The organism is Bradyrhizobium sp. F1.4.3 (assembly GCF_040548375.1).
Taxonomy (GTDB): Bacteria; Pseudomonadota; Alphaproteobacteria; order Rhizobiales; family Xanthobacteraceae; genus Bradyrhizobium.
Genome location: NZ_JBEPRN010000002.1, coordinates 395,665 through 507,943 on the forward strand (window position 1 = coordinate 395,665; position 112,279 = coordinate 507,943).

Annotated in this window: 112 protein-coding genes and 3 pseudogenes (2 of these 115 running past the window's edge); 89 read left to right on the forward strand and 26 right to left on the reverse strand. The window is 64.1% G+C overall.

The window, feature by feature from the left end; genetic code table 11:
• The 37 genes from motA to ABIB73_RS09470 form a co-directional block, all read left to right on the forward strand.
• Positions 1–158, forward strand: the end of a protein-coding gene (motA, locus tag ABIB73_RS09290; RefSeq protein ID WP_354223259.1) for a flagellar motor stator protein MotA. The gene continues 739 nt to the left of window position 1, outside the view; the window shows 158 of its 897 coding nt (coding positions 740–897); its start codon lies off the left edge, out of view; its stop codon occupies positions 156–158.
• Positions 155–1,096: a flagellar motor switch protein FliM gene (locus ABIB73_RS09295; protein ID WP_354223260.1), complete on the forward strand. Its 942-nt coding sequence runs from the start codon at positions 155–157 to the stop codon at positions 1,094–1,096. Before motA ends, ABIB73_RS09295 begins: the two co-directional genes overlap by 4 nt.
• Positions 1,077–1,391 carry a hypothetical protein gene (locus ABIB73_RS09300; protein WP_354223261.1) on the forward strand — a complete coding sequence of 105 codons (315 nt, stop codon included), beginning with the start codon at positions 1,077–1,079 and terminating at the stop codon, positions 1,389–1,391. Before ABIB73_RS09295 ends, ABIB73_RS09300 begins: the two co-directional genes overlap by 20 nt.
• A gap of 75 nt (positions 1,392–1,466) precedes the next feature.
• The gene (gene fliN, locus ABIB73_RS09305) at positions 1,467–1,841 is read left to right on the forward strand and encodes a flagellar motor switch protein FliN (protein WP_045013741.1); all 375 of its coding nucleotides are present in this window, start codon (positions 1,467–1,469) and stop codon (positions 1,839–1,841) included.
• Positions 1,842–1,843: 2 nt separating this feature from the next.
• Positions 1,844–2,884, forward strand: coding sequence for a flagellar motor switch protein FliG (locus ABIB73_RS09310; RefSeq protein WP_354223263.1), 1,041 nt, complete (start codon positions 1,844–1,846; stop codon positions 2,882–2,884).
• A 13-nt stretch (positions 2,885–2,897) separates the two neighbouring features.
• Positions 2,898–3,983 carry a flagellar biosynthesis protein FlhB gene (gene flhB / locus ABIB73_RS09315; protein ID WP_354223265.1) on the forward strand — a complete coding sequence of 362 codons (1,086 nt, stop codon included), beginning with the start codon at positions 2,898–2,900 and terminating at the stop codon, positions 3,981–3,983.
• Between the two features lie 85 nt (positions 3,984–4,068).
• The gene (gene flgB / locus ABIB73_RS09320; protein WP_354223267.1) at positions 4,069–4,449 is read left to right on the forward strand and encodes a flagellar basal body rod protein FlgB; all 381 of its coding nucleotides are present in this window, start codon (positions 4,069–4,071) and stop codon (positions 4,447–4,449) included.
• An 11-nt stretch (positions 4,450–4,460) separates the two neighbouring features.
• Complete coding sequence (gene flgC / locus ABIB73_RS09325; protein ID WP_195802623.1) at positions 4,461–4,877, forward strand: flagellar basal body rod protein FlgC; 417 nt, start codon at positions 4,461–4,463, stop codon at positions 4,875–4,877.
• Between the two features lie 2 nt (positions 4,878–4,879).
• On the forward strand, positions 4,880–5,209 hold the full coding sequence (gene fliE / locus ABIB73_RS09330; RefSeq protein ID WP_354223269.1) for a flagellar hook-basal body complex protein FliE: 330 nt from the start codon (positions 4,880–4,882) through the stop codon (positions 5,207–5,209).
• A gap of 17 nt (positions 5,210–5,226) precedes the next feature.
• Entirely contained in the window at positions 5,227–6,018 is a 792-nt protein-coding gene (gene flgG / locus ABIB73_RS09335) for a flagellar basal-body rod protein FlgG (RefSeq protein ID WP_354223271.1), read from the forward strand.
• Positions 6,019–6,031: 13 nt separating this feature from the next.
• Entirely contained in the window at positions 6,032–6,508 is a 477-nt protein-coding gene (gene flgA / locus ABIB73_RS09340; RefSeq protein WP_354223273.1) for a flagellar basal body P-ring formation chaperone FlgA, read from the forward strand.
• Positions 6,505–7,635: a flagellar basal body P-ring protein FlgI gene (gene flgI / locus ABIB73_RS09345; RefSeq protein ID WP_354223275.1), complete on the forward strand. Its 1,131-nt coding sequence runs from the start codon at positions 6,505–6,507 to the stop codon at positions 7,633–7,635. The genes flgA and flgI overlap by 4 nt, the downstream gene beginning before the upstream one ends.
• Positions 7,636–7,702: 67 nt before the next feature.
• Positions 7,703–8,470, forward strand: coding sequence for a MotE family protein (locus ABIB73_RS09350; protein ID WP_354223277.1), 768 nt, complete (start codon positions 7,703–7,705; stop codon positions 8,468–8,470).
• Positions 8,471–9,178: a flagellar basal body L-ring protein FlgH gene (gene flgH / locus ABIB73_RS09355; RefSeq protein ID WP_354223279.1), complete on the forward strand. Its 708-nt coding sequence runs from the start codon at positions 8,471–8,473 to the stop codon at positions 9,176–9,178. It abuts the gene before it with no gap.
• A gap of 42 nt (positions 9,179–9,220) precedes the next feature.
• Positions 9,221–9,664, forward strand: a complete 444-nt coding sequence (locus ABIB73_RS09360; protein WP_354223281.1) for a flagellar basal body-associated FliL family protein — start codon at positions 9,221–9,223, stop codon at positions 9,662–9,664.
• A complete protein-coding gene (fliP, locus tag ABIB73_RS09365) occupies positions 9,661–10,401 on the forward strand; it encodes a flagellar type III secretion system pore protein FliP (protein WP_354223283.1) in 741 nt (246 codons plus the stop codon). The genes ABIB73_RS09360 and fliP overlap by 4 nt, the downstream gene beginning before the upstream one ends.
• 235 nt (positions 10,402–10,636) lie before the next feature.
• Positions 10,637–11,542 carry a flagellin N-terminal helical domain-containing protein gene (locus tag ABIB73_RS09370; protein WP_354223285.1) on the forward strand — a complete coding sequence of 302 codons (906 nt, stop codon included), beginning with the start codon at positions 10,637–10,639 and terminating at the stop codon, positions 11,540–11,542.
• A gap of 273 nt (positions 11,543–11,815) precedes the next feature.
• A complete protein-coding gene (locus tag ABIB73_RS09375; protein ID WP_354223287.1) occupies positions 11,816–12,724 on the forward strand; it encodes a flagellin N-terminal helical domain-containing protein in 909 nt (302 codons plus the stop codon).
• A 304-nt stretch (positions 12,725–13,028) separates the two neighbouring features.
• Entirely contained in the window at positions 13,029–14,654 is a 1,626-nt protein-coding gene (gene fliF, locus ABIB73_RS09380; protein ID WP_354223289.1) for a flagellar basal-body MS-ring/collar protein FliF, read from the forward strand.
• Positions 14,651–15,331 (forward strand): FliH/SctL family protein, encoded by a 681-nt coding sequence (locus tag ABIB73_RS09385; protein WP_354223291.1) that lies wholly within the window; start codon positions 14,651–14,653, stop codon positions 15,329–15,331. The genes fliF and ABIB73_RS09385 overlap by 4 nt, the downstream gene beginning before the upstream one ends.
• Before the next feature lie 6 nt (positions 15,332–15,337).
• Positions 15,338–16,657 (forward strand): MotB family protein, encoded by a 1,320-nt coding sequence (locus ABIB73_RS09390; RefSeq protein WP_354223293.1) that lies wholly within the window; start codon positions 15,338–15,340, stop codon positions 16,655–16,657.
• Positions 16,654–17,838, forward strand: coding sequence for a chemotaxis protein (locus ABIB73_RS09395; RefSeq protein WP_354223295.1), 1,185 nt, complete (start codon positions 16,654–16,656; stop codon positions 17,836–17,838). The genes ABIB73_RS09390 and ABIB73_RS09395 overlap by 4 nt, the downstream gene beginning before the upstream one ends.
• Positions 17,835–19,142, forward strand: a complete 1,308-nt coding sequence (fliK, locus tag ABIB73_RS09400) for a flagellar hook-length control protein FliK (protein ID WP_354223297.1) — start codon at positions 17,835–17,837, stop codon at positions 19,140–19,142. Before ABIB73_RS09395 ends, fliK begins: the two co-directional genes overlap by 4 nt.
• A complete protein-coding gene (locus tag ABIB73_RS09405; protein WP_354223299.1) occupies positions 19,090–19,677 on the forward strand; it encodes a transglycosylase SLT domain-containing protein in 588 nt (195 codons plus the stop codon). Before fliK ends, ABIB73_RS09405 begins: the two co-directional genes overlap by 53 nt.
• A gap of 95 nt (positions 19,678–19,772) precedes the next feature.
• Positions 19,773–21,008, forward strand: coding sequence for a flagellar hook protein FlgE (locus tag ABIB73_RS09410; RefSeq protein ID WP_354223301.1), 1,236 nt, complete (start codon positions 19,773–19,775; stop codon positions 21,006–21,008).
• Between the two features lie 34 nt (positions 21,009–21,042).
• Entirely contained in the window at positions 21,043–22,524 is a 1,482-nt protein-coding gene (gene flgK, locus ABIB73_RS09415; RefSeq protein WP_354223303.1) for a flagellar hook-associated protein FlgK, read from the forward strand.
• Positions 22,521–23,567 carry a flagellar hook-associated family protein gene (locus ABIB73_RS09420; RefSeq protein ID WP_354223305.1) on the forward strand — a complete coding sequence of 349 codons (1,047 nt, stop codon included), beginning with the start codon at positions 22,521–22,523 and terminating at the stop codon, positions 23,565–23,567. The genes flgK and ABIB73_RS09420 overlap by 4 nt, the downstream gene beginning before the upstream one ends.
• Before the next feature lie 56 nt (positions 23,568–23,623).
• Positions 23,624–23,968 (forward strand): flagellar biosynthesis regulator FlaF, encoded by a 345-nt coding sequence (flaF, locus tag ABIB73_RS09425; protein WP_354223307.1) that lies wholly within the window; start codon positions 23,624–23,626, stop codon positions 23,966–23,968.
• Entirely contained in the window at positions 23,968–24,378 is a 411-nt protein-coding gene (gene flbT / locus ABIB73_RS09430) for a flagellar biosynthesis repressor FlbT (protein ID WP_354223309.1), read from the forward strand. Before flaF ends, flbT begins: the two co-directional genes overlap by 1 nt.
• Positions 24,379–24,392: 14 nt before the next feature.
• Positions 24,393–24,809, forward strand: a complete 417-nt coding sequence (flgD, locus tag ABIB73_RS09435) for a flagellar hook assembly protein FlgD (RefSeq protein ID WP_354223311.1) — start codon at positions 24,393–24,395, stop codon at positions 24,807–24,809.
• Between the two features lie 3 nt (positions 24,810–24,812).
• Entirely contained in the window at positions 24,813–25,079 is a 267-nt protein-coding gene (gene fliQ, locus ABIB73_RS09440) for a flagellar biosynthesis protein FliQ (protein ID WP_027556656.1), read from the forward strand.
• 74 nt (positions 25,080–25,153) lie between these two features.
• Entirely contained in the window at positions 25,154–27,235 is a 2,082-nt protein-coding gene (gene flhA / locus ABIB73_RS09445) for a flagellar biosynthesis protein FlhA (RefSeq protein ID WP_354223314.1), read from the forward strand.
• Positions 27,232–27,984: a flagellar biosynthesis protein FliR gene (fliR, locus tag ABIB73_RS09450; RefSeq protein ID WP_354223316.1), complete on the forward strand. Its 753-nt coding sequence runs from the start codon at positions 27,232–27,234 to the stop codon at positions 27,982–27,984. The genes flhA and fliR overlap by 4 nt, the downstream gene beginning before the upstream one ends.
• A gap of 5 nt (positions 27,985–27,989) precedes the next feature.
• A complete protein-coding gene (locus ABIB73_RS09455) occupies positions 27,990–28,409 on the forward strand; it encodes a hypothetical protein (protein ID WP_354223318.1) in 420 nt (139 codons plus the stop codon).
• The gene (locus ABIB73_RS09460) at positions 28,406–28,885 is read left to right on the forward strand and encodes a rod-binding protein (RefSeq protein WP_354223320.1); all 480 of its coding nucleotides are present in this window, start codon (positions 28,406–28,408) and stop codon (positions 28,883–28,885) included. The genes ABIB73_RS09455 and ABIB73_RS09460 overlap by 4 nt, the downstream gene beginning before the upstream one ends.
• 43 nt (positions 28,886–28,928) lie before the next feature.
• On the forward strand, positions 28,929–29,453 hold the full coding sequence (locus ABIB73_RS09465) for a flagellar biosynthesis protein FlgN (RefSeq protein WP_354223322.1): 525 nt from the start codon (positions 28,929–28,931) through the stop codon (positions 29,451–29,453).
• Entirely contained in the window at positions 29,450–29,908 is a 459-nt protein-coding gene (locus tag ABIB73_RS09470) for a hypothetical protein (RefSeq protein WP_354223324.1), read from the forward strand. The genes ABIB73_RS09465 and ABIB73_RS09470 overlap by 4 nt, the downstream gene beginning before the upstream one ends.
• A gap of 119 nt (positions 29,909–30,027) precedes the next feature.
• On the opposite strand, the gene ABIB73_RS09475 is transcribed toward ABIB73_RS09470, so the two are convergent.
• Positions 30,028–30,798 (reverse strand): response regulator transcription factor, encoded by a 771-nt coding sequence (locus ABIB73_RS09475; protein ID WP_354224259.1) that lies wholly within the window; start codon positions 30,796–30,798, stop codon positions 30,028–30,030.
• An 816-nt stretch (positions 30,799–31,614) separates the two neighbouring features.
• Here ABIB73_RS09475 and ABIB73_RS09480 point away from each other — a divergent pair.
• The gene (locus ABIB73_RS09480) at positions 31,615–32,559 is read left to right on the forward strand and encodes a hypothetical protein (RefSeq protein ID WP_354223326.1); all 945 of its coding nucleotides are present in this window, start codon (positions 31,615–31,617) and stop codon (positions 32,557–32,559) included.
• Between the two features lie 13 nt (positions 32,560–32,572).
• Here ABIB73_RS09480 and ABIB73_RS09485 read toward each other — a convergent pair whose 3' ends face one another.
• Complete coding sequence (locus tag ABIB73_RS09485) at positions 32,573–33,151, reverse strand: MarR family winged helix-turn-helix transcriptional regulator (RefSeq protein WP_354223328.1); 579 nt, start codon at positions 33,149–33,151, stop codon at positions 32,573–32,575.
• A gap of 551 nt (positions 33,152–33,702) precedes the next feature.
• Here ABIB73_RS09485 and ABIB73_RS09490 point away from each other — a divergent pair.
• Entirely contained in the window at positions 33,703–34,929 is a 1,227-nt protein-coding gene (locus ABIB73_RS09490) for an MFS transporter (RefSeq protein WP_502918419.1), read from the forward strand.
• 102 nt (positions 34,930–35,031) lie between these two features.
• Complete coding sequence (locus ABIB73_RS09495; RefSeq protein ID WP_354223332.1) at positions 35,032–35,919, forward strand: dienelactone hydrolase family protein; 888 nt, start codon at positions 35,032–35,034, stop codon at positions 35,917–35,919.
• A gap of 56 nt (positions 35,920–35,975) precedes the next feature.
• Here the strand turns inward: ABIB73_RS09495 and ABIB73_RS09500 are convergent, their stop codons facing one another.
• Both ABIB73_RS09500 and ABIB73_RS09505 read right to left on the reverse strand, forming a co-directional pair.
• Positions 35,976–37,244, reverse strand: coding sequence for a serine hydrolase domain-containing protein (locus ABIB73_RS09500; protein ID WP_354223334.1), 1,269 nt, complete (start codon positions 37,242–37,244; stop codon positions 35,976–35,978).
• Positions 37,245–37,364: 120 nt separating this feature from the next.
• Positions 37,365–38,213: an SDR family oxidoreductase gene (locus ABIB73_RS09505; protein ID WP_354223336.1), complete on the reverse strand. Its 849-nt coding sequence runs from the start codon at positions 38,211–38,213 to the stop codon at positions 37,365–37,367.
• A gap of 154 nt (positions 38,214–38,367) precedes the next feature.
• Between ABIB73_RS09505 and ABIB73_RS09510 the strand changes: the two genes are divergently transcribed.
• Positions 38,368–39,081 carry an HAD family hydrolase gene (locus ABIB73_RS09510; RefSeq protein WP_354223338.1) on the forward strand — a complete coding sequence of 238 codons (714 nt, stop codon included), beginning with the start codon at positions 38,368–38,370 and terminating at the stop codon, positions 39,079–39,081.
• A gap of 68 nt (positions 39,082–39,149) precedes the next feature.
• On the opposite strand, the gene ABIB73_RS09515 is transcribed toward ABIB73_RS09510, so the two are convergent.
• Both ABIB73_RS09515 and ABIB73_RS09520 read right to left on the reverse strand, forming a co-directional pair.
• The gene (locus ABIB73_RS09515; RefSeq protein ID WP_354223340.1) at positions 39,150–39,557 is read right to left on the reverse strand and encodes a nuclear transport factor 2 family protein; all 408 of its coding nucleotides are present in this window, start codon (positions 39,555–39,557) and stop codon (positions 39,150–39,152) included.
• An 89-nt stretch (positions 39,558–39,646) separates the two neighbouring features.
• Positions 39,647–40,150 (reverse strand): annotated as a pseudogene (locus ABIB73_RS09520) (mannitol dehydrogenase family protein); the annotation flags it as partial.
• Here ABIB73_RS09520 and ABIB73_RS09525 point away from each other — a divergent pair.
• Both ABIB73_RS09525 and uxuA read left to right on the forward strand, forming a co-directional pair.
• Positions 40,150–40,320, forward strand: coding sequence for a hypothetical protein (locus tag ABIB73_RS09525; RefSeq protein ID WP_354224293.1), 171 nt, complete (start codon positions 40,150–40,152; stop codon positions 40,318–40,320). The pseudogene ABIB73_RS09520 and the gene ABIB73_RS09525 sit on opposite strands and share 1 nt — an antisense overlap.
• The gene (gene uxuA / locus ABIB73_RS09530; protein WP_354223342.1) at positions 40,317–41,504 is read left to right on the forward strand and encodes a mannonate dehydratase; all 1,188 of its coding nucleotides are present in this window, start codon (positions 40,317–40,319) and stop codon (positions 41,502–41,504) included. Before ABIB73_RS09525 ends, uxuA begins: the two co-directional genes overlap by 4 nt.
• A gap of 139 nt (positions 41,505–41,643) precedes the next feature.
• On the opposite strand, the gene ABIB73_RS09535 is transcribed toward uxuA, so the two are convergent.
• Positions 41,644–42,582 carry a LysR family transcriptional regulator gene (locus ABIB73_RS09535; protein WP_354223344.1) on the reverse strand — a complete coding sequence of 313 codons (939 nt, stop codon included), beginning with the start codon at positions 42,580–42,582 and terminating at the stop codon, positions 41,644–41,646.
• A 211-nt stretch (positions 42,583–42,793) separates the two neighbouring features.
• Between ABIB73_RS09535 and ABIB73_RS09540 the strand changes: the two genes are divergently transcribed.
• From ABIB73_RS09540 to ABIB73_RS09565, 6 genes are all read left to right on the forward strand, one after another.
• Positions 42,794–43,876 carry an ABC transporter ATP-binding protein gene (locus ABIB73_RS09540; RefSeq protein ID WP_354223346.1) on the forward strand — a complete coding sequence of 361 codons (1,083 nt, stop codon included), beginning with the start codon at positions 42,794–42,796 and terminating at the stop codon, positions 43,874–43,876.
• 33 nt (positions 43,877–43,909) lie between these two features.
• The gene (locus tag ABIB73_RS09545) at positions 43,910–44,623 is read left to right on the forward strand and encodes an HAD family hydrolase (protein WP_354223348.1); all 714 of its coding nucleotides are present in this window, start codon (positions 43,910–43,912) and stop codon (positions 44,621–44,623) included.
• Between the two features lie 15 nt (positions 44,624–44,638).
• Positions 44,639–45,946 carry an NAD(P)/FAD-dependent oxidoreductase gene (locus ABIB73_RS09550; protein WP_354223350.1) on the forward strand — a complete coding sequence of 436 codons (1,308 nt, stop codon included), beginning with the start codon at positions 44,639–44,641 and terminating at the stop codon, positions 45,944–45,946.
• 28 nt (positions 45,947–45,974) lie between these two features.
• Positions 45,975–47,036, forward strand: coding sequence for an ABC transporter substrate-binding protein (locus ABIB73_RS09555; protein WP_354223352.1), 1,062 nt, complete (start codon positions 45,975–45,977; stop codon positions 47,034–47,036).
• Between the two features lie 85 nt (positions 47,037–47,121).
• A complete protein-coding gene (locus ABIB73_RS09560; RefSeq protein ID WP_354224260.1) occupies positions 47,122–47,934 on the forward strand; it encodes an ABC transporter permease in 813 nt (270 codons plus the stop codon).
• The gene (locus ABIB73_RS09565) at positions 47,931–48,716 is read left to right on the forward strand and encodes an ABC transporter permease (protein ID WP_354223354.1); all 786 of its coding nucleotides are present in this window, start codon (positions 47,931–47,933) and stop codon (positions 48,714–48,716) included. Before ABIB73_RS09560 ends, ABIB73_RS09565 begins: the two co-directional genes overlap by 4 nt.
• Before the next feature lie 222 nt (positions 48,717–48,938).
• Here ABIB73_RS09565 and ABIB73_RS09570 read toward each other — a convergent pair whose 3' ends face one another.
• Positions 48,939–49,586, reverse strand: coding sequence for a TetR/AcrR family transcriptional regulator (locus ABIB73_RS09570; protein WP_354223356.1), 648 nt, complete (start codon positions 49,584–49,586; stop codon positions 48,939–48,941).
• A gap of 213 nt (positions 49,587–49,799) precedes the next feature.
• Here ABIB73_RS09570 and ABIB73_RS09575 point away from each other — a divergent pair, with 213 nt between their 5' ends.
• Positions 49,800–51,140, forward strand: coding sequence for an MFS transporter (locus tag ABIB73_RS09575; protein WP_354223358.1), 1,341 nt, complete (start codon positions 49,800–49,802; stop codon positions 51,138–51,140).
• Positions 51,141–51,159: 19 nt separating this feature from the next.
• Positions 51,160–52,680 (forward strand): carboxylesterase family protein, encoded by a 1,521-nt coding sequence (locus ABIB73_RS09580; protein ID WP_354223360.1) that lies wholly within the window; start codon positions 51,160–51,162, stop codon positions 52,678–52,680.
• An 18-nt stretch (positions 52,681–52,698) separates the two neighbouring features.
• Here ABIB73_RS09580 and ABIB73_RS09585 read toward each other — a convergent pair whose 3' ends face one another.
• Positions 52,699–53,583, reverse strand: a complete 885-nt coding sequence (locus tag ABIB73_RS09585) for an NmrA family NAD(P)-binding protein (RefSeq protein WP_354223362.1) — start codon at positions 53,581–53,583, stop codon at positions 52,699–52,701.
• Here ABIB73_RS09585 and ABIB73_RS09590 point away from each other — a divergent pair.
• Entirely contained in the window at positions 53,576–54,274 is a 699-nt protein-coding gene (locus tag ABIB73_RS09590; RefSeq protein ID WP_354223364.1) for a TetR/AcrR family transcriptional regulator, read from the forward strand. The two genes, ABIB73_RS09585 and ABIB73_RS09590, sit on opposite strands and share 8 nt — an antisense overlap.
• Positions 54,275–54,337: 63 nt before the next feature.
• On the opposite strand, the gene ABIB73_RS09595 is transcribed toward ABIB73_RS09590, so the two are convergent.
• On the reverse strand, positions 54,338–54,595 hold the full coding sequence (locus ABIB73_RS09595; RefSeq protein ID WP_354223366.1) for a hypothetical protein: 258 nt from the start codon (positions 54,593–54,595) through the stop codon (positions 54,338–54,340).
• A 113-nt stretch (positions 54,596–54,708) separates the two neighbouring features.
• Between ABIB73_RS09595 and ABIB73_RS09600 the strand changes: the two genes are divergently transcribed.
• The gene (locus ABIB73_RS09600; RefSeq protein WP_354224261.1) at positions 54,709–56,145 is read left to right on the forward strand and encodes a DUF1254 domain-containing protein; all 1,437 of its coding nucleotides are present in this window, start codon (positions 54,709–54,711) and stop codon (positions 56,143–56,145) included.
• Between the two features lie 76 nt (positions 56,146–56,221).
• On the opposite strand, the gene ABIB73_RS09605 is transcribed toward ABIB73_RS09600, so the two are convergent.
• Genes ABIB73_RS09605 through ABIB73_RS09615 form a run of 3 tightly spaced genes read right to left on the reverse strand, consistent with a single transcriptional unit; the run spans position 56,222 to position 58,495 of the window.
• Positions 56,222–56,992 carry an amino acid ABC transporter ATP-binding protein gene (locus ABIB73_RS09605; protein WP_354223368.1) on the reverse strand — a complete coding sequence of 257 codons (771 nt, stop codon included), beginning with the start codon at positions 56,990–56,992 and terminating at the stop codon, positions 56,222–56,224.
• On the reverse strand, positions 56,989–57,651 hold the full coding sequence (locus ABIB73_RS09610) for an amino acid ABC transporter permease (RefSeq protein WP_354223370.1): 663 nt from the start codon (positions 57,649–57,651) through the stop codon (positions 56,989–56,991). The genes ABIB73_RS09605 and ABIB73_RS09610 overlap by 4 nt, the downstream gene beginning before the upstream one ends.
• Before the next feature lie 10 nt (positions 57,652–57,661).
• Entirely contained in the window at positions 57,662–58,495 is an 834-nt protein-coding gene (locus ABIB73_RS09615) for a transporter substrate-binding domain-containing protein (protein ID WP_354223372.1), read from the reverse strand.
• A gap of 235 nt (positions 58,496–58,730) precedes the next feature.
• Between ABIB73_RS09615 and ABIB73_RS09620 the strand changes: the two genes are divergently transcribed.
• The 10 genes from ABIB73_RS09620 to ABIB73_RS09665 all read left to right on the forward strand — a co-directional run bounded on the left by ABIB73_RS09620 (position 58,731) and on the right by ABIB73_RS09665 (position 67,826).
• Positions 58,731–59,648 carry an NAD(P)-dependent oxidoreductase gene (locus ABIB73_RS09620; RefSeq protein WP_354223374.1) on the forward strand — a complete coding sequence of 306 codons (918 nt, stop codon included), beginning with the start codon at positions 58,731–58,733 and terminating at the stop codon, positions 59,646–59,648.
• An 11-nt stretch (positions 59,649–59,659) separates the two neighbouring features.
• Complete coding sequence (locus tag ABIB73_RS09625; RefSeq protein WP_354223377.1) at positions 59,660–60,013, forward strand: RidA family protein; 354 nt, start codon at positions 59,660–59,662, stop codon at positions 60,011–60,013.
• 10 nt (positions 60,014–60,023) lie between these two features.
• The gene (locus ABIB73_RS09630; RefSeq protein WP_354223379.1) at positions 60,024–61,250 is read left to right on the forward strand and encodes a pyridoxal phosphate-dependent aminotransferase; all 1,227 of its coding nucleotides are present in this window, start codon (positions 60,024–60,026) and stop codon (positions 61,248–61,250) included.
• The gene (locus ABIB73_RS09635; protein WP_354223381.1) at positions 61,247–62,908 is read left to right on the forward strand and encodes a thiamine pyrophosphate-binding protein; all 1,662 of its coding nucleotides are present in this window, start codon (positions 61,247–61,249) and stop codon (positions 62,906–62,908) included. Before ABIB73_RS09630 ends, ABIB73_RS09635 begins: the two co-directional genes overlap by 4 nt.
• A 3-nt stretch (positions 62,909–62,911) precedes the next feature.
• Positions 62,912–64,177, forward strand: a complete 1,266-nt coding sequence (locus ABIB73_RS09640; protein WP_354223383.1) for an NAD(P)/FAD-dependent oxidoreductase — start codon at positions 62,912–62,914, stop codon at positions 64,175–64,177.
• Positions 64,178–64,186: 9 nt separating this feature from the next.
• The gene (locus tag ABIB73_RS09645) at positions 64,187–64,930 is read left to right on the forward strand and encodes an aspartate/glutamate racemase family protein (RefSeq protein ID WP_354223385.1); all 744 of its coding nucleotides are present in this window, start codon (positions 64,187–64,189) and stop codon (positions 64,928–64,930) included.
• Positions 64,931–65,038: 108 nt separating this feature from the next.
• On the forward strand, positions 65,039–65,743 hold the full coding sequence (locus ABIB73_RS09650) for a GntR family transcriptional regulator (protein WP_354223387.1): 705 nt from the start codon (positions 65,039–65,041) through the stop codon (positions 65,741–65,743).
• A 116-nt stretch (positions 65,744–65,859) separates the two neighbouring features.
• The gene (locus ABIB73_RS09655) at positions 65,860–66,402 is read left to right on the forward strand and encodes a thiamine pyrophosphate-binding protein (RefSeq protein WP_354223389.1); all 543 of its coding nucleotides are present in this window, start codon (positions 65,860–65,862) and stop codon (positions 66,400–66,402) included.
• A 5-nt stretch (positions 66,403–66,407) separates the two neighbouring features.
• Positions 66,408–66,989, forward strand: coding sequence for a thiamine pyrophosphate-dependent enzyme (locus ABIB73_RS09660; protein WP_354223391.1), 582 nt, complete (start codon positions 66,408–66,410; stop codon positions 66,987–66,989).
• Positions 66,990–67,046: 57 nt separating this feature from the next.
• On the forward strand, positions 67,047–67,826 hold the full coding sequence (locus ABIB73_RS09665; protein ID WP_354223393.1) for an SDR family NAD(P)-dependent oxidoreductase: 780 nt from the start codon (positions 67,047–67,049) through the stop codon (positions 67,824–67,826).
• Between the two features lie 3 nt (positions 67,827–67,829).
• Here the strand turns inward: ABIB73_RS09665 and ABIB73_RS09670 are convergent, their stop codons facing one another.
• Genes ABIB73_RS09670 through ABIB73_RS09680 form a run of 3 tightly spaced genes read right to left on the reverse strand, consistent with a single transcriptional unit; the run spans position 67,830 to position 70,850 of the window.
• Positions 67,830–68,657, reverse strand: coding sequence for a carbohydrate ABC transporter permease (locus ABIB73_RS09670; RefSeq protein ID WP_354223395.1), 828 nt, complete (start codon positions 68,655–68,657; stop codon positions 67,830–67,832).
• Positions 68,654–69,502 carry a carbohydrate ABC transporter permease gene (locus tag ABIB73_RS09675; protein ID WP_354223397.1) on the reverse strand — a complete coding sequence of 283 codons (849 nt, stop codon included), beginning with the start codon at positions 69,500–69,502 and terminating at the stop codon, positions 68,654–68,656. The genes ABIB73_RS09670 and ABIB73_RS09675 overlap by 4 nt, the downstream gene beginning before the upstream one ends.
• Positions 69,503–69,509: 7 nt before the next feature.
• Complete coding sequence (locus tag ABIB73_RS09680; protein WP_354223399.1) at positions 69,510–70,850, reverse strand: ABC transporter substrate-binding protein; 1,341 nt, start codon at positions 70,848–70,850, stop codon at positions 69,510–69,512.
• 73 nt (positions 70,851–70,923) lie between these two features.
• Here ABIB73_RS09680 and ABIB73_RS09685 point away from each other — a divergent pair, with 73 nt between their 5' ends.
• Complete coding sequence (locus ABIB73_RS09685; RefSeq protein WP_354223401.1) at positions 70,924–71,979, forward strand: LacI family DNA-binding transcriptional regulator; 1,056 nt, start codon at positions 70,924–70,926, stop codon at positions 71,977–71,979.
• 33 nt (positions 71,980–72,012) lie between these two features.
• Positions 72,013–74,163 carry an ADP-ribosylglycohydrolase family protein gene (locus ABIB73_RS09690; RefSeq protein ID WP_354223403.1) on the forward strand — a complete coding sequence of 717 codons (2,151 nt, stop codon included), beginning with the start codon at positions 72,013–72,015 and terminating at the stop codon, positions 74,161–74,163.
• 7 nt (positions 74,164–74,170) lie between these two features.
• On the opposite strand, the gene ABIB73_RS09695 is transcribed toward ABIB73_RS09690, so the two are convergent.
• From ABIB73_RS09695 to ABIB73_RS09705, 3 genes are read right to left on the reverse strand one after another with little or no spacing between them, the layout of a single operon-like run.
• On the reverse strand, positions 74,171–74,965 hold the full coding sequence (locus ABIB73_RS09695; protein WP_354223405.1) for an IclR family transcriptional regulator: 795 nt from the start codon (positions 74,963–74,965) through the stop codon (positions 74,171–74,173).
• 21 nt (positions 74,966–74,986) lie between these two features.
• On the reverse strand, positions 74,987–76,720 hold the full coding sequence (locus ABIB73_RS09700; RefSeq protein WP_354223407.1) for an FAD-dependent oxidoreductase: 1,734 nt from the start codon (positions 76,718–76,720) through the stop codon (positions 74,987–74,989).
• Between the two features lie 7 nt (positions 76,721–76,727).
• Positions 76,728–77,942, reverse strand: a complete 1,215-nt coding sequence (locus ABIB73_RS09705) for an ABC transporter substrate-binding protein (RefSeq protein ID WP_354223409.1) — start codon at positions 77,940–77,942, stop codon at positions 76,728–76,730.
• 239 nt (positions 77,943–78,181) lie between these two features.
• Here ABIB73_RS09705 and ABIB73_RS09710 point away from each other — a divergent pair, with 239 nt between their 5' ends.
• Positions 78,182–79,483, forward strand: coding sequence for an MFS transporter (locus ABIB73_RS09710; protein ID WP_354223411.1), 1,302 nt, complete (start codon positions 78,182–78,184; stop codon positions 79,481–79,483).
• 6 nt (positions 79,484–79,489) lie between these two features.
• Here ABIB73_RS09710 and ABIB73_RS09715 read toward each other — a convergent pair whose 3' ends face one another.
• On the reverse strand, positions 79,490–80,920 hold the full coding sequence (locus ABIB73_RS09715; protein WP_354223413.1) for a glycosyl hydrolase family 79 N-terminal domain-containing protein: 1,431 nt from the start codon (positions 80,918–80,920) through the stop codon (positions 79,490–79,492).
• A 302-nt stretch (positions 80,921–81,222) separates the two neighbouring features.
• Between ABIB73_RS09715 and ABIB73_RS09720 the strand changes: the two genes are divergently transcribed.
• The 8 genes from ABIB73_RS09720 (at position 81,223) to ABIB73_RS09755 (ending at position 90,746) form a co-directional block, all read left to right on the forward strand.
• Positions 81,223–82,572 (forward strand): ABC transporter substrate-binding protein, encoded by a 1,350-nt coding sequence (locus tag ABIB73_RS09720; RefSeq protein WP_354223415.1) that lies wholly within the window; start codon positions 81,223–81,225, stop codon positions 82,570–82,572.
• An 80-nt stretch (positions 82,573–82,652) separates the two neighbouring features.
• Positions 82,653–83,531 (forward strand): ABC transporter permease, encoded by an 879-nt coding sequence (locus ABIB73_RS09725; protein ID WP_354223417.1) that lies wholly within the window; start codon positions 82,653–82,655, stop codon positions 83,529–83,531.
• Entirely contained in the window at positions 83,528–84,418 is an 891-nt protein-coding gene (locus ABIB73_RS09730) for an ABC transporter permease (RefSeq protein WP_354223419.1), read from the forward strand. The genes ABIB73_RS09725 and ABIB73_RS09730 overlap by 4 nt, the downstream gene beginning before the upstream one ends.
• A gap of 7 nt (positions 84,419–84,425) precedes the next feature.
• Positions 84,426–85,529, forward strand: a complete 1,104-nt coding sequence (locus tag ABIB73_RS09735; protein WP_354223421.1) for an ABC transporter ATP-binding protein — start codon at positions 84,426–84,428, stop codon at positions 85,527–85,529.
• A 23-nt stretch (positions 85,530–85,552) separates the two neighbouring features.
• Complete coding sequence (locus ABIB73_RS09740) at positions 85,553–86,041, forward strand: (2Fe-2S)-binding protein (RefSeq protein ID WP_502918420.1); 489 nt, start codon at positions 85,553–85,555, stop codon at positions 86,039–86,041.
• Between the two features lie 2 nt (positions 86,042–86,043).
• Positions 86,044–88,431 carry a xanthine dehydrogenase family protein molybdopterin-binding subunit gene (locus ABIB73_RS09745; RefSeq protein WP_354223424.1) on the forward strand — a complete coding sequence of 796 codons (2,388 nt, stop codon included), beginning with the start codon at positions 86,044–86,046 and terminating at the stop codon, positions 88,429–88,431.
• An 11-nt stretch (positions 88,432–88,442) separates the two neighbouring features.
• Positions 88,443–89,240 carry an FAD binding domain-containing protein gene (locus ABIB73_RS09750; RefSeq protein ID WP_354223425.1) on the forward strand — a complete coding sequence of 266 codons (798 nt, stop codon included), beginning with the start codon at positions 88,443–88,445 and terminating at the stop codon, positions 89,238–89,240.
• Between the two features lie 15 nt (positions 89,241–89,255).
• On the forward strand, positions 89,256–90,746 hold the full coding sequence (locus tag ABIB73_RS09755; RefSeq protein WP_354223426.1) for an amidase: 1,491 nt from the start codon (positions 89,256–89,258) through the stop codon (positions 90,744–90,746).
• Positions 90,747–90,748: 2 nt separating this feature from the next.
• Here ABIB73_RS09755 and ABIB73_RS09760 read toward each other — a convergent pair whose 3' ends face one another.
• Together ABIB73_RS09760 and ABIB73_RS09765 are read right to left on the reverse strand one after the other, a co-directional pair.
• Positions 90,749–91,648 carry a LysR substrate-binding domain-containing protein gene (locus tag ABIB73_RS09760; RefSeq protein ID WP_354223428.1) on the reverse strand — a complete coding sequence of 300 codons (900 nt, stop codon included), beginning with the start codon at positions 91,646–91,648 and terminating at the stop codon, positions 90,749–90,751.
• Positions 91,649–91,709: 61 nt separating this feature from the next.
• Positions 91,710–92,678 (reverse strand): LysR family transcriptional regulator, encoded by a 969-nt coding sequence (locus tag ABIB73_RS09765; protein WP_354223430.1) that lies wholly within the window; start codon positions 92,676–92,678, stop codon positions 91,710–91,712.
• Between the two features lie 134 nt (positions 92,679–92,812).
• On the opposite strand from ABIB73_RS09765, the gene ABIB73_RS09770 reads away from it, so the two are divergent.
• The 9 genes and pseudogenes from ABIB73_RS09770 to ABIB73_RS09810 all read left to right on the forward strand — a co-directional run bounded on the left by ABIB73_RS09770 (position 92,813) and on the right by ABIB73_RS09810 (position 102,486).
• Entirely contained in the window at positions 92,813–94,126 is a 1,314-nt protein-coding gene (locus ABIB73_RS09770) for a cation:dicarboxylate symporter family transporter (RefSeq protein ID WP_354223432.1), read from the forward strand.
• Between the two features lie 18 nt (positions 94,127–94,144).
• Positions 94,145–95,179 carry a PdxA family dehydrogenase gene (locus ABIB73_RS09775; protein WP_354223434.1) on the forward strand — a complete coding sequence of 345 codons (1,035 nt, stop codon included), beginning with the start codon at positions 94,145–94,147 and terminating at the stop codon, positions 95,177–95,179.
• Positions 95,169–96,609: pseudogene (locus ABIB73_RS09780) on the forward strand (MmgE/PrpD family protein). Before ABIB73_RS09775 ends, ABIB73_RS09780 begins: the two are co-directional and overlap by 11 nt.
• Positions 96,610–96,626: 17 nt before the next feature.
• Positions 96,627–98,063 carry an MmgE/PrpD family protein gene (locus ABIB73_RS09785; protein ID WP_354223436.1) on the forward strand — a complete coding sequence of 479 codons (1,437 nt, stop codon included), beginning with the start codon at positions 96,627–96,629 and terminating at the stop codon, positions 98,061–98,063.
• A gap of 40 nt (positions 98,064–98,103) precedes the next feature.
• Positions 98,104–99,075 (forward strand): Bug family tripartite tricarboxylate transporter substrate binding protein, encoded by a 972-nt coding sequence (locus tag ABIB73_RS09790; protein WP_354223438.1) that lies wholly within the window; start codon positions 98,104–98,106, stop codon positions 99,073–99,075.
• Positions 99,076–99,118: 43 nt separating this feature from the next.
• Positions 99,119–99,907: an SDR family oxidoreductase gene (locus ABIB73_RS09795; protein ID WP_354223440.1), complete on the forward strand. Its 789-nt coding sequence runs from the start codon at positions 99,119–99,121 to the stop codon at positions 99,905–99,907.
• Positions 99,907–100,725 (forward strand): alpha/beta fold hydrolase, encoded by an 819-nt coding sequence (locus ABIB73_RS09800; protein WP_354223442.1) that lies wholly within the window; start codon positions 99,907–99,909, stop codon positions 100,723–100,725. The genes ABIB73_RS09795 and ABIB73_RS09800 overlap by 1 nt, the downstream gene beginning before the upstream one ends.
• Positions 100,726–100,809: 84 nt before the next feature.
• Positions 100,810–101,601 (forward strand): fumarylacetoacetate hydrolase family protein, encoded by a 792-nt coding sequence (locus ABIB73_RS09805; RefSeq protein ID WP_354223444.1) that lies wholly within the window; start codon positions 100,810–100,812, stop codon positions 101,599–101,601.
• A 204-nt stretch (positions 101,602–101,805) separates the two neighbouring features.
• The gene (locus ABIB73_RS09810) at positions 101,806–102,486 is read left to right on the forward strand and encodes a transporter substrate-binding domain-containing protein (RefSeq protein WP_354223446.1); all 681 of its coding nucleotides are present in this window, start codon (positions 101,806–101,808) and stop codon (positions 102,484–102,486) included.
• An 18-nt stretch (positions 102,487–102,504) separates the two neighbouring features.
• Here ABIB73_RS09810 and ABIB73_RS09815 read toward each other — a convergent pair whose 3' ends face one another.
• From ABIB73_RS09815 to ABIB73_RS09830, 4 genes and pseudogenes are all read right to left on the reverse strand, one after another.
• Positions 102,505–103,248: an IclR family transcriptional regulator gene (locus tag ABIB73_RS09815; protein WP_354223448.1), complete on the reverse strand. Its 744-nt coding sequence runs from the start codon at positions 103,246–103,248 to the stop codon at positions 102,505–102,507.
• A 31-nt stretch (positions 103,249–103,279) separates the two neighbouring features.
• Positions 103,280–104,131: an HpcH/HpaI aldolase/citrate lyase family protein gene (locus ABIB73_RS09820; RefSeq protein ID WP_354223450.1), complete on the reverse strand. Its 852-nt coding sequence runs from the start codon at positions 104,129–104,131 to the stop codon at positions 103,280–103,282.
• Positions 104,131–104,598: pseudogene (locus ABIB73_RS09825) on the reverse strand (MaoC family dehydratase); the annotation flags it as partial. The gene ABIB73_RS09820 and the pseudogene ABIB73_RS09825, both read right to left, overlap by 1 nt.
• A gap of 30 nt (positions 104,599–104,628) precedes the next feature.
• Complete coding sequence (locus ABIB73_RS09830; RefSeq protein WP_354223452.1) at positions 104,629–105,831, reverse strand: CaiB/BaiF CoA transferase family protein; 1,203 nt, start codon at positions 105,829–105,831, stop codon at positions 104,629–104,631.
• 227 nt (positions 105,832–106,058) lie between these two features.
• Here ABIB73_RS09830 and ABIB73_RS09835 point away from each other — a divergent pair, with 227 nt between their 5' ends.
• The 6 genes in view from ABIB73_RS09835 to ABIB73_RS09860 are tightly spaced (at most 42 nt apart) and all read left to right on the forward strand, a layout consistent with a single transcriptional unit that may run on beyond the window.
• Positions 106,059–107,087 (forward strand): TRAP transporter substrate-binding protein, encoded by a 1,029-nt coding sequence (locus ABIB73_RS09835; RefSeq protein ID WP_354223454.1) that lies wholly within the window; start codon positions 106,059–106,061, stop codon positions 107,085–107,087.
• Between the two features lie 33 nt (positions 107,088–107,120).
• Entirely contained in the window at positions 107,121–107,675 is a 555-nt protein-coding gene (locus ABIB73_RS09840; RefSeq protein WP_354223456.1) for a TRAP transporter small permease, read from the forward strand.
• 12 nt (positions 107,676–107,687) lie between these two features.
• Positions 107,688–108,977: a TRAP transporter large permease gene (locus ABIB73_RS09845; protein WP_354223458.1), complete on the forward strand. Its 1,290-nt coding sequence runs from the start codon at positions 107,688–107,690 to the stop codon at positions 108,975–108,977.
• A gap of 42 nt (positions 108,978–109,019) precedes the next feature.
• Entirely contained in the window at positions 109,020–110,186 is a 1,167-nt protein-coding gene (locus tag ABIB73_RS09850; RefSeq protein WP_354223460.1) for an acyl-CoA dehydrogenase family protein, read from the forward strand.
• A gap of 30 nt (positions 110,187–110,216) precedes the next feature.
• Entirely contained in the window at positions 110,217–111,770 is a 1,554-nt protein-coding gene (locus ABIB73_RS09855) for a class I adenylate-forming enzyme family protein (protein ID WP_354223462.1), read from the forward strand.
• A gap of 7 nt (positions 111,771–111,777) precedes the next feature.
• A protein-coding gene (locus ABIB73_RS09860) for an acetyl-CoA hydrolase/transferase family protein (RefSeq protein ID WP_354223464.1) crosses the window boundary here: on the forward strand, positions 111,778–112,279 show its 5' portion. 749 nt of this gene lie beyond the right edge of the window; the window shows 502 of its 1,251 coding nt (coding positions 1–502); the start codon lies at positions 111,778–111,780; its stop codon lies beyond the right edge, outside the window.

A 112,279-nucleotide genomic window follows, 5' to 3' on the forward strand; every position in this document is an offset into this window, starting at 1 on the left:
CCTTCATGAACGGCGCGATGCCGCAGATCGCCGTCGAGCATGGCCGCAAGATGATCTCGAGCAATGAGCGACCGTCGATCGATGTCGTCGAGAACGAGACGATCGCCGGTCCGAAGGCCGTCGTGACCGAGGTTGAACCGAAGGCTGCCCGCGCATGATGATGGAAGACCTCGACGTCGATCAGCAGAAGCGGCTGCCGAACTACCTGCTCGATGCCGCCGGCATCTCGATCGAACGCATGCCGATGCTCAATGTGATCTTCGATCGCATGGCGGCATCGTGCATCGACACCCTCCAGCCCATAGCTGGAACGCCGTGCTATTTCTCCGTCAACGGCATCACCAACGGTCGCGTCGGCGACATCATCAAGGATTATGAGGCCAACGCGGTCGCGGCGGTGCTTTATGCCGAGCAATGGGACTCCAGGGTCCTCATGGTGCTCGACCGCGATTTCGTCTTCACGATGGTCGAGGCGATGTTCGGTTCGGACGGCGCCGAGCCGCCGATGGACGTCGAGCGCTCCTTCTCGAACATCGAGATCCGCCTGGTCCAGGCATTGTTCGAGCGGTTCGCCAAGGCGCTGCAATCCGCGTTCGCCGGCACCTCCAACGTCACCTTCCGCGTGGAGCGGGTCGAGACCGCCATGGCCTCGCTGGCGATCGGCCGAAGCGGCAACATGTCGATCTGCGCCAACATCATGTTGCAGGCGCTCTACCGCGGCGGCCAGATGTTCCTGATCATTCCGCACTCCGCGCTCAACCCGTTGCGGCAGAAGCTCGCGCACGTCGTCGTCAGCGACGGTCGCGCGGCCGATCCGCGCTGGCGCGAGCAGATGGAGAGCGAGGTCCACCGGACTGAGGTTACGTTGAGTGCGGTGCTCGACGAGAAGATGGTGTCCCTCGGCGATGTCGTGAAATTCCAGGTCGGGCAGATCCTCGAGCTGGAGGCCACGCCGCACACGCTGGCCCGGCTCGAGAGCAACAACCAGGTGCTGTTCTGGTGCCAGATCGGCCAGCTTGATGGCTATTACGCCATGCAGGTGGCAGATCCCGTCGATCAGAAGCGGGAGTTCGTCGATGATATCCTATCTCGTTGATGCTGTGCTGCTGATTGCGCTCGGCTTTACCAGCATGCGGGTGACCAAGATGCACCGCGAGCTGGCGCGGCTACGCAGCTATCAGGGCGAGTTCTCGACCATCGTCCATGAGACGGCAGGCGCCTTCGATACGGTCATCACCGCGGCGCATGATTCCACCGCAAACCTGGGCCGGCTCGCCAACGTGCTGAGCACGAAGATCGATCAGGCCCACGAGGCGATTGCGGCACTCGATGCGCGGAGCGGGCTCCAATCGGCGGCGACCGTGAGCGGTACTGAGGCGAACAAGCATTGAAGCCGGGACTGGCGGAACAATACGATCGGAACGCCGCGGCGCTCCGGGAGCGGAAATACCAAGAGGCGATACCAAATGGCGCAATCCTTCGACTACGAGTCTGCATCTGCATCGGGTGATACCGATACCTCTCCGCTGGAGCGGCTGGCGGAGATTGCCGCTCGCACCGCGGAGGAGACCGGCAAGTTCGCCAATGTCGATGCCATCCTGCGCATTCCCGTCACCATGCAGGTGGTGCTGGGGTCGGCGACCATCCCGGTCGCGAACCTGATGAAGCTTGGCCGCGGCGCCGTTGTTCCGCTGGATCACCGGGTCGGCGAGCCCGTCGACGTCGTGGTCAACGGCCGCGTCGTTGCCCGCGGCGAGGTGGTCGTCGTCGAAGAGGACAATTCCCGCTTCGGCGTCTCGCTCACGGAGATTGTCGGACCGCTGGGGCAGGGTGATACCTGACCATGGCGGCACAGGTCGGCATCGCTCCCATCAAGCAGCGAGGCGTTGCCACGCTAGGTGGAACGGAAAAGGTCGCGGCGCTCCTGCTGGCCATGGGCCGGCAGGCGGCCGCGAGCGTGCTCCAGCAGTTCGAGCCACAGGAGATCCGCATCGTCACCAAGGCCGCCGCGGAGCTGCGGCCGATTACGGCTCAGGAGTTGGAGGGGATCGTCGAGGAGTTCGCGCAACAGTTCTCGATGGGCGCCAACATTCTCGGCACCCTCGGTGGCCTTGAAGCCGTGCTCGGCGACGTACTCCCGGCCGACCAGGTCTCGGCGATCATGTCGGACCTGCTCGGCAATTCGAGCCGGTCGGTCTGGGACCGCGTCTCGTCGGTATCCGAAAATTCGCTCGCGAGCTATCTTTCCAAGGAGCATCCGCAGACCGCGGCGCTCATCCTGTCCAAGGTCAAGCCGTCCTGCGCCGCCAAGGTCATGAGCCAGCTGCCATCGAGCCTGCGCAACGAGCTGATGCGGCGCGTGCTCAGCCTCAAGCCGATCGTCGACGATGCCATGCGTATCCTCGAGAAGACGCTGCACGAGGACCTGACGCTGAACTTCGCCCGCAACCTCGGCGCCGACACCTACGCGCGCGTTGCCGACATCATCAACAAGATGGAGCGCGGCCACATCGAGGACATGCTGAAGAGCCTGTCGGAGAAGCGGCCGAAGTCGGCCGAAGTGCTGAAGGAGCTGCTGTTCACCTTCGACGACGTGATCAATCTGACGTCGAAGGCGCGCACCATGATCTTCGATCAGGTGCCGACCGACCGCATCGTCGTCGCACTGAAGGGGACCGACAAGCACTTCCGCGAGCTGATCCTGTCCTCGGTCGCCTCGCGCGTCCGTCGCGTCGTCGAGCACGAGCTCGCCATCGGCGAGCCGTCGAATCAGCGCGACGTGCTGGAGGCGCGCCGCGTGATCACGGACCTTGCGCTTGACCTCGCCGAGAAGGGCGAAATCGAGCTCAACCCCGAACAGGAGGATGAGCTGGTCTTTCGCTGACCGCTGAACGGGCATGGCAGAGTCATCCGACCAGGAGAGCAAAACAGAAGAGCCGACCGAGAAGAAAGTCCGCGATGCGCTCGAACAGGGCAAAATTCCGGTCTCTCGGGAGGCTTCCATTTTCGCCTCGATGGCAGCGCTGATGGTGATCCAGGCGTTCCTGATCGGCCAGGGCGTGCAGCAACTGACGCCCACCCTGAAGAGCTTTCTCGACGATCCCGAGGGCTTTCCCCTCAGCACTGCGGCGGACGCGCAGAACCTTCTCACCGTGGTGGGACTCGAGGCGCTGCGATTCCTGGTGCCGCTGGTCGTCATCCTGGCGGTGTTCGGACTGGCAGCGTCGCTGCTGCAAAACGCGCCCAGCCTGGTGCTCCAGCGCATCATGCCGGACCTTTCGCGAATCTCCCCTGTTAGCGGCTGGAGCCGGCTCTTCGGTAGTCAGGGCCTCGTGGAATTTGCAAAATCGCTGTTCAAGCTCGTGTCGGTGACCGCCGTCGTCGCCTTCGTGCTGCGCTCGTCGGAAGCGAGGGCGTTCGAGGCGATGTACACCGATCCGGTCGCGTTGCCGGAGATGATCCTCACCATCGCGATGCGGATCGTCTCGGCGATCTGCATCGCGACGATCGTGCTGGTTGCGATCGATCTCGCCTGGGCGCGCTTCCATTGGCGGCGCGAGCTGCGCATGACCAGGCAGGAGATCAAGGACGAGCACAAGCAGGCCGAAGGCGATCCGCTGATCAAGGCGCGCCTTCGTTCGCTGGCGCGCGATCGGTCGCGCCAGCGAATGATCGCCTCCGTGCCGCGCGCGACGCTGGTGATCGCGAACCCGACGCATTTTGCGATAGCGCTGCGCTATCAGCGTGAGGAAAATGCTGCGCCGCTCGTGGTGGCCAAGGGCATGGATGTGATCGCGCTCAAGATCCGCGAGGTCGCCGAGCAAAACAAGATCCCGGTGATCGAGAACAAGGCCTTGGCGCGCGCGCTCTACGAGGCGGTCCAGGTCGACCAGGTGATTCCGTCCGAGTTTTTCCGTCCCGTCGCCGAGATCATCTACTTCCTCCAGTCGAAGCAATCGCCGCGGCCTGAGAAGGTTCAGTAGATTTCCGAGGACGGCTTCCCCTGCATCAGCCTGGGGAAAGCTTGCAACCCTAAGGTTGTCCCGAACAGACCAGAATGGGACTGCCGTGGGACCGCTTTATCTCTTCGAACTCGCATCATCTCAGGCACGCTGGCTCGAGCTTCGTCAGTCGACCATCGCCACCAACGTCGCCAACGCCAATACGCCCGGCTTCAAGGCGCGCGACGTCGAGCCGTTCAACAAGGTGCTCGACGGAACACCGGTCCGGCTTACGACGACGTCGCCCACGCACATGCAACTTTCCCCGGCAGAAACCGACACGCGCGCGACCGCGAAGAAGGACAGCTGGGAGGTCGTTCACTCCGGCAACTCCGTCAGCCTTGAGCAGGAGATGATCAAGGGCAGCGACGTCAATCGCGACTACTCGATGAATTCGGCGATCGTGCGGTCGTTCCACCGCATGCTCCTGACGGGTACGAAGACCTGAGGTGAACTGATATGCTGGACGCTCTACAGGCTTCATTGACGGTCGCGAGCTCCGGGCTGGAAGCGCAGTCGACGCGCATGCGCGTCGTCTCGGAGAACCTCGCGAACGCGAGCTCGACCGGGCGCACCGCCGGCGCCGATCCGTATCAGCGCAAGACGATCACCTTCGATGCCGCGATGGACCGCGCCTCGGGCACGCAGCTTGCGAAGGTCAAGGAGATCGGGGTCGATACCACGCCCTATCGCGTGGAGTACGATCCGGGCCATCCCGCTGCCGACAAGGCCGGCTACGTCAAGATGCCGAACGTCAACATGATGATCGAGATGGCCGACATGCGGGAAGTCAACCGGTCCTATGAAGCCAATCTCCAGGTCGTGAAGCAGGTGCGGTCGATGCTGGGCATGACCGTCGACCTGCTGAGGAGCTGACAATGCTAGAGGCGATTTCATCCACCGCGATCACCGCAGGCCAGGCGGCAACTCGCGCGACCGGGACGCAAGCCATTGCGCCCGCGGCGCCGACCGCAATCCAGTCCGGCGACGAGGTCGGCTTCGATTCGGTGATGAAGCAGGTGACGACGGACGCGATCGGTACGTTGAAGGCAGGTGAGGCGGCCTCGATCTCGGCGATGCAGGGCAAGGAATCGACGCGGCGGGTCGTCGAGGCGCTGATGTCGGCCGAGCAGGCCTTGCAGACGGCGGTCGCGGTTCGCGACAAGGTCGTTCAAGCCTACCAAGAAGTCGTGCGTATGTCGATTTGATCTGAAGGAATGACACTGTGAAATCGCTCGCCATCGCGGCCACGGGCATGAATGCCCAGCAGACCAATATCGAAGTCATCGCGAACAATATCGCCAACATTAACACGACGTCGTACAAGCGGGCGCGTGCGGAATTCACCGATCTGTTTTACCAGATGGACCGCATGCAGGGCGTCGCGAACGTCAACGGCTCCTCGCCGATTCCGGAAGGTGCGAACCTCGGCCTCGGCGTCAAGTCGGCGGCGATCCGCAAGCTGCACATCCAGGGTGCGCTCACGCAGACCGGCAATCCCTACGACATGGCAATCAACGGCCGGGGCTGGTTTCAGGTGTTGGGCCCGAACAACGAGGTGCAATATACCCGCGCGGGCTCGTTCAACACCAATGCCAACGGCCAGCTCGTCACGATGGACGGCTACCTGCTGGATCCCTCGATCACGGTGCCTCAGAACACGGTGCAGGTCACGGTCAACCAGACCGGACAGGTGTTTGCCAAGCTGGATACGGTAGTGAACCCGCAGCAGATCGGTCAGCTCAACCTCGCCAACTTCGCCAACGAGGCGGGCCTCGAACCGCTGGGCAGCAATCTCTATCGCGAGACCACGGCGTCGGGCACGCCCGTCATCGGTCTGCCGGGCGACGCCGGCTATGGCAAGATCAACCAGCAATATCTCGAGGCCTCGAACGTCGACCCCGTCAAGGAAATCACCGAGCTGATCTCGGCGCAGCGCGCCTATGAGATGAATGCCAAGGTCATCCAGGCATCGGATGAAATGGCACAGACGGTATCGAAGAATCTCAGTCGTTAGTTCCGGTGTGTCGATGTTGAACAGGGTGGGCTTGATCGTGCGCGGGTTGGCGGTCGCGCTGCTGGTGCTCGTCTCTGCGCGGTTCGCTGCGGCAGACGAGCGGCGGCTTCCCGTGCCGGCCGTGTCGATCCGCGCCGGCGAGTTGATCAGGGATGATATGATCACCGAGCGCGCCTTTGCGCCGAACCTGCTCGGCGTCGCCATGTTCATCGAAGGGCGCCAGGTGCTCGTCGGACGCATGGCGCGGCGCGCGCTGCTGCCGGGCCAGCCGATCCCGACCAACGCGGTGGAGGATCCCTGGACCATCGCCCGCGGCGCCATGGTCAAGGTCGTGGTCGAGGACAGCGGCCTGTCGATCGTGACCTACGGCTCGGCCATGCAATCCGGTGCACCAGGTGCGCTCATTCCGGTACGAAATACCGATACTGGCGTGATCATCAGGGCCATCGTTCAACCGGACGGCACCGTCAAGGTCGTGGACGGATCATGACCAGATTCCTGATTGCGCTCGTCCTCATCGTTTCCGCCGCCAGCGCCCAGGCCGCCGTCCGCATCAAGGACATCGCGGACATCAAGGGACTGCGCGAAAACCAGATCGTGGGCTACGGCCTCGTCATTGGTCTGAACGGCACCGGCGACACCTTGCGCAACGCGCCGTTCACGGAACAGTCGCTCCAGTCGATGCTCGAGAATATGGGCATCAATGTCAGGAACGACACCACCAGCACGACCAACCCGACCCGGCCGACGACGCTGCGCACGCGCAATGTCGCCGCCGTGATGGTGACCGCGGATTTAATGCCCTCGATAGGACCGGGCGAACGGATGGACGTGACGGTGTCGTCGCTTGGCGATGCGACGTCGCTGCTCGGCGGCACGCTGGTGATGACGTCGCTGCGCGCGGCCGACGGCGCGGTCTATGCGGTGGCGCAAGGAGCGGTCACGGTTGCCGGTTACAGCGTGGGAGGCCAGGCGCAGAACGTCAGCCAAGGCACGCCGACCGCGGGACGCATCCCGAACGGCGCGCTGGTCGAGCGCGAGGTGCAGGGCAGCCTCCATGAGATGGAATTCCTGGTGCTCGAGCTGAAAAATCCGGACTTCGTCACGGCGACGCGAATCCTCGACGCCATCAATCGCTATGCCGGCGGCCGCTATCGCGCCCAGATCGCCTTCGAGCGCGATTACCGGACGGTCGTGCTGTCCAAGCCGCGCTATATCGGCCCGGTCCGATTTCTCGCCGAGATTGGCGAACTGACCGTCGAGCCCGACACACCGGCGCGGGTGGTGATCAATGAACGCACCGGCACGGTGGTGATCGGACGTGACGTGCGAATCTCGACCGTTGCCGTCACGCACGGCAACCTGTCGGTTCGCGTCACGGAGATGCCCGTGGTGTCGCAGCCGGCGCCGTTCTCGCAAGGCCAGACCGTAGTCGTTCCCCAGACCCTGGTCGAGGCCAACGAGGCCGGATCGCAGGTGGCGATCTTGAGCGGCGTCGATCTCCAGCGCCTGGTGCGCGGGCTGAACCAGATCGGGCTGAAACCGTCGGGCATCATTGCGATCCTCCAGGCGATCAAGACGGCCGGCGCGCTCCAGGCTGAAGTCATCGTCCAATGATGCACAAGCGTCGTGCAAGCTTGGTCGCTCAATGCTCTCGTCCTGACCGAGAATCGCACGCGGCCCGATGCTGAAGCTGGATCACAAAGCGCAAGTCCTCCTCCTGGTCGCGGTGTCCGCGCTGGTGAGCGCCTCGCCCGTACTGGCGCTGGACGAGGCGAAGCCGTCGAAGCCGCTCAACCTGCTCTCTTTCGCGCGCGCGCGGGCGGCCGGGCCGCAGAAGCCGAACGCACCGGTCACGTCGATTCCCGGTGATAACGCGCGGGCAACGGCCTGGACGGAAGACACCGGCCCCGCAATCACCGGCGCGGTGCCGACCTCGGAGACGCCTCCGCCGCCGCCAACGCCGGCACCCGTGCCCGTGCGCGCGGCCAAGCCCGGCAGCGTCACGGCGCCGCCGAAGCCGGCGCCTTCCCAGGCCGCCGCGCCCGCGGACAGCGAAGTCGCGCTGTTCTGCAGCAACGTGGCCGATCCTGCCGTCGATGCCAGGCTGGCCTGGCAGCTGAAGGAGTTGGAGAAGGCCGAGAATCAGCTCCGCGAACGGATTGCCGAGGTCGAGGCCAAGCGGGCCGAGTACGAGAAGTGGATGGCGCTGCGCGACGACTTCCTGAAGAAGGCCGAGGCGAGCGTCGTCGAGATCTATTCGCGCATGAAGCCGGACGCCGCCGCCACCCAGATCGCCGGCATGGCGGACGAGACGGCCGCCGCAGTGCTTGCAAAGCTCAGCCCGAGGAGCTCGAGCGCAATCTTCAATGAGATGGAGTCGGCACGCGCGGCGCATCTCGCCGATTTGCTCGGCGGAATGCGTCGCGTGGATGACGGAAAGACCAAGTAGATGAAGAAGCCGATCCTCCTCCTGTCGCTCGCACTGTGGACAATGTTTTTGGCCGGATGCTCCCATGATCCGGCCGAGATCCTGACCGGCCCGCAAATATCGCCCGTCGGCAGCGGCCTGAGGACGCAAGCCGATCCTATTCCGGTAACGCCGCGCCTCCGCACGCCCGTGAGCTATCGATCGACCTGGGACGACGGCACCGATCTCTACCGCGATCCGCGCGCGCGGCGCACCGGTGACGTCGTAACGGTGATCATCTCGATGCAGGACAAGGCGAAGCTCGACAACAAGACCGACCGCTCGCGCGATTCGCAGATCAAGTTCGGCCTCGACTGGCTGATGGACGTCGCGGGATGGACTGACAAAGGCCAGACCACGGCCAATCTGAGCACCAACACCCAGATCAAGGGCAACGGCCAGATCGATCGGGCCGAGGATATCAAGCTCTCGATCGCCGCCATCGTCACCGACGTGTTGCCGAACGGCAATATGATGATCAGCGGCTCGCAGGAATTCAAGGTCAACACGGAGATGCGTGTGCTCAATGTCGGAGGCATCGTACGTCCGCGCGACATTTCGCGTGGCAACACAATCTCCTACGAGAAGATCGCCGAGGCGCGCGTGTCCTATGGCGGTCGCGGAAATCTGTCTGACGTGCAGCAGCCTGGATGGGGACATCGGATCTATGACGCCGTTGCGCCGTTCTGAGGTCCGGATGTCCCGGATAGCGTCGCGGGGGCAGGGGGCGTCATGCGCTTGATCGCCGCCATTGTCGTGCTGACTCTGATCGCGATCGGTGCGGGCGCAATTGCGGGCTTGCATCTGCTCGCGACCGCCGAACGCGTTGCCGACGCAAAGAAGAGCGCTACGCCGCCGCCGCTCGCGTCGAGCTACGCCGGTAGCGCGCGGCTCCGAAAGCTGTCTCCGATCGTGACCAATCTCGCCGCGCCGGCCAACAACTGGGCCCGTGTCGAAGCCTCCATGGTGACCGACAGCATGAGCGACGAGGACGCCGGCATCCTCGCGGCCCATATCAGCGAGGACATCGTCACCTATCTGCGGTCGGCGACTGTCACGCAGTTCGAAGGCTCGCGCGGGCTCCAGCATCTGCGCGACGACCTGTCCGAACGCGCAAACATCCGCTCTTCCGGCAAGGTCCGCGAATTGATCATTGAGACGTTGGTGATTCAGTGAAATCGAGAGTCCTGCTGCTCGCGTTGGTGCTGGTCGTGCTGCCTGAGGTGGCGTTCGCCCAGATCCCGGACCTCAACTCGCTGCTCCCGCCGGGCAACGGCTCGACCAGCGGCCGCATCATCCAGCTGATGGCGCTGCTGACGGTGCTGTCCGTCGCGCCGGGGCTCCTCATCATGATGACGAGCTTCACGCGGTTTGCCGTCGCGCTGTCGTTCCTCCGCGCCGGTCTCGGCCTTCAGACGACGCCCCCAAATCTCGTTCTGATCAGCCTCGCGATGTTCATGACATTCTACGTCATGGCGCCGACCTTCGACCGCGCCTGGGAGACCGGCGTCCAGCCGCTGATGAAGAACGAGATCTCGGAGGAAGAGGCCTATCTGAAGATCAGCGACCCGTTCCGCGAGTTCATGCTGGCTCATGTCCGCGACAAGGATCTACAGACCTTCGAGTCGCTCGCCGCTGAAAGCTTCCGCAAGAAGTTCGACGACAAGCGCATCGACATGCGCGTCATCATCCCGGCCTTCATGATCTCCGAGCTGAGGCGTTCGTTCGAGATCGGATTCCTCATCATCCTGCCGTTCCTCGTTATCGACATGATCGTGGCGACGCTGACCATGTCGATGGGCATGATGATGATGCCGCCGACGATCCTCGCGCTGCCGTTCAAGATGCTGTTCTTCGTGCTGATCGACGGCTGGAATCTGCTGGCCTCCGGACTGGTGCGGTCGTTCTCCTGAAGGAGCGCGGCCGCGCGATCATGGTTAGCGAATGGTAACGGCGATACCCCCGCTACAGCGATGATATTCAAGGCGATTTTAATCCGGCAGCAAGATTCGGCGTGCTAGCAATACGTCACGACCGGTTGGACGCCACCCACATTAGTCCAAAGGCATGATGCCGCCCCGTCGTACCGGTGAAAGCCCGGTATGTCCCCTGATGAAAATGTAACGCGTACATGAAGGGACATTCGCAATGTCAAGCCTGCTCACGAACTCGACCGCCATGACCGCGCTCCAGACCCTGCGGTCTGTCAGCTCGCAACTCTCCACCACGCAGAACCGGATCTCGACCGGCCAGCGCGTGGCCACTGCTTCGGACAACGCCGCCTACTGGTCGATCGCAACCTCGATGCGCGCCGACAACGCTGCGCTCTCCGCCGTCTCCGACTCGCTCGGTCTGTCGGCCGCGACCGTCGACACCGAATATACCGCGCTGACCTCGGTTGTTGGCGACAGCAGCGGCGGCCTGACCAAGCTCCAGTCGCTGCTGGTCGAAGCCAAGACCGCCGGTATCGACCGTGCCAAGATCCAGGCGGACGTCACCCAGATCCAGCAGCAGATGAAGGGCACGGCCGATGCGGCGACCTTCAACGGCGTGAACTGGCTGAGCACGACCGCGACCACGCCGACGACGGTCAACCTGGTGTCGTCCTACTCACGTGTGGGCGCCACGCCGACCACCGGCTCGATCGCCCTGACCGTCGCCAACTACTCGCTCTACACCTCGACTCAGGGCGGCATCCTGGACACCGTGAGCGGCGGTGCGTCGGTCGACACGATCAACATCAGCGCGCTGACCGACTCGGCGGCTGACCAGACCACGCTTGATGGCTACATCTCGCAGGTCACCGGTGCGATCAACTCGGTGGCCTCGGCTGCCGCCAATCTCGGCGCCGTCAAGAACCGCATCTCGACCAACACGGACTTCGTGAAGACCCTGATGGATTCGGTGGATCGCGGTATCGGCCAGCTCGTCGACGCCGACATGAACCAGGAGTCCACCCGCCTGGCGGCTCTCCAGGTCCAGCAGCAGCTCGGCGTTCAGGCGCTCTCGATCGCCAACAACAGCAGCCAGAGCATCCTGTCGCTGTTCCGCTAAGCCTCAAACCATCTGGGGAGGGCCGCGCTTCTCGCGAAGCGCGGCCCTTTCGTTTGGCGTGACGTCCCGCGCACGCCGTAATTTCGGCTGCCTTGTTGCATCCGGGGCACAGAGCCACAAGCCCCGCACAAGCTTCGCTCGCTAACCTCGCCGCTACGACAGGTTGGGCCTTAACGCGCTTTTCCACAGCCCAAAGGCATGACGCCGCCCTGTCGTACCGGTGAAAGCCCGGTATGTCCCCAAACTCAATTCAATCTTCAAAGGGACATCAAAATGGGTTCTAGTCTCCTCACCAACTCCGCAGCAATGACCGCGCTGCAGACCCTCCGGAACGTCAGCTCCAGCCTCCAGACGACCGAAAACCGGATCTCCACCGGCCAGCGCGTGGCCACCGCTTCGGACAACGCCGCCTACTGGTCGATCGCAACCTCGATGCGCGCCGACAACGCCGCGCTCTCCGCCGTCTCCGACTCGCTCGGTCTGTCGGCTGCGACCGTCGACACCGAATATACCGCGCTGACCGCGGTTGTCGGCGACAGCACCGGCGGCCTGACCAAGCTCCAGGCGCTGCTGGTCGAAGCCAAGACCGCCGGTATCGACCGCACCAAGATCCAGGCCGACATCACCCAGATCCAGCAGCAGATGAAGGGCACCGCTGATGCGGCGACCTTCAACGGTGTGAACTGGTTGAGCACGACCGCGACTACGCCGGCGACCTTCGACCTGGTGTCATCGTTCTCCCGCGTTGGCGGCACGCCCACCATCGGCTCCATCAACCTGACGATCGCCAACTACTCGCTCTACACCTCGACTCAGGGCGGCATCCTGGACACCGTCAGCGGCGGTGCGTCGGTCGACACGATCGACATCAGCGCGCTGACCGACTCGGCGGCTGACCAGACCACGCTTGATGGCTACATCTCGCAGGTCACCGGTGCGATCAACTCGGTGGCCTCGGCTGCCGCCAATCTCGGCGCCGTCAAGAACCGCATCTCGACCAACACGGACTTCGTCAAGACCTTGATGGACTCGGTGAATCGCGGTGTCGGTCAGCTCGTCGATGCCGACATGAACGCGGAATCTACCCGCCTTCAGGCGCTCCAGACTCAGCAGCAGCTCGGCGTCCAGGCGCTCTCGATCGCCAACCAGAACAGCCAGAGCATCTTGTCGCTGTTCCGGTAAGCTTCGGCTTCGAAAACGACCGTGCTCCCAAGGGAGCGCGGTCTCCGCCATGAACGGCGGATTTGGTGGCACAAGACGTGCCCGCAATTGACCTCCCGACGCCAGACTTGACGCAGTACGCAGCAGCCGATCGCGCGGTCCTGCGCCCGATCGCCCGCGCGTTGCTACTGAACCGATCGCATCGCTCAGCCTCTTGTAAAATTGCAACGCCTCGCCTGCGAACCGACACATTCGCGTTCTCGCGCAACCTTCAGACAAGGTTGGCAGCGGAGTGTCGTCTACGTTCGCATTGGTACGAGGTCATATGCTCAGTCGCGCGCAGCTACAGCAGCTGCTCAACAATCTGCTGGAACTTGGGCCGCGACGTCTGATGGCCTTGGGATTGATCGGCTTCGCCGTCCTCGTCACCGTCGTCGGTGGCGCCTATTATCTGAGCCGCCCTGAATTCGAGCCTCTCTATACCGGCGTCGCCCGCGAAGACGTAACGCGCATCGGTGCCGCGCTGCGCGAGCAGAACATCACCTTCGACGTCAACGCGGCCGGCGACACCGTCTCGGTGCGCCCGAGCCAGACCATGCAGGCGCGGATGCTGCTGGCCGAGAAGGGCCTGCCGACCAGCGCCAATTCCGGTTACGAGCTGTTCGACAAGATCGGATCGCTCGGCCTGACCTCGTTCATGCAGGAGGTCACCAAGCTCCGCGCGCTTGAAGGCGAGATCGCGCGTACCGTTCAGTTGATGAAGGGCGTCAAGGCCGCGCGGGTGCACATCGTGATGCCGGTGCGCGGCTCATTCCGTGCCACGCAGCAGCCACCGTCCGCATCGGTCGTGCTGCGCACCGACGGCGCGCTCGAGGCGCGTACGGCGCAATCGATCCGCCATCTCGTCGCGGCCGCGATTCCTGGCATGACGCGCGACAAAGTGACGGTGCTGGACGCCGACGGCACGATGTTGCTGGCCGAAGAGGACGAGGCCAGTGCCGCGCCAACCAAGATGGCGAGCCTCCAGAAGACGGTCGGCGGGATGGTGCAGGAAAACATCCGCAAGGCGCTGACGCCCTATCTGGGCCTGGACAATTTCGAGGTCAGCGTCGCGCCGCAGCTCTCCACCGACAAACGGCAGACCAACGAGACCGTCTACGATCCCGAGACGCGCGCCGAGCGCTCGGTCCGGAACGTCCGCGAGAAGGAGTCGTCCCAGAACGCGGATCGCTCGACACCGACGACGGTGCAGCAGAACCTTCCGGACCAGCAGGTCAACGCCGGCGGCACCAAGAACTCCAGCGAGGACAAGCAGCGCCGCGAGGACGTCACCAACTTCGAGGTCTCCTCCAAGACAACGACGACCGTGAGCGACGGCTATTCGGTCAAGAAGCTCTTTATCGCCGTCTTGGTCAATCGCGCGCGGCTTGTCGCCGATCTCGGCGACAAGAGCAATCAGGTCATCCTCGACAGCAAGCTCGCCGAGATCAGCCAGCTCGCGGCGACTGCTGGCGGCCTGGACAAGGCGCGCGGCGACCAGATCCAGGTGACTGCAGTCGACTTCGTCGAGGGCTCGCGTGAGCTCGCGCCGGTGCCGCCGATCAGCTTCGTCGAGATGATCAACAAGCAGCTCGGCAGCGTCATCAACGCGGTGACCATCCTGGCCGTCGCCTCGATGCTGGTCTGGTTTGGCCTGCGACCGGCGGTCAACGGCATCCTGACCCATCGCGCGCAGCAGGAGCAGACCGAGGCGGCGGAGGCTGCGCAGCTCGAGGCGGCCGCAGCCCTTGCGCTGCCGGATAGCGAAGAGGCGGAGCTCAATCTGGTCGAAGACCTCGAGGGCAAGATGCAACGGACGCCGCAGAAGCGGCTGGAGCAGATCGTTCGACTCGACCAGATGCAGGCCGCTGCGATCCTTAAGGATTGGATGCGGCGGGAGGAGGCGGCATGAACGCGGCAATCGGGAAGCTTCTCACGCAGTTCGACGCGAATGGCCGGGCCAAGCCGCCCGAGAAGCCGAAGATTCAGGAAGCGGTGGCGCGGCCGAAGGAAATCCGGCGCGAGCCTCAGACTCAACCGCAACCCCAGCGTCAGCATGAGCCGCAGCTTCAGGCTCCGAAGGCGGAGACTGCGCCGGTCAATCTCCTGGATGACGCCTACCGACGCGGCTATACCGCCGGGCTCGCGGAGGGCGATACCAAGCTCGCCGAAGAGCGCGTCCGCAGCGCGATCCGGCTCGGCGAGGAGCGGGCCAAATGGTCCGATCAACAGGCGGTCGCGATCGTGAATGGTTTTGCTACGGCGTGCCGAGAGATCGAGAGCAACATCGCAAGCTCCGTTGCGCGGATATTGCTGCCGTTCCTCGCCGATGCGGTCCGCGACAAGGCGATTGGAGCGCTGGTCGAGCAGATCGCGGCGTTGACCTCCAATTCGCCCGTGCCGGTGTTCCGCGTCACCGGACCGAGCGATCTCATCGACCTGGTCAAGACGCAGCTCGATGCGGCCAGCCGCTCTGGCGTCGAATACCGAGCCGCCGACACCGTCGAGGTCCGCGTCCTTGCCGATCAGACCACAATCGAGACGCAGATCTCGACCTGGATCGATCGCCTGAGAGAGGCGCGCCGGTAGTCGGCCATGAACGAAGTCAAGCAAGAACTCGTCATCATCCGCCGGCGCAGCGCCTTCGACGATTCGCCACCCAAAGGCGGCGTCTGGAAGATCGCCTATGCGGACTTCATGACCGCGATGATGGCGTTCTTCCTGGTGATGTGGCTGATCAATGCGCTCAACCAGGACCAGAAACAGGTGGTCGCGAGCTATTTCAATCCGATCCAGCTTGCGGAGAACGCACCCGCACCCAAAGGCCTCAAGGACTTGAACAGGAAGGAGCCGTCGTCGTTCGAAGGCCAGGACGGCAAGCGCCAGCCGGCCGGACCGAACGAGGAGCGTCGCGGCGACTCACCGACGGCCGAGAAGCCACCCTTCTACGAAGAGAAGATGCTGTTCCGAGATCCCTATGCGACGCTCGCCGAGATCGCGGCCAGTTCGAACCAGGCTTCGGGCCAACGACGCGCCGGCGCCTTGACGTCGGCGGAGGAAGACGGCCTCAAGGGCGGCGACGCCTATCGCGATCCGTTCGATCCCGGCTACTGGAAGCTCGCCCCGGAGGCGTCCAAGGCGGCGGACCGGATCATGGAGGGTGAACCGAAGCCGAATGCTCCCGCGCGAGACAACGTAGCCGGCACAAATCAGGGCGAGCCGCGTCACGGCAAGACGGATGATGCCGGCGGCAGCGTGGCTCCCAACGCGGAGGCGTCGTCCACCAGTGTGTCGCCGTTGCTGCCTCCAGGACCGCCGCCGTCATTGCCGCCGCGCGAAGGCGGAGGCCAGCCAAACCCACAGGCAAATGTTCAGGCCAACGCCGCGGCGCAGACGGGTCCCGTTGATGCAGCGAAGGACACCGAGCCGCGCGACGCGGCCCAGACGCAGCAGCCGACCGTCAAGCAGCTTCAGGCCGCGATTGCCGACGCGCTGTCGGACATCAAGGCCGGTGCCGGGCCGGTGGCCGAGGTCCGCCAGGTCGAGGAGGGGCTCCTGGTCAGCCTGACCGACGATGCAAGCTTCGGCATGTTCGCGGTCGGCTCGGCCGAGCCCCGGCCCGAGCTCATCCGCGTGATCGACAAGGTCGGACCGCTGCTGACGAAGCGTCCCGGCACGATCATCGTCCGTGGCCACACGGACAACCGGCCATACCGGTCGGAAACCTACGACAATTGGCGGCTGTCCACGGCCCGCGCGCAGATGGCCTACTACATGCTGGTTCGCTCCGGCGTCGACGCGCGGCGGATCGAGCATGTCGAAGGCTATGCCGATCGGCGGCCGAAGCTCCCGAACGATCCGGCGGCCGCGCAGAATCGCCGGATCGAGATCCTGATCCGGGAGAAGCGCCCTTGATCAGGCCGCTACTCCGCGCCGTGCTGCTGATGCTGCTGTCGTTCACGGCGGCACAGGCATTTGCCGAACCGGCAGCAACATCGGGTGAGCCGTATGAACTTGTCCGCTCGTTGCAAGTCGTGCAGGACGGCATCGCCAATGGCGATACCGCGGCGCATGGCAGTCACATCGCGCTGATCCGGCAGATCGGTGAAAAATTTGTCGCCGCAGATCCGGGCGTGTGGAGCAATCCGCTGAACGGCCAGGCAGTCGTCATCTACCTGCTCAGCGGCGGCGCGCCGCAGATCGTCCGCAAGCTGCCGCGCGACAAGATGAATGTCGACGCGCGGTTGTTCGACGGCGCGCTCGCCTATGTCGAAGGCCGTCAGGACGAAGCGAGGGAGCTGCTCAAGGACATCAAGCCGCGCACGATCCCGTCCGGCATGGGCGGGCAGGTCGCGCTGGTCCAGGGCGCGCTGTTCGCACGTTCCGAGGCGTCGCTCGCGATCGAGCGTCTCGACGATGCGCGCCTGCTGCTGCCGGGCACGCTCGTCGAAGAGGCGGCGCTGCGGCGCGAGATCCTGCTGATCGGGCAGGCGGAGGATTTCGACAAGTTCGAGTTCCTGACGCTGGCCTATATCCGGCACTACCGCAACTCTGTCTATGCCGCCGATTTCTGGCAGCGCTTTTCCTCCGGCCTGACGCAATCGGGTCTTGCTCTGGACGACCGCCGCTTCGCGCGGATCACGACCCTGCTGGAGCAGATCGACCGCGCAAGCCGCCTCAAGCTCTATCTGGTGATCGCGCGCGCCGGGTTGGTTCGCGGGCGCCTTGCCGTGACGCGGCTCGCAGGCGAGCGTGCGCTGACGCTCAGCGCCGATGCCACGGCGGATCGCGAGCGCGCACATTTCTTCCGCGGCGCGTCACGGGCGCTCACCGACGAGTATGACGGCGGCCTTGCCGAGCTGAAGGCGCTCGACAGGTCAAAACTGCCGGAGCGCGACGTGCCGCTCCTGAATGCAACCGTCCAGCTCGCGCTCGACGTCCGCAAGCCGATCCCAAGCCTGCCCGCCGGCGCGGCGGCCGACAAGCCTCCACCCACGCCGGCGCGTCTCGATCTCGCATCGTCGACCGCTACCCTTGCGCGCGCCCAGAAGCAGCTCGGCGAACTGGAGCTTCTCACCAAGGATCGCCGCCCATGACCAAGCTCGATGGAACTTCCGGACAGCTTTTCGCAGGTCTCGCCGAAAGCCTCACGCGCGGGGTATCCCGTTCGGCAAAGAACACGGGAACTGCGGGCGCGAAATCGGCCGACGATGCCTCGTTTAACGATCTGCTCCACACCGTCTCGAACATGGCCAAGCGGGCGTTGAACGACCAGGGCGCGAACGCAACCGCAAAGGCGGGTTCGCTGCGCCCGCGCCTGGCTCAACTGGCCGAGCGCGACATGCCGAAGGATGAGACAGCGCACGACCACACCGAGGCGGCCGACAAACCCAAATCGTCGGACAAGCGAAATTCGGTCGACCAGGTCGCGAAAGCGGAAGTCCAGAATCGATTGAACGCTCCGACGATCGTCGGGCAGGAACTCGCCGCCGTGCCGGCGATGAAGCCGCAGACTCAATCGCCATCGGGCGACAAGAAAGACACGGCCGCGCGAGACGAACGCCCCACGGCGAAGCGCGAGGTCCAGAGCACGAGCATGGCAGGATTGGCGGATGGCACGACGTCCGCCACGCGCCCGCAGGTCGCCGCCTTGCAAGCAACGGCGGGTCAGCGGGTCGCTTCGCAGCAGGGAAGCGAGGCGTCGACGAAAGCAATGCCCGCCGCACCCGGCTTCGAAGCCGTCACGGCGAATGTCGAGCGCGCGGCAAAATCCTCGGGGCGCGAAGCCTTACCCGAAGCGACCAAGGTCACCGTCGTGCAGCAGGAGACGCATCTGCCGCCGGTGCCGCAGTTCGGCGCGACCCAGCAGGTCGCGAACGCGGTGGTGTCGGAGCTGAAGAGTTCGTCTGCGCCGGCATCATCCATGGCGCTCGATCTCGCGGCGTCCCAGAGCAACGCTCCAGATCAGCCGCTCAAGATCCTGACCATCAACCTCGAGCCGCCGGCGCTCGGCAATGTCACCGTACGCCTTCGTCTCGTCGGCACCGAGGTGTCGGTTCATCTTGCCGCCGAACGCAAGGACACGAGCCTGATGCTCGACCAGCAGCGCGACTCGATCCGCGATCTGATGCAGTCGGCGGGTTACGTCGCCGACGTCGCGCCGGTACAGCACGGCTCGCTGGACGGCTTCCAGACCGGCTCCGGCGAGTCGCCCCAGCTCTCGGGGCAGCAACAGCAATCGCCGCAGTCGCAAGGCAGTTTCGACGGCGCGAGCAGGTCGTCCGATCAATCGCAAGGCGGAGCCAGGCAGGCCCGGCAAGAACAGCAGTCCAATCAGGAGACGCGTCATGACCAGGACGTGGCGGCGCCGCAGATTCGTCGCGGCCCTGTTTATCTGTAACGCCGGCGCCGCCGCGGCGGCAACGGCCGACGCTGCGCGCCCCTGCGAGCGCGAGATGGCGCGTGCGTCCCGGCAGCACGGGATTCCGCTCGGCATTCTCTACGCCGTCGGCCTGACCGAGACCGGGCGACGCGGCGCGCTTTACCCTTACGCGCTCGGCGCCGAAGGGCAGACCGTGTTCGCCAAGGACATGGATGATGCGATGGCGAATTTCGAAGCAATGCGCAGCAAGGGCATCAAGTTGATCGATCTCGGTTGCATGCAGATCAACCATTACTTCCACGGCGACAAGTTCACGTCGGTCCAGGCGATGTTCGACCCCGCCAAGAACGTCGACTATGCCGCGCGCTTCCTGAAAGAGCTGAAGCAGCGCGAGGGAAGCTGGACCATGGCGGTGGCCCGCTACAATGCGGGCCCCAACAATCAACCGGCGCAGCAGCGCTACGTCTGTCACGTCGTCGCTCATCTCATCTCGAGCGGTTTTGGCGCGTGGACCGACAAGGCGCGCTCGTTCTGCCAACCCAGGACGAGCTGAAGGGACGACATGAAGTTGTGCATCGTCGTTTACCATCAGCCCCGCGCAAGCAAGACCACTCATTGTAAACACAACCCACCGAAGGAGCCCAATTCATGAGCCTGTATGGTATTATGCGCACCGGTGTTTCCGGAATGTCTGCGCAGTCCAACAAGCTGTCGACGGTTTCGGACAATATCGCGAACGTCAACACGACCGGCTACAAGCGGGCTTCGACCGAGTTCTCCTCTCTGATCCTGAAGAGCGGCTCCGGCAACTACGACTCCGGCGCGGTCGAGACCGATGTCCGCTATGCCATCACCGATGCCGGGCACACGCAGTTCACGACGTCGACGACCGACCTTGCCGTCCAGGGCAACGGCTTCTTCGTGGTGTCGAATGCCGCAAACACGCAGCAGTTTCTGACGCGTGCCGGCTCGTTCGTGCCGGACAGCCAGGGTAATCTGGTCAATGCGGCCGGTTTCTATCTTCTGGGCCAGCCCGGCAGCGTGTCCAATTTCTCGCAGAACAGCCTGTCCGGCATGCAGATCGTCAACGTCTCCAATGTATCGCAGATCCCTGTGCCTTCGACATTGGCGACCGTGACCGGCAATCTGGATCCCAGCGCGGCCATCGTGCCGCCGGCGTCCCTGCCGCCGGGCCCGACATCGTATTCGTCGAAGAGCTCGATCGTGGCCTACGACAACATCGGAAATGCCAAGACCCTTGACGTCTACATGGCAAAAACCGGATCGGTGGCCGGCACGGACACCTGGCAGATCCAGGTCTATGATTCGGCGGCAGGCACCCCGCTTGCGGGCGGTCTTGGCACGTTCACCTTCGATACGACGGCAGCCGGAAAAGGCGCGATCACCGGCGCAAGCTCACTCTCGGTGACCGTCCCCGGCGGCTCCGCCCTCACGATCGACATGTCGGCCATGACGCAGGTCGCCTCGAGCTTCGACTTCAAGGCGAACGTCAATGGCAGCGTTCCGTCCGGTATTGACAAGGTCGATGTCGACACCGCGGGGCACGTGACCGCCGTCCTCAAGAACGGCCAGACGACGACCCTCTACACAATCATGCTTGCTGACGTCGAGAGCCCCGACAATCTCACGCCCGAGGCGGGCAACGTCTATTCGACCAATCTCAATTCCGGCAACGCGCATGCGGCCAATGCCGGCAGCGGCGGGCTGGGCACGATCCAGTCCGGCGCGCTCGAGGACTCCAACGTCGATCTCGCGGACGAACTGACCTCAATGATCGAGGCGCAGCGTGGCTTCACCGCGAACTCGAAATCGTTCCAGACCGGCGCCGACCTGCTGGATGTCGTCGTCAACCTGAAGCGCTGAATCCTTCAGCGCCGATTCCGGGCAAGAGCACGCTATGTCCCTTACCGCCGCCCTCGACTCCGCCCGAGCCTCGCTCATGGCCTCGGGCGTCCAGTCGTCGTCCATTTCACGCAACATCGCCGGCGCCAGTACGACCGGCTATTCGCGCAAGATCACCGTGCTGGACAATCTCCCCAACGCGGGTGTCTACGTCGTGGCGATCCAGCGCGCCGCAAGCTCGGGGCTCTACAGCAACGTCCTGACCGCAACCTCGGGATCGGCCAAGCAGAGCGCGATCTACGACGGTCTCCAGAAGATCGCGGCCGCCACGGTGGATGATCCCCAGCTCGATCAGTCGCCGACCGCCCAGCTCAATGCGCTGAAGCAGGCGCTCCAGCAATACGCGAACGCTCCAGATAACGCGACGCTGGCGCAGGCGGCCGTCCAGTCCGCCAAAGACATGGCGACCTCGCTCAACCAGGCGACGCAGACGGTGCAGTCCGTGCGCGAAGGCGCGGACGTCGACATGGCGACCTCGGTTCAGAACATCAACCAGCTGCTGGGTCAGTTCGCCAACGTCAACACGGCGATCGTGAAGGGAACGGTCACCGGCGACGACGTCACCGACTATCTCGACCAGCGCGACAGCATCGTCTCGAAGCTGTCGCAGGAGGTCGGCGTCACGATGACGATCCGTGCCAACGGCGATGCGGCGCTCTACACCGACAATGGTGGGGTGCTGTTCGACAAGGTGGCGCGGACTGTCAGTTTTACGCCGACCGGCGCCTATACGCCGGGCACCACCGGCAACGCGGTCTATATCGACGGCGTGCCCGTGACCGGCCCCAATTCGGTGATGCCGATCAAGTCCGGCAAGCTCGCCGGTCTCGCTCAATTGCGCGATAATGACACGGTCACCTATCAAGGCCAGCTCGATGAGGTCGCCCGCGGCCTGATCAATACTTTCAAGGAAAGCGATCAATCGGGCGCGGCGCTGCCCGATGTTACCGGTCTCTTCACCTACCCCGGCGGGCTGGCGATACCCGCGAGCGCCACCGTCTCGGTGGGCCTCGCCGGCACGATCTCGGTTGCCGCATCGGTCGATCCCGCTCAGGGCGGCAATCCAAACCTGCTGCGCGACGGCGCGATCAGCGGCAACGCCGCATACCAATACAACACCGCCGGCAACGCCGGCTACTCGACCCGGCTTCAGCAGCTGATCGGCAACATGGATGCGTCGCAGCCGTTCGATGCGACCACGCAAGGCAAGCCGAACGGCAGCTTGATCGACTTCGCGTCGTCATCGACGAGCTGGATCGAAAACCAGCGCAAGACTGCCAACGACAATTCCCAATACCAGAGCACGCTGCTCGAACGCAGCAATTCGGCGCTGTCCAACGTCAGCGGCGTCAACATGGACGACGAGATGTCGTTGATGCTCCAGGTCGAGCGTACCTATTCGGCGTCGTCGAAGATCATTTCGACCGTCGACCAAATGTTGCAGAGCCTGCTGGCAGCCGTGGGGACAGCGTCATGATGAGCGCAAACTATATCTCGACACTGATGCTGTCGTCGTCGTTGAGATATTCGATCACGAACAACCAGAGTGCGCTGAGCAAGGCGTCGACGGAGGCGACCACTGGCCGCTTCGCCGATGTCGGCCTCGAGCTCGGTGCCACGACGGGTGGCGACGTCAGCCTGCGGGCAGACATGAGCTTCGCCGATCAGCTCGTCGATACCAATGGGCTCGTCGCGGGTCGTCTCGACGTGACTCAGAACCGGATGACCGAGCTCGGCTCGACCGCATCGGACTTCCTCAAGGACCTGATCGCCGCCCGCAGTACCGACGGCGGTGGGCGGATCGTCCTGCCGCCTGCGTCCGCCAACCTCCAGGATCTGATTGGCGCGCTGAACGTCTCCTATAATGGCTCGTATCTGTTCTCGGGCATCAACACGCAGAACGCGCCGATTACGGCTTACGCTGCCGGCTCGGCCAGCAAGAACCAGGTCGATGCCGATTTCTCTGCGTTCTTCGGCTTCTCGCAATCCTCGGCCAGCGTGAGCAGCATTACCCCGGCTCAAATGCAGAGCTTCCTCAACACCACCTTCGATGCCGAGTTCGCGAGCCCGGCCTGGAACACCAACTGGTCATCGGCCACCGACCAGACCATGCAAAGTCGTATCTCCACGACCGAGGTCGTTGATACGTCCGTCAGCGCCAACCAGACCGGTTTCCGCAAGCTCGCCGAGGCCTATACCATGATGTCCGATCTCGGGAACATAAACCTGGACCAAACGACGTTCCAGACCGTCGTGGACAAGGCCATCGGCCTCGTCGGCAGCGCCATCACTGACCTCGCCACGCTCGGCGGCAACGTCGGCGTGGTCCAGCAGCGGGTCACCACTGCCACGGACAAGCTCAAGACCCAGAAGGACATTCTGAACAATCAGATCGTCGGCATGGAGCAGGTCGACCCGACGGAAGCGTCGGTACGCGTCAACACCTTGCAGACCCAGATCCAGACGGCGCTCGCGCTGACCTCGCAGCTCCAGAAGATCAGTCTCATCAACTATCTCTGAGCCGGGGGCTCACGACACGTGCCTTGTTATTCGGTCTCCTGCGCAGAGTGGTTCTGATGACTTTTGAAGCCTACGAAGCGGTCGTCGAAGACAGCGGCTACGAGGCGCGGGGGCGCGAGCGGCAGGCCCTCAGCCTCGGCATCGACCGGCTGGAGCGGCTCCAGAGGGGCCTCTTCAGTATCGAGGACCTGGTCGAGAGCCTGCTCTACGTCCGGCGACTGTGGACCATCTTCATCGAGGATCTCGCGCATCCGGAAAACGGACTGCCCGACAAGCTGCGCGCCGACATCATCTCGATCGGCCTGTGGGTGGTCAAGGAGGCGGATCGCCTTCGCGAGGAGAGGTCGAACGACGTGATGCAGCTCATCGAAATCAACCGCCTGATCCGAGACGCGCTTTGATGAAGGTATCCTTGCGGGCGGGAGAGCGGATCTACATCAACGGTGCGGTGCTACGCGTGGACCGCAAGGTCTCCGTCGAGCTCGTCAACGACGTCATGTTCCTGCTCGAAGGGCAGGTCATGCAGGCGTCCGATGCCACCACGGCGCTGCGGCAGCTCTATTTCATCGTCCAGCTCATGTTGATGAATCCGACCGACGTCCGCGACGCCGCCGCGCTGTATGGCGAGCATTACGCGGCCCTGCGCGCAGTGTGCGAGAGCCGCGAGATGCTGGACGGGCTCGTCGCGATCGACGAACTGATCGGTGCGACCCGCTACTTCGAAGCGCTCAAGCGGATCCGGGCGCTGTTCCCTGTGGAGCAGGCGATCCTGGCCGGCGCCACCACCGAGTCCCCATTCGAGGCTGCCTGACAGCGGAGAGGCACATGAACGTCACCAGCGCGACCGATACAACGAGCACGACTTCCTCGACGACCGGATCCACCTCGACCACGTCGAGTAACACCGTCGATTACAACACGTTCCTTCAGCTCCTCATCGCCGAGATGAAGAACCAGGATCCGACCAATCCGATGGATACCTCGCAATATATGAGCCAGTTCGCGCAGCTTTCCACGGTCGAGCAGGCCACGCTGACCAACTCGAAGCTCGATTCGCTGCTCTCCTCGCAGGCGCTGACGCAGGCAGACGGCTTGATCGGGCGCAACGTCAGCTTCACCGACTCGACCGGGGCGGCCTTTACCGGCAAGATCGCCTCGGTCTCGATCAACAGCGACGGCTCCGTCGCGACCCTCGAGGACGGCACGAAGGTCGCGGTCGGACCCGGGCTCACGCTCAGCTAGGCCATGAACGAGCGGGACGCCCTCGACATCGTCCAGGCGGCGATCTGGACCATCATCGTCGCCTCCGGACCCGCGGTCGGTGCGGCGATGCTGGTCGGCACCATCATCGCGCTGATCCAGGCCTTGACCCAGATCCAGGAGGTGACGCTGACCTTCGTTCCGAAGATCATCGTCATTCTCCTGGTCGTGGCCGTCTCCGGCTCCTTCATCGGCGCGCATCTCTCCACCTTCACCGAGATGGTCTATTCGCGGATCGAGCACGGCTTCTGATCCGCGAGGGCCCCACCACCCTCGCGTAAGCTTTGCGCGGCAGATTGAGGTCCGGAATCTGCTGCCGGTGACCCATGGCCGATACGTTAGCTGCTAGCCTGCCAAACCCGCGACGCCTCGGGGCGGATGCCTTTTTCGCCGGCGGGATCGTGACCATGCTCACGATCCTGTTCCTGCCCATTCCGCCGATCTTGATCGATCTCGGCCTCGCCTTCTCGATCGCGCTGTCGGCACTGATTCTGATGGTCGCGCTGTGGATTCAGCGGCCGCTCGACTTCTCCGCCTTTCCGACCGTGCTGCTGATCGCGACGATTCTGCGCCTCGCGCTGAACGTCGCGACCACCCGCCTGATCCTGTCGCGCGGCGGGGAGGGCGAGACTGCTGCCGGCCACGTTGTCGCCGGCTTCTCCCAGTTCGTCATGGGCGGCGACTTCGTCATCGGTCTGATCATCTTCGCGATCCTGGTCACGGTGAACTTTGTCGTGATCACCAAGGGCGCGACCCGTATCGCGGAAGTCGGCGCCCGTTTCACGCTGGATGCCATCCCCGGCAAGCAGATGGCGATCGATGCCGATCTGTCGGCAGGCCTGATCGACGACAAGGAGGCCCAGCGCCGGCGCCGCGAGCTCGAGGAGGAGAGCGCGTTCTTCGGTGCGATGGATGGTGCCTCGAAATTCGTCCGCGGCGACGCCATCGCCGGCCTGATCATCACCGCAATCAACATTTTTGGCGGCATCGTCATCGGCGTTACGCATCATGGCTTGAGCCTCGCGCGCGCCGCCGATGTCTACACCAAACTGTCGGTCGGCGACGGCCTGGTCACGCAGATGCCTGCGCTGATCGTGTCGCTGTCGGCGGGCCTGCTGGTCTCCAAGGGTGGTACCAGGGGTTCGGCCGAGCAAGCCGTGCTCCGGCAGCTCGGCGGCTATCCGCGCGCGGTGTCGGCAGCCGCCTTGATGATGTTCGTTCTCGCTTTGATGCCTGGGCTGCCGATGGCACCGTTCATGTTGCTCGGCGGCATCATGGCCTTCGTCGGCTACTCGCTGCCGAGGCGGCAGGCGGCGCGAGAGCGGAAAGAAGAGGCGCACAAGGCCGACGAGCGGGCGCAAGCCGAAGCCAAGGAATCCGTCAAGGAATCGCTCAAGACCGCCGAGATCGAGCTGTCGCTCGGTGGGCACCTTTCGGTCCATCTGCTGGGTTCCCGCAATGAGCTTGCGCACCGCGTCGGCAAGATCCGCAAGAAATTTGCCAAGCAGTACGGCTTCGTCATCCCCGAGATCAAGCTGTCGGATAATCTGTCGATCGATCCCAAGGGATACCAGTTCCGGATCCACGACACGCGCGTCGCCCATGGCGAGCTGCGGCTCGGAGAGGTGATGGTGCTGGTGGACAAGGACGGCAAGCCTGACGTGCCGGGCGACGAGGTGATCGAGCCTGCGTTCGGCATGAAAGCGCTGTGGGTCACGGAAGCCTTCACCGACGAGGTCAAGCGACAGGGCTGCAAGCCCGTCGACAACCTTTCGGTGCTGCTGACGCATCTGAGCGAAGTGATCCGGGCGAACCTCGCCCAGCTGCTGTCCTACAAGGACATGCGCGGTCTGCTCGACCGACTCGAGCCCGAGTACAAGCGCCTGATCGACGATCTCTGCCCGTCGCAGATCTCCTATTCGGGCCTGCTGGCGATCCTGAAGATCCTGCTGGCCGAGCGCGTGTCGATCCGGAACCTTCATCTGATCCTTGAGGCGATCGCCGAGATCGCTCCCCATGTGCGGCGCTCCGAGCAGGTCGCCGAGCACGTGCGGATGCGTCTGGCCCAGCAGATCTGCGGCGATCTCTCCGACAACGGCGTGCTCAACGTTATTCGCCTCGGTAATCGCTGGGATCTCGCCTTCCACCAGAGCCTGAAGCGCGACGCCAAGGGCGACGTCGTCGAGTTCGACGCCGACCCGCGGCTGATCGAGCAGTTCGCGACCGAAGCCAGCGCCGTGATCCGGAAATTCACCGAGGACGGCACCAGTGTGGTGCTCGCGGTGACGCCGGAAGCCCGTCCCTATGTCCGCATGATCCTGGAACGAGTGTTCCCGACCTTGCCGATCCTGTCGCATGTCGAGGTGGCGCGCTGTGCCGAGATCCGGGCGCTCGGAGCCATATCGTGATCAGCGGCCTCGCCGACAACGTGCTCGCGACATTCATCGTGTTCTGCCGTATCGGCGCCTGCCTGATGCTGGTACCCGGCTATTCCAGCGTCAACATTCCGCCCCAGATCCGCCTATTCGTCGCGCTCGTCACGACGTTCGCGCTCACGCCGATCCTGATCGCGATCGTGAAGCCGCTGGTAGACAACGCACCGCCGCTGACGCTTGCGCTGCTGATTGGCACCGAGATCCTGGTCGGCAGCGTCATCGGCCTCGGGGGGCGCGTATTCTTCCTCGCGCTTCAGACCATGGCGACCGTGATGGCGAGCGCGATCGGGCTCAGCAACATCCCGGGAACGCCGGTCGGCGATACCGATTCGGCGCCGGCCCTGGTACCGCTGATCATGGTGGCTGTCACCACGCTGTTCTTCATGACCGACCAGCACTGGCAGGTGCTGCGCGGACTGATGAACTCCTACGACGTCTGGCGGCCCGGCGAAAAGTTGAGTGGCGAGATGGCGCTGAACCAGCTCACGAACCGCCTCTCGGAAGCATTCGTGCTGACGCTGCGGATCACCAGCCCCTTCATCGTGTATTCCGTCATCGTCAATTTGGCGGTTGGCCTCATCAACAAGCTGACGCCGGCGATTCCGGTCTACTTCATCTCTGTGCCCTTCGTCCTGTTCGGCGGCTTTCTGCTGCTCTACCTCACCAGCGACGAGCTGCTGACGCAGTTCATGCTCGGCTTCTCGTCGTGGCTGGCGGAATGACGGTCATGACCTCGCGCGCGGACAAGCTCGGCCGGATCGTCTCGCTCGTGAAGCTTCAACTCCGATTGTCCGAATGGCAGCTCGCGCAATTGCGGCAGCAGGAGCAGACCTTGCAGGATGAGCAGGCGTGGCTGGTCGGAACCCTGAACGAAGGCAAGCCGCCGGTGGGATCATCGAGCGAATCGATCGCGCGCCGGCTCACCACCACGAGCGTCGGCGCGCGCGCCGTGCAGGAGCGGGCCGCGCGGCAACTCGACCAGGTCCGCTCGGAGAGCCGCCGCGTGAAACAGCTCGAGGAAGTCGCCAAAGTGGCGCTCGCCGACAAGCTTCGCGACGCGGAGAAGCGCTCGCTCGAAGAGATGACGGGGACACATTTCGCCGTGCGCGACTGGACGCCACGGCCAGCCAGCCGGAATAAGCCATGATCGTAACAGCGACGCCCGACCTCGTTCTCGACGTTCTGCAGGCCGCCGACCCCGTGACGCAGCGCGCGGCGACCGCAAAGCTCGATGCGCTGAAATCCTCCGATAGGGATTTCGCGGCCACGATGGACGCCGAGGTTGGCAAGGCTGCCGCTGCGGCAGCCGATCAATCCGCGGCGAAGGTGGCTGAGGCGCAATCGGGAGTGGTGAACGGAGCGCCGGTGCAGGTGATCAAGGCGCCGGCCTCGGGCGAGGTGTATCGCAAATTCGAGGCGTTCATCCTCCAGACCTTCGTCGAGACGATGCTTCCGAAGGAGTCGGAAGAAGTATTCGGCAAGGGGACCGCCGGCAGCGTCTGGAAATCGATGCTGGCCGAGCAGCTCGGCAATCAGCTTGCGAAGGGCAAGGGGATCGGCATTGCCAAGCAGCTCGCCGCTGGGCATCCGGCGGCTCCGGACGTAACGGCGAAGGCAGGATGATGGATCTGGAAATGGGTGATGAAGGTTGAGGGGTGAATTTTCCATGCAGGCAGAAGAAGGCGCGATGGCGCCGGTGATGGAGCAGCCGGTCGTGAACACCGGGGCGATGACGGGAGCCACGCCGGGCGATGCGCTATTGCCCGTGCTCCTGCCGATTATCGGCAGCGACATGACGTCCGACGGCACCGATGCGGCAAGGTCGGAAGGGGAAAGGTCCGACGAGGTCCGCGGTCTGCTGACGGCGATCCGCCGGCTCGAGAGTATCGTCGAGGAGGAGACCGCCGCGCTTGCCACCGGCAAGAAGATCGATTTCGACGACTTCAGCGCGCGGAAGAGCCGCAGCATGCTGGAATTCGTCCGCCTGATGCGCGCGCGGATGCATCTTGGCGGGGAGGCCGAGATCACCGAGGAAATCCAGCGGTTGCGCGAGAAGCTGGAGCGAAACCGGTCCATCCTCGAGATGCATTACGACGCCGTGCGCGAGGTCGCTACCATCATCGTCAGGGCGATCCGGGAGGCCGAGTCGGACGGCACCTATAGCGGCCGCGCGGCGCAGGACGGAAAATGATCAGACTGGTGCTGGCCGGGCTCTGGGTATGCATCCTCACTGCGGGCACGAGCTATGCCGTGGCCTACTGGAAGGAAAACGGCAGCCTGCTGCCCGCGAAGGACGAATATCTCGACGGACTGCAGTACCAGAAGACGCGGGCGCTGAGCGTGCCAATGGTCGAGAACGGCAACGTGCAAGGCTACATCGTTGCGCGCTTCGTCTACACCGTGGAGGCGCGGACCATGCACCAGCTCACCGTTCCGCCCGAGCCGTTCGTCGTGGACGAAGCCTTCCGCAAGATCTATGCGGATGAGCGCCTCGATTTCAGGAAGCTCGCCCGTTACGACCTCTCCGTCCTCACCGCGGGTATCAAGCAGCGCGTCAACGAGCGGATGCAGGCCGACGTCGTCCAGGACGTTCTGGTCGAGGACTTCAACTACGTCTCGAAGGACGAATTCCAGCAGAAGCCGTAGTCCGTCGCGCTGCGAAGCCGCGTCGGTGTGGTGACGTTCCTGCCACCGGAAAGCGTAACGGCCTCTGCGGGATATCTCCGGAGAGGCCGTTGATCGTTTCTTATCGCGGCTTTACCGCCTCAGTTTCCTGCCGGGTAAGCCGCCTGGGCGGCGTGTGCCCTGTTCAGGAGGATGCCGACCTCGTCCAGCTCCTGCATCGGCACGTCGATGGCCTCGCCGGCCGGGATGTTGAGCCGGTATCCGACGTAGCGCCGGGCCACGATCGCGTCGAAACCGAGGCGATCACGCAGCTTCTTGCGCAGCTTGCTGACGTGGCTCTCGATCACGCTCTCGTCGAAGGTCGACTCGAAGATGCCGTAGACCGCGTTGAAGATCTGCGTCTTGGTGATCCACTTGCCGTGATTGCCCACCATGTATTCGAGAATGCGCAGTTCGCGGCGGGGCAGGGTGAGGGCGTGGCCGCCGATCTCGGGGTCACGCCCGTTGAAGAAGACCTGGATCCTGGTCTCGCAGGGCCTCGGCAGGTCGCCGACCCTGCGGCGTGCGATCGCCGCCGTCCGCGCAAGGATCTCGCGAAGATGGATCGGTACGTGAACCACGTCGTCCACGCCCGATTCGAAAAGCTCAAGCGTGTTCTTGAGCATCTTCTGACCGCTCATGGCGATGATGGGAGCCGCGGACCGCTTGCGCATCGCCCGTGGCAGGCTTCCGCGGGTATCACAGTCCCCCAGAAGGAAGGCGTCGACGGCTGCCAGGTCCGATTCATTTGCGGATTGCAGCCAGTCCCAGAATTCTCCGGAGGAGAAGCCGATCGACGATACACCCTCACGAACGAGCCCTCCAACGTAGCTGTTCGTGACGCTCTCGCGATCATCAACGATAATATACATCAGTCTTTCGCCCCTGTTTCGCACTTGCTGCGGCCGGCTGGTTGTTGTGATGCCCGGCTCGGCAGTCATGCTGTTTGACGACATTCCTTCCCGCGAACCGTTATTGTGGTTTCGATATTCGCGGGCAGCCCTACGCATTCAGTGCCTGCGTAATGCAGGCCTGCTACTTCGACTCGATACTGAACGCTTACTGCGTGAGGCCCGGCGAGTGTCTTACGGATCACCTCGCGGAGCGGATTGAGAAAGCCACCTAGATCAGTTGCGCCAAGTTGCTCATCGCGTCCGAACACTACTGAACTGTGTCAATCTCCTCGCCAACTGGCGAGAATCACTTGAGCAAGACCGTAACAATTGCCGATTTCCGATCAAGCGCGCGAAACAAAGCGGTTGCTACACATGCTTGATGCTGTTGATTTGTTTCCGGTTGTTTCTTGATATATCCAAACGCATCAGTTGATTTGGCATTCAAACTAGTTCTGCACCGTGGCGGTTATAAAGTTCCGCAGACCCGTGGAATTACAGCTATTTTGGGTAGTGCTGCGGGCCCTTCGTATTGAGGGGTTTTCAACTCCGGATTGACTCTCCTGGACGCGCACCTGCATGCGACAATTCGACTCATCCATGGCGACACGGCTCCAGCTTGGCGAAATCTTGGCGAGCGTGTGTCTTTCGAGTCGCACTCTCGCCTCATGCATGACGCGTTGGACTCATTCGACATCGCATCGTGCGTGACGAATAGTTTTCGATGCGCACGTTTCAGGCAAGCTTCGGCAACTAGCTTCGTTCGACAGATCGAAACGAACGGAGCATTTTCACATGTTGTCCGATGGAAAAACTCGTCCCAGTGCGACTGCGGAGTTGTCTGCGGCGGCGAAGCCGGCTTTGGCGGCGCGCGATGCGAAGGACAATGCGGCGCGGACGGCCAAGCCCGCGACAGGCACGAAACCTGCGTCGGCGGCGGGGAGCGACGAAGTCCTGGCAAAGGAAGCGCTCGAGGGGTTGAAGCGCATTCGCGCCAAGGCACGCCTCGACAAGATGGCGATCCCGAAGCCCACGCCGACCGTCGTCCGCCCGGCAGTAATCGTGGCCAAGCCGCTGCCGCCCCGTCCGACATGGGTCGCGCCGCTCGCGACATTAGCGGTTGCCGCTGTTTTGGTGGTCTGCGCCTGCACCGGCGTGATCGCCTATCTCACCACGCAGCCGAGCCAGACCAACGTCGCGGCCAATGCCGAGATCAGGAATCTGCGCGACACGGTCGCGCAACTACGCAAGCAATTGTCCGGCGTGTCCGAAAACCTCGATGGCTTGCGCACCGCGGTCGATCTCTCGAGCAAGGCGACCAGCGATCGCTTTGGCCGGTTCGCCGAGAACCTGGATCGGATCGAGCGGGTGAGCTCGTCCTCGACGGCGAAGCTCGACAGGCTTGCCCAGGCTCAGGTCCAGGCGCCGACAACTGTCGCCGCGCAGCCGCAATCGCCGTCGCTGCCGATGATGGCCGCGGTCGCCGCGCCCGAGGTCACGGGTTCGGTACCTCCGGCCGAGCGCAATTCGGCACCGCGAAGGACGGTCAAGGGCTGGTCGGTCCGACAGGCCTATGAGGGAATTGCGATCCTGCAAGGCCCGAACGGTGTCGTCGAGGCCGTGCTGGGGCAGCAGGTGCCGAGCCTCGGGCGGATCGAGGAGATCAGAAACGAGAACGGCCGTCTCGTGGTGGAAACCAGCGGCGGCCTCGTCTATTCGCCGCGCAAGGGGACGCCGTGATCGGCGGACCCTTCTATTGGCGGTGATGCTCGAAGCTGGTGCATAGCAGGTCGATCTCTGCCTCCGCGATCGGCGCGCGAAACAGGCGGCAGGTGAACTCGACCGTCGTCTTGTTGTCGGAGCTGGTGCGATCCTCCCGGAGGAAGATGCATCGCTTGCAGACGTCGGTATGGTGCCGCTGTTCGGCGGCGTCCGCTTGATCGAGCACGTGTCGCAGTGTGTCGCGAAAGCGGATCTTGCCGTCATCGTCGAGCACGGCGATGGCGTCGACGAGAACGTTGACGGGATCGCGCGCCAAAAACTTCTTGCCCTGCTGTGTCACGCTCAGCATCACCGAGCGTTTGTCCTTGGCGGAGCGCTTCCGCTCCAGATAGCCCAGCCGCTCGAGCTCGCCGATGATGAACGAGGCGGTGCCACGCGTGGTGCCGACGTAGCTCGCCAGCGCCGAAGGCGTTCTCGAAAACCGGTTGGCACGAGAGAGGAATCGCAACGCCATCCACTCGCGGTCGCGCAAGCCGTGCTTGGTCCCTTCGAACCACAGGATTCGCGCCATCTGTCCCAACAATTCAATCGCTTCACGAGCTAAAATCATTTCTAGTCCAGGTCGGATAAAGCTTTATTCAATTGAGCCTTTGGGAGCGCAATCCGTGCGGGCGAGAGGGAAGTCCTCGAGCGATGGATCGGCTCGAAGCGGAGAGACTCACCTCGCTTGGAAGACCCTTCTCCATTCTGGAGATGGAACTCTCGGATGTGGAACTAGAGCGTCACAGAGAAAGTTCGAGTAAATTACACGGCTCAAGTCTTCTGAAAATTTCAGTCAAATGACGAAGACTCGCGCGCAAATGTCAGACCGTGTGCGATGCCTGGGCAACATGGGCAACATGATGTGTCGTTGCGGCCACTATCGAGTCCGATTGTTGCTGCGAAACGTTTCGAATTGCGCAAAAGCGCACATTGCTTGCAGCGCGTGATGGCGCGGCGAGTGAGAGAACCGCCTTTTTCAGTTAATGGATGTCGCGGCGCAGCGCGGCGGTTAAATCGGGCACACGATCAAATTGGAGGAATGTCAGAGTGTCGTCGGGAATCGAGCAAGTAAAGCCGTTCAGTGTCAAACGCGCAGCATTGGCCGCCACCGTCGGCAACATGCTCGAATTCTACGATTTCATCACTTATAGCTTCTTCGCCATACAGATCGGCCACGCGTTCTTCCCGACCGGAAGCGAATACGGCAGCCTCATGCTGTCGCTGGCAACCTTCGGCGCTGGCTTCGTGACGCGGCCGATCGGCGGGGTCGTGCTCGGCATCTATTCCGACCGGATCGGCCGGCGGCCCGCCATGCTGCTGAGCTTTGCGTTGATGGGGGCGGCGATCCTGACCATCTCGCTCACGCCGTCCTACAATTCGATCGGCGTCGCGGCGCCGATCATCGTGATCGTGGCGCGCATGGCACAGGGCTTTGCCCTCGGCGGCGAGGTCGGGCCGACCACCGCCTATCTCATCGAGATCGCACCGCCGGAGCATCGCGCGCTGGTGGTGGCATGGCAGCCCGCGAGCCAGGAGATCGCCGCGACCGCCGGCGCCCTGGTCGGTGTCATCCTGAGCAAGACCATGGCACCAGAGATGCTGGACTCCTACGGCTGGCGGGTGGCGTTCCTGATCGGGGCGATCTGCCTGCCGTTCGGATTGTGGATGCGCCGGACGCTGCCGGAAACGATCCCGCAGGCGGACGCCGGTCGAGCGGCCGTCGATCGCACGAGTCATCTCTCGCAGGCCAGCCGCCACACTGGCCTCATCGCGCTGGCGCTGATGATTTTGGCCAGCGGCACGATCTCGACCTATGTCACGCAATACATGACGACCTATGCACAGAACACGCTGCATGTGTCGTCGACACTGGCCTTCGCCGTGTCGCTTGTGAGCAACGGCATTCAGTTTGCGGGTGCGCTGTTCGGCGGATGGCTCGCCGATCGCCTGGGCCGCAAGCCGGTCATGATCTGGCCGCAGCTCGTAACGCTGCTGCTGACCTATCCGGCCTTCCTGTGGATAGTGCACGCGCCCGGTGCGCTGTCGCTGCTGGTCGGCTTCGGAGTGCTCTCCGCCATTGGCGCGCTGCCGTTCACGGCGTTCTACGCCACCTTCACCGAGGCGCTGCCCCAGAACATCCGCGGCGGCGTGTTCGCCACCGTCTACGCGGTCGCGATCGCAAGCTTCGGCGGCACCGCACAGCTCGTGGTCACCTGGCTCCTCCATGTCACCGGCGATCCTTTGGCGCCGGCCTGGTACCTGCTGCTTGCGGCAATCGTCGGACTCGTCGCGATGAGCCTGATGCCTGAGACTGCGCCGGTGAAAAAGCGGCGGGGCGAAGCCTGACTGCGCCACGCGCTCGCAGGCTGGTGATTTGCGTTTGGCCGGCAACTATTGGCGAATGCGTCACCTGAAGGGTCAGGGCCAGGCATCAGGAAGGATCAACCGATGAGTATTGAAACCACCATGACGTCCGACGTCGTCGGGCTGACCAAAGTTGCCCCGGTCTCGCGGCGCGGGTTCATGAGCGCCACCGCGGCGGTGGCCGCCGGCTACACGCTTGCGGCCGGGCCGGTCCGTGCCGAGGTCATCACCACCGACACCAGCGGCCTTCAGGCCGGTGACGCCAAGATCAAAGTCGGCTCCGAGGAGATGCCTGCCTATTTTGCCCGTCCAGCCGGCAACACCAAGGCGCCGGTGATCATCGTGGCGATGGAGATTTTTGGCCTGCACGAATACATCAAGGATGTGACGCGCCGCCTCGCCAAGCTCGGCGCGTTTGCGGTCGCGCCCGACTATTACTTCCGCAAGGGCGTCGACCTGACCAAGATCACCGAGATCAAGGACCTGCTGCCGATCGTCAATGCCAAGCCGGACGCAGAGCTCCTGTCCGATCTCGACGCAACCGTGGCGTGGGCAGGATCGCAAGGCGGCGATACCAGCAAGCTCGGCATCATCGGTTTCTGCCGGGGCGGTCGCACGGTCTGGGAATATGCCGCCCATAACGGTACCCTCAAGGCCGGTGTCGCCTTCTACGGTCCGCCGGTCGACCCGGCCAATCCGCTCTGGCCGAAGAGCCCGCTTCAGCTCGCCCCCGAGATGAAGGCGCCGGTGCTCGGCCTCTATGGCGGCGCCGATACCGGCATTCCCGTCGCGCAGGTCGAGCAGCTCAAGGCGGCGCTCGAGCAGAACAAGAAGACGGCTGAATTCAAGATCTATCCGGAGGCGCCGCACGGCTTCCACGCCGATTATCGTGGCAGCTACCGCAAGGAGGCCGCGGAAGATGCCTGGAAGCAGGCGCAAGCCTGGTTCAAGAAATACGGCGTCTTGAGCTGACGCGCCGGTTTTTGAAGGGCGGCCCGATCGGCCGCCCTTTCTATTTCCACGCGATCTCACCTCACCATCGCGCCATAGACGAGATCCTGCACCTGCTCGCGATAATATTTCCTGAGCTCACCGGGGGCCGCCGTTCCTACCACCACGACGAGACGCTCCTTGGGGTCGCAGAAGAACTGCGTTCCGTAGGCGCCATTCCAGGTGAACTCACCGGGATTGCCGGGGACCGACGACAGCCCTTCGCTGGTCCGGACCGCGACCGCGAGGCCAAAGCCGAAGCCGGCGCGATGTGGCTCGATATTCGCCACGTTGTTCTTGATCTCGGGACCGAGGTGATTGGTCGTCATATGATGCACGGTCTTCGGCCCGAGAATGCGCTGGCCGTCAAGCTCGCCGCCATTGAGCAGCATCTGTCCGAAGCGGATGTAGTCGCCGACCGTCGCGAACGAGCAGGCGCCGCCGCAATCGAACTTGGTCGGCGTGTCCAGCAGCTTGATGGCCTGCGGCCGGCCGGTCAGTGGGTCGTTGGCAAAGGGACGGGCGAGGCGAGGGCGCTGTGCGTCGGTCGGGTGGAAGGTTGCGTCCTTCATCCCAAGCGGTTGCCAGACATTAGTGGCGAGATAGTCGCCGAGCCGCTGCTCGGTCACCTTTTCGACGACCGCGCCGAGCACGTCGATCGAGAAGCCATATTCGAACTCGGTCGAGGGCTGGTGCACCAGCGGCAGCTTGTTGATGCGCTCGATGAAGGCCTGCGTGTCGCCTTCGATCGCCGGCGCGGTGCCCTCAGGGTATTGTCGCGCCAGCACGCTGGAACTGTCCGGACGGCCGCCATACATCAGGCCAGATGTATGCCGATACAGGTCATGAATGAAGATTGGTGAAGCCTGCGGTTCGAGTTTCAGCGAACCGTCAGCCTGCTCAACGCCGACCTTCATGTTGGCAAAGCCGGGATAATAGTCGGAGAGCTTGGCCTGGAGCGGCAGCCGGCCCTGCTCCATCAGCGTCAATCCTGCGACCGCTGCCATCGGCTTGGTCATCGAGGCCAGCGCGAAGATCGCATCGACCGGCATCGGCGTGCCCTTGTCCGGATCGAGCATGCCATAGGCCTTGTAATGGACAAGCTTGCCATCGCGCGCGACCGCGACGACCGCGCCCGGCACGCGCTTGGCGGCGATCTCGCGCGCGAAGAAATCGTCGAGCCGCGTGAGGCCTTGTTTGGAGAAGCCGACATCGTCGGGATTGGCCTCGGGCAGTGGCGCAGCACTGGCAGCACCGAGCGTGATCACGGCAGCCGCCGTCGCGATCATGGCGATCGTCTTGTTCATTGTGTCCTCCCAGGGCGAGCTCGTTATGCCGTGGCCCGCTCGATGCCTAGACCACGACCGCACTGGCGCGAAGTCAAGCGCGGGCAGGGCATATCTGGGAAGCGTCGGTGATGCCGGAACCTATTGTCCTTCCCCGGTGCGCCACAACGCGTCGAGGCCGTGCCGATAGGTCGGGTAGGCAAGCGTGACGCCGAGTTCGCGCTTCAATTTCGCATTGGAGACACGGGCGCTGCTGGCATAGAAGCTGCGCGCCATCGCCGACATTTCGGCTGTCGCGAACGCTTCTTCGGGCGGCGGCGCAACACTCATCAGCTTCGCCGCGTAGGCGATCACGTCCTGCGGCGGCGCAGGCTCGTCATCGCAGACGTTCCATGTGCCGCCGCCCCGATGGCGAACCGCGGCCATGATCGCGCTTGCGATGTCGTCGACGTGAATGCGGTTGAAGACCTGTCCCGGCTTGATGATGCGCCGGGCCGAGCCCGCCCGCAGCGTCGCCAGCGCATTGCGGCCGGGGCCGTAGATGCCCGCAAGCCGCAGGATCGCGACGTCACCGCGCGTCGTGTCCGCCCACGCCTCTTCGGCGGCGAGCCGCATCCGCGTGCGGTCGAGAGCGGCCTGTGGCGGCGTGCTTTCATCGACCCACGCGCCGCCGTGATCGCCATACACGCCGATGGTGGAGAGGTAGACGATCTTGCGGTGGCCCGTTGCCAGCACGTCTGCGAAGGCTGCGATGGCGGGATCGCCCGCGCTGCCGGGCGGGATCGACACGAGAAGGACATCGGCGTCGCGAACCTGCCCGACCGCCTCGCGATCAGGAGCGGTTCCGGAGAATGGATGCGCCTCGATGCCGGCGATCGCCTCTCGCTTCGCGGGGGCGCGCACCGTGCCGGCGATGTGCGAGAAGGTGCCGCCAAATCTGGAGACGAAGTGCCGGGCACTGTAGCCAAGGCCAAGGATGAAGAGCCTCATGCGTCTCCCGTGCTGATCGGAGTTCCCGGCCGCGCCGCCCCGCGCGCCGCTCATAAGAGATTTCTGGGTCCGGCAAAAGATATTGCAATTTTACTCGTCTGCCACCCCGGGCGATGGTCGATCGTTACAGGGCGTCGTCAGGGAGGCATCGATCATGCAGGCAGAGGCGGTCGTGGTGCCATCTGGCGCCGCGGAGCTGATCCGGCGCGCGGCCGCGCTGATTTTCGATGTCGACGGCACCCTGGCCGAGACGGAGGAACTGCATCGCCAGGCCTTCAACGAAGCCTTCGCCCGCCACCGTCTCGATTGGCAATGGGACCGTGCCGTTTACAAGGACCTGCTGCGGGTGGCGGGCGGCAAGGAACGTATTCGTGCCTATCATGCAAGGCTGCGGATCGCGTCGCCCTTGTCGGATGCGGACATCGCCGAGCTTCACCGCATCAAGACCGCGCATTATGTCGAGCTGATCGAAACCGGCTGCTGCGCGCTGCGGCCGGGTGTGGCGGACCTGCTGGTTGCGGCGAAGGCACGCGGCCAGCGGCTTGCGATCGCGACAACGACCTCGCACGGCAATATCGATGCGCTGCTGTCGCGGGCGCTGGGGACCCGCTGGGCTGCGGACTTCGACGCCATCGTCGCCGGCGATGATGTGCGGCACAAGAAACCCGCACCGGACGTCTATCTCGAGATCCTGGCGCGGCTGAAGCTGGAGCCGTCGGACTGCGTCGCGATCGAGGATTCCGCCAACGGCCTGATCGCGGCCGCGCGCGCCAACATTCCGGTTCTGATCACGCGCAGCATGTTTTTCCGGGACGATGATTTCACCGAGGCGCGGTTCGTGCTGGACGATCTGTCGGAGCTCGGATGAGGGCGCCAATCAAAAAAACTGAAAAACAACCCCATGCAAAGTAGAACGTGCCGGCGTGGCTGCCGCGCTCAATGGACCCGGTGGCTCGGGCTATCGTCTTCAGCCTGCTCGACAATCTGCGCGATCGGGCTCGACTGGTGATGCACGAGGCGCCAACCGTCGCCGACGCGTCGAAAATGGTTGGCGGCGGCCAAAGCGGTGCCATCGACGATCTCGATGCAGAGCACGCGCGCGCTGTCGCCGTCGACGATCACCTGCGGCTCGGCGCAGACGATCTGCGGCCGTTCCGGGTTTTGCAAGATATCGCGCCAGCTCCCGATCACGGTGGCGCGCCCGACGATGGCGGGCCAGCCGGGATGGATGCAGGAAATGGTGTCGTCATCCGCCCACATCCGCTCCATGCCGTCGAAGTCACCCGTCGAAAAGGCGGCGTAAAAGGCCGCATTCGCGGCGATGATCTTGCTGTCCTTTGCCATGGCTCTCGGGTGGGCCAATGACAGCCAAAAATCAAGCGCGACTTCCGTCGATTTTGACCGCAGTGCAGCATCGACCTTTGGGATTGCCGTCACGCGGAAACGTGCGTCTCCACCGCCCGCCGTGCACCTTCCGCATAGAAGCGGTCGAGCGCCGCGGTCACGGCCTCGCGCAGGCGCGGCTCGGCGCCAAGCGGGCCGAACACCTTCGCAACCCCGAGCAATGCGGGCGCGAGCCGCTCGGCGACAGGACCCGCCTCGCGCGCCAACGCCGCGAGTTCGCCGGCGAGCGGATCGCGCACGTCGATCGGTTGGCCCTGCTCGTCGCGCGCGGTGACGTAACGCATCCAGCCGGCCACCGCGAGCGCATGCGTTGCGATCGGCAGGTTCTTGCGCAGGCGGTCCTGCATCGCGCGCAGGAGTCGCTGCGAAAGTTTCTGCGAGCCGTCCATCGCGATCTGCCAGGTGCGGTGATGCAGTGCCGGATTGGAGAAGCGCTTGAGCAGCGAGGCGCGGTAGGCGGCAAGATCGGTGCCTGATGGCATTGTCAGGGTCACCGCGGCCTCTTCCATCATTTGTGCGGCGAGCTTGCGAAATGCCGACGGCGGTGGAACTGATCGGAGCCGGCAGCGTCGACGTGCTGTCGCTGGTCACCGCCGAGCGGCCGCTGTCGACCGCGCCGGACGCACTGCGGCTGGCGCTCGACCGCCCGCGGAGCGTCAAGGTCGTGCTGACGGCGAACTTGACCCTAGGAGAACGCGCATGATGTTGCAGGGATGGCGCTGGTACGGGCCGGATGATCCGGTGTCCTTGGATGATGTCAGGCAGGCCGGCGCGACGGATATCGTCTCGGCGCTGCATCAGGTGCCGATCGGGGAAGCCTGGACACGCAGGGCCGTCGAGGAGCGCAAGAACTTCATCGAGAACGGCCAGCCCGGCCGCTCGCAGCTGACCTGGTCGGTGGTGGAATCGATTCCGATTCCCGACGACGTCAAGCGCCTTGGGGCTAAGGCGACGCGCTCGATCGAAGCCTGGATCGCGAGCTTGGAGGCGGTCGCCGCTTCCGGCATCAAGATCATCTGCTACAACTTCATGCCTGTCGTCGACTGGTGCCGCACCGATCTCGAATGGGAATTGCCGAACGGCGCCCGCGCCATGCGCTTCGACCAGGACCGCTTTGCCGCGTTCGAGCTGCACATCCTGAAGCGGTCCGCCGCGGCGCAGGAATATTCGCCTGAGCAGCGGGCCCGCGCAAAGAAGCTGATCGAGAAGATGAGCCAGGCGGACATCGACTATCTCATCATGGTCATCGCCAGCGCGCTGCCGGGCTCGACCACAGAGCCGATGACCATCCCGCAATTCCGCGACCGGCTCGAGACCTATCGCGACATCACGCCAAAAATCCTGCGTCAGCACCTCGCGGAGTTCCTTGACCGTGTCGCACCGGTGGCCGAGCAGCTCGGCGTGTCGCTGACGCTGCACCCGGACGATCCGCCGCGCCCGCTGTTTGGCCTGCCGCGCGTCGCCTCTACCGCGGACGACTATCAAGCGCTGTTCGACGCCGTGCCCTCCAAGGCCAACGGCATTTGTCTCTGCACGGGCTCGCTCGGCGTGCGCGCCGAGAACAACCTGCCCGCGATGGCCGAGCGTTTCGGCCCGCGCATCGCTTTCGCGCATCTGCGGGCGACCAAGCGCGAGGCGGACGGCCTCTCCTTCTACGAATCCGACCATCTCGACGGCGACGTCGACATGGTCGCGGTGCTCAAGGCGTTGCTGATGGAGAATGCGCGGCGTTCGCCTGACAAACAGATCGTGTTCCGCCCCGATCACGGCCACCGCATGCTGGACGATCTTGCCGCCCCCAAGCGCACCAATCCCGGCTACACCGCGATCGGCCGCCTGCGCGGCCTCGCCGAGCTGCGCGGCGCGATCAGGGCGATTGAGCATTGATAGAGGCGAAGAGTCCATCCACACCGTCATTGCGAGCGCAGCGAAGCAATCCAGACTGTCTCCGCGGAAAGACTCTGGAGTGCTTCGCTGCGCTCGCAATGACGTGGAGGGAGGGGCGCCTCACCCCAACACCGCCCGCCTAATAGCACGCCGCCATCGCGCCGAGCTTCGGATAGAGCCGGTCGATCGCCGCGATCTCGCTTTGCATCTGCGCGATGATCCAGTCACGGATCTCGGCGGCGATGGGCCGCATTGGGCGGTTGCGCGGCGGCAGGAATTCGCAGATGCGCCGCGTGGTGGTGAGCGTCTCCGACGCCGGCACCAGCGCGCCGGTCAGGAGCCAGTGCGAGGCGACCGTCAGCCAGCCGAGCGCGATGCCCTGGCCGAGCAGTGCAGCCTGCACCACGACCGCATAATCTGTGAAGCTCAGCGCCTTGGCCGCACCGCGGCGCCCGGTGAGAAGGGATGCGTAATCCGCGGCCCAGTCGCCCGGCGTCTCGGCGAGACGAATGATGGTGTTGCCCTCGGCGGGATCGGTCTCGCCGAGATAGCCAGGGCTGCACATTGGCAACATGACTTCCTTCATGACCAGCGTGCCGCCCGAGGACGGTTCTTCGCGGTCACGAAAACGCATGCCGAGGTCCACATTCTCCACCGGTCCGCGCAGCGCGCCGGAGATCAGCTGGAAGCGTAAATCGACCCGGGGAAATTGCCGCTGGAGCTTGTCGATGCGCGGCATCAGCCAGTGCGTGGTGAAGGCGGACGAGACCGACAGAGTGATCGTCTCGGTGCCCTTGCGGCGCCGCTCGATCTCGACCAGCCCGCTCTCGATGCTGCGAAAGCCGTCGAGCACGCGACGATAGAGCAGCTCGCCTTCCTCGGTCAGCACCGCGCGGCCTGCTGTGCGGTCGAACAGGCGAACGCCAAGATGCTCCTCGAACTGGCCGAGCATCCGGCTCACTGCCGGCTGCGTGACGTTCAGTTCGGCGGCTGCAGCCGTGAAGCTGCCGTTGCGCGCCGCGGCGTCGAAGACGAACAGGGCGTTACTTGAGGGCAGCATCCGGCGCAGCTCGGGCATAACGCTATGTTATGAGGCGAGTGAGAATTTGGCAATTGCCGAGTTCTGCCAAGTCTGGTGTCATTGGCATGACAGCCTAAAGACAGGGTTTTGGAGAGAAGATTGTTTGCAGCGCACGCTGCGATCCAGATTGCCCCGAAACGCTGTCTATAAAGCAGGCTTATGGCGTGCAGTGAGGCACGCCAGCTGAGGACATGGGCGAGGTCGATCGTTGGACAAACGAGCGGAAAGCGTCGAGATCAGGTCCGCGAGCAAGGCTTACGGCGCGGTTCGCGCCCTCGACGACGTGTCCCTCAATGTCGCCGCCGGCGAGTTCGTCTCGCTGCTCGGCCCGTCCGGTTCCGGCAAGACCACGCTGCTCGGCATTCTGGGCGGCTTCATCCTGCCCTCGTCCGGCTCCATCCATTTCGGCGGACGCGACGTCACCTGGATGCCGCCGCACAAGCGCGACATCGGCGTCGTGTTCCAGAACTACGCGCTGTTCCCGCATATGAGCGTCGGCGAGAATGTCGCCTTTCCCTTGCGCGCGCGGCGCCTGCCGAAAGCGAGCTGGCCGGACAAGGTTCGTGCGGCGCTCGCGATGGTAGGTCTTGCGGGCTACGAGGAGCGCGGCATCGCGCAGCTCTCCGGCGGCCAGCGCCAGCGTGTCGCGCTGGCGCGCGCCATGATCTTCGAGCCGCGCCTGATCCTGATGGACGAGCCGCTCTCCGCGCTCGACAAGCAGCTTCGCGAATCCATGCAGATCGAGCTGCGCGCGTTGCACCGGCGCATCGGCGCCACCATCATCTACGTCACCCACGACCAGCGCGAGGCGCTGACCATGAGCGACCGCGTCGCCGTGATGAGGGACGGCAGGCTGATCCAGATCGATGAGCCCGAGCGCCTGCACGATCATCCCGCCGATTCTTTCGTCGCGAGTTTTATCGGCGAGGCGACGATGTTGCCGGTGCGCCGCGTCGATGCCTCCAGCGTGTCGCTCGGCAACGCTTTGCTGCGCAGCGCCCGCGCCATTCCGTCAGGCGATGCGCTGATGCTCGCCGTGCACAGCGAAAAGCTGCTGATCGACGACGGCGCGCAGGATGCCGCCTGCAACCGGCTGACCGGTACCGTCACCGATATCGTCTACCAGGGTGAGAGCCTGCGCATCTTCCTGGCGCTCGCCGACGGCCTCGCGCTCAGCCTGCGCCAGCCGGCGTACCACCAGGCCTATAGCCGCATTCCGCCGCTCGGCGGCAGCCTCACCGTGACCCTTCACCCCGAGGACACCATCGTCGTCCCAAGGGTGAGCGACTAGCCTCCAGTCTTGTCCAAACCGAGAGAAGAAAAAATGTCGTCAGCAGCCTCGTTCAGCAATTTCAAGGTTCTCACCTTCGACGTCGTCGGCACCTTGATCGATTTCGAGACCGGCGTGCTCTCCGCCGTGCGCCGGATCTCCGGCAAGTCGCCGGCTGAGCTCAGCGACGACAAGATCTTCGAATCCTACAAGCGCGGCCGCGACCAGCATTACGAGCGCTCGAGCGAGGTGATGTTCCACGTCTACCGCTACCTCGCCAAGGAGCTCGGGCTGCCAGCCGAAGATGCGTCGTGCGACATGTTCCAGCTTTCGGTACTGCGCTGGGGACCGTTCCCGGATTCGGTCGAGGCCCTGAAGCGCCTGCGCACAAAATTCCGGCTGGTCGCGATGACCAATGCCGACCGCGTCGCGCTCTCATGTTACGCGCACGCGCTCGGCGATCCCTTCGACGACACGGTGTGCGCCGACGAGACCGGCGTTGCAAAGCCCAATCCGGAGTTCTTCGCCTACAACAAAGGCCGCCAGTCTGCCTTCGGCTACAAGCAGTCCGACATCCTGCATGTTGCGCAGAGCCAGCACCACGACATCGGGATCGCGCGAAAGCTCGGCTACAAGGTGTGCTGGATCGAGCGGCGTCAGGGCATGGCCGGCTTCGGCGGCACACCGGCGGTAGAGACGCTGACCAAGCCGGACTTCCATTTTTCGACGTTGAAGGCGCTCGCCGACGCCGCGATCGGGCCGGCATAAGCGATGAGCGGCGGCATGACACGGGACTGGAGCGCGCTACCATCGGCCAATTCGCTGTGGGCCGCCACGGCCGAGCCGGCGCGCGACTTTCCGGTCCTGTCGGGCGAGCATCAGGCGGATGTGGTGATCATCGGTGCGGGCTATACCGGTCTGTCCGCTGCGCATCACATCGCCAAGAGCGGGTTGTCGCCGGTCGTGCTCGAGGCCAACCGCCCCGGCTGGGGCGCCAGCGGCCGCAATGGCGGGGTGATCACCGCAAAGTTCCGCCTCTCGTTCCGCGAGGTCGATGCCGTGCACGGCCGCGCCATGGCGCGACGCATGTACGAGATTGCGCATGAATCGACCGACATGGTCGAAGAGTTGGTGTCCGAGTTCGGCATCACCAGTGCGCAGCTCACCCGCACCGGCCAGGTCAAGGCTGCGCACAACGAGACGACACTGAAGGCCGCGATCGACGAAGCCGACTGGATGAAGCGCGAGATGGGCGATGCGGAGGTCCGCATCCTCGACAAGCGCGAAGTCCGGGATGAGACGGGCTCCGACATCTTCGTCGGCGGCGTGCTCAATCCCGGCTCGGGCGGCATTCATCCGCTGAATTATCTGCGCGGCCTCGCCGATGGCGTGGCGCGCCGCGGCGTACCCATTTTCCAGGAATCGCCGGTGACAAGACTCCGGCGCGAGAACGACGGCATCGTCGCGGAGACGCCGCAAGGCGCGGTGCGTGCAAAACAGGCGATCATCGCCACCAACAGCTATTCCGATCTGACTGATGCCACCGTGCATATGCAGCGCACGTTGATCCCGTTCCGCAGCGCCATGGTCGCGACCGACAAGCTGCCGCGCAATCTTGCCGGACGTCTGATGCCGACTGGGCGCACCTACACCGAGACCAAGCGCATGATGCGCTGGTTCCGCATGGTCGACAATCGCGTGATCTTTGGCGGCCGCGGCGCCTTCGGCAGGCAGGACTCGGAATCCGCCTTCGATGCCTTGCGCAAGGCGATGGTTGGCATTTTTCCGGACCTCGCTGACGTTCCGCTCGCGTACAAATGGTCGGGCCTCGTCGGCATGACGCTGGACTCGGTGCCGCATATCGGCCGGCTCGACGACCGCACGCTGTTCTCGATGGGCTACAATGGCGCGGGCGTGGCGATGTCGAGCCTGATGGGCCGCTATCTCGCCGCCTTCGTACGCGGCGAGACGCCCGAGGTCGGGCTGCTCGACGCCAGCCGCCTCAGGCCCATTCCCTTCTATCCGTTGCGTGAGCCCGCCGTGCGCATGGTCGCGGGCTGGTATCAGTTTCTCGATGCGATCGGTCAGTGAGATTGTTTTGGCGATGGAGGAGGTGAGGATGACGACGAAACGGCACTCTGGATTTGGCTACGCGCTGCTAGGCGCTTCGCTCGGCGCGATCGGACTGGCGGGCACCGCGGCCAACGCCGCTGAGCAAATCACTTTCGTCTCGCAGGGCGGCGCCTATCAGCAGGCGCAAACGGTGGCGATCCTCGATCCCTCGGCGAAGAAGCTCGGCATCACCATCAATCAGGATTCCATTCCCGATGCCTGGCCGGCGATCAAGACCCAGGTCGGCAGCGGCAAGCCGATCTGGGACGTCGTGGATACCCCGACCGGCTATTGCCTGCGCGGTGGCGAGCAGGGGCTGATCGAAAAGCTCGACTTCTCGAAAATTCCGAACGCTGCGGCGATGCCGGAAGCGTATCGCAGCCCCTATTCAGTGTCGTACGAGTTCTATTCCAGCGTGCTGGCCTACAGCCAGAAGACGTTCCCGAAGGACGCGCCGAACAGCTGGGTCGACTTCTGGGACGTCAAGAAATTCCCCGGCCGCCGCGCGCTGCGCAACCATCCGATCGCCACGCTCGAAGCGGCATTGATGGCCGATGGCGTTGCGCCGGACAAGCTTTACCCGCTCGACGTCGACCGTGCCTTCAAGAAGCTCGAAGAGATCAAGCCCAACATCACGGTGTGGTGGACCTCCGGCGCGCAATCGGCGCAGCTCCTCAATGACGGCGAGGTCGACATGGAGATGGCTTGGAACGGCCGCGTCAGTGCGGTCGCCAAGGAGGGCGCAAGGGTCGCCTTCACCTACAACCAGGGCATCTTGCAGAGCACCTCGCTCTGCATCCTCAAGGGCGCGCCCAATATCGAGACGGCGGTGAAATTCCTCAACGAGGCCGTCGATCCCGTGCACCAGGCCAATCTGCCGCTCAACATCGACTACGGCCCGGGTAACCCGAAGGCGTTCGAGACCAACGTGATCAAGCCCGAGCGCGCCGCGCAATTGCCGAGCGAGCCGGCCAATGCGGCCAAGCAGGCGCTGATGTCCTACGCCTGGTGGTCATCGCCGGCGGGCGAAGCGGCCGAGAAGCGCTGGGCGTCGTTCATGCAGAAGTAGACAAAGAAGTAAGCGAAGCGAGGCAGCGTTGACGACATCCGTGGCAGATCCATCACAAAAGCATCAGCGCCGCGAGCACGGCCTGATGCTGGCTTTGGTGTCGCCGGCACTGCTCGTGATCCTGCTCCTGATCGTGCTGCCGGTCGGCTGGTTGGCCTGGCAGTCGATCTACCATGACGGCTTCACGCTTGAGAATTATCGCCGCATCTTCACCGAAGACATCTATTGGCGCAGCTTTGCGCTGACCTTCGAGATCAGCCTCGCGGTGACCGTGCTGGCGCTGCTGCTCGGCTATCCCGTGGCGTATCTCGCCAACGCTGTGCCGAAAGGGTGGAGCATCCTCGTCCTCGCGCTGGTCGTGCTGCCGTTCTGGACCAGCGTGCTGGTGCGTGCCTATGCCTGGCTCGCACTGCTCCAGCGCACCGGCGTGATCAATCAGCTTTTGCGTTATCTCGATGTGATCGGCGAGCCGCTCGCGCTGGTCCACAACACATTCGGCACAGTGGTTGCGACGGTGCACATCCTGCTGCCGTTCATGGTGCTGCCGCTCTATGCCACCATGCAGAAGATCCCCGGCGATCTGATGCAGGCCGGCGCCAGCCTCGGTGCGAGCCCGTCGCTGACCTTCATGCGCGTCTTCCTGCCGCTGTCGCTGCCGGGCGTGCTCGCGGGCTGCACCATGGTGTTCGTGCTCTGCCTTGGTTTCTACATCACCCCTGAACTGCTCGGCGGCGGCCGCACAGTGATGGTGTCGATGCTGGTGAGCCGCAATGTCGAGCTCTATAACCAGTTTGGGGCCGCGAGCGCGGTCGCGGTGGTGCTGCTCTTGAGCGTGCTGCTGATCTTCGTTGTCGTCAGCCGCTTCATCTCGCTCGATCGTGTGCTGGGGCAGAAATGACGCGCGTGTCACCTGCCAGGATCGCCCTCTATGTGATCAGCACCATGGTGCTGATCTATCTGATCCTGCCGGTTTTGATCATCGCGCCGATCTCGTTCTCCAGCGCACGCTTTTTGACGTTCCCACCACCGTCGCTGTCGCTGCGCTGGTATCAGCAGTATTTTTCGAACCCGGCCTGGATGCAGGCGACGCGGGTGACGCTGACGGTCGCGTTCCTGACCGTGGTCATCGCGACGCCGCTCGGCGTTGCCGCCGCCTATGCCATCAGCCAGTCAAAGCTGCGCATCATGCGCATCATCCACGTGGCGCTGCTGCTGCCGCTGGTGGTGCCGATCATCATCACCGCGGTCGGCATCTTCTTCGTCTATGCCAAGGTCGGGCTGGTGGCGACCCTGCCGGGCCTCGTGCTCGCGAATGTGATGCTGGGATTGCCCTATGTCTTGATCTCCGTGCTCGCGGGCCTGCAAAGCTTCGATCCGGCGCAGGAGATGGTCGCGCGCAGCCTCGGCATGAACCGGCTGCGCAGCTTCTTTGCGGTGACGCTGCCGCAGATCAAGTCCAGCGCGATTGCCGGCGGCATCTTCGCCTTCATCTCGGCGATGGACGAGACCATCGTCGCACTGTTCATCTCGGGCGGCCAGTATCAGCCGCTGACCAAGCGCATGTTCACCGCGCTGCGCGACGAGATCGACCCGACCATTGCCGCGATCTCGACGCTGATGACGGCGGCGTCCTTCATGCTGGTGCTCGCAGCGAGCGCGCGGCAGAAGAGGAGTGGGTGAGGGCGATGCCGCCGGATTCTCGGGGTCTCGTTCCCCGGACGCAGCGCAGCGCCTTTTTGGCGGTGCGCTGCAGAGCCGGGGCCCATCTCACCGAGTGCTCCGTGCTGCTATCTGGGTCCCGGCTCTGCGCAGCAACGCCAACAGCGTTGCAGCGCGTCCGGGACACGAGAGAGCGTGGCGCTGCGGCCTCGCAATGACGACGCGGGAGCGGTCCTTACACCCTTACGCCTTGGCGAGCCACGCCAAGATCATCTCCACGATCTGCGTCCGGCTCTTCGCCAGCACCCTGGGCTCGCTGAGGTCGCGGTCGAACAGGGCGCCGAATGTGTGGCGGTTGGCGACGCGGAAGAAGCAGTAGGAGCTGATGGCCAGATGCAGGTCGATGGCGTCGACGTCGTCGCGGAAGGTGCCTTCCGCGCGGCCGCGCTTGAGGATGCCGTCGAGGGTTGCGATCACGCTGGCATTGAGCTGGCGCAGTTGCAAATTCTGCTTCAGGTGCTTGCCGTGGTGGATGTTCTCGATGCTGACGAGGCGGATGAAGTTCGGATTGCGCTCGTCGTGATCGAAGGTCGCCTCGATCAGCCGGCGCAAGCCCTCGCGCGCGTCGCAGCTTGCGATATCGAGCTGATCCTCCAGCGCACGGATGCTGCGATAGGCCTCCTCCAGCACCGCGAGGTAGAGCTGCTCCTTGCCGCCGAAATAATAATAGATCATCCGCTTCGACGTGCGCGTCCGCGCTGCGATCGCGTCGACGCGGGCGCCGGAATAGCCCTCCGAGGCGAATTCCTGCATCGCCACTTCGAGGATGTCGCGCTTGGTGCGCTCGGGGTCGTTGGTGCGCTTCGATGGGGGCGGCATGCGCTTGAGCATCACAATTTCTCCCGCCGGTTTCTATGGATCACCTTGAAGGTGAAGGCAAATTTCGCCCAATCCGGCATCTTTCGGTGCCATCTTGCATAAACGTACTAGTTCGTACATTATGACTTGAAACCAAGGTCGCGGCAACCAAAAGCAAAAAAAACGCGCAAGGCCAGACGGCCAGAAGCGAGCCGTGACCGACATCGCACACCGGGAGGAAATTTCATGAGCTCGACCTCAATCGCATCGCTGCACGCGCCGTCCACCGCGGACGCCACGTCGGGCATGCTGCCGAAGCGCGCCGCGCTCGTCAGCTTCGTCGGCAGCATGCTCGAATATTACGACTTCTTCATCTACGGCACCGCGGCGGCGCTGATCTTTCCAAAAGTGTTCTTCGCCAATGTCGATCCGTCGACCGGGACGCTGCTTGCGCTGCTCTCCTTTGGCATCGGCTACATCGCGCGGCCCGTCGGGGCCGTCATCCTTGGCCATTTCGGCGACCGTATCGGCCGCAAGACCGTGCTGCTGTTCACGCTGGTGGTGATGGGTTGCTCGACGCTTGCGATCGGCCTGTTGCCGGATGCCAGAACGATCGGCAACGCCGCGCCTGTTATCCTGACGCTGCTGCGGCTGTTGCAGGGCCTGTCGGCGGCCGGCGAGCAGAGTGGGGCGAACTCGCTGACGCTGGAGCATTCCGCCAATTCCAACCGCGCCTTCTTCACGAGCTGGACCTTGAGCGGCACGCAGGCCGGCGCGATCCTGGCCACCCTGGTGTTCATTCCCGTCGCCAGCATGCCCGAAGATCAATTGCTGAGCTGGGGCTGGCGCATTCCGTTCCTGCTCTCCGCGCTCGTGCTGCTGGTCGCCTATCTGGTGCGGCGGACCATGCCGGAAACGCCGGTGTTCGCTGATATCAAGGACAAGGCGCAAGTCGCGCGCTTCCCCGTCGTCACGCTGCTGCGCGACTACTGGCCGGACGTGCTGCGCGTGATCGTCTGCGCGCTGATTGCGACGGTAAGCACGATGACTGCCGTGTTCGCGCTCGGCTACGCCACGAGCAAGTTCGGCGTCGCGCGCCCGACCATGCTGTGGGCCGGCGTGCTCGGCAATGTCACGGCACTGATGACGCAGCCGCTCTGGGCCTTGCTCGCCGACAAGATCGGCCGCAAGCCGGTGTTCATCGGCGGCGTGCTCGGCTGCGCCGTGTTGCTGTTCCCCTATTTCATGCTGGTGACGTCGGGCAACACGATCGCGATCTTCGCCGCCGCGATCATCCTGTCCGGAATCGTCTATGCCGCGCCGAATGCGATCTGGCCGTCGTTCTACGCGGAAATGTTCGAAGCGCGCGTGCGCTATTCCGGCACCGCGATCGGCACCCAGCTCGGTTTCCTCGCTGCCGGCTTCACGCCGCTGGTGAGCGCAAGCCTGGTCGGCGATGGGCCCAACGGTTGGATCCCGGTCGCGACCTTCGTCGCCTGCTGCTGCGTGATCTCGGCAGCGGCAGCGGCCACCGCGCGCGAAACCCACACCGTCGACATCGCCGATCTCGGCAAGCGGCGCGCTTGAGCGAAAGACAGGGCATCGCATGCTGACCAATGCAGTTTCGACCACGCGGGGTCCCATCGTCGGTGTCGAGCAGGGGGCCGTGCGTGCCTTCAAGGGCGTGCCGTTCGCGATCGCGCGGCGCTTTGCCAAGGCAACGCCACCGCATGCGTGGACAGAGCCACACCGCTGCACAGCCTACGGCGCGTTTGCGCCGCAGCCCGGCCACCTCGATGATGCGATTGAGGAGTCCTGTCTCAGCCTCAACATCTGGACGCCGGCAGGGGCCGATCGACCGCTGCCGGTGTTGTTGTTCATCCATGGCGGCGCCTTCGTCACCGGCGGCGGCGCCGATTATGACGGTGCATTCCTCGCCGCGCACGGCCCGGCCGTGATCGTCACCATCAATTACCGGCTCGGGCCGCTCGGCTTTCTGCAATTGCATCGCCACGGGCTGGGCGAGGCCAACAACCTCGCGATCTCGGATGCGCTCGCCGCGCTCGACTGGGTGCATGCCAATATCGCCAATTTCGGCGGCGATCCGGACGCCGTGACGCTGTCGGGCCAGTCGGCCGGCGCGTCGATGGTGATTGCGCTCGCGACCCTGCCGCAGGCCAGGGGCAAGTTCGCCCGCGCGCTTGCGCTGAGTGCGCCTGGGCGCAACATCATGAGCGCCGATCATGCCGACGACGTCGCGCGCCGTGTGCTCGCCGAGTTTGAGCGCGACGCCAGCGCGATCGCATCCGTGCCGCTGCCGCAGCTTTTTTCGGCGGTCGAGAAAGTCGGCCGCAGGCTCGCGGACGAGACCGCCTCAGGCACCGTGTTCGGCCCGGTGCTCGACGGCACCGTGATCCCGCGCGAGCCGGGCGATGTGTTTGCCGACGGCAGCTTGCGCGACATTCCGCTCTGGCTCGGCTCCTGCCGCGACGAGATGGTGATGTTCCTGAAGAGCACGCCGCCGGCCGCGATGATCCGCGTCACTGAGCGCAACGTGCGCGCTGCGTACGGCGATGCCGGCTGGGAGCGCCTGCTGGCCTATTACCGCGCGACGGCGCGCGTCGACGAGGATCCTTACGAAGCACTGTTGTCTGATGCGTTCTGGCATCGCCCGATGGCCGATCTCGCGCGGCATCATGCAGCGGCGGGCGGCGCGGTGTGGCTGAGCCGGTTCGATCATCGCCCGGCGCTGGAGCCATTTTTGTCGCAAGGGCCGACCCATGGCGCCGACAATGCCTGCCTCTGGGCGCATCTGCCCGACTTCATCGATCGCCCGATCCTGAAGCGCGAGGGTGGACCGATGACGCCGGCCGATATCGATGTGGCGGCGCGGTTTCAGGCGAGCGTGCTGCGTTTCGTCACGACCGGTGTGCCTGATGTTGCGGAAGCCTGGCCGTGGTTCGAGGCCGGCAAGGAGCCTCTCGCAATCTTTGGCCAGCCGTTTCATATTGTCCCTCTCAACGAAGGCGCGCGGTTCCGCGTCTGGGGGGAGCTTTCGAGGCAATCCGGCGTGCCGCAAGCTAGGGCCGCAACGTCGCGAATCAGCACCATGAGATCAGACTCATGATGCACTTCCGGGCTTGGGCTATTTTCGAAACAGCGAGAGGTTGTCGCTTAGCCAATCGGTTACCGGACGCGGAGCGTGGCCCGTCAATTCGCGAACAGTTGACGTGGTTTCTGCGAGCACCGATTCATAGAAAAGGCGATCCAGGCCGAGCAGCAGGTCGGCGACAAATTCGTTCAGCCCCGAAGCAAGTAGCTTCTCACGCTGTTCCGCAGGGCTTCGGTGCTGATATGTGACGGCGCGACCAAGCAATCCGGACAGTTCATCTGCTATCCCAGGCATGCTCACCGCGGTTGGCCCGGTCAGGTGATAGGCGCGTTGAGACGTGACGTGCGCATCGTCGAGAAGGACAGCAAAAGCGGAATCTGCGACATCGCGTGTGTCGATCAGATTGACCAATCCGTCGCCCGCTGCCCCGCCCCATGTGTCATTGACGATTGGAGCGACAGCCCGCGCCAGGATGTCAACGAAGCTCGAAGGCCGCAAAACGGTAAAGCCCACGTCGCAGGTCGCAAGATGCGCCTCAATCTGCATATGCCAGTCGAACGGATGTAGCCGAGATGGCGGTCCCAACACGGACAATTTGACGATGTGGCTCACGCCGGCGGCCACGGCTGCGTCGATCAGCGCGAGTTCATTGGCGACCTGCCGGGGAGACGTGCCGTGGGCGAGGAACAGACGGTCAGCGCTGCGCAGCGCCGCATCCAGAGTTGACCGCGCATCGAAGTCCACGGTCGCAAGGGCGACCCCGGACGGCAGGCGTTCAGCGTCCGGCGTGCGGGTCAACGCCACAAGCTCAACCGGTTCGGTGACCAGTTTCGAAATCAAGGCGGAGCCCACGCGACCTGTGGCTCCGGCGACCGCAATGCGCGTACGGCCGGCGCCATGCTGGGAGGGGTTGAACATCCGGATCACCTTCCGTATCTTGGAACGATCAGTTCAAGATATTTGGAACGATCATTCCAAGATGTCAAGCGGGAATACGATGAGCGGAAAACCCCAATTCGATGACGATGCCGTGATCAATTCCGCGATGGATGTGTTTTGGCGTCACGGCTATTCGGCCTCGTCAATCGATCAATTGACGACAGCGATGGGTTTGTCGCGGTCCAGTATGTACAAGCGATTTCAAGACAAGGACGGGCTGTTCCAGGAAGTCCTTTCGACTTACGTCGAGCGCGTCGTGCGGCGGATGAGCGCCGTTCGAGGCGACACGAAGCGCCAACAGCTCGAAGCGCTGCTGCACGAATTCCTGCCCAGGGGAGGCAAGATGGTGCGACCCGCTGGGTGCATGCTAGCCAGATCTTGCGCCGAGATGATCGATCTGCCCCTGGCGGGTCAGTCGGCCGCGCGGCAGGGACTTACGCAGCAGCGCGCAATTCTCGTCGCGATTTTACGCGAGGCGGTCGCAAATGGAGAATTGGCGGCGGCAGCCGACATCGACGGATTGGCGTGGCACTATCTCGGCGTGTTGCAGGCCATATTGAATTTGCCGCAAGCTGGCGCGACTGTTGGCGAGCTTCGCCGCGTTGTAGAACTTGCAATGACGGCGTGGCCATTGCTCCCAGCCGTCGTGGCGCCCCAACGTACAGTCTGACATTCGCCCAATTCCGTGGAGTGTCCGGGGATTGAGCGTGGCTCGGCGCCCGTCCCGACTTGTTCAGCGCAAGAACGGCACGGGATAGGCTGCGCGATAGAAGAAGTTTATCAGTGTGTTGATGTCGAACACGGGCAGGCCCGATACCTCGGCGAAGCCGCAGCTCGTCGTGATCGCCTTGATGCCGTCGGCCTCCAATTCGCGGGCGGCTGCGATGAATGGATCGAGCAGCGCCGGATCGCAAGGGCGGATCAATGACGCCAGCAGCGGAAACGGCGTCGAAGCTTTGCTGACGCCGGCTTTTGACCCCTTCTCAGACATGGCCTAGCCAGCCTTGCCAATTGATCTAGATCAACAGGTAGGTATGCGAAAAGCCGTTAGGCGTCGTACAGAGCATTTGGCAGGAGGGTACCTTGAATAAGAGTGCGACCAAGCTGGCTTTGAGCCTGCTCATTTCCTCGGTTTTCCCGCTGACCGTGCAAGCCCAGAGCGCCATTACCGAACAGGAGGCACATTCTATCGGCGTCAATGCCTACCTTTATTTCTATTCGCTCTTGTCGATGGACATTACGCGAAAGCAGTCTACCAACATCGAGCCGGGCAAGGAGTTTGGCAAAGGCCCGATGAACATGTTCGTCAATGTACCCGCGTACCCGCCGGCAGACTTCAAAGGAGTCGTGCGCTCCAACTTCGATACTTTGTATTCCATCGCATGGCTTGACATGACGAAGGAACCCGTCGTGATCAGCGTGCCGGACACGGACGGGCGCTATTACCTGCTGCCCATGCTCGACATGTGGAGCGATGTTTTCGCCTCTCCGGGGTGGCGGACCACCGGCACTCAGGCTGGGACTTTTTTGGTGACGCCTCCGGGCTGGCGGCCCGATCTGCGTGACCGGTTTATCGATGAGTTCAAGCTGCCGAAGAATACCCAGCGCATTGAGGCGCCCACGCCGTATGTTTGGATCATTGGTCGCACCAAGACGGACGGTCCTGCGGATTACGATGCGGTTCATAAAATCCAGGCTGGTTACAAAGCCGCGCTGCTTTCTGAATTCGGCAAATCGCCCAAGCCGCTCGAAGTCAAAATTGACCCCAGCGTCGATATGAAGACGCCACCGAAGGCCCAAGTCGATACAATGACGGCAGGGGTCTATTTCGCTCATGCCGCCGAGTTGCTCAAGCTCGTTCCCGCTCATCTCACAGATGAGCCAATCATCGCACAGATGAAGAAAATCGGAATTGAGGCTGGGAATAACTTTGATATCGGCAAGCTTGATCCGGTCGTGCAAAGGGGGCTTGAGACCGCACCGGAAGATGCGCAGAAGCTGATGGCGTGGAAAGTGCCGACCTTGGCGCGGGTTGCCAATGGCTGGTCGTTGAACACCGACACAATGGGCGTGTATGGCAATTACTATCTGAAACGGGCCATTGTCGCGCAACTTGGGCTTGGGGCAAATCTTGTCGAGGACGCCATCTATCCTCTCAACATCGGCGACGAAGCCGGCAAGCCGCTCGATGGCGCAAACAAATACACCGTCACCTTTGATAAGGGTGCAACGCCTCCTGTTAACGCCTTCTGGTCGATCACTCTTTATGATGCGGAGGGATTTCAAGTTGGAAACAACCTGAACCGGTTCGCGGTCTCCAGTTGGATGCCCTTCAAATACAACGCCGATGGCTCACTTGACCTTTATCTCCAGAACGAAAGTCCGGGAAAGGACAAGGAGGCGAATTGGCTTCCCGCTCCCAAGGGGCCATTCAATCTGACGATGCGACTTTACAGCCCGAAATCAGAAGCTCTCACAGGGCGATGGACGCCGCAACCGGTCGTGAAAACTCAGGGTGCGTCGGGCTTGACCGCACAGTGAGCATGCGACCGGCAGTCGAAACTGCACTAGGGCGCGAACATATGCGCGCGCCCTGACCGGAGCGCAGACACACGCCTCAGTGCGTCTCGTGAAACCGGCTCAAGAACGCCTTCAGCCGTTCGCTGCGCGGCTGACGGATGGTTTCCTCGGGCGTACCGATTTCGGCCATGATGCCGTCATTCATGAAACCGACGCGGGTGGAGACATCGGCGGCAAAGGCCATCTCGTGCGTCACCAGCACCATGGTCATGCCTTCGGCGGCGAGGCTGCGGATGACGGAGAGCACTTCGCCGACGAGCTCGGGGTCGAGTGCCGAAGTCGGCTCGTCGAACAGCATCACCTCGGGCTTCATGGCGAGCGCACGTGCAATTGCGACGCGTTGCTTCTGGCCGCCGGACAGGCGGCTCGGGAAAGCGTCGGCTTTGTCGGCGAGGCCGACCTTGGCGAGCAGTTCGCGGCCGAGCCCGTTGGCTTCCGCCCGCGCCATGCCCTTCACCTGCACCGGGCCCTCCGTGACGTTGGCGAGCACCGACATGTGCGGGAACAGGTTGAAATGCTGGAACACCATGCCGACATTCTCGCGCAGTTGCGCCAGTTGCGCGTCCTTCGGTGCGCGAGGACCTTTGCCGAAAGTGAATGTGTGCGTGCCGATCGCGAGTTCACCCTGCTGCGGCATTTCAAGCAGGTTCAGGCAGCGCAGGAAGGTCGACTTGCCGGAGCCGGAGGCGCCGATCAGGGTGACGACCTCGCCGCGTGCGACCGACAGCGAGACGCCCTTGAGCACCTCGTTATCGCCGAACGCCTTGTGGATGTTGTTGGCGACCAGCGTCGCGCCGTTCGTGTTCATCGATGCGCTCCCATCCGCTGCTCGACCTGGTCGGCGACCAGGGTCAGCGGGAACAGCACGACGAAATAGAGCACGGCGATCGTGGTATAGACCTCGAGCGGCTTGTAGCTCGTCGCCGTGATCACCGAGCCCTGGTAGAGCAGGTCGCCGACTGCGACAACCGACACCAGCGAGGTGTTTTTCAGCTGCATGATGGTCTGGTTGATGAATGATGGGATCATCACCTGGGTGGCCTGCGGCAGCACGATGCGGCGAAAGATCTTGCCGCGGCGCATGCCGATGGCGCGCCCGGCTTCCCACTGGCCGATATCGACGGCCTCGATGCCGCCGCGAAAGATTTCGGCGTAGAACGAGCCGGCATAGAGCGACAGCGCGATGAAGCAGGCCATCGCCGGCGACATGTCGACGCCGATCAGGACGGGCAGGGCGTAGTACATCCAGACCAGCTGGACCAGCAGCGGGGTGCAGCGGAACACCTCGATATAGAGCCGCAGCGGCACCGAGATCCAGCGCGGAGCCGTCGTGCGCAGGACGCCGACGGCCAGTCCGATCACGAGGCCCGCGACCACCGTGGTCACCGTGTAAAACAAGGTGACCAGGAGCCCTTGCCAGATCAGGCCCCAATACGGCTTGAGCGCCGCGAACTCCCAGACATACATCGAACCGCCGTCAGAACTGCACTTCGCCCGGAAGATCGTCGGCGGTGAGGCCGACCGCTTCAAAGCCCTTGAGCATCCACTCGCGGGTCTGACCCATCGCGCGGTTGTAGTCGGCCCAGGCGCTCAGGAAATCCTTGTAGCGGCGGTCGCTCTCGGCGCGGATGCCCATGTTGGTCGGCAGCGTCAGCAGCGGGCGCGGGATGGCGAGATCGCCGAGGTTCGGATTCTTCTTCAGGGTCGAGACCGAGAGCACCGCCAGCGAGACGTTGCAGTCGGCACGGCCGGTTGCGACCGCAAGGATCGCCTCGTCGCGGTTCTTGAAGCCGAGGATGGTCGCCTTCGGGCAGTAGCGGCGCGCGATCGTCTCATGCGTCGAGCCGATGTCGACGGCGATCTTGACCTCGGGCTTGTTGAGCTCGGCCCAGGTCTGCGGCTTGGCAAAGCCCTTCTTGGTGATGACGGTGAAGGAGTGCACCAGGATCGGGGTCGAGAAGTCGATCACCAGCGCGCGCTCCGGCGTCGGGTTCACGGCGAAGGCGAGGTCGACCTTGTCGGCCTGGAGGTCGAGTATCTGGTTGCCCCAGGTCGATTCCAGCGTCTCGACCTTGGCACCGAGCTTGCTCGCGATGTCGTTCGCCATCTCGATGCAGGCGCCTGACCATTGGCTGGTGGCGAGGTCCTTATGGAAGTAGGGCTCCTGGCCGACGATGACGGCGACCCGCAGCACGCCATTCTTCTTGATACGGTCGAGCGTGGAGGTCGCGGTGTCGGCCTTGGCCGAGCTGCTCGCGGCAATCGCTGCGCCCGCCAGCGCGACAGTGGTGAGTGCGTCCCTGCGATTCATGGCTTGTTGCCTCCTGGAATTTGGGTCGGATCGTCTCCGGCCTCTGGACTATTTCTGTATTCAGAGTAAAATGCAATACGGTATTTCAAGTTGCTGACCATTTGTGCGGCAAGGCAGAGAAGAGCCCAATATCTTGGCAGGATTGCGCAAAATTCCCCGAGGGCAAGGGTTGTAAATCGCATTCAAATCTGAATACAAGACTGAACGCAATTCTCAGTGATCCAAGGAGAAACCTGTGCGCGCTCTATTCGTCGATGCGAACGACACCCTGGCGGCAGTGACCGACAAGCTGCTGCGCTCGCAGGACCTGCCGGTCGGCATCAACCGCAACCCCTCGATCAAGCCCGATGATCTGCCCAGCCTGCTCGACGGCGTCGAGATCATGATCGTCGACCACACCGCGGTGCCGACCGCGATTGCGGCCAAGTGCGCGCAGCTGAAGCATGTCGTCTTCCTCGGCACCGGCGCGCGCAGCTACATGAATCCGGAAGAACTTAGCCAGCGCGGCATCGCCGTTCACACCATCAAGGGTTATGGCGACACCGCAGTTGCCGAATGCGCGATCGCGCTGATGTGGGCTTCCGCCAAGAGCTTTGGCGAGATGGATCGCGGCATGCGCGAGGGCAACTGGCTGCGCCGCGACGCGCTTCAGCTCACCGGCAAGACCCTCGGCCTGATCGGCTTCGGCGGCATTGCCGCGGAAGTCGCGCGCATGGCGGCGGGCTGCGGCATGAAGGTGATCGCCTGGAACAGGTCGCCGAAGACACATCCGGGCGTCGCGTTCGTTTCGCTGGAGAAGCTGCTCGCGGAGAGCCACGTCGTCTCGCTGCATTTGTTGCTCAACGACGAGACCAAGGGGTTCCTGTCGCGTGAGCACATCGCCTTGATGCGTCCCGGCAGCATCCTGATCAACACCGCGCGTGGCGCCGTCGTCGACGAGGACGCAATGCTCGACGCGCTGCGTTCGGGCCACATTGCGCACGCCGGCCTCGACGTCTTCACTGTCGAGCCGCTGCCGGCCGGTCATCCCCTCACGAAACTGCCGAACGTGACGCTGTCGGCGCATTCGGCGTTCCGCACGCCGGAGGCGAGCGACAATCTCATCGGCGCCGCGCTCGATCACTGCCGCCGCATCATCGCCACCGGCAAGTAACAGGACATCCCATGTCTGACATTACCCGCATCGACCAGAACGCCCGCCGCAGCCGCGCCTCCGTGTTCGGCGATCTCGTTTTCCTTGCAGGCCAGGTCGCGGACACCAAGACCGCCGACATCGCCCAGCAGACCCGCGAGGCGTTGGCTAAGGTCGACGACATGCTGGCGCGCGCCGGCACCGACAAGTCGCGCCTGCTCAGCGTGCAGGTCTGGCTCAGGAACATGGACGATTTCGACGCCATGAACGCGGTCTATGATGCCTGGGTCGAGCCGGGCAACGCGCCGACGCGCGCCTGCGGCAAGGTTGAGCTTGCGGATCCCGCCTACCGTATCGAAGTGATCGCCATCGCCGCACGCAGCTAGAGGCCGGCCCGTGACTGTCCAGGCTTCCGCATCCGGCTTCCGCCCAGCGCAGCGCATCGGCGCGATCGCCGTCTCCGAGATATTGAAGATCGGCGCGGTCGCGCAGCGGCTGAAGCGCGAGGGGCGGCCGGTGATCGTGCTGGGTGCCGGCGAGCCTGACTTCGACACGCCGGATCACGCCAAGGAGGCCGCCGAGCGCGCCATCCGCGCCGGCCAGACCAAATACACCATTTTGGACGGCACGCCGGAATTGAAAGCCGCGATCGCGGACAAATTCCGCCGTGAGAACGATCTCGCCTATGCCGCGGACGAAATCACCGCCGGCGCCGGCGCCAAGCAGGTGATCCACAACGCCTTCATGGCGAGCTTAAGTCCCGGCGACGAGGTCATCCTCGCCGCGCCCTATTGGACCAGCTACGCCGACATGGTGCGCATCGCCGACGGCACGCCGGTTGACGTGCTGTGCCGCGAGGACAACGGCTTTCGCCTCGATGCTGCCGATCTCGAACGCGCGATCACGCCGAAGACGCGCTGGCTGCTGCTGAACTCGCCGTCCAATCCGACCGGCGCGGCCTATTCCGCCGCGCAGCTTCGCCCGATCCTGGATGTGCTCAAGCGCCATCCGCATGTCTGGCTGATCGCCGACGACATCTACGAGCACCTCATCTACGACGGCATGCCGTTCGTCACGGCCGCGGCGCTCGAGCCGACCCTGAAGTCGCGCACGCTGACCGTCAACGGCGTCTCCAAGGCCTATGCCATGACCGGCTGGCGCGTCGGCTATGGCGGCGGCCCACGCGAGCTGATCGCGGCGATGGCGGTGGTGCAGAGCCAGAGCACGACCAATCCGTGCTCGGTGAGCCAGGCGGCCGCGGTCGCGGCGCTGACCGGTCCGCAAGGAATTCTGGTCGAGCGCCGCGCCGCATTCCAGCGCCGCAGGGATATCGTGGTCGATGCGCTCAACGCCATCGATGGCGTCACCTGCCGCCGGCCGGAAGGCGCGTTCTACACCTATGCGAGCTGCGCCGGCCTGATCGGCCGCCGCACGCCGGACGGCGCCACGATCGACAGCGATGCCGCGTTCTGTCGCTACCTGCTGGAGAGGCATGACGTGGCCGTGGTGCCGGGCAGCTGTTTCGGCCTTGCACCTTATTTCCGCCTGTCCTACGCCACCTCGGAACAAAACTTGCGCGAGGCCACCAAGCGCATCGCCAAAGCCTGCAGGGAGCTGTCATGACCATTCGCAACACCCGCACCGGGGGCCAGATCCTGATCGATCAGCTCGTCGCCCAAGGCGTCGAGCGCGTCACCTGCGTGCCGGGCGAGAGCTATCTCGCCGCGCTTGATGCGCTGCACGATAGCCCGATCGACGTCATGATCTGCCGTGCCGAAGGTGGTGCTGCGATGATGGCGGAGGCCTATGGCAAGCTGACTGGCCGGCCCGGTATCTGCTTCGTCACCCGCGGCCCCGGCGCCACCAATGCCAGCCACGGCGTCCATATCGCGATGCAGGATTCCACCCCGATGATCCTGTTCGTTGGCCAGGTCGATACCGGCATGCGCGAGCGCGAGGCGTTCCAGGAGCTCGACTACAAGGCGGTGTTCGGCACCATGGCCAAATGGGCCGTCGAGATCGATCGTCCCGACCGCATTCCGGAGCTGGTCGCGCGCGCATTCCGCGTCGCGATGCAGGGCCGTCCGGGTCCTGTCGTGATCTCGCTGCCGGAGAACATGCTGACTGAAACTGCTGCCGTCGCCGATGCCATGCGCATCGAACCGGCGGCGAGCTGGCCCGCGCCATCAGATCTCGAGCGCGTCGGCGCCATGCTCGCCAGCGCCAAGGCGCCGCTCGTCATTCTCGGCGGCTCGCGCTGGACGGATGAAGCCACCAGGAGCATCGCGCGCTTTGCCGAGCGGTTCGACCTGCCGGTCGCGACCTCGTTCCGCCGGGCGTCGCTGATCGACGCCGACCATTCGCATTACGCCGGCGACCTCGGCATCGGGCCGAGCCCGGGCCTAAAGGCGCGCATCGACGGCGCCGATGTCATCTTGCTCATCGGCGGCCGCATGTCGGAAATGCCGTCGTCGTCCTATACGCTGCTCGATATTCCCACGCCGCGGCAGAAGCTGATTCACGTGCATCCCGGCTCGGAAGAACTCGGCCGCATCTATCAGCCGGAGCTGGCGATCCAGGCGACGCCGGCCGCGTTCGCCGCCGCCGTCGAGACACTGAAGCCGACAGGCGCAGTCGCGTGGAAGGGCGAGGCCGCCAAGGCGCATGCCGATTATCTCGCCTGGACCGACAAGGCCCGCGAGCTGCCAGGCACGTTCCAGTACGGCCAGGTCATGACCTGGTTGCGCGACCGCCTGCCGAAGGACGCGATCGTCTGCAACGGCGCCGGCAATTATGCCGGCTGGATCCATCGCCATCACCGCTTCCACAGCTTTGCCTCGCAGCTCGCGCCGACCTCCGGTTCGATGGGCTATGGCGTGCCGGCGGCGGTACTTGCAAAACGGCAGTATCCGGATCGCACCGTCATCGCCTTTGCAGGCGACGGCTGCTTCCTGATGAACGGCCAGGAATTCGCGACGGCCGTGCAGTACGACGCGCCGCTTGTCGTCATCGTCGTCGACAATTCGCAATACGGCACCATCCGCATGCACCAGGAACGCGACTATCCTGGCCGCGTCGTCGGCACCCAGCTCAAGAACCCGGATTTTGCGATGTACGCAAAAGCGTTCGGCGGTCATGGCGAGCGCGTCGAGCGCACCGAAGAGTTCGCGCCGGCGTTCGAGCGCGCGCTTGCGTCAGGAAAACCGTCGATCCTCCACTGCATCATCGATCCGCGCGCGATCTCGGTCGGCAAGGATTTCATGCCGGCAGTGAAGGCGTAAGCGATGTCGGAAGGCCGCCACGTCGCCATCATTGGAGCCGGCGCGGTCGGCGTGATCAGCGCCATCGAGGCGCTGCGCGAGGGTCATCGCGTCACGCTGATCGATCCGGGCGAGCCCGGTGGCGAGCAGGCGGCGAGTTATGGCAATGCCGGCTGGCTGTCATCGCATTCGGTGATTCCACCGGCCGAGCCGGGCATCTGGAAGAAGGTGCCGGGCTATCTGATGGATCCGCTGGGTCCGCTCGCGATCCGCTGGTCCTATCTGCCGAAGGCGTTGCCCTGGCTGATCAAGTACCTGCTCTCGGGCTGGACCGAGGCGCGCGTCGAGAAGACGGCCTTCGCGCTGCGCGATCTCCTGAAGGACGCGCCGCTGCTGCATCGGAAGCTCGCCGAAGAAGCTGGCGTCCCTGAACTGATCGAACGCAACGGCGTGATGCATGTCTTCCCGTCGCGCGGCAATTTCGACAACGATCTCGGCTGGCGCCTGCGCAAGCGCGTTGGTGTCGAATGGCTGGAGCTTAGCGCCGATGAGATCCGTCAGCGCGAGCCTGACCTGCATCCGCGCTACACCTTTGGCGTGGTGGTGGAGGAAGCCGGACGCTGCCGCGATCCCGGCGCCTATGTCGCGGCGCTCGCCAATCACGCGATCGCCAGCGGCGTGAAGCTCGTGCGCGCCAAGGCGACGGGGCTGAAGCTCAACGGCGACAAGCTCGTGGCTGTTCTCACCGACACCGGCGAGATTCCTTGCGACGCCGCCGTGGTTGCCGCCGGCGCGCATTCGAAACGGCTCACTGCATCCGTCGGCGATCTGCTGCCGCTCGAAACCGAGCGCGGTTATCACGTCATGATCGAAAATCCCGAGTCGGGTCCGCGCAGCTCGATGATGGCGTCCGATGCCAAGATGGTCGTGAACTGGACCGACAAGGGCTTGCGCGCCGCCGGCACGGTCGAGATCGCGGGCCTCGAGGCCGAGCCGAACTGGAAGCGCGCGGAGATCCTGCGCAACAACCTCTTCAGCATGTTCCCGAAGCTGCCGAAAGACATTCCGGCCTCGCGCATCAAAACCTGGTTCGGTCATCGTCCGAGCATGCCGGATGGCCGGCCTTGCATCGGCTACGCGCGCGCCTCGCGCGACATCGTCTATGCCTTCGGCCATGGCCATGTCGGTCTGGTCGGCTCGGCACGCACCGGCCGCCTCGTCGCCCAGCTCCTGAGCGGCAAGACGCCTGAGATTTCCCTTGTTCCCTTCGCGCCTACCCGCTTCCTCTGAGATCGCATCATGACCGCTCCAGCCAATTCGTCCTCCCGCATCGCCCGTGGCGGCAAGGCCATCTACGGCGCGCCGCTCGGCATCCTGATGCTGGAGGCGCGCTTCCCCCGCATTCCCGGCGACATGGGCAACGGCACGACCTGGCCATTCCCCGTGCTCTATCGCGTGGTGAGCGGTGCATCGCCGGAGAAGGTGGTGCTGAAGGGCGCGGCCGGCCTGCTGCCCGATTTCATCGATGCAGCGAAGGACCTGGTGCGCTTAGGGGCCGAAGCCATCACCACCAATTGCGGCTTCCTCTCGCTGTTCCAGAAGGAAATCGCGGCTGCGGTCGGCGTGCCGGTTGCGACCTCGTCGCTGATGCAGGTGCCGTGGGTGCAGGCGACCTTGCCGCCGGGCAAGCGCGTCGGTCTTGTCACGGTGTCGGGCTCGACCCTGACGCCGGCCCATCTCGAGGGCGCCGGTGTGCCGCTCGACACGCCGCTGGTCGGCACCGAGAACGGCAAGGAATTCTTCCGTGTCCTGATCAAGGCCGAGAAGGACGATATGGACATCGCCCAAGCCGAACGCGACGTGGTCGAGGCCGGCAAGCAGCTCGTCGCCGAGAATCCGGATGTCGGCGCCATCGTGCTCGAATGCACCAACATGCCGCCCTATGCGGCAGCGTTGCAAGCCGAAGTGGGATTGCCGGTTTATGACATCTATTCCATGATCACCTGGTTTCATGCTGGACTGCGTCCGCGCGTCTTTGCCTGATTCCGGTCGTCGCAAAGCTCTGAACAAACTCCGCCAAGTTGTGGTTTGCATTGCCATCGTCCGCACAGCCCCGGTATATTGAGCTGTGTTCGGGCATGAATGCAGCTGATGAAGAGCAACGTGGAACTGGCTTCCGATAGCATCGTCGATCGCGTCTATGAACAGCTCAAGGCGATGGCCGTGAGCTATGAATTCAAGCCGGGCGAACGGCTCAACGAGGGCGAGCTGGCAAAACGCCTCGGCGTCAGCCGCACGCCGTTGCGCGAAGCGCTCAATCGCCTCAACACCGAAGGCTTTCTGCGCTTCACGCCGGGCAAGGGCTTCTTCTGCCGCGAGCTTGACGCGCACGAGATCTTCGATCTCTACGAGCTGCGCAAGTCGATCGAGGTCGCCTCGATCCGCCTCGCCATCAAGCGCGCCAGAGACGAGGACATCGACGCACTGTTGAAATTCCTCGAGGCCACCGGGCCCGATCCCGGCGAGCGCTCCTCGGTCGAGCTGGTCGAGCTCGATGAGACCTTTCACGAGCGGCTGATGGCGATGTCGAACAATGCCGAGATGCTGCGCGTCTTGCGCAACGTCAACGCCCGCATCCGCTTCGTGCGCTGGATCGACATGGACCGCATCAACCGTTCCAACACCCAGGCCGAGCACCGGGCCGTCGTCGAAGGCTTGAAGGCACGCGACGAAGAGGCCTGCGTCTCGGTGCTGGAAAAGCACATCGACCGCCGCCTCGATCGCATCACCTCCGCGATCAAGGAAGGCTACGCGCAGATTTACATGCCGGCTACGGCGAGGTCGACGGCGAATTGAGCCGCTGCAGCGCGCGCAGCAGCTATACAATCCCTCGATAACTGGTCGTGCCAGACGGTCAGAGCTTTCACGCCAAAACATCGCTAGCGTGCTCCCGAATCTCACGGAGACCCGCGGTGCACAGCCCTCAACCGAATTCCGACTCTCGCACAGGCGACGACTGGCCGTCCGAACTCTATCGCATCCTCAAAGCCGCTGACGTCAGGCAGATGTCCTACGTCCCGGATGCCGGCCACAGTCAGCTGATCCGCCTGTTCTCGGCCGACCGCGACGTCACCACCAATGTGCTGACCACCGAGGAAGAAGGCATTGCGATCGCCGCGGGTGCCTGGCTTGGCGGCCAGCGTAGCGTGTTGCTGATGCAGTCGAGCGGGGTCGGCAATTGCATCAACATGCTGTCGCTGTCGGCGATCGGCCGCTTTCCGCTGCTGATGCTGGTGACGATGCGCGGCGAATGGGCCGAGTTCAATCCCTGGCAGGTGCCGATGAGCCGGGCGACGCAGCCTTCGCTCGAGGCCATCGGCCTGAAGGTGATGCGCGGGGAGACACCGGAGGATCTGGTCGAGACGGTCGAATCGGCCGCTGCGCTTGCCTATGATTCCGACCAGCAGATCGCAGTCCTGATCGGGCAACGCCTGATCGGCAAGAAGAAGTGGTGATCTCGATGTCCAGTCCCTCTCAACTCGATCGCCGGGCTGCTGTTGCGGCTCTCCTCAAGAATCGCAAGGACACGCTGGTCGTCTCCGGCCTCGGCTCGCCCACCTACGACCTTCATTCCGTCGGCGATCACGACGGCAATTTCTATCTCTGGGGCGCGATGGGCGGTGCCGCGCTGATCGGGCTTGGCCTTGCCCAGGCCCAGCCGGGAAAAAATGTCATGGTCCTGACTGGAGACGGCGAGCAGTTGATGGGGCTCGGCGGTCTCGCCACCATCGGGGTTGCGCGTCCGCGCAATCTCGACATCGTCGTGATCGACAACCAGCATTTTGGCGAGACCGGGATGCAGGCGAGCCACACCGGGCGCGGCGTCGATCTCACGGCGATCGCCGCGGCATGCGGTTTTGCCGCGACGAGAACCATGCGGACGATCGAGGAGGTGCGACGCCTCGCAGAAGAGCCGGGCGAGGGTCCGCGGCTCTTCGTCATCAAGGTGGCCGCAGAAAACCCGCCGCGCTCGCTGCCCTCGCGCGATGCCGTCTTTATCAAGAACCGGTTCCGTGCTCATCTCGGGTTTGCGGCGGCTTGAGCTGGGGCCCTTGCCCGGAATAGGTTCGCCGCCAGCAGCTATTCTGGAGTGAGACCCATGAAACTATCCGGCAAGGTCGCCGCCATCACCGGCGCAGCGCGCGGCATCGGCAGGGCCTGCGCGAAGAGATTCTTGGACGACGGCGTCAAGGTCGTCATCTCGGACGTCGATGCCGATGGCCTTGCCGCGACGGCTGCCGAACTCGGGCGGCCAGATGCCTTACGCGCCGTTCCAGCAAACGTTGCCAAGCGCGACGACGTCGATCGCCTCGTCGCGACCGCCGCCAAGGAGTTCGGCCGGCTCGACATCATGGTCAACAATGCCGGCGTCGCCCGCAACCAGGACATTCTCGATATTTCCGAGCAGGATTTTGACGACGTCATCGCCATCAACCTGAAAGGCGCGTTCTTCGGTGTCCAAGCGGCGGCGAAGCAGATGATCGCGCAGGGCGGTGGCGGGGTCATCATCAACATGTCCTCGGTGAACGCGCTGCTGGCGATCCCGGCGCTTGCGACCTACGCGATGTCCAAGGGCGGCATGAAGCAGCTCACCTCGGTGGCCGCCGTCGCGCTTGCCCCGCACAATATCCGCGTCGTCGCGGTCGGGCCCGGCACGATTTTGACCGACATGGTGGCGTCGTCGATTTACACTTCCGAGGATGCCCGCAAGACCGTGATGTCACGCACGCCGGCCGGCCGTGGCGGCGAGCCGAGCGAGGTTGCCTCCGTCGTGTCCTTCCTCGCCAGCGACGATGCGTCCTACATCACCGGGCAGACCATCTATCCAGATGGCGGGCGCCTGATCCTGAACTACACGGTGCCGGTGAAGGACAAGTAGGGCCTACGACTTCACCGCGCCCGACGTCATGCCGTCGATGAACTGGCGTTGCAGCAGGACGAAGATCACCACGATCGGCAGCACGATGGTGACGGCGACGGAGAGCATCTCGCCCCAGTCGGTCGAGTACTGGCCGGTCAGGTTATAGAAGCGCACGATCGCGGTGACGGTGCTGTCGTTCTGAAGGAACGTCACGGCGATGACGAACTCGTTCCACGCATTCAGCCCGACGATGATCGCGACCGTCAGCAGCCCCGGCCGCATCATCGGCAGGATCACGTACCAGAACGTTTGCCACGGCCTTGCACCGTCGACCTGGGCCGCTTCCTCAAGCGCGACGGGAATGGCGAGCGCATAGGTCCGCAGCAGGAAGATCGCGAACGGAGAGAACATCGCGGTATAGATCAGCGCCACGGCGGGGATCGAATTGACCAGACCAAGCTTCGCGAACATGAAGTAGAGCGGGTAGAGGTAGAGCTGCACGGGCACGGTGATCGTGGCCATGAAATAGAAGGTGATGAAGCGCCAGAACTTGCCTTTCTGCCGCGCCAGTACATAGGCGCAGGGCGTCGCGGTGACGCAAACCATCAGGATGGTGAGGATCGCGACCTCGGCGCTGTGCAACAGGCTCGGGCCGAGCTGGGCGTTGCGCCAGGCGGAGGAAAAATTCTCCCAATGCAGCTGGGTCGGCAACGCGAGCGGATTGGCGCCGATCTCAACCGTCGTCTTCAGCGCGTTCATGACGGCGAGCACGATCGGCAGCAGCGAGCTGAACGATGCAATGCCGATCAACCCAAGGCTGAACGTCCTGCTCCAGCGATCCCCGATCATGTCGATTGCGCGTCGTCGGTGATCTGGAGCCAGAGATAGACGGCAGTCGCGCACAGGCCGAACAGGCTCATGACGCAAGCCGCCGCCGCAGCCTGGCCGACGTCGCCCTCGAAGAAGGCATGGCGGTAGGCAAACGTCGCCAACACCTCGCTGCCATACGCAGGGCCGCCGCGGGTGACGATGAAGATAAACTCGAACACCTGGAACGACCAGATCACGGTCAGGATCAGCATCAAGGTCAGTGTCGGGCGGATGCCCGGGATCAGTACGTAACGGAACAGCGCGAAGAAGCCGGCGCCATCGAGCCGCGCCGCCTCGATCTGGTCGATGCTGATCTGCCGCATCGCCGACAGGAACACGACCGCGAGAAAGCCCCACCAGTGCCAGATGTCGACGGCCGCGACCGCATAAAGCGAGCGGTCGGGATCAGCGAGGGGATCGGAGATCGAGAAACCGCGCTCGTTCAGCCAGGCGACGATGCCGGTGGCGGGGCTGAAGATCATGCCCTGGAAGATGCGGCCGGTGACCGCGACCGCGATGATGCGCGGCAGGAAGATAATGGACTGCACCACGATGCGCGCGTTTGGCGCCATCAGCAGTGCCGCGGCCATCACCAGCGCGAGGCAGACTGGCACCGTGAGGAAGATCGCGGTCCAGATGAAGTTGTTGGTCAGCGCCGACCAGAACACGGGATCGGCGACCATGTTCTGGAAATTGGCGAGGCCCGCCCATGCCGGCGTGCCGACACCATCCCACATGAAGAATGCCGCCGTGAATGTCAGCACGGCGGGCACCAGGATGATGCAGACGTTGATCAGCAGCGCCGGAAGCGCGAACAGCCACATCTTAGGATCAGGCCGTCCGCGGCGGCAGCGGCGGCACCTTGCCTTCCTTCGCTTCCTGGCTGAACAGCGTCTGCATCCGCGTGAGATAAGCGTCCGGCGTGATCTTGTTGAGCCAGACCTGCTCGATGCCTTCGATCAGATAGGAATTGGTGGCGCCCGGCCAGAACGTCCAGGTCGTGAAGCCGTATTGCCCCTTGCTGAAGGCCTCGTGCAGATTCGCGATCGTCTTCTCGAACAGGGGATAGCCGATGCCCTGGAGCATGTCCGGCGGCAGGTCCTTGACCGGCAGCGCCCATTTGCCCGGCCAGTCGCGGTTCATGGTCTCGTAGAATTTGCGCGTCAGCATGAACTCGAACACGGCGGCCGCGCCTTCCGCGTTCTGCGAGTTCTTGGCGATCGACAGCGTCGCGCCGCAGGCGAGGTGCACCAGCGATCCCGTGAAGGCCGAGCCGAGCGTCGGCGTCGGCATCACGTCCATCACCGCGTCGGGCTTCGACATGCCGTAGGATTTGGTGCCGAACGACCAGGTACCGCTGAGCGCCATCGCCGCCTTGCCGTTGACGACCTGGAGAAAACTCTGCTCGATGGTCAGCGAGAAATAGTTCTTGCCGAAATAACCCTTGTTGAACCAGGTCTTCGACAGTTCAACGGCCTCGACGAAGGGCGGCGCGGTCCAGGGCAATTCGCCGGACAGTGCCTTGCGCACGTTGTCGGGGCCGGCGACGTTGTTGAGGAAAACCGTCATCAGCCACTCGTTCACGCCTTTCCAGTCGGCATTGCCGGCGCCGAAGGGGATGATGCCCTTGGCGAGTGCAGCCTCAGCAATCTCCTCCATCTCCTGCCGGTTGGTCGGCTGCTTCCAGCCGTTCTGCTTGAACAGCTCCCTGTTGTAGAAGAGATGCATTGACTCGTAGTCGCGCGGCAGCGCGTAGAGCTTGCCGCCATAGACGCTGGTGTTGAGCAGCGGCGCCAGGAAGCGCTCCTTCCACTTGTACTTCTCGGCGAAATCGTCGAGCGACAGCACCTGGCCGGCATTGGCGATCGCGGTGAGATAGGCCGGACCCGCGGTCTGCACGATGTCCGGGCCGTTACCGGCGACGAGGGCGACCTTCAGGAGGTTGTTGACGGCGGCGCCCTTCACTTCCATCTGCAGCAAATATTTGTCCTGCGAGGCGTTGAAGGCCTCGACCAGATCGTTGCGCAGCGCGGCCTGGCCGTCCGAATTTGCCTGACCGAACCAGAAGGTGACGACCTTGCGCCCGTCCTCGGCGTAGGCTCCGCGCGGCAATCCTGCGGCAATCGCAGCGGCGGGCATCGCGGCAACAAGCTGGCGTCGGGTCATGGTCATGGCGATGAACCTCGGTTTCCTCTGGTCTCGGCGATTGTTGATTTTCCTTTAGTAATACGTATAACTAACCCAAATGGCAACGTCAACAACGAGGACGAAGCGGGGGAAGGGGCCCGACAAACCGGCGCCGGCCCGCCCCACGCAGAAGGATATTGCACTCGCCGCCGGTGTTTCACAGGCGGCGGTCTCGCTTGTCCTGAACAAGGCGGAGACGCCGTCCGTTCCGCCGGCGACGCGCACGCGCATTCTCGAGGTCGCCGAGGGGCTCGGCTACCGGCCGAACCATCCCGCGCGCATGCTGCGCAGCGCGCGGACCATGACGTTCGCTTGCGTCATCCCTGACATCACCAACCCGTTCTATCCCGGCCTCGTCCGGGGATTGCAGACGGTCGCGGCACCGGCCGGCTATGACGTCCTGATCTTCGACACTGATGGGCGGCCCGAGCGCGAGGCCCGCGCCATCGACTGGCTGCTTCAGGGGCGCGCCGATGGCGTCGTCGCGACGTTCTTTCATCTGCGCGTGCCCCAGCTTGCCGTGCTCGCGCGCAAGGGCATTCCGCTGGTGCGGCTGGAAAGCCGGCACAAGCCGGATGGGCCGCTCGCGATTGACAGCGTCTATATCGACAACGCGGAGGCGGCGGCCGAGATGACGCGGCTCCTGATTGCGCGCGGGCATCGGCGCATCGCGATGATCCAGGCCGAGTTCGGCCCGAGTCAGCGCCGCGCGCAGGGTTACGGCGCAGTGATGCGGGAGGCCGGGCTGGTGCCTGACTTCGTCACCGACAGCGCCTATTCGGAAGAGTCCGGCGCGCGCGCGATGAAGCGGCTGCTCGAGCGAAAGGGGGGGCGCCCGACCGCCGTGTTCGGCGCGAGCGACGTGCTGGCGCTCGGCGCGATGGAAGCGGCGCGCACTGCCGGGCTCTCAATTCCGGATGACATTGCGATTGCCGGCTTCGACGACATCCCGGTCGCAAAGCTGCTCGGTCTCACCACGGTGCGGCAGCCGGAATTCGATCTCGGCGCGCTTGCCGCCGAAACGCTTGTGAAGCGGTTGCAGCCCGGCGGGCTCGGGGCGCCCGGCAAGAGCCATGAGCTGAAATTCGAGATCATGAAACGCTCGTCGGTCTGACTTGGCGAAGCAATTGAACGCGGGAGTGAACAAGTGACGGCAATTCCTCTTGACTACGCGGAGCGCGTCTATGCCGGCGTGCTCGGCAAGCTGATCGGCGTCTATCTCGGCCGGCCCTTCGAGGGCTGGACCTATGAGCGCATCATGAAGGAACTCGGGCCGATCAACTATTACGTCAACGAGCGGCGCGACGTTTCCCTTCGCTCCCACCATCTCGTCGTCACCGACGACGACGTCTCCGGCACCTTCGCGTTTCCCCGTGCGCTCGCCGACAACGGCTATCCGAAGCGTCTCACCTCGAAGCAAGTCGGGCAGGCCTGGCTGAACTACATCATCGAGGAGCGCGCGGTCCTCTGGTGGGGCGGCATCGGCAATTCCACCGAGCACACCGCCTATCTGCGGCTAAAGGCCGGCATTCCCGCGCCGCAGAGCGGCTCGATCGCGCTGAACGGCACGACCGTCGCCGAGCAGATCGGCGCGCAGATCTTCATTGACGGCTGGGCGATGGTGAGTCCAGGCAATCCCGAGCAGGCCGCCTATCTCGCTGAGCAGGCCGGGCGCGTGAGCCATGACGGCGAATCCGTTCATGCCGCAAAACTGCTCGCGGCGATGGAGGCGCAGGCATTCGTCGAGCACGACGTGCAGAAGCTGATCGACGTCGGTCTCGGCTTCGTGCCGAAGGACGCGCTGATCCGGCGCGTGGTCAATGACGTTCGTGAATGGCATGCCGGCGACAACAGCAGCGACTGGGAGCGCACCCGCGCGCTGATCGCCGAGCGCTATGGCTACGACAAGTTTCTCGGCAATTGTCACGTCGTGCCCAACCACGCGCTGATTATCCTGGCGACGCTTTACGGCGAGAACAGTTTTCAGGAGGCGATGCGCATCGCCAATACGGCTGGCTGGGACACCGACTGCAACGCCGGCAATGTCGGCTGCCTGTTCGGCATCCGCACCGGCCTTGCCGGCCTCGACGCCGGACCTGATTTCCGCACCCCCATCGCCGACCGCATGTACATCTCGACGGCCGACGGTGGCGCCGCGATCACGGATGCGGTGATCGAGACGCAGTCGCTGGTCGCGGCGGGGCTGGCACTGGCAGGCGCTCCGGCTCTCGCGATCGCCAAGGATGGCGCACGTTTCAATTTCAACTTTCCGGGCAGCCTGCAGGGTTTTCACGTCAAGGGCGGCTCGCCGGCCCGGCTACACGAGGTCGAGCTCAGCAACGTCGCCGGCCACAGCCGCAACGGCGAGCGGAGTCTCGCGATCGACTTCCGCCGCCTCGCGCCCGGCCGTGTGGCGCGGATCGCGAGCCCCACCTTCTTCGACAAGGAGGTGTTCACGATGCCGACCTATCAGCTCGTGTCCTGCCCGACCCTGCATTCGGGACAACGCATCGACTGCCGGCTGGAGTCGGAGACGGGCAGCGGTACGGTCGCGGTGCGGCTGTTCGCCAGCGTCTATGACCAGCGCGACGAGCTGGTGCAGATCTACGGCGGTGCGCAGGAGCTCACCGGCGGCTGCCAAGTCGTGCTGAGCTGGCAGGCGCCGGAGACGAACGCCTATCCGATCTTCGAGATCGGTGTGGAGATCGAGACGCGCGATCCGTTCGGCGTCGATGGTACGCTCTATCTGGATTACCTGACCTGGGGCGGCGCGGCCGACACCGTGCTGAAGCGGCCGGACAACAATCTGAGCACGATGTGGAAGCACGCCTGGGTCAACAATGTCAGCCAGTTCCAGACTCGATGGGAAGGCCTGCGTGTCACCAATGGCGACGGGCTCGGATTCATCGCGCAGGGCGCGCGCGACTGGAAGGATTATCGCGTGACGTCCGAGATCATGCCGCTGCTGGCGAATGCCTGGGGCCTTGCGGCCCGCGTGCAGGGACGCGAGCGCTATTACGCTCTGATGTTCGATCGCGCCGAGGGCGGCCGTGTTCGCCTGATCAAGCGCGTGCATGACGAGGTCGTGCTCGCCGGCGAGCGCTTCGATTGGGAGTTTGATCGCAAGTACAAGGTCGAGCTGCGCGTGAGCGGCAGCGACATCGAAGCCCATGTCGACGACAAGAAGCTGTTCAGCGTCCAGGACGCAGGCGAGCTGCCGCTGACGGGCGGCGCGGTCGCGCTCGTCGTCGACAGCGGATCGATTTCGGCCGAAGAGGTGCGGATATCGCCGGTCTAAGCGTGCTTCACTCGGCGGCGATGGTCATCCCGTGACCAAGCCGCTTCGAGATGCTGCCGACGCAGTCGCGCAGCGCATGGGCGATGGGACTGTCCCAGCGCGCGTCGAACGTGCCTTCCGGGCCCATCGCGGTGATGACCAGCGCGACATGGCCGGCATGGTCGAACACAGGTGCGGAGAGCGCATTCACGCCGGGCAGGGGATCGCCGAGCGCGCGGGCGAGACCGTGCTTGCGGACTTCAGCGAGCATCTCGGCGACCTTCGCGCCCTTCATCGCGCGCTTCGGATTGTAGCCGACGCCATGGCGATCGAGGCTGCTTTCGAGCGCGGCATTGATGGTCTTCTCCGGCAGGAAGGCCGCAAAGGCGCGGCCCGTCGCGGTCTCCAGCAGCGCCATCACCGAGCCGGCCCGCATCACGATGTGAACGGGCTGGCCGGGTTCTTCCAGCTGCACGACGGTCGGGCCGTGCGTGCCCCAGACCGCGAGCGAGACCGCATGTCCGATCTGACTCGCCAGCGCCGCGATTTTCGGCCGTGCGATGCGCACGCCTGAGAGGCGGCGCAGGCTGATGAGGCCGAGCTCCAGCGCCAGCGAGCCGATCTCGTAGCGGCCGGTGGTTTCGTCCTGCTCGATCAGCCCGATGCGGGAGAAGCTGGCGAGATAGGGATGGGCCTTGGCCGGCGTCATGCCGGCCTCGCGCGCAAGATCGCGCAGCATCATCGGCTCGCCGCATCTCGCGAGCGCGCGGAGCAATTCTCCGCCGACCTCGATCGACTGGATGCCGCGGCTTTCTCTCTTCATGCGCCTCCGTGCGTGATGCGTTTACGCCGCGTCGCGCCTGGCGGCGCTGTCGGCAAGGTGTCGTCCGGCAATGTAGCCGAAGGTCAGCGCCGGCCCAAGCGTGATGCCGGCGCCGGGATAATTGCCACCCATGATGCTCGCCATGTCGTTGCCAGCGGCATAGAGGCCGGGGATGACCCGGCCCTCGGCATCAAGCGCCCGCGCGTTCTCGTCGGTGACGATGCCGGCATAGGTGCCGAGGTCGCCGATCACCATCTTGATGGCGTAGAACGGACCATTCTCCAGCGACGCGACGCAGGGGTTCGGGCCGTGCAGTGCATCACCCTGGTAGCGGTTATACGCTTTCGAGCCCTTGCCGAAGGCGGCATCAAAGCCCTGCGGTGCGGTGACATTGAACTGCGCCACGGTCTCGGCGAACGCCTTCGCATCGATGCCGGCTTTCGCCGCGAGTGCCTCGAGCGTGTCGCCGCGCATGAGATAGCCGGTGCGCAAGTGATGGCCGAGCGGCATCGGGAAAGGCGGCACGCAGCCGAGGCCATACTTCCGCAGCGTCTTGTGATCGCAGACGAGGAAGGCGGCGATCTCCTCGCCGGGCTTGGCCGCCTTCACCATCGCCTGGACGAAGTCGTGATAGGAATTGCCTTCATTGGCAAAGCGCTTGCCGTCGCGCATCACCGCGATCACGCCGGGCTTTGCACGGTCGATGAAATGCGGCATCACGCCGCGCGAGCCGTCCTTGCGGGTGGTGACGGACACCGGCACCCAGGCGGCCGCATTCGGAAGGCGATCCTCGACATGGCCGCCGGCGCTTTCGGCAAGGCGCAGGCCGTCGCCGGTGTTGCCGGTGGGACCCGGCGAATAGTGCTCGTTCCCGGTCGGCGCATGCGGAAACATTTTCCTGCGGCGTTCGACGTCATGCGGAAAGCCGCCGCAGGCGAGCACGACGCCCTGGCGTGCGCGCACGCGCACCTCGCGTCCCTCGCGGGTGACGATGGCGCCGGTCACAGTGCCGTTCCCGACCGTCAGCTCGCGCACCGGCGAGGACAACCACATTGGAATCTTGAGATCGAGTGCGGATTTTGCGAGGCGTCCCGCGAGCGCGTTGCCATTGGTCAAGGTCATGCCGCGGCCGTAACGCAGCACGTCCATCAGATGGCGCGACAGGCGTTTGGCAACATAGGCCGCCGAGGTTAGCGACTTCGTCACGCGCATGAAATGGATGATCTCCTTGCCGGATCCGAGCATCATGCCGAATACGGTCAACTCGGGCAGTGGCATGCCCAGCGTCTTGATGAGGTCGCCGAGTTCGCGCCCGTCGAACGGGCGTGTCACCATGGAGCGGCCGCCCTGCGCGCCGCCGGGTGCTTCAGCGTGATAGTCGGGGAATACCAGCGGCATGTCGAAACGAAGTGCGGTCTTGGTGGTGAAGAAATCGACTGCCTCGGGGCCGGCGCTCAGGAAGGCATCGACGCGGGCGGCATCGAAATTGTTGCCGGCCTCGTGCCGCAAGTACGTGCGCGCCTGATCCGGCGTCTCCTCGATACCGTAGGCACGTGCCAGCGAGGTGCCGGGGATCCACAGCCAGCCGCCTGAGCGTGCCGTGGTGCCGCCGAAGCGCGGCTCCTTCTCGACGATCAGTACGTCGAGCCCGCGATAGCGCGCGGTAATCGCGGCCGACATGCCGGAGGCGCCGGATCCGGCCACGAGCACATCGCACTCGTAAGTCTCAATTGCGTTGTGGTCGTTGCCAGTCATGTAGGCCTCACTTCTTCAGCAGCGGACACTTGGATTCGGAGACCGGGCGGAAGGCGTCCTCGCCCTTCACGGTCTTGACGATCTCCAGATAATCCCAGGGTTCCTTGGACTGCTCCGGCGACTTCACCTTGGCCAGATACATGTCGCGGATCACGCGGCCATCCTCGCGGAGCTTGCCGCCATGGACAAAAGTGTCCTCGATCGGCAGCTCGCGCATCTTGGCCATCACCTTGGCGGGGTCGTCGGTGCCGGCCGCCTTGATGGCCTTGAGATAATGCAGCACCGAGCCATAGACGCCGGTCTGGATCATGGTCGGCATTACCTTGGTGCGCTCGTAGAATTTCTTCGACCAGGCGCGGGTCGCCTCGTCCATGTTCCAGTAGGAGGCCGTGGTCATGTAGGTGCCTTGTGCGGACTTGAGACCAATCGCGTGCACGTCGGTGTCGAACATCAAGAGGCCGACGAGCTTCTGGCCGCCCTGAACCAGGCCGAACTCGCCGGACTGCTTGATGGCGTTGTCGGTATCCTGCCCGGCGTTGGCGAAGGCGACGACGTCGGCCTTGGAGCTCTGCGCCTGGAGGGCGAAAGAAGAGAAGTCCGCCGTGTTGGTCGGATGCTTGACGCCGCCCAAGACCTTGCCGCCCATCTCGTTGATGAAGCGGGTGGCGTCCTTCTCGAGCTGTTGGCCAAAGGCGTAGTCCGCGGTGATGAAGTACCAGGATTTGCCGCCTTCCTTGATCACGGCTGAGGCCGTCACCTTGGACAGCGCGTAGGTATCGTAAGTGAAGTGCACCGTGTTCGGGCTGCACAGCTCGTCGGTCAGCGAGCTCGCGCCGGGGCCGGAGAGCAGCGCGATCTTGTTGCGCTCGCGCACCATGTTGTGCACGGCGATCGCGATGCCGGAATTGGGGATGTCGACGACCGCGTCGACCTTGCCGTTGTCGAACCAGCCACGCACGATCTGCACGCCGACGTCGGTCTTCATCTGGTGGTCGGCGCTGATGATCTCGATCGGCTTGCCGAGCACGGTTGGACCGAATTCCTCCACCGCCATCTTGGCGGCTTCGACCGAGCCCGGCCCGCTGTTGTCGCGCCCCCAGCTCGACAGATCCGTCAGCACGCCGATCCGCACCACGTCGTCGGAGACTTGTGCGGTGGCAGCCGAAGTCATCGCAGCCGAAGTCAAGGCCGCGAGCATGGCGTTGGCCAAAAGCCCTCTCATCGTCGTTCCCTCTCTCTTATGGGCCGCTTGGCGCGACCGGTTGTTCTGACAATAAATTAGATATTGACAAATCAGTTTGTCAATAGCGAATGAAGGTTCCGCTGGCGCCAAGACGGCGGGTTGAGGCAGCGGCGCCAAAAATCTCGCATCGTGATCTCGGCCGGAGGCAATGCCTCCCCAGGTTGCAAGCCTCATCGCGATTGGCCATGATGCCCGCTGGAATTTTGGGGCGCATGGCAATGACGGCAGCAACGGGGGTCTCCGGCGCGGCGGAGCGATCGACGACGGCGCATGTGGTGTGGGCGAGCGCGCTCGGCACCGCGATCGAGTGGTACGACTTCCTGATCTACGGCACCGCCGCAGCCCTCGTGCTCAACAAGCTGTTCTTTCCGAGCTTCGATCCCTTCGTCGGCACGCTGGCGGCGTTCTCGACTTATGCGGTCGGCTTCGTGGCGCGGCCGATCGGCGGCGCCATCATCGGGCATTATGGCGACCGGCTCGGGCGCAAGAAGATGCTGGTCGCGACCATGATCGCGATGGGGTTCGGGACGTTCCTGATCGGCTGCCTGCCGACCTACAGCCAGATTGGCGTCTGGGCACCGATCTTCCTCGTCATCCTGCGTTTCATCCAGGGTATCGGGCTTGGCGGCGAGTGGAGCGGCGCGGTGGTCATGGTGGCCGAGCATGCCGGCAATCGCCGCGGGTTCTACGGCAGCCTGGTGCAGATCGGCTTTCCCGTCGGGGTTGCCGCCTCGACCGGCATTTTCGGCCTGATGACTCAGCTGCCCGAGGCCGATTTCCTGAGCTGGGGCTGGCGCGTGCCGTTCCTGATCAGCATTTTGCTCGTCGGCGTCGGCTTCATCGTCCGGCTCAAGCTCGCGGAGACGCCGCACTTCAAGGAGGTGGTCGAGCGCAAGGAGGTGCTGGCGCAGCCGGTGTGGGAAGTGATCCGCCGCGACTGGCGAAGTTTTCTGCTGGCGATCGGCATCACGGTCTCCGAGGTCGGGCTCGCTTATCTCCTCACCGTCTTCACGGTGGTCTATGCCACGACAAAGCTCGGCCTGCCGCGCCAGGTGATTCTGAATGCGGTGGTCTATGCCGCTATCGTCGAGTTCGCGACGCTGCCGCTCGCCGGCTGGCTCTCCGACATCTTTGGCCGCAAGGCGCTCTATCTCGCCGGCGGCGTGTTCTCGGTGGCACTGGCGTTTCCGCTGTTCTGGTTCCTCGACACCAAGGAGCCGGTGCTCATCACGCTCGCCCTCGTCGTCACGATGACGCTGACGCATGCACTGCTGTTCGGGCCGAAGGCCGCGTTCATGCCGGAACTGTTCCGCACCCAGGTGCGCTACAGCGGTGCGTCGCTGGGGGCCAATGTCGCGGCCGCGCTAAGCGGCGGCTTCTCGCCGCTGATTGCGGCTGCGCTGCTCGCCTGGGCCGGCTCCTACTGGCCTGTGTCGCTCTACATCATCGCGCTCTCGATCATCACGATCATCGCAACGCTGATGGCGCCGGAGACGGCGCGCGACACGCTCAGGTCCTGATCGCCATCACCGGCAAGCGGGATGTTCCGCGGCCGGAAATACCAGGAACGTGATCGTGGCCGGCGCAAGCCGGACCGGTCCCACCGGTGTCACGCGCGCCCCGAGCCGCGGCAGCTGGTCATCGTCGGTCAGCGCGAGTGCCTTGCCGTTCAACTGCACGGTCGCTGCTTGCAGCCGCGCTGCATGCAGCGTGTATCGCTGGGCAGGGCCTGACAGCGTTAGCGCGTGTGACGCGCGCCGCGACGTGTTGATCGCGAGCACGGACACAGCGCCTCGCCCGCCCGGATGGCAATGCGCATAGAGATGGAGATCAGGTGTGGCGGCTGAGCCCGCATCGAGCACGATCGTTCCCATTAGCCGATGCCAGAGCAGCGCGGCCCAGTAGTTCGGCCGCGGACGGAACGTCCCTTCGTCGAGCAGGCCGTAATCGCTGGCGGCCAGCGTGTTGTGCATCACCACCTGGACGCCGGCCCGTGCCAGCCGCCCGAGCTGGTCGAGATAGCGGAACGTGTCGAGAAAAGTCTTGTCCCAGCGGTTGCCGCCGCAGGCAGCGTCCGCGGTTTCCGTCAGCCAGATCGGCTTGCCCGGTTCGAATGCGTCGCGCAGGGCCCGATAGGTTGCGAGCGTCGCGTCGGTGCGCGCTAGCCATTCCTGAGAGAGCGCCCGCGCCGGATCATCGTGACCGCCACAGCGCGGCGAGAGCGTGTTGTAGTGATGATAGGTGAAGCGATCGGCACCGAGGCCGGAAGCAGCGAGCAGATCGCGCGTGGTGATGCCCGGCCCTGACCGCGACGGCGCATCGCCGACCGAGCCCGGACCTGCAATCAGCGTCTCCGGCACGGCGCGCCGCGTCCATTCGCGAAAGATCTTGAAGTCGCGACCGTAGGCCTTGGCATCATATCCCGGCGGAGCGCCGTTCGTCGCGGCAAGCGTCGGCTCGTTCATAAACTCGGCAGCAACGATACGGCCGCCCAGCGAATGCGTGGCATCGATCAGGCGTTGCGCCTGATTCGGCGTCCACATGCCGTCCGCATCGCGGGTGCCGGGACTGATCGCGAAGGAGGTGACGATCTCAGCATCGACCGCGTGCGCAAAGTCGATGACGCCACGCCATTGATCGCGGCTGAGCACGGAGTCGAATCCAGGCGGCTTGCCCGGAGCGCGGTCGGTATCGGCAAAGAATGTCGCATTGGCCCAGGTGCCGCTCACGCGCAGATAGGCCGGCGACAAGGCGGCGGCGAGCTTGCGCAGGCGCGCATTGGCAAGATCGATCGGCAGCCTGTCGCTGTAACGATTCCGCTCATCGATCGTGTGCATCGTTTGCGGATAGGACTTCCAGAACCGTCCGCCGGTCACCTCCACCATCTCGATGTTGTAGGATTGAAAGCGCGTATCGATCGTGCCGATAGCCTTCAGGTCCGCGGGCGCGATGGACATGTCTCCGGCCCGCGCCGCGCACAACGTTGCGGCAATCAGCAGCGCGATCGTCGTCACGCCTGCCGCGCGGACGGGCTCGCACGACCGGGGCCGCCGGCTTGTATGCACGTCCTGACGCCTTCTTATGCGTGCTGCCAAAAGCAAATGCATCGGCCCGAACCATTAGCCACGTTTATACGGCGAATTTTTACTTCCAATTTTACTTCGCAAGATCCCGCCCATAGCCTCGTGCGCAATTGATCACATCGCAGCCGGTCAATGGCGATCGGTGCGAGCGTTCATCGTAACCAATGAGGGTTGCCATGCTTGACAGGGACAAGGGGAAATCCACTGCCAATCCGGCGGGGACGAGCGACAAGCCTGCGAAAAAGCTGAGCCGGCGCACGCTGTTGAAGGGCGCCGCGGCGGTTGCGGGCGTGGCCGCAGGGTCGGATGCGATCGGCGGATTCCCGACCATCTGGGCTCAGGAGATCAAGGACATCGAGCTGCGCCATGTCGGCGTCTCCTATTCCGTGGTGAAGGCGATCGGCGACCAGGCGGCCAAGGATCTCGGCTTCAAGGTGACGATGCAGAACCTCGACACTTCGGCTGCCATCAACCGCTTCATAAGCCAGCCTAATACGGTCGATATCGCCGATCTCGAGGGCTGGCAGGCCAAGCTTGCCGCCAAGCGTAGCGTGATCCAGGGCATTGAGGTCAAGAAGATCAAGGAGTTCGACAACATCCTGCCGATCTTCACCAAGGGCGAAATCGACGGCCACAAGATCCCGCGCCAGGGCATTTCGCCCTACGAGGCCATGTATATCTCCAAGCCCGACTCGACCGACCTGCATGACGGTGTCACTGAATGGGCAACCTTCCTGCCGCAGGTCTACAACGCCGACTCCATCGGCTATCGGCCTGACCTCGTCGGCCATGAAGTGACCGAGTGGAAGGACCTGATTGATCCCAAGTTCAAGGGCAAGGCCGCGATCCTCGACGTGCCAGCGATCGGCATCATGGACGCCGCGCTCTGCTTCGAGAGCGCCGGCCTGATCAAGTACGGCAACAAGGGCAACATGACCAAGGAGGAGATCGACTTCACCTGCAACAAGCTGATCGAGCTGAAGAAGCAGGGCCAGTTCCGCGCCACCTGGACCACCTTCGACCAATCGGTGCAGCTGATGGCGGCGGGCGAGGTCGTGATCCAGTCGATGTGGTCGCCGGCGGTTGCGGCTGTGCGCGTGAAGGAAATTCCCTGCGTCTACGCGCCTGTGAACATCAAGAACGGCAAGGAAGGCTATCGCGGCTGGTGCAACGGCATGGGCCTGATGAAGCATCTCTCCGGCAAGAAGCTGGACGCGGCCTACGAATACCTCAACTGGTATCTGTCGGGCTGGCAGGGCGGCTTTGTCGCGCGCTACGGCTATTACAGCCCGGTGCCGTCGACCGCGAAGAAATTCCTCACCCCCGCCGAATGGGCGTTCTGGTACGAGGGCCAGCCGGCGCCGGAAGTGGTCAACGACCCCTATGGCGTGCCGATGGAAAAGACCGGCACCAAGCGCGATGGCGGCTCGTTCCTCGACCGCGTCAAGAACATCTCGTGCTGGAACACGCTGATGGACGAGGCCGCTTACATGAACAAGCGTTGGAACGACTTCAAGGTGGCCTGAAACCTGCTTTCCCTCACCTAACACGCACCGGCGCCGTAACGCGCCGGTGCGAGAAGGCCGACTTCGAGGCGTTTGCCGATATGCAGCCAAGTCCAAGTCTATCACGCGCCAATCTTGCGGGTTGGCTCTATGTCTCGCCGCTGGTGCTGGTGCTCGTGCCGTTCTTCGTGGCGCCGATCCTGGTCGTGCTGGCAGCGAGCCTCTTCGGCACCGACGGTTTTGGCGGGCTGACGCCCGACTTCACGCTGGGGAGCTACCTCGATGTGCTGCATTCGGCGCTAACGCTGAAGCTGTATCTGGCGACCATCAAGTTCACGGTGTTGACCTGGATCTTCACGCTCATCATCGGCTTTTTCGTCGCTTATTTCCTGGTGTTCCACGTCCGCAGCCAATTGCTGGCGATCGGCCTGTTCCTCCTGTGCACGGTGCCGTTCTGGACCTCGAACATCATCCGGATGATTTCCTGGATTCCACTCTTGGGTAAGGAAGGCCTGATCAACCAGGCGCTGCTGGCAATGCGCGTGATCCGCCAGCCGCTCGAAGTTCTGTTGTTCTCCGACCTCGCGGTGGTGATCGCCTATGTCCACCAGCTCACGATCTTCATGATCGTGCCGATCTTCAACTCGATGGCGCGGATCGACAAGAAGCTGATCGAAGCCGCGATCGACGCCGGTGCGAGCCGCTTCGACATCATGCGGCTGATCGTGGTGCCAATGTCCAAGAGCGGCATCGCGCTCGGCACCATCTTCGTGGTCTCGATCGTGATGGGCGACTTCTTCGTGGTCAAGGTGATGTCCGGCGGCGGCTCGGCCTCGGTGGTCAGCGCGTTCTACGAAGACGTCGGCGTGCTGCAATATCCGACCGCGGCCGCGAGCGCGGTGCTTCTAACGCTGGTACTTGTCGCGATCGTCTCGCTCATTCTGCGTACGGTCGATATCCGGCAGGAGATCACGCGATGAGCGCGGTTGCCGCCGACATGCCCGAGTCCGTCGCGCCAGCGACGACCAAGGCGATAGCGCCCAGCCGCGGGCAGCGGCCCTGGACGTTCTACGTTTTGGCGACGCTGTTTGCGCTCTATGTGATCGCGCTCTACGGCCCGATGTTCTGCATCTACATCCTGTCGTTCCAGGATATTCGTGGCGGCCTCGTCTTTCCGATGAAGGGCCACTCGCTGCACTGGTTCGTCGATCTCTTCACCCAGGTGCGGACCGGCGACGTCAAAGGCTCGTTCGATCGCTCGATCAAGCTTGCGGTCATCGTCACCATCATCACCGTGGTGGTCTCCTTCCTCGCCGGGCTCGGCTTTCGCAAGCGTTTTCGCGGTGACACCGTCGTCTTCTACATGATGATCGGCAGCCTGGTTGCGCCCGGCCTCGTGCTCGGTCTCGGCACCGGACTGCTGTTTCAGGCGCTTGGGCTCAATGCAAGCTGGTACACCTCGGCGCTCGGTGCGCAGCTGTCGTGGACGCTGCCGTTCGGAGTGCTGGTGATGTTCGCGGTGATGTCGCGCTTCAATCACGTCTGGGAGGAGGCGGCCTACGATCTCGGCGCCAGCCGCTGGCAGTCGATCCGGTTGGTGATGATCCCGGTGCTGGCGCCCGGCCTCGTCGCGGTCGCACTGTTCGGCTTCACGCTGTCCTACGACGAGTTCGCGCGCAGCCTCCAGACCGCCGGTTCACTCAACACGCTGCCGCTCGAGATCTGGAGCATGACGTTGAACGTCACTTCGCCCTCGCTCTACGCGCTCGGCACGGTGACGACCATCGTCTCCTTCATCGTCATCGGTGCGAGCCTGGGCAGCATCGTGCTGATCCAAAAAAGGCGCGGCAGCAGTGCAAAGGGTTGAGTTGGGAATGAAGAGCGATCGCGGCGATATCGAACTGGCAGGCGTCTGCAAGAGCTTTGACGGCGCGACCTACGTGGTCGACGGCGTCAATCTCAAGATCGCCGACGGCGCCTATTGCTGCTTCATCGGCCCCTCCGGATGCGGCAAGACCACGATCTTGCGCATGATCGCGGGTCATGATGATCCGACCGCGGGCGAGATCGTGATCGGCGGCCAGAATGTCGTCGGGCTGGCGCCGGTGCAGCGCCGCACCGCGATGATGTTCCAGTCCTACGCGTTGTTTCCGCATCTTACCGTGCGCGACAACATCGCCTTTGCGCTGCGGGTGCGCGGCATGTCCAAGGCCGATCGCTTGCGCGCCGCCGATGCCATGATCGAGAAGGTGCGGCTGACGCAATTCGCCGACCGCCTGCCTGCGCAGCTTTCCGGCGGTCAGCAGCAGCGCGTCGCGCTCGCGCGAGCGGCGATCACCGAGCCGCGGGTGCTGCTGCTGGACGAGCCGCTGTCGGCGCTCGACGAGCAGCTTCGCGTGCAGATGCGCCAGGAGCTGCGGCGGATGCAGCGGGAGCTCGGCATCACCTTCATCCATGTCACCCACACCCAGCTCGAGGCAATCGCGCTCGCCGATCTCGTGGTGGTGATGGAGCAAGGCAGGATCAAGCAGGCCGGTGCCGCGCGCGACGTCTACGCTCACCCGCACGACCGCTATGTCGCCGAGTTCATGGGCGGGCAGAACGTGCTGTCGGGGCGCGTCGAAAAGGTTAATGGTGCGAGTTTTACGCTCGCGCAGGCGGCTCCGTCGGGCATTGAAGTGCCGCTTCAGGCACGCTCGACCGTCAGCGTCGGCGACAAGGTCGATATCGCCGTGCGCCGTGACAACGTCGCGCTGGTCCGGCCGGGGAGGGAGTTGCCACCTGGAACCACGTCGCTGCCGAGCCGGGTGCTTGCGATCGAATACCAGGGCTATTTCGTCAAAGTCATGCTCGACACCGTGCCGGACGACGAGTTCGTGGCCTACGTGCCGGAAAAGACCTTCTTCGCAGATCCCTTCACCGTCGGCGACGTCGTGATGGCCACATGGGCCACCGGCAGCGCGCTTCCACTCGCCTAAGACCCGTCGCGCACAGGAGTATGATCGTGCAGATATCCTTCACACTCAACGGCCGGCCAACCACGGTGGATGTCGAACCGGCGACGCTCGTCGCCGAGCTGCTGCGCGAGCGGCTCAACCTCACCGGCACCCATATCGGCTGCGACACCAGCCAGTGCGGAGCGTGCGTGGTTCATCTTAACGGCCTGCCCGTGAAGAGCTGTACATTGCTGGCGCCCGCGCTCGACGGCGCGACATTGCTCACCATCGAAGGCCTCCAGGGCGCACCGGGCTCAAACCGGATGCATCCGATGCAGGAGGCGTTTCGCGAGCATCACGGCCTGCAATGCGGCTTTTGCACGCCCGGCATGCTGATGACGGCGGTGGTCCTTGCGGCCGAGAAGCCGGACCTGACGGAGGCCGATGTCCGCCACGGTCTCGAAGGCAATATCTGCCGCTGCACCGGTTACCAGAACATCGTCGTCTCAGTGATGGCCGGCGCCGCCGCCATGAACGCCGCCAAGGGAGAGTGACCATGGGCAATGTGGTCGGCATCGGCGCGTCACCGAAGCGTAAGGAGGACCAGCGCTTCCTCACCGGACGCGGCAATTACGTCTCCGACATCAAACGCCTGGGCATGACGGCGGGCGTATTCGTGCGCTCACCGCATGGCCACGCAATCCTGCGCGGCATCGACAGGAATGCCGCGCTGGCCGCGCCCGGCGTCATCGCGGTGTTGACCGGCGAGGATGTAGCGGCGGACAAGCTGGGCTCGCTGCCCTGCGGCTGGGGCATTTCGGATGCCAAGGGCGTGCCGATGAAGGAGCCGCCATTCCCGATGCTGGCGCAGGGCAAGGTGCGCTTCGTCGGCGACATGGTCGCCTTCGTGGTCGCGGAGACGCCGGAACAGGCCAACGCGGCGGCCGAACTGTTGACGGTCGACTATGAGGTGCTGCCCTCGGTGGTCGGCGTGCTCGAGGCGGTCCGGCCCGGCGCGCCGCAATTGTTCGACGACGTGCCGAGCAACATCTGCTGCGACTGGGAGCTCGGCGACAAGGCCGCGGTCGAGTCCGCCTTCCGTAAAGCAGCGCATGTCGCCAAGCTCAGTCTGGTCAACAACCGCCTGATCGGCAACCCGATGGAGCCGCGCGCAGCGATCGCCGAGTACGAACCCGGCACCGATCGTTTCACGTTGTGGACCACCAGCCAGTTCCCGCACGTCGTGCGCTTCCTGATGGGCGCGCTGGTGCTGAACATCCCGCAGCACAAGCTGCGCGTGGTGGCGCCCGATGTCGGCGGCGGCTTTGGCGTCAAGCAGTTCCATTATGGCGAGGAAGCCGTGATCACCTGGGCTGCGAAGCGCGTCATGCGGCCAATCAAATGGGTCGCAAGCCGCTCTGAGGGCTACGTCTCCGACCGCCACGGCCGCGATCACGTCACCGAAGCCGAGCTTGCGCTCGACGAGACCGGAAAATTTCTCGCCTTCCGCGTCAACACGCTCGCCAATATGGGCGGCTATCTCTCGACCTTCGGGCCGAACATCCCCACCAATCTCTACGGCCCGCTACTGGGCGGCGTCTACACCACGCCCGCGATCTACTGCAATGTGAAGGTGGTCTTCACCAACACCGTGCCTGTCGACGCCTATCGTGGCGCCGGCCGACCCGAGGCGACCTTCGTGCTGGAGCGCATCGTCGATGTCGCGGCTAGCGAGATGGGCATCGACCGCGTCGAGATTCGCCGCCGCAACATGATCCCGAAGGAAGCCTATCCGTATCAGACGCCGGTGCTCGTGCAGTACGATTCCGGCGATCCGATGGGATGCCTCGACGGCGCGCTCGTTGCGGCCGACGTCAAAAATTTCGGCGTGCGCAAAGCGGCATCGGCCAGCAAGGGCAAATTCCGGGGGCTCGGCTATTCGACCTATGTCGAGGCCTGCGGTCTCGCACCGTCGCGCTTCGCGGGACGGCTGGGCGCACGCGGCGGCCTCTATGAGAGCGCCACGGTGCGCGTGCATCCGACAGGCCAGGTGACGGTCATGATCGGCACCCACAATCACGGCCAGGGCCACGAGACGACCTTTGCGCAGATCGTCTCGGAAAAGCTCGGCGTGTCCTTTGAGAATGTCGATATCGTGTTCGGCGATACCGACCGCGTGCAGTTCGGCATGGGCACCTATGGCTCGCGTTCGCTGGTGGTCGGCGGCGCGGCGCTGTCGAAGGCGACGGACAAGGTCATCACGAAGGGCAAGAAAATCGCCGCTCATCTGCTCGAAGCGGCCGAAGTCGACATCCATTTCGAGGCCGGAAACTTCTCGGTCGCGGGCACGGACCGCATCAAGACGTTCGAGGAGATCGCAGGCGCCGCCTACGTGCCGCACAATTACCCGCTCGAAGTGCTGGAGCCGGGGCTGGAGGAGCAGGCCTATTACGATCCCGTCAATTTCACCTATCCCGGCGGCTGCCACATCGCCGAGGTCGAGGTCGATCCTGAGACAGGCACGGTAACGCTCGTGAACTACACGGCGGTGGATGACGTCGGCACCGTCATCAACCCGATGATCGTCGAGGGCCAGTTGCACGGCGGCATCGTGCAGGGCGTCGGCCAGGCGTTGTTCGAGAACGCAGTCTATGACGAGAGCTCGGGCCAGCTGCTGTCGGGCTCGCTGATGGACTACTGCATGCCGCGCGCCGATCACATGCCGATGATGAACGTCGCGACCCACTCTACGCTGTGCACGCACACGCCGATGGGTGTGAAGGGCTGTGGCGAGGTCGGCACTATCGGTTCGCCGGCCGCCGTCATCAACGCGGTGGTCGATGCGCTGTCGCATCTCGGCGTCACCCATGTCGACATGCCGGCGACGCCGAACCGGATCTGGCGCCTGCTTCAGAACGCGTCGCTGCCGGTTGCCGCGGAATAGGGAGGACAACAATGAAACCGTTTGCCTATCACCAGCCCGACCAGATTCCGGACGCGGCCAAGCTGCTGACCTCGATCGAGGACAGCAAGCTCGTCGCCGGCGGTATGACACTGATCCCGACGCTGAAGCAGCGGCTGGCAAGTCCCATGGCGCTGGTCGATCTTTCAAAGCTGCCAAACCTCAAAGGCATCACCGATGACGGTGCCACGATCACCATCGGCGCGATGACGCCTCATGCCGTGGTGGCCGCCTCAAAACTGGTGCAGACGAAAATCCCCGGGCTGGCCGCGCTCGCGTCCATGATCGGCGATCCTGCGGTGCGCAGCCGCGGCACGATCGGCGGCTCGGTCGCCAACAATGATCCCGCGGCCGATTATCCTGCCGGCGTGCTCGGCTTAGGTGCGACCATCGTCACAAGTACGCGTGAGATCGCGGCCGATAAGTTCTTCCTCGGCCTGTTCGAGACCGCGCTTGAACCGGGCGAGATCATCACGGCAATCCGCTTTCCCGTGCCGATCAAGGCCGGCTACGCAAAATTCAAGGCGCCGGCGTCGCGCTATGCGCTGGTTGGCGTGTTCGTTGCGAAATCTGCCGATGGCGTTCGCGTGGCTGTGACTGGAGCAGGTTCGGGCGTGTTCCGGGTGCCGCCGATGGAAGAAGCGCTGCTGCAAAATTTCGATCCGTCCGCGATCGCGGCGATCAAGATCGATACCGACGGCCTCACCTCCGACATCCATGCCGAAGCCGATTACCGTGCGCATCTCGTCACGGTCATGGCCAAGCGCGCCGTCGACGCGGCGCTCAGCTAGCTCTTAGGGTTCATGATGACTGATGGTTCCGGCCGAACGGCCTTCCCGCCGGCGCCGACTGGCCTTGGCGCGCTCTCTGCAACCGAGATCATGGCCGGCTACCGGCGCAAGGTGTTCACCCCGCGCGATGTCGTCGACGACACCATCGCCGCGCTCGAGGTGACGAATGACGCCTGCAACGCGGTGGTGACGCCGATGTACGAGCAGGCGAGGGCGGAGGCTGACCGTGTGACGAAAGAGATGCGTGCGGGCGAGGCTAAGGGGCCGCTCGCCGGCGTGCCGGTCACGATCAAGGACCTCGTCTTCGTCGCGGGCGTGCCGGCCTATGGCGGCTCGCCGATGAACAAGGCGTTCGTGCCCGAGGTCGATGCCGCCGTGGTTTCTGCGCTGAAGGCGTCCGGTGCGATCATTACCTGCAAGACGACGACCTGCGAGTCCGGTTACAAGCTGACGGCCGATAGCCCGGTCACCGGCACCACGCGCAATCCCTGGAATCCCGGCCGCACCAGCGGCGGATCGAGCGGCGGCGCGGCGGCGGGCGTTGCCGCCGGATGCGGGCCGATCGCGATCGGCACCGACGGCGTCGGCTCGATCCGCGTGCCGTCGTCCTTCTGCGGCGTGTTCGGTCTCAAGCCGACCTTCGGCCTGGTGCCACGCTCGCCCGGCTTCTCGCCGCCGTCCTGGGCTTCGCTTGCCCATACCGGGCCGATCACGCGCACCGTCGCGGACGCCGCGCTGACGCTGGAGATCATAGCGGGCTACGATCTGCGCGATCCCGCCAGCCTGCCGGTGTCGCCGCGCCGTTTCGATACCAACGCGGCGGCCTTGAACGGTATTCGCATCGGCGCCAGCGTCGATTTCGGCTACGCCGCCGTCAGCCCCGACGTGCGCGCGGCTTTCAACAAGGCGCTGGCCATTCTCGACTCCTGTGGCGCGCAAGTCACCATGGATGGCCCCGGCCTAGATCCTGGCATTCTCGAACACACGCTGAAGCCGATCGCCTTCACCGAGCAGGCGGCGGCAGTGGCGGCCAAGACCACGGCCGATCTCGCAGGCTCTGAAGCCGACTATCGCGATGTCGTCAGCGCTGGCCGTCACTACAGCGGCACGGACTATATCGAAGCCGGATTTCGTCGCGGCCAGGCGCGCAACGCGTTCCTGAAGCTGTTCGAGCGCGTCGATGCGCTGGTGACGCCGACGGTCGCGGTGACCGCGTTCGAGGCCGGCCAGATCGGCGTCGACAAGATCGACGGTGGCTCGGTCGACCCGCATCTCGGCTGGTCGCCCTTCACGTGGCCGATCAACCTCGCCGGCCTTCCGGCCGCGACGCTGCCCTGCGGCTTCGACCGCGATGGCCTGCCGATCGGTCTACAGATCGTCGCGCCCTGGCTCGACGAGCCCACGATCTTCCGCATCGCTGCGGCGTTCGAGCAGGCGCAGCCCTGGGCAAAGTTCTGGCCGTCGCTGGCGATCGGCGAGAAGGGACGCACGCGGACCAAGGCGTAGAGCTAGGACAACTCGATCGGCGCACCCCTGCCGCTGAGTTCTTCGTCGAGGCGCAGATAATGCGCGAGATAATCGTGTAGCGCGGTCGCCGCCTTCGATGTCGCGCCGCTCGACTTGTAGAGCAGAAGCTCGATCTTCGGCAGCGGCGGCAGACCTTCATTTGGCCCGATCTCGCGCATCGCCGGCACCAGCGCGCTGCGGCCGAGCACGGTGACGGCCATGCCGGCAAAGGCTGCGGCTTGCAGGCCGCCGACGCTTTCGCTGACGCAGGCGATGCGCCAGCGCAGGCTTGCACGTTCCAGCGTATCGATGGCGTAGTCGCGATAGATGTTGCCGGGCGGAAGCAGTGCAAGCGGGATCGGGCGTTCCTGATGCGCCGAGGATTGCTCGCCGGTCATCCAGACCAGCTGCTCGCGCCGCACCACTTGGCCGCCGGTGAAATCATTCATGCGGGTGACAAGCGCGATGTCGACGTCGCCGCGCTTGACCAGGCCGACCAGCGGTGTCGAGAGCGCGCAGTTGAGCTCGACCTGGACGCGCGGAAAGGATTTTCGGAACACGCTGAGGATCGAGGGCAGCATGAACGCCGCGTAGAGGTCGGGCGTGCCGAGCACCACCTGACCCTCGATCTCCTGCGACGCCAGTTGCGAAATCAGCTCGTCATGCAACCGCAGGATGGATTTGGCGTAGGTGAGAACCGTGGTGCCGTCGTCGGTCAATATCAGCCTTCGGCCGCTATGCTCGAACAACTGCTTGCCGGTGAGCTCCTCGAGCCGCTGCAATTGCAGGGTGATGGCCGGCTGCGTGCGGCCCAGCCGTCGCGCGGTCTCGGTGATGCTACCGGTCTCGACCACCGAAATCAGCGACCGGAGCATACGGATGTCGAGACTGATGAGGTTCATGCGGCGTCCATGTCGCCCAGAATTTATGCAAGTTCCATGCTAGGGAGGGCCGGCGCAGACGTCACCTCGCCCGTGGTGCCACGCCTGCGGATTTTCCTCCCGGCCGGCCCTTGCGCGCCGCATTCCAGAAAGTCTCGGCCGCCCGGGTCATGCGGGCGCGCGTGCGGAACAGGGAAACGCTGATCGGAATATCCCACTCCCCGCCGCCAGCTCGCAGCAGACGGCCGCCGTCGAGATCGGCGCGGACGAGGCTCATCGGCGCCCAGGTTACGCCACGCCCCTCGCGCGCCATGTCGATCAGCAGCATGACCGGTGCGGCAAAGCCCGGAACGAGCCAGGCCGTCGGATCCTTCGCCGCCAGGAACGATGTGACAAGTCGTCCCACGCCCGAGCCCGGGTGGTAGGCGAGATAGGGCAGCGGTGCACCGGATGCGCCGGGGAGAGCGTAACGAGGCTGCGCCTTCCTGCTGCGGCGTGCGCCGCGGGTCGGCTTGGCGACCGGCGCGCTGATCGGGACCAGAACGTCGGTCGCGAGATCGACGCGCTGGAAGCGGTCGATATCGAGCCGGCTCACCAGCGACGGATGATAGTGCGCCAGCATGAAGTGAGCTTGCGCGTCCAGCAGCAGCTTCTCGCAGCCGGCAAAATTGGAGGCGACCAGCTGAACCGCTGCGCCGGCGCGCGCGCTGTCCGAGTTGCGGATCCATTCCGCAAAAAAGGTCTGCGACAGTGAATGCGTGGCCGCGAAGGTGATGGTCTCGGCCTTCAGCCGCGCCACTTCGAGAGCCTCCTCGCGGCCGACCAGGACCCGGCGCAACACGTCCTCCGCGACGGGGCGGAAGCTTTCGCCCGCAGCGGTCAGCGTGATGGTGTGCGTCGAGCGCTCGAACAGCTGCGTTCCCAGCCACTCCTCGAGCGACCTGATGCGGCGGCTCAAAGCCGGCTGGGTCACGTGCCGTCGCTCGGCGGCGCGGGAGAACCCGCCCTCCTCGGCGATGGCAACGAAGTCCTCCAGCCAGACCAGGTCCATAATAACGTTTTGTCCTCAAATCATACCGATACGGCATTAGCGCCTCGGGCGCTGCTGGTCCAATGTAAACGGCATCGCAAAACCAGAACAAGGCGCCACTCCGCATGGCGCGACGATGCGTTGGAGGAAATCAATTGCAGATCGCCGCAACTCCGCTATCCGAGCCCATATCGAGCCCGGTCTCCGAAGGGCGCCGCAAGCCGCTCTGGCGCGAGCAGTATGTCCTGGTGGTCGCCGGCGCCGCGCTCGGCGCGCTGTTCAGCTTCCTGCTGCCGACCGTTGCGGTCGAATTCAAGCCGCTCGGCGATGTCTTCATCTCGCTGATCAAGATGACGATCGCGCCGCTGATCTTCCTGGTCGTGGTAACCGGCATCGCGCAGGTCGGCGACATGAAGGCGGTGGGCCGCATCGGGCTCAAGGCCTTCGCCTATTTCGAGGTCGTGACGACGATCTGCCTGCTGATCAGCTTCGTCGTGGTGCGGTGGGTCCAGCCCGGCGCCGGCGTGGCCCATGCCACCGCGCAGCAGGCCGAGGCGGTCGCCCGCTATTCGCAGGCCCATGTCGGATCGCTGTCGGCCTATATCCAGCACATGATCCCCGAAAGCTTTGTCGGCGCATTTGCGAGCGGCGACGTGCTCCAGGTGCTCGTGCTGGCGCTGCTTTGCGGCATTGGCTTGTTACTGCTCGGCGAAAAGGCCGGGCCGCTGCGCACCGGCCTGGAGCGCGTGACCGAGCTCGTGTTCAGTGTCGTCCATGTCGTGGTGGCGCTGGCGCCGATCGGCGCCTTCGGCGCCATGGCCTTCACTGTGGCGAAGTTCGGCGCCGCGACGCTCTATGCGCTGGCGCTGCTGGTCGGCACCGCCTGGGCGATGATGGCGTTCTTCATCTTCGTCGTTCTCGGTACGATCTGTCGCCTGGTGGGCATTCGCCTGATGGACCTCCTGCGCCTGCTGCGCACCGAGCTGCTCGTCGTGCTCGGCACCTCGTCGTCGGAAACCGCCATCCCCGGCATGATGGAGAAGCTGCCGAAGGCGGGCGTCGGGCGCGCGGTCGCCGGCCTCGTCATTCCCTCCGGCTACTCCTTCAACCTCGACGGTGTCGCGCTGACGCTGCCGCTCTCGACGATCTTCGTCGCCCAGGTCTACGGTGTCGAGCTCAGCGCCGCGCAGCAGCTCAGCCTGTTCGTGGTGATGCTGTTCACCAGCAAGGGCGCGGCCGGCGTCACCGGCGGTGCGTTCGCCGCACTCGCCGCGACTGTGGTCGCCGCCGGGCTGCCCGCGGAGGGACTGGCGCTGTTGCTCGGTATCGACCGCTTCATGTCGCTGGCCCGCGCCATCACCAACACCATTGGCAACGCGGTCGCCTCGATCGTGGTTGCGAAGTGGGATGGGGAATTCAACCGGGAGGACTGGGCCCAGTCCGCCGCTAAAATCCAACAAGCGAAGTAAGGATCCAAGGTTTCCAATATGGCCACCAACACCAATGAACTGCCCGTCATCGCGCTGACCCCTGGCGATTGCACCGGTATCGGCCCCGAACAGATCGCGCGCATCCTCTCCGACGACCGGCTCGCGGATGTCGCGCGCCTCGTCGTAGTCGGCGATGCCCGCGTGCTCGAAATGGGCATGGCGCATGCCGGCGTGAAGCTGAAGATCGAGCGGATTGCCTCGCCCAAGGCGGCCTCCTGGGGCCGCGGTACCGTGCAACTCGTCGATCTCGGCAACACCGATCCGTCGAAATTCCCGATCGGCAAGGCCAGCGCCGAATCGGGCCGGCTGACCGCCGAGACGCTGTCGCGCGCGATCGATTTCTCCAAGGCCGGCGAGGTGGATGCGATCACCTTCGCGCCGCTGAACAAGCGGGCGATGTTCGACGGCGGCTGGAAGTTTCCCGACGAGCACAAGATGTTCGCGAGCCTGCTCGGGCACACCAGCTATTTCTCCGAGATGAACGTGCTGGACGGCCATTGGATGTCGCGCGTCACCGGACACCAGTCGCTGCGTGAGGCGCTGGATGGCATCCATCCTGAGAGCATCACCGATGCGATCGAGCTGGTGGATCGGATGATGCGGAAGGCCGGCGTTGCCAAGCCGCGCATCGCGGTCGCAGCCCTCAATCCGCATGCCGGCGAGGGCGGCCTGTTCGGCCGCGACGAGATCGAGATGATCCGGCCGACCGTCGAAGCTGCCGCCAAGACGGGGATCGCCTGCACCGGGCCATATCCCGCCGACACTGTCTACATCCGCGCCTTTGCCGGCGAGTTCGACAGCGTGGTCGCGATGTATCACGACCAGGGCCAGATCGCGACCAAGCTGCGCGGCTTCAACCGCGGCGTCACCGTCACCGCCGGTCTCGAGACCGTCTTCACCACGCCGTCGCACGGCACGGCATTCGATATCGTCGGCCAGGGCGTGGCCAAGACCGGCGCACTCGAAAGTGCGGTCCGTCTGGCCGCGCAACTCGTCTCGATCAAGGTCAAGGAGGCTGCCTATGCACACTGATCGCAGGACCCTGCTCCAGGCGGCGGCCGCGCTTCCGCTCGCCACCGTCGGCACCAATGCTGCCTTCGCACAAGCGCCGGCCGCGGTACCCGCGGCTGCGCCGCCAAAGGACGTGACGCGTGCACTGGCGCACTATCTCGTCACCGCGAGCTATGACGATCTGCCGGCCAATGTCCGGAAAGAGGGCGTCCGCACGTTACTGAACTGGGTCGGCGTCGCCATCGGCGGCTCGCATCACCAGACGGTCGACATCGCGGTCGCGGCCCTCGGCCCGTTCTCGGGCCCGCAGCAGGCCTCGCTGTTCGGGCGGCGCGAGCGGTTCGACATCATGAACGCGGCCTTCATCAACGGCGTGTCGAGCCACATCTTCGACTATGACGACACGCATCTGAAGACCATCATCCATCCTGCGGGCCCGGTGGCTTCGGCCATCATCGCGCTGTCGGAAATGCAAGGACTTCCTGAACGCTCTGGTGCTCGGCGTCGAGACCGAGTGCAGGATCGGAAACTCGGTCTATCCGAACCACTACGATGTCGGCTGGCATATCACCGGTACGGCCGGCGTGTTCGGTTCGGCTGCCGCCGTCGGCAAGCTGTTGAAGCTGAACGAGCAGCAGATGACATGGGCGCTGGGTCTGGCTGCCTCCCAGCCGGTGGGCCTGCGCGAATCGTTCGGATCGATGAACAAGAGCTTTAATCCGGGTCGTGCTGCCTCCAGCGGCATCTTCGCGGCGATCCTGGCCTCGAAGAATTTCACCTCGTCCGATGCGATGATCGAGGCTAAGCGTGGCTGGGCCAACACGATCAGCACCAAGCAGGACTACAACGAGATTCTGGGCGATCTCGGCAAGCGCTACGAGGCCGCGCTCAACACCTACAAGCCGTTCGCCTGCGGCATCGTCATGCATCCGGCGATCGATGCCGCGATCCAGCTCCGCAACGAGAACAAGGTGACAGCGGACCAGATCGAGCGTGTCGACCTCAAGGTCCACCCGCTGGTGCTGGAGCTCACCGGCAAGAAGACGCCGAGCCAGGGCCTCGAAGGCAAATTCAGTATATATCATGCAGTGGCGGTCGCGATCGTCGAGGGCGCCGGCGGCGAGAAGCAGTTCAGCGACCGCGCCGTGACCGATCCGACCATCGTCGCGCTGCGCGGCAAGGTGAATCCGGTCATCACGCCCGGCATCAAGCCGGAGCAGGTCGATCTCACCATCGTGCTCAAGGACGGGCGCAAGCTCAACCGCTACATCGAGCACGCCATCGGCAGCGTCGAGGTGCCAATGACTGACAAGCAGCTCGAGACAAAGTTCTCCGATCTTGCCGAGGGCATTATTCCTGCAGCGATGATCCGCCGTGTCATGGATGCATGCTGGAACGTCGAAGGTCTGGCCAACGCGGCGGAAATCGCCAAGATGTCGGTCTCGTCCTGATTCTGGAGTCCATAGGAATGCCGTCACGCCGCCGTTTCCTTCAATCCGCCGGCTCGATTGCCGCTTTGGCTGCAACCGGCCGCCGCACGGTCCGTGCGGCGGGCCCGGGTGTCACCGAACGGCTTGCGCGCTACATGGTCGCTGCGCGCGATCAGGAATTGCCCGAACAGGTGCTGCGCGAATGCAAGCACCGAATTCTCGATACGCTGGGCGCCATGGTGTCAGGCTCGCGGATGAAGCCGGGCGAGATGGCGCTGAAATATGTTCGCACGCTCGGCGGCGATGCGCAGGCCTCCGTCGTCGGCTCCGATTTCCGCACCACGGCGGTCAACGCGGCGCTGGCCAATGCGATGTGCGCCCATGCCGACGAGACCGATGATTTCGAGCCCGTCACCAAGGCGCATCCGGGATGCTCGGTGGTGCCCGCCGCGCTCGCTTTTGGCGAGCGCGAGCATCGCAGCGGACAGGACGTCATCCGTGCGGTTGCGCTCGGCTACGACCTGACCTGCCGCCTGCTGATGGCCCTGGGCCCTGATCTCGTGCGCGGTTCGCACCGGAGCGCCGAAGGCACGTCGTCGACCTTCGGTGCGCTGGGCGCCGCCGCGTCGCTGGCGCGGCTGGACGAGAAGGGGATGCGCTATGCGATCTCCTATTCGTCGCAGCAGGTGTCCGGCCTGTGGAGCTGGGTCAAGGATCACGACCATATCGAAAAGGCATTCGACTTTGCGGGCATGGGCGCGCGCAACGGCGTCATGGCCGTCGACATGGTGAACAACGGTCTCACCGGCGTCGACGACGTGCTCGATGGCACCCACAATCTCTTCATTGCGCTCTCGACCGATCCGAAGCCGGAGGAGATGGTGAAGGATCTCGGCAGCCGCTTCTATGTCACGGAGACGGCGATCAAGACCTTTTCGGTCGGCTATCCCATCCAGTCGCCGCTCGATGCGATGCTGACGCTGCGCAAGCAGTATGGCCTCACCCCGGACGATGTCCGCAGCATCCTGGTCAAGCTGCCGACCGACGCGATGGGGATCGTCGGCGAAAGCGCGATGCCCGACGTCAATTGCCAGCACCTCGTGGCGGTCGCGCTGGTCAAGGGCGCGGTTTCGTTCAACGACAGCCACGACGTCGCGTTGATGCACGATCCCAGGATCTTGGCGCAGCGCGACAAGGTGACGCTGGCTGGTGACAAGGCGCTGATGGATCCGGCTGCGCCGCGCGGCGCTGTCGTCGAAGTGACATTGACCGATGGCAAGAAGGTGGAGCACTTCACCAAATATCCGCCGGGCACCAAGGAAAACCCGCTGAGCACGGAAGCGGTGGCGGCGAAGACGCGAGACCTGATCGCGCCGGTGCTGGGCGCCGACAGGGCCGAGAAACTGATCCAGCAGATCGGCGATCTCGAACGGCTTGACGACGTCGGAAAGTTAAGGCCATTGCTGACCGCGTAATGCAACAATCAATAACAAGACAAACATCGAGGAAATGCCCATGCGCGGGGTTCTCCGACGCTCCCTTCTTGCCACCTGTGCGGCCGTTCTGTTCTGCGGCGCCGCGGTAGCTCAGGATTATCCCGTCCGTCCCGTCAAGATCATTGTGCCGTTCCCGGCAGGTGGCTCCAACGACATCATCGCCCGCATCGTCGCGCAGAAGCTCGCCGAGCGATCCGGCCAGACCTTCATTGTGGAAAATCGCGGCGGCGCCGGCGGCAATATCGGCGCCGAAGCGGTCGCGAGCGCGGAGGCCGACGGCTACACCTTGCTGCTGACCGCGCCGCCGCCGCTGACGATCAACGCCTCGCTCTACAAGAAGCTGCCGTTCGATCCGGCCAAGGCCTTTGCGCCGGTGGCGCTGGTGGCCTCCGTTCCGATCGTGCTGGTCGTGAATCCGTCGGTGTCCGCGAAGAACGTCGGTGAGCTGATCGCGTTTGCCAAGGCCAAGCCCGGCACGCTGAATTTCGGCTCGTCCGGCATCGGCTCGACCAATCATCTTGCGGGCGAGCTGCTCAAGAGCATGGCCGGCATCGATATCGTGCACGTGCCCTATCGCGGTGCCGCGCCGGCGATGAATGATCTGCTCGCAGGGCAAATCCCGTTCATGTTCGACAACATGCCCGCGGTGCTGCCGCAGGTCCAGGGCAAGGCGATCAATGCGATCGCGGTTGCCGGTGGAAAGCGCGCGGACGCGTTGCCTGACGTGCCGACGGTGGCAGAGACCGTTCCCGGCTTCGAGGCTTCATCCTGGTTCGGACTGGTGGCGCCGGCAAGGACGCCCGCGCCGGTGCTTGCCAAGCTGAGCAGCGAGCTCGAAATCATCCTGACGATGCCCGACGTCAGGAAGCGGCTTGCCGAACTCGGCGCCGAGCCTGGCGCGGTGTTCGGAGCCGCCTTCGGACAGTTCATGACGGAGGAGACCACGAAGTGGGGCAAGATCATCCAGGCTTCCGGCGCCACGGTGGACTAGGCGAGATGGGTGCGGTAACAGCCTGGCAACGGGCGAGGGCGGCATGGATCTAAATCTCGGCGGCAAGGTTGCCGTCGTCACCGGCGGCAGCATCGGCATTGGCCGGGCGATCGCCGCCGAGCTTTCGCGCGAGCAGGCGCATGTCGTCATCGTTGCGCGCGACGCCGGGCGGCTTGCTGCGGCGGCGCAGGACATGTCGCGGGATACGGGCCGGCGTGTGATCGCCTGTGCCGGCGACATGACAAACCCCGATGATATCGCACGGGCAATGGACACCGCGCGCGACGCTTTCGGCCGTATCGACATCCTCGTCAACAATGCCGGCGCCTCGCCGATGGGCCGGATCGCTGAGACGCCAGACGCGACCTGGGCCAAGTCGATCGAGCTGAAGCTGCTCGGCTATGTCCGTTGCGCGCGGAGCGTTCTGCCGGCGATGCGCGATCGCCGCTGGGGCCGCATCATCAACATCATCGGCCGCAGCGGGCATCAGCCGCGGGCGGCTTACCTCGCGGGTGGTGCGGTCAATGCAGCGCTCCTGAACTTCACGCTGGCGCTCGCCGAAGAATGCGCGCCCGACAACGTATTGGTCACCGGTGTCAATCCCGGTCCGGTGCAGACCGATCGCTGGGACAGCCTGGTCTCCCAGGGCGCGGCGATTGCGGGGCAGGATCCGGGCGCGGCAAATGCTGCTGCCATTGCCTCGGTGCCGCTCGGGCGTGTCGGGCAACCGCACGAGGTGTCCGGTCTTGTTGCCTTCCTCTGCTCAGATCGCGCATCTTTCATTACGGGTACCTGCATCAATGTCGATGGCGGTGGAACGAGGTGTATCTGATGGCTAGCGAACTGCGGAAGATCGGTGTCAGCGACGACTGCGAGCTTGCGGTTCGCATCGACGACTATCTCTTGCCGTGGGACACCAAACCGCCGGTCGTCATGCTGCATGGCCTTGCCGAGAGCGGCGAGGCGTTCCGGCGCTGGGTGCCGTACTTCGCCACGCATCATCTCGTGGTGCGCCCCGATCTGCGCGGCTATGGCGATTCGACGCCGATGCAGGGCGATTACGTCTATCGCTTCGCGGGTCTTGGCGACGATATCATCCGTATGCTGGATGCGCTGAAGTTCGAACGCGTCTTCCTGGTCGGCGGCAAGATCGGCGGCACGCTGGCGATGCATCTCACGGCCAAGCATCCGGATCGCGTGATCGCGCTCGCCGCGGTCGGCACGCCGGCCTCGCTGACGTCGTTCTCCGAGCGGGCGCCGACCTGGCGCAAGCAGATCCGCGAGCAGGGCGTGGAAGCCTGGGTGCGCGAGACCACGGCCGGTCGGCTCGGCTCGTCGCTGCCGCCGGCGGCGCTCGACTGGTGGATCAAGCTGATGTCGAAGACCAGGGCTTCGACGCTGGAGGCATTCCTCAAGATGGTGCCGACCGTCAATGTCACCGGTGAGCTTCCGGCGATTAAGCGCCCGACGCTCGTGATCACAACGACCGGCTCGGGGCTCGGCAGCGTCGATTCCGTCAAGGCGTGGCAGGAGACGATTCCGGGCTCGAAGCTTGAGGTGCTTCCCGGCGATTCCTATCACGTTGCGGCCACTGACCCCGACGTCTGCGCGCAGAAAGTTCGTGCGTTCTTCGATCGCGTCGCGACCTAAGGCGTATTGGGCAGGCCATTGGCCCGCCCATCGTTCTTCTCTATGACTAGCGTCCGAAAAGGCCAAAAATCAGGGAGTAAAGCCATGACAAGAACCACTCGACGTAACGTGCTCGCTGCCGCAGCCGCGATGACCGCGGCGGGTATCGCAGATAGCGCGCCGGCGGCAGCGCAGGCCGGACCGAAGCCGATCTTCCCGGTGCCGATGGTCACGATCCCGATCGTCGGCGAGACCAACGTGTTCCAGGTCCGCCGCATCTACTGCATCGGACGCAACTACGCTGCGCACGCGATCGAGCGCGGCTCGGATCCGAACCGCGAGCCGCCGTTCTTTTTCCAAAAGCCGACCGACGCGATCCAGAACGTCGCGATCGGCGAGGTCGCCGATCATCCCTATCCGTCGCTGACCAAGAACTATCATCACGAGGTCGAGCTGGTCGCCGCGCTGAAATCGGGTGGCACCAACATCGCGGCCGAGAAGGCACTCGAGCATGTCTACGGCTACGCACTCGGCCTCGACATGACCCGGCGCGATCTCCAGAACGGCATGGCCGCGGAGAAGAAGCCGTGGGAGATCGGCAAGAGCTTTGACCACGCCGCTGTGCTCGGCCCGATCCATCCGGCCAGCAAGACCGGCCACTTCGACAAGGGCGCAATTTCGCTCGCGATCAACGGCACCGTGAAGCAGAGCTCGGACCTCAGCAAGATGATCTGGAGCGTCGCCGAGCAGATCGCAAAGCTTTCGGAAGCGTTCGAACTGAAGGCCGGCGACATCATCTATTCCGGTACGCCGGAAAATGTCGGGCCGGTGGTGAAGGGCGACGTGCTGCTCTGCAAGCTCGAGGGCTTGCCGGACATGTCGATCAAGATCGTCTAGCAGCGGTAGCTCTTTTCGCCTCTCTCCGAAAGAACGGGACGAGGAGGCGCACCGCCAGCTTGTCGGCGGTTCGTCCAACCCTGGAGGCGCAAGATGTTGCGGCATGGCTTGATCGTTGCGTTAGGCTTCGTCGTCGTTGTGACCAGCGTTCCCAGCGTGAGAGCTGAGGGGCCAAGCGATATTGCTCCGACAGGGCCGCTGCGCGTGGCTGTGGCCGTAGGCCCCGCCGCCTCGGCCTTCTGGACCACACGCGATCCGGCCACTGGCAAGCCTCGCGGCGTCACCGTCGAACTCGCCAAGGCCGCCGCCGACAAGCTGCACGTGCCGTTGCAACTCGTCGAGTACCGGAGTTCGGACGAGATCGCCGCGGCCAGCAGCAAGGACGTCTGGGATCTCTCCTTCATGCCGGCGGACGTCAAGCGCGAAGCGTTCGTCGACCAGGGGCCCGCTTATGTCGCGTATATGAGCGGCTATCTCGTTCGCGCCGGCTCGGACATCCGCTCCGTTGCGGACGTTGATCGCGCTGGAATGCGGGTCGGCTGCATCGAGGGGACCTCGACGTCCCGCACGGTCGAAAAGTCGTTGAAGCAGGCCAAGCTGACAAAGTTCGTGAAGCCGGAAGAGGCGGCTGATTTGATCGGCAAAGGTGAGCTCGACGCGCTCGCGATGGGCATGGGAGCTCTGGATGATCTTTCGCGAAAGTTGCCGGGAACCAAGGTGCTGGACGAAGTGATCCAGTCGACCGGTGTGGTCGTGGTTGTTCCCAAGGGCAAGGCCGTGGCGAAGGCCTGGGCCGCGCATTTCCTGGATGAAGCGAAGGCGGACGGCACGGTCCGCCGCGCGCTCGACGGCAACGGATTTGCGAACGACAAAGTCGCACCGTAGGCGGCTGTCCCTTCGCGATCAGGCCGCGGTGGTTTTCGGCCGCAGCCGGTCGACCGTCCGCGCGATCAGTGCCGCCACGTCAGCCACCTTCGGCCCGATGCGAAATTCCGGCCCCGCGACGACGACGGAAAGGCGGCGGCCGCCGATCGGCAACGGGATCGCGGCGCCGGCGAGGTCGCGGCTGTAGTCGGCGAAGCTCTGGCAGTAGCCGCGCGCGATCGAATGACGCAGCTCGGTCTCGACCGCCTCGATGCTGATCGGTGTCGACGGGCCATACTGCTTGAATTCAATTTTGCGATAGACGGAGTCGCGCTCCTCCGGCGAATATTGCAGCAGCAGCGCGCGGCCGCTGGCGGTCGCGTGGATCGGCACGCGATGGCCGATGGTCGCGAAATAGCGGATCGCGGCTTGGGACTCGACGACGTCGATGAACACCGCCATCACGCCGGCCGGCGCCACGATCGACGCGGTCTCGCCGGTCTCCGCCGAGAGGTCGGCGACCAGCGTATGCGTCCACGGCGGCAGCGGCTCGACCTCCGAGATCATCTGGGCCATCACGAGCAACCGCGGCGTCGGATAGAAGCCGGCGCGCGGCCGCGGCTCATAGAGATAGCCCTTCTCCGACAGCGTCGCGAGCAGGTTGAAGGTGGAGGAGCGCGGCCAGCCGAAATGATCGGCGATTTCCGCAAGCGTCGCCGGCTTCCTCGTTTGCGCGAAGAATTCCATGATCTCCAGGACGTTTGCGGCTTGGCGAACGATCATGATGGATCCCGTCTGGCGACGTGTTGTGCTGCTACGGCTGGCCGAGGATCTTCTTCGCCGCGCGAAGATGCGGCTTGTCGATCATCATGCCGTCAAGGCGCAGCGTGCCGGAGTTCGGATTGTTCGCGAACGCAGCGATGACTTTCTCCGCCCAGGTGCGCTCGGCTTCCGTCGGCTCGAACGCCGCATTGACGACATCAACGTGCTTGGGGTGGATCAGCGCCTTCGCCGAAAAGCCGTCGCGCCGCGCCGAGCGCGTTTCCTGTTCGAGGCCCGACAGATTGTCGATGTCGGTATAGACCGTGTCGATCGGCGCGACCTCGGCCGCGGCGGCCGCCATCAGGCAGAGATCGCGCGCCAGGCGATAGGGACTGTGGAATACGCCGCCTGAGGCTTTTTCAGTGGCGCCGAGTGAAGCCGAAAGATCCTCCGCGCCCCACATCAGGCCGGCGAGGCGAGGAGAAGAGTCTTTGTACGTGCCGAGGCCGAAGATCGAGCCTGCGGTTTCCGTGGCGACGCAGACGATGCGGGTCGAGCCGGCCGTCGTGCCGGCCGCCGCCTCGAAGGCTTCGAGCCAGGTCGCGACCTGCCGTACATCGTCGCCGCCGCGCGATTTCGGCAGCACGATGCCATCAGGGGTGCCCGGCATCACCGCGGCGAGATCGGCGAGCGTCATGCCTGTGTCCAGCGCGTTGATGCGGACATAGAGCTGGTGCGGGCCGCGACGGCCCTTCAGCATCGCCAGCGTCAGCGTGCGGGCCTCGGCCTTCCTCTCGGTGACGACGGAGTCCTCGAGATCGATGATCAGCGCGTCGGCCTTGCCTTCGCTGGCCTTCTCGAATTTGCGCGGGGAATCGCCCGGCACGAACAGCATCGAACGCATCAGACCGGCCTCTTGTGCATCATCGCCATGCGGCGGCATTTGCCGACGATTTCGTCGTTCTGGTTCAGGGCGTGATGCTCGAATTCGACGATGCCCGCCTTGGGGCGCGATTTGGATTCCCGCAACGAAAGCACCTTCGTCGTCGCCCGCAAGGTGTCGCCATGGAAGACCGGTTTCGGAAAGGTAACGTCGGTCATGCCGAGATTGGCAACGGTGGTACCCATGGTGGTATCATAGACCGTCATGCCGATCATGATGCCGAGGGTGTAAAGGCTGTTGAAAATGCGCTGGCCGAACTCGGTCTGCGCCGAGAAATGCGCATCGATGTGCAGCGGCTGCGGGTTGAGCGTCAGCAGGCTGAACATGGTGTTGTCCATCTCCGTGACAGTCCGGGTCAGCGGATGCCTGAACTCCTGGCCCACGGAAAAGTCCTCGAAATAAAGTCCGGCCATCGCGGTTTCCTCCCTGTATCTCGTGCGATTTGGCTGGCGCGGCTGTTAGGGCGGCGTCGCCAGGTGAACTGCTTTTTGCTCTGCGAGCTTTTCGATCTCGTCCGCCGAGAAGCCGGCCTCGGCCAAAATGTCGCGGCCATGCTGGCCGAGCGTCGGCGCGGGGCCGGCCGGCTCAGGCTGGGTCACGCTCCAGGTCGACGGCACGCGCATTTGGCGGATGCGGCCTTCCACGGGATGATCCACCGTCTTGAAGAAGCCAATCGCATTGAGATGCGGATCATCCAGAACCGTCTCCAGCGTATGCATCGGCATCACCGGAATGTCGGCGTGCTCCAGCAGCTCGCGCCACTCCGCGGTGGTGCGCGTGAGGAAGATGTGGCCGATCTCTTCGTAGATCTCGTCGATATTCCTGGTACGCGCGGCGTGGTTGGCGAAGCGCGGCTGCTGCAGGAATTCCGGCCGGCCGATCGCCTCGAAGAAGCTGCGCCAATGCTTGTCGTTGTAGATGAGGACGCAGAGATAGCCGTCGCTGGTCTTGTAGGGCCGGCGGTAGCGCGAGAGCAGGCGGGCGTAACCGCCATGGTCGAGTGGCGGATCGTAGGTGAGCCCGCCGAGATGATCGACCAGTACGAACTCCGTCATCGATTCGAACATCGGCACGTCGATACGCTGGCCGATGCCGGTGCGGCTCTGATGCATCAGCCCGCCCATGATGGCGTTGACCATCATCAGGCCGACAATGCGGTCGGCGATGGTGACGGGAACGTATCGCGGGGTGCCGTCGCCGGCAGCCGCAAGCAGCGTGGGGATGGTGGTCGCGCCCTGGATTAAATCGTCGTAAGCGGGCTTTGCGGCATACGGGCCGGACTGGCCGTAGCCAAAGGCGCCGACATAGACGAGGGCGGGATTGATCGCGGCGAGCGTCTCGTAGTCGAGGCCGAGCCGGGCCATCGCCTGCGGGCGCACATTGTAGACGAGCCCGTTGGCGCGCTTGGCCAGCCGTAGCAGCGTGTCGCGACCTTCCTTCCTCTTGAGGTCGAGAACAATGCTGCGCTTGCCGCGATTGGCATTGAGGAACATCCCGCCCATGCCGGACGTACGGCCGGGGCCGATCTGGCGAACGATATCGCCCTCGGGGCTTTCGACCTTGATGACATCGGCGCCCATGTCCGCCAGCACCTGGGTACCGTAGGGACCCATCAGCACGGAGGTCAGGTCGAGGATGGTGAAGCCGGTAAGCGGTCCCATTGGCCCTCGTTGGATGAATTCATATAGGTGGAGTTAGAATTCATAAATTGCGGATGTCAATTCATCTGCTCCGATCCGCGGCGCATAGCTCTATGCACAGTTCATATACTTGACAGATAAATTCACATATATGTACTTTTAGCTCAAGCAAGAATTGGGGTGAGGAGCCGGACGGTCGGTAGCGACAGCTGCCGCCTTCGGCGTGGGGATGCGTCAAGGAGAAGCAAATGAAGAAGAATCTGGTCCGGGCTGCAGCAGTGCTCGCGCTCTCGCTGCCGGTCTCGACGCTACAGGCGCAGGCGCTGGAGCTGAAGGTCGCCGATAGCTTCCCCGCTGGACACTATCTCGTCCGCCTGATGCTCAAGCCCTGGATGGACGATGTCACCAAGCGCACCAACGGCGCGGTGACCTTCACCTATTATCCGAACCAGCAGATCGGCAAGGCTGCCGACATGCTGCGGCTGACGCAATCCGGCGTGGTCGACATCGGCTACATCGGTCCGTCCTATGTCTCCGACAAGATGCCGCTGTCGGAAGTCGCGCAATTGCCGGGTGCGTTCGCGACCAGCTGCCAAGGCACGCTCGCTTATTGGAAGACTGCGCGCGAAGGCGTGCTGGCCAAGCAGGAATACGCGCCCAACAAGATCAAGCTGCTGATGGCCGTGGTGTTGCCGCCCTACCAGGTGTGGACCGTCAAGTCGAAGGTCGAAACGACCAAGGACATGCAGGGCCTGAAGCTGCGCACCACAGGCGGCGCGCAGGATCTCACGCTGCGCGCGCTCAACGCCGTGCCGGTGCGCATGGCCGCGCCCGATGCGTATGAATCGCTGTCGCGCGGCACGATGGATGGTCTGCTCTTCCCGCTGGACAGCGTCGTGGCCTACGGCCTGGACAAGCTGGTCAAGCACGCGACCGAAGGCGTTAGCTTCGGCAGCTTCATCGTCGCCTATTCCATCAATCAGTCGGTCTGGGACAAGCTGCCCGAGGACGTGAAGAAGGCGATGGACGAGGCCTCGGAAGCGATCACGCCAAAAGCCTGCGCCGACGTCGACAAGGAAGGCGAGGTGACCAAGAAGCACATGCAGGACGAAGGCGTCAGCTTCGATCCGCTGCCGGAGGCCACGCGCGCCGAGATGAAGGACAAGCTGAAGGGCGTCGGCCAGGAATGGGCGGCCGGTCTCGACAGCCGCGGCAAGCAGGCGTCCGCTGCGTTGCAGGAATTCGAAGGCCTGCTCGCCGCCGGCGGCAGCAAGTAATCGTCAGCCGACCAGAAGAAGGAGGCGCCAGAGGTGATCGAGCGGGCAGGAAATGTGCTCGGCGCGCTGGAACGCGCGCTGACAGTGATCGCGGTGGCGTTCATGTTCGTGATTATGGTGCTCGTCGTGACCGACGTGTTCATGCGCTATGCGCTGAATAGTCCGTTCTCCTTCACTTATGACCTGATCGGACTCTATCTCCTCGCCGGCGTGTTCTTCTTCACGCTGTCTGACGCCTTGCGCGAGCATGTCCATGTCGGCGTCGACATTCTCCTGTCGCGCTTCTCGCCCACCGGGCGGCGGCTCTCCGAGATCGTCACGGCGCTCGCCGGCCTGTTCGTGTTCATACTGATCTGCAAGGTCGGATTCGAGCGCGCGCTGGAGAACTACGAGCAGCATGACGTTCTGTCGGGAGCCATTCCCTGGCCGACCTGGATCTCGGCGGCGCTGGTGCCGCTCGGCTGCGGCGTGCTGGTGCTGCGACTGACGCTCCAGCTTATCGGCAATGTGCTGAGCCTTGTGAGCGGTCGCGACCTTTATCCTCTGCCGCCGGTGACCGGCGTCGGCGAAGCGCGCGGCTTTGAGTAACGGCGGATATCCATGACACCTCTCATCGTTCTCGCCCTGCTGTTTGCCCTGCTCGCGCTCGGCACGCCCGTCGGCTTCGCCATGGCTTTTTCCGGTTCGGTCGGCCTCGTCATGGTCGGCGGCTTCCCGACCCTGTTCGGCATTCTGGAAACGGCCCCGCTCTCGACCGTCTCCGCCTACGAGCTGATCACCATCCCGATGTTCCTGCTGATGGCGGACCTCGTGCTGCTGTCGGGCGTCGCGGACGATCTGTTCAAGACGGCCTCCGCCTGGGTCGGCCGCGTTCCCGGCGGGCTCGGCATGGCGACCGCGCTGGCCGGCGCTGGCTTTGGCGCGATCTGCGGCACCTCGACGGCATCGGCCGCGACGCTGTCCTCGACCAGCCTGCCGGCGATGATCCGCCAGGGCTACGAGCCGAAGATGGCGGCCGGCGTGGTCGCGATCTCCGGCACGCTGTCGATGCTGCTGCCGACCAGCGTGGCGCTCGTCATCTTCGGCCTGCTGGCCGAAGTGAACATCGGCAAGCTGCTGATCAGCGGCATCATCCCCGCGATCCTGGTGACGTTCACCATCATGGCCACGATCTATTTCCTGGTCTGGCAGGATCCCTCGCGCGCGCCGGCCGCGAAGTCGGTGCCGTGGCGCGAGAAGTTCGCCCTGCTGTGGCAGGTCTCGCCGATGGTGGTGCTGTTCTCGATCGTGACCGGCACGATTTATCTCGGCATCGCCACGCCAACGGAAGCCTCCGCCTTCGGCGCGTTCGGTGCCTTTTTGCTCGCGATCGTCAAGGGCAAGATCACGCCGACCTCGCTCTACAAGACGCTGCTGCGCGCCTGCCACGGCACCTGCATGATCATCATGATCCTCGTCGGTGCCTCGATCTTCGGCTACTTCTTCACGCTCACCCATGTGACGCAGGATCTGGTCGCCTGGATCGGCTCGTTGCCGGCCTCGCGCTGGGTGATCATCACGCTGATCCTGTGCGGCTACATCGTGCTCGGTTCTTTCATGGACCAGATCGCGATCCTGGTTCTGACCGTGCCGATCGTGCTGCCGCTGATCAAGACGCTCGGCTTCGATCCGATCTGGTTCGGCGTCATCAAGATCGTCACCGCCGAGGTCGGCATGATCACGCCGCCGGTTGGGCTGAACTGCTTCATCGTCGCGCGCTACGCCAAGCGGCCTGTCGCCGAAGTATTCCACGGCACGTTCCCGCATTTCATCGCACACCTGATCGCGATCGCGGTCCTGGTGGCGTTTCCCTCGATCATTCTCTGGCTGCCCTCGCAGATGGGGCGCTAGCACGTCCGGGCCGTCGCGGCTCCAATCAAGGAGATCAACAACATGGATTTCGCGCTTACCGATCAGCAGGAAGCCATTCGCGACGCCATCGCCAAAATATGCGAAGGCTTTCCCGACGCCTACTGGCTGAAGAAGGACCATGACGGCGGCTTCCCGCACGACTTCCACAAGGCGCTCGCGGACGCCGGCTGGCTCGGCATCTGCGTGCCGGAGGCCTATGGCGGCTCCGGGCTCGGCATCACCGAGGCCGCGATCATGATGCGCACCATAGCGGAATCCGGCGCCGGCATGTCCGGTGCCTCCGCGGTGCACATCAACGTGTTCGGACTCAATCCCGTCGTCGTGTTCGGCACCGAAGAGCAGCGCAAGCGCATGCTGCCGCCGATGGTCGAGGGCCGCGAGAAGGCGTGCTTCGCCGTCACCGAGCCCAATACCGGCCTCAACACCACGCAACTCAAGACCCGTGCTGTCGCCAAGAACGACCGCTACATCGTCAACGGCCAGAAGGTGTGGATCTCGACCGCGCAGGTCGCGCACAAGATCCTGCTGCTGGCGCGCACCACGCCGCTGGAGGAGGTGCGCTCGCCGACGCATGGCTTGAGCCTGTTCTACACCGATTTCGACCGCAAGAAGATCAAGGTCCACGAGATCGAGAAGATGGGCCGCAAGATCGTCGATTCCAACGAGCTGTTCTTCGAGGATTTCGAGATCCCGATGGAGGATCGGATTGGCGAGGAGGGCCGCGGTTTCCAGTACATCCTCGAAGGCATGAACCCCGAGCGCATCCTGATCGCGGCGGAAGCCGTCGGCCTCGGCAAGCTTGCGCTGGCGCGCGCGACCGAATACGCCAAGACGCGCGTGGTGTTCAATCGTCCGATCGGCAAGAACCAGGGCATCCAGCATCCGCTTGCGATCAACTGGGTCGAGCTCGAGGCGGCCTGGCTGATGGTGATGTCGGCGGCCTGGCAATATGACAAGGGCATGCCCTGTGGCGGCGCCGCCAATGCCGCGAAATATATTGCGGGTGAGGCCGGATACCACGCCTGCGAGCAGGCGGTGATGACCCATGGCGGCTTCGGTTATGCCAAGGAGTTCCACGTCGAGCGTTACTTGCGCGAGGTTCTGATCCCGCGCATCGCGCCGGTTAGCCCGCAGCTTGCGCTCAGCTTCATCGCGGAAAAGGTGCTCGGACTAGCAAAGTCGTATTAGTCTCTGCGCGCATCGTTCGGCAGGATCGCCATGAACCTCGCTCATCACCTCCTGCGTGCCGCCAAGGCCGACGGGTCCGCGCCGGCGGTTCTCAAGGGACTAACGCCGGTGGCTGACTACGGCCGGCTTGCCGCGACAGTGGCATCGCTGGCTGGATCGCTGCAACAACGCCTTGGTCTCGCCAAAGGCGACCGCGTCGCCTTGCTGATGAAGAACGTGCCGGACTATGTCGCCTGTCTCTATGCCTGCTGGCATGCCGGGCTGGTCGCCGTTCCCATCAATGCAAAGCTGCATCCGCGCGAGGTCGCGTTCATTCTCGACAATTCGGACGCCGCGGTCGTGTTCGTGACCGAGGACATGGCGAGCGTCGCCTCGGAAGCGCTGGCGCTCGGTACGGCCAAGCCGCGCGTCATCGAGGTCGGATCGGCTGAGCATCGCGGTCTGGAGAAGGCGGAAGGCATCGCCATTGCCGACGTCGCAATCACCGACCCGGCCTGGATCTTCTACACCAGTGGCACCACGGGCCGGCCCAAGGGCGCGGTGCTGAGCCATCGCAATCTGCTTGCGATGTCGCTTAACTATCTCGCCGAGATCAACCCGGTCACCCCGGGCGAAGCTCTCCTCCATGCCGCGCCGATGTCGCACGGCTCCGGCCTCTATATGGTGCCGCATGTGCTCGGCATGGGCGCGCAGATCATTCCGGAGAGCGGTCGCTTCGAGCCTGATGAGATTTTGGAGCTCACGGCGAAGCGCGACAGCATTTCATTCTTCGCCGCGCCGACCATGGTGCGGCGCCTGACCGTCGCGGCGGAAGCGGCTGGCGCGACTGCGCCGGGGCTGAAGACCATCATCTATGGTGGCGGCCCCATGTATGTCGCCGATTGCAAGGCAGCGCTCGCCATGTTCGGCCCGAAGCTCGCGCAGATCTACGGTCAGGGCGAGACGCCGATGACCATCACTTATTTGCCGAAATCCATGCATGTCGACGCCGGCCATCCGCGCCACGAGGAACGCCTCGCTTCGGTCGGCATCGCGCAAGGCGTGGTGCAGGTGCGTACCGTGGATGAGGCTGGACGGGACGTCGCGCCAGGTGAGGTCGGCGAGATCATCGTGCGGGGCGACAGCGTGATGTCCGGCTATTGGCAAAATCCCGAGGCGACGGCGAATACGCTCAGGGATGGCTGGCTCTACACCGGCGACATGGGCGCGTTCGATGCCGATGGCTTCCTTACGCTGAAGGACCGCTCCAAGGACGTCATCATCTCCGGCGGCACCAACATCTATCCGCGCGAGGTCGAGGAGGTGTTGCTGCGGCATGAGGCCGTTGCCGAAGCCTCGGTGATCGGCCGCCCGCATCCGGAATGGGGCGAGGAGGTGGTGGCCGTCGTCGTTCCCGTTGTGGGCAAGGTGGTTGCGCGCGACGAGTTCGACCAGATGTGCAACGCCTGGATCGCGCGCTTCAAGCGGCCGAAGCATTATTACGTCACCGGCGAGCTGCCCAAAAACAGTTATGGCAAGATCGTGAAGACGGAGCTGCGCACCCTCCTTGGCGAGTCCTCCGCGCGCCTTGCGCCGATGGACTGAACCGGCGATGCCCAAGGACACGGCTCCGATCGACTATTCCGGCCTGATCCGGGAAGATGATCTCGTCGTGTGCGGGCAGGCGGCGGCAGAGCCGATGACCCTGACCGAAGCGCTGATGGCACAGGCGGCACAGCTTCCGCTCTTTCGTATGATGGTTGGGTCGGTGTTCTCGGAGACGTTTTCGGTCGCCTGCGCGTCGAGCGTGTCGTTCCAGAGCTATGGCGTGATCGGCAGCGCGCGGCGCCTTACGAAGGCTGGGCGGCTCGACGTGATCCCGAGCAACTACAGCGCCTTCTGCGCCGATTTCGCCTCGCGACGCCATCGCGCCGACGTCGTGCTGGTGCAACTCGCCGAGTCCGCCGACGGCCGGCTGAGCGCGAGCCTTTCCAACGATTACGTGATCGATGCCGCACGCAGCGCGCGTGTGGTGATTGCCGAGATCAATCGGGATGCGCCCTGGACGTTTGGGGCGGAATGGCCGGAGAACGTGCCGATCCATCTGCGGGTCG

Coding starts and splice junctions, on each gene's coding strand:
- ABIB73_RS09295 (WP_354223260.1), top strand. CDS start 155: ATGATGATGGAAGACCTCGACGTCGATCAGCAGAAGCGGCTGCCGAAC.
- ABIB73_RS09300 (WP_354223261.1), top strand. CDS start 1,077: ATGATATCCTATCTCGTTGATGCTGTGCTGCTGATTGCGCTCGGCTTT.
- fliN (WP_045013741.1), top strand. CDS start 1,467: ATGGCGCAATCCTTCGACTACGAGTCTGCATCTGCATCGGGTGATACC.
- ABIB73_RS09310 (WP_354223263.1), top strand. CDS start 1,844: ATGGCGGCACAGGTCGGCATCGCTCCCATCAAGCAGCGAGGCGTTGCC.
- flhB (WP_354223265.1), top strand. CDS start 2,898: ATGGCAGAGTCATCCGACCAGGAGAGCAAAACAGAAGAGCCGACCGAG.
- flgC (WP_195802623.1), top strand. CDS start 4,461: ATGCTGGACGCTCTACAGGCTTCATTGACGGTCGCGAGCTCCGGGCTG.
- fliE (WP_354223269.1), top strand. CDS start 4,880: ATGCTAGAGGCGATTTCATCCACCGCGATCACCGCAGGCCAGGCGGCA.
- flgA (WP_354223273.1), top strand. CDS start 6,032: ATGTTGAACAGGGTGGGCTTGATCGTGCGCGGGTTGGCGGTCGCGCTG.
- flgI (WP_354223275.1), top strand. CDS start 6,505: ATGACCAGATTCCTGATTGCGCTCGTCCTCATCGTTTCCGCCGCCAGC.
- ABIB73_RS09350 (WP_354223277.1), top strand. CDS start 7,703: ATGCTGAAGCTGGATCACAAAGCGCAAGTCCTCCTCCTGGTCGCGGTG.
- flgH (WP_354223279.1), top strand. CDS start 8,471: ATGAAGAAGCCGATCCTCCTCCTGTCGCTCGCACTGTGGACAATGTTT.
- ABIB73_RS09360 (WP_354223281.1), top strand. CDS start 9,221: ATGCGCTTGATCGCCGCCATTGTCGTGCTGACTCTGATCGCGATCGGT.
- ABIB73_RS09370 (WP_354223285.1), top strand. CDS start 10,637: ATGTCAAGCCTGCTCACGAACTCGACCGCCATGACCGCGCTCCAGACC.
- ABIB73_RS09375 (WP_354223287.1), top strand. CDS start 11,816: ATGGGTTCTAGTCTCCTCACCAACTCCGCAGCAATGACCGCGCTGCAG.
- fliF (WP_354223289.1), top strand. CDS start 13,029: ATGCTCAGTCGCGCGCAGCTACAGCAGCTGCTCAACAATCTGCTGGAA.
- ABIB73_RS09385 (WP_354223291.1), top strand. CDS start 14,651: ATGAACGCGGCAATCGGGAAGCTTCTCACGCAGTTCGACGCGAATGGC.
- ABIB73_RS09390 (WP_354223293.1), top strand. CDS start 15,338: ATGAACGAAGTCAAGCAAGAACTCGTCATCATCCGCCGGCGCAGCGCC.
- fliK (WP_354223297.1), top strand. CDS start 17,835: ATGACCAAGCTCGATGGAACTTCCGGACAGCTTTTCGCAGGTCTCGCC.
- ABIB73_RS09405 (WP_354223299.1), top strand. CDS start 19,090: ATGACCAGGACGTGGCGGCGCCGCAGATTCGTCGCGGCCCTGTTTATC.
- ABIB73_RS09410 (WP_354223301.1), top strand. CDS start 19,773: ATGAGCCTGTATGGTATTATGCGCACCGGTGTTTCCGGAATGTCTGCG.
- flgK (WP_354223303.1), top strand. CDS start 21,043: ATGTCCCTTACCGCCGCCCTCGACTCCGCCCGAGCCTCGCTCATGGCC.
- ABIB73_RS09420 (WP_354223305.1), top strand. CDS start 22,521: ATGATGAGCGCAAACTATATCTCGACACTGATGCTGTCGTCGTCGTTG.
- flaF (WP_354223307.1), top strand. CDS start 23,624: ATGACTTTTGAAGCCTACGAAGCGGTCGTCGAAGACAGCGGCTACGAG.
- flbT (WP_354223309.1), top strand. CDS start 23,968: ATGAAGGTATCCTTGCGGGCGGGAGAGCGGATCTACATCAACGGTGCG.
- flgD (WP_354223311.1), top strand. CDS start 24,393: ATGAACGTCACCAGCGCGACCGATACAACGAGCACGACTTCCTCGACG.
- fliQ (WP_027556656.1), top strand. CDS start 24,813: ATGAACGAGCGGGACGCCCTCGACATCGTCCAGGCGGCGATCTGGACC.
- flhA (WP_354223314.1), top strand. CDS start 25,154: ATGGCCGATACGTTAGCTGCTAGCCTGCCAAACCCGCGACGCCTCGGG.
- ABIB73_RS09455 (WP_354223318.1), top strand. CDS start 27,990: ATGACCTCGCGCGCGGACAAGCTCGGCCGGATCGTCTCGCTCGTGAAG.
- ABIB73_RS09460 (WP_354223320.1), top strand. CDS start 28,406: ATGATCGTAACAGCGACGCCCGACCTCGTTCTCGACGTTCTGCAGGCC.
- ABIB73_RS09465 (WP_354223322.1), top strand. CDS start 28,929: ATGCAGGCAGAAGAAGGCGCGATGGCGCCGGTGATGGAGCAGCCGGTC.
- ABIB73_RS09470 (WP_354223324.1), top strand. CDS start 29,450: ATGATCAGACTGGTGCTGGCCGGGCTCTGGGTATGCATCCTCACTGCG.
- ABIB73_RS09475 (WP_354224259.1), bottom strand. CDS start 30,798: ATGTATATTATCGTTGATGATCGCGAGAGCGTCACGAACAGCTACGTT.
- ABIB73_RS09480 (WP_354223326.1), top strand. CDS start 31,615: ATGTTGTCCGATGGAAAAACTCGTCCCAGTGCGACTGCGGAGTTGTCT.
- ABIB73_RS09485 (WP_354223328.1), bottom strand. CDS start 33,151: ATGATTTTAGCTCGTGAAGCGATTGAATTGTTGGGACAGATGGCGCGA.
- ABIB73_RS09490 (WP_502918419.1), top strand. CDS start 33,703: ATGCTCGAATTCTACGATTTCATCACTTATAGCTTCTTCGCCATACAG.
- ABIB73_RS09495 (WP_354223332.1), top strand. CDS start 35,032: ATGAGTATTGAAACCACCATGACGTCCGACGTCGTCGGGCTGACCAAA.
- ABIB73_RS09500 (WP_354223334.1), bottom strand. CDS start 37,244: ATGAACAAGACGATCGCCATGATCGCGACGGCGGCTGCCGTGATCACG.
- ABIB73_RS09505 (WP_354223336.1), bottom strand. CDS start 38,213: ATGAGGCTCTTCATCCTTGGCCTTGGCTACAGTGCCCGGCACTTCGTC.
- ABIB73_RS09510 (WP_354223338.1), top strand. CDS start 38,368: ATGCAGGCAGAGGCGGTCGTGGTGCCATCTGGCGCCGCGGAGCTGATC.
- ABIB73_RS09515 (WP_354223340.1), bottom strand. CDS start 39,557: ATGGCAAAGGACAGCAAGATCATCGCCGCGAATGCGGCCTTTTACGCC.
- ABIB73_RS09525 (WP_354224293.1), top strand. CDS start 40,150: ATGCCGACGGCGGTGGAACTGATCGGAGCCGGCAGCGTCGACGTGCTG.
- uxuA (WP_354223342.1), top strand. CDS start 40,317: ATGATGTTGCAGGGATGGCGCTGGTACGGGCCGGATGATCCGGTGTCC.
- ABIB73_RS09535 (WP_354223344.1), bottom strand. CDS start 42,582: ATGCCCGAGCTGCGCCGGATGCTGCCCTCAAGTAACGCCCTGTTCGTC.
- ABIB73_RS09545 (WP_354223348.1), top strand. CDS start 43,910: ATGTCGTCAGCAGCCTCGTTCAGCAATTTCAAGGTTCTCACCTTCGAC.
- ABIB73_RS09550 (WP_354223350.1), top strand. CDS start 44,639: ATGACACGGGACTGGAGCGCGCTACCATCGGCCAATTCGCTGTGGGCC.
- ABIB73_RS09555 (WP_354223352.1), top strand. CDS start 45,975: ATGACGACGAAACGGCACTCTGGATTTGGCTACGCGCTGCTAGGCGCT.
- ABIB73_RS09560 (WP_354224260.1), top strand. CDS start 47,122: ATGCTGGCTTTGGTGTCGCCGGCACTGCTCGTGATCCTGCTCCTGATC.
- ABIB73_RS09565 (WP_354223354.1), top strand. CDS start 47,931: ATGACGCGCGTGTCACCTGCCAGGATCGCCCTCTATGTGATCAGCACC.
- ABIB73_RS09570 (WP_354223356.1), bottom strand. CDS start 49,586: ATGCTCAAGCGCATGCCGCCCCCATCGAAGCGCACCAACGACCCCGAG.
- ABIB73_RS09575 (WP_354223358.1), top strand. CDS start 49,800: ATGAGCTCGACCTCAATCGCATCGCTGCACGCGCCGTCCACCGCGGAC.
- ABIB73_RS09580 (WP_354223360.1), top strand. CDS start 51,160: ATGCTGACCAATGCAGTTTCGACCACGCGGGGTCCCATCGTCGGTGTC.
- ABIB73_RS09585 (WP_354223362.1), bottom strand. CDS start 53,583: ATGTTCAACCCCTCCCAGCATGGCGCCGGCCGTACGCGCATTGCGGTC.
- ABIB73_RS09595 (WP_354223366.1), bottom strand. CDS start 54,595: ATGTCTGAGAAGGGGTCAAAAGCCGGCGTCAGCAAAGCTTCGACGCCG.
- ABIB73_RS09605 (WP_354223368.1), bottom strand. CDS start 56,992: ATGAACACGAACGGCGCGACGCTGGTCGCCAACAACATCCACAAGGCG.
- ABIB73_RS09610 (WP_354223370.1), bottom strand. CDS start 57,651: ATGTATGTCTGGGAGTTCGCGGCGCTCAAGCCGTATTGGGGCCTGATC.
- ABIB73_RS09615 (WP_354223372.1), bottom strand. CDS start 58,495: ATGAATCGCAGGGACGCACTCACCACTGTCGCGCTGGCGGGCGCAGCG.
- ABIB73_RS09625 (WP_354223377.1), top strand. CDS start 59,660: ATGTCTGACATTACCCGCATCGACCAGAACGCCCGCCGCAGCCGCGCC.
- ABIB73_RS09635 (WP_354223381.1), top strand. CDS start 61,247: ATGACCATTCGCAACACCCGCACCGGGGGCCAGATCCTGATCGATCAG.
- ABIB73_RS09640 (WP_354223383.1), top strand. CDS start 62,912: ATGTCGGAAGGCCGCCACGTCGCCATCATTGGAGCCGGCGCGGTCGGC.
- ABIB73_RS09645 (WP_354223385.1), top strand. CDS start 64,187: ATGACCGCTCCAGCCAATTCGTCCTCCCGCATCGCCCGTGGCGGCAAG.
- ABIB73_RS09650 (WP_354223387.1), top strand. CDS start 65,039: ATGAAGAGCAACGTGGAACTGGCTTCCGATAGCATCGTCGATCGCGTC.
- ABIB73_RS09660 (WP_354223391.1), top strand. CDS start 66,408: ATGTCCAGTCCCTCTCAACTCGATCGCCGGGCTGCTGTTGCGGCTCTC.
- ABIB73_RS09665 (WP_354223393.1), top strand. CDS start 67,047: ATGAAACTATCCGGCAAGGTCGCCGCCATCACCGGCGCAGCGCGCGGC.
- ABIB73_RS09670 (WP_354223395.1), bottom strand. CDS start 68,657: ATGATCGGGGATCGCTGGAGCAGGACGTTCAGCCTTGGGTTGATCGGC.
- ABIB73_RS09675 (WP_354223397.1), bottom strand. CDS start 69,502: ATGTGGCTGTTCGCGCTTCCGGCGCTGCTGATCAACGTCTGCATCATC.
- ABIB73_RS09680 (WP_354223399.1), bottom strand. CDS start 70,850: ATGACCATGACCCGACGCCAGCTTGTTGCCGCGATGCCCGCCGCTGCG.
- ABIB73_RS09685 (WP_354223401.1), top strand. CDS start 70,924: ATGGCAACGTCAACAACGAGGACGAAGCGGGGGAAGGGGCCCGACAAA.
- ABIB73_RS09695 (WP_354223405.1), bottom strand. CDS start 74,965: ATGAAGAGAGAAAGCCGCGGCATCCAGTCGATCGAGGTCGGCGGAGAA.
- ABIB73_RS09700 (WP_354223407.1), bottom strand. CDS start 76,720: ATGACTGGCAACGACCACAACGCAATTGAGACTTACGAGTGCGATGTG.
- ABIB73_RS09705 (WP_354223409.1), bottom strand. CDS start 77,942: ATGAGAGGGCTTTTGGCCAACGCCATGCTCGCGGCCTTGACTTCGGCT.
- ABIB73_RS09710 (WP_354223411.1), top strand. CDS start 78,182: ATGACGGCAGCAACGGGGGTCTCCGGCGCGGCGGAGCGATCGACGACG.
- ABIB73_RS09715 (WP_354223413.1), bottom strand. CDS start 80,920: ATGTCCATCGCGCCCGCGGACCTGAAGGCTATCGGCACGATCGATACG.
- ABIB73_RS09720 (WP_354223415.1), top strand. CDS start 81,223: ATGCTTGACAGGGACAAGGGGAAATCCACTGCCAATCCGGCGGGGACG.
- ABIB73_RS09725 (WP_354223417.1), top strand. CDS start 82,653: ATGCAGCCAAGTCCAAGTCTATCACGCGCCAATCTTGCGGGTTGGCTC.
- ABIB73_RS09730 (WP_354223419.1), top strand. CDS start 83,528: ATGAGCGCGGTTGCCGCCGACATGCCCGAGTCCGTCGCGCCAGCGACG.
- ABIB73_RS09735 (WP_354223421.1), top strand. CDS start 84,426: ATGAAGAGCGATCGCGGCGATATCGAACTGGCAGGCGTCTGCAAGAGC.
- ABIB73_RS09745 (WP_354223424.1), top strand. CDS start 86,044: ATGGGCAATGTGGTCGGCATCGGCGCGTCACCGAAGCGTAAGGAGGAC.
- ABIB73_RS09750 (WP_354223425.1), top strand. CDS start 88,443: ATGAAACCGTTTGCCTATCACCAGCCCGACCAGATTCCGGACGCGGCC.
- ABIB73_RS09755 (WP_354223426.1), top strand. CDS start 89,256: ATGACTGATGGTTCCGGCCGAACGGCCTTCCCGCCGGCGCCGACTGGC.
- ABIB73_RS09760 (WP_354223428.1), bottom strand. CDS start 91,648: ATGAACCTCATCAGTCTCGACATCCGTATGCTCCGGTCGCTGATTTCG.
- ABIB73_RS09765 (WP_354223430.1), bottom strand. CDS start 92,678: ATGGACCTGGTCTGGCTGGAGGACTTCGTTGCCATCGCCGAGGAGGGC.
- ABIB73_RS09775 (WP_354223434.1), top strand. CDS start 94,145: ATGGCCACCAACACCAATGAACTGCCCGTCATCGCGCTGACCCCTGGC.
- ABIB73_RS09785 (WP_354223436.1), top strand. CDS start 96,627: ATGCCGTCACGCCGCCGTTTCCTTCAATCCGCCGGCTCGATTGCCGCT.
- ABIB73_RS09790 (WP_354223438.1), top strand. CDS start 98,104: ATGCGCGGGGTTCTCCGACGCTCCCTTCTTGCCACCTGTGCGGCCGTT.
- ABIB73_RS09795 (WP_354223440.1), top strand. CDS start 99,119: ATGGATCTAAATCTCGGCGGCAAGGTTGCCGTCGTCACCGGCGGCAGC.
- ABIB73_RS09800 (WP_354223442.1), top strand. CDS start 99,907: ATGGCTAGCGAACTGCGGAAGATCGGTGTCAGCGACGACTGCGAGCTT.
- ABIB73_RS09805 (WP_354223444.1), top strand. CDS start 100,810: ATGACAAGAACCACTCGACGTAACGTGCTCGCTGCCGCAGCCGCGATG.
- ABIB73_RS09815 (WP_354223448.1), bottom strand. CDS start 103,248: ATGATCGTTCGCCAAGCCGCAAACGTCCTGGAGATCATGGAATTCTTC.
- ABIB73_RS09820 (WP_354223450.1), bottom strand. CDS start 104,131: ATGCGTTCGATGCTGTTCGTGCCGGGCGATTCCCCGCGCAAATTCGAG.
- ABIB73_RS09830 (WP_354223452.1), bottom strand. CDS start 105,831: ATGGGACCGCTTACCGGCTTCACCATCCTCGACCTGACCTCCGTGCTG.
- ABIB73_RS09835 (WP_354223454.1), top strand. CDS start 106,059: ATGAAGAAGAATCTGGTCCGGGCTGCAGCAGTGCTCGCGCTCTCGCTG.
- ABIB73_RS09845 (WP_354223458.1), top strand. CDS start 107,688: ATGACACCTCTCATCGTTCTCGCCCTGCTGTTTGCCCTGCTCGCGCTC.
- ABIB73_RS09850 (WP_354223460.1), top strand. CDS start 109,020: ATGGATTTCGCGCTTACCGATCAGCAGGAAGCCATTCGCGACGCCATC.
- ABIB73_RS09855 (WP_354223462.1), top strand. CDS start 110,217: ATGAACCTCGCTCATCACCTCCTGCGTGCCGCCAAGGCCGACGGGTCC.